Consider the following 94,573-nt stretch of genomic DNA (forward strand, 5'->3'; position numbering starts at 1 on the left):
ATCGAAAGTAGGATTGGTCATGTGTCATCTCTTTTTCGTTTAGTTTAATGAAATGACACAGAATTTTGAACACTACCCGACCAAGCGGATCAAGCGCTTTACTACGCCAAAGCGCATGGACGAAATAAGGTGGCAACTTTCAATGAGGTTATCTGTGAGCTGAACAAGTGACGAGCTATAGCTGCAAACTATGCGTGGTTTGGTTATGCATTTTTTTTCAGCTACAAAAAATACAAGCCACAGATATTGTGGCTTGTTTGCTCAGCTAACGTTTTGGCGGTTCGCCGTAATCATCGTCGTCATCGTCAGGCGAGCTATTATCCGTAGGTTTTTGGCCGTGTTTATTCTTATCGCCAAATTGTGGCATCTTGAATTTCGCACTGTATTTCAGCACCGCAAGGTTGCTAAAAATTACACCAATAATCAGTAGGATAATTAAGATTGCTTCGATATCCGACATAACATCGCCTTAATCTTCAATCATTAAACGTTCGCAACGGGCAATATCTTCTGGCGTATCCACTTCGGTGGAGTTGTATTTACTAAACGCCAGTTTAATCCGGTGCCCATGTTCCAATGCGCGCAGTTGCTCAAGTTTTTCCAGTTGCTCTAGGCGGCCCATGGGCAGCGCAGCAAAGGTCTTGAGAAATTTACACGTGTAGGCATAAACCCCTAAATGTTTGTAGATGGGGTAGTCTTGCACGTCGCGACCGAATGGAATGCATGAGCGCGAGAAGTACAACGCAAACATGTCATTATCAAACACCACTTTTACTTGATTTGGATCTTGCGGGTCGTCGTTTTCACCAAATTGGTAAGCTAAGGTTGCCATGTCAAATTGACCCGGTGCGGCTTTGAACAGCTCGGCCAACTGCTCTAGCGAGTCAGGGTCGGCAATCGGTTGGTCGCCTTGTAAGTTGATGACTAAATCATTGTCGGCTAAGCCTAAATGGCTAACCGTTTGGTTGATTCGGTCAGTGCCTGTGGCAAGGTCGGCATCGGTCATGACGACTTTGCCGTTAAACCCACGCACGGTTGCTGCAATGCGTTCATCATCGGTGGCGACATAGATTTCATCAATGCCTTGGGCGAGTAGCGCGCGTTCGTAAACGCGTTGGATCATCGGCTTGCCTTTAATCATGGCGAGTGGCTTGCCCGGAAAACGAGAAGAGCCATAGCGTGCCGGAATGATCAAAATAACTTTCATGTCACTATTCCTAAAAACAGTCGAGAATACTGGCGTTATTCTAACAGGGTGGGTAATTAATGGCTTGCGCTGAATAAAAATATTCGTTGCTTTTCAGGCGTGAGGCGCACAGTTAAGCAACGAACCATGGTTATTTATGGGCTTGCCGCTGGCGCCAGCTGTCGCCGTCAACCGCAACATCGAGATCGGTCAGTAAGCCATTTTCGATGCTATATAGCCAGCCGTGTACTGCTAGTTCTTGGCCGCGCGCCCACGCATCTTGCACTATAGTGGTGCTGACCACGTTGGATACTTGCTCAATCACATTGAGTTCACACATGCGGTCAAAGCGGCTGCGCTCATCTAATTGGTCGAGTTCGGCACTATGAATGCGGTAGATGTCGCGCAGGTGACCTAACCAGTTATCAATCAGCCCGTTACGTTCAGTTGACAATGAGGCGCGCACACCACCACAGCCGTAGTGACCAACCACCATGATGTGTTTTACTTTTAGTAAGTCGACGGCATATTGCAGTACGGACAAACAGTTGAGATCGGTGTGGATCACTAAGTTGGCAATGTTACGGTGAACAAATACTTCGCCGGGCATTAAGTCAATAATTTGATTGGAGGGTACGCGACTATCTGAACAACCAATCCACAGATATTCGGGGTTTTGCTGTTTGGCAAGTTCTTCGAAAAACGCTGGGTTTTCACTGCTGATCCGCTCAGCCCAGCGACGATTATTGTCAAACAGAGGTTTTAGTAGTCTCATTTCCTTGCCTATGCAACTGGGCAAACTGCCTGTAATTCGATTGATAATACCAAAGGCTTTTTGGCGTCTGGTCTATCCTTTGCGTAAAACAATAGCTTTTCATCGCATTTGTGATGCAGCTTACAAACTCACCCTTGACGGCGCGGGAGCAACCGTTTGCACGTAGGTGATTACCAACTGTTCTAGCTGTTGCAGCATGACGTCTTTTAGGGCAACGTCGCTGCTGATTAACAGTTGTTTCAGCTTTTCTGTATCGTATTGCGCTTGCAGGCGCGAGGCGGTAGGGAAATAGCTGTAATGCCATAACTCAGCACTGGTACCGCTGAGTCCTTGTTGAAATGGCCGATAGAAACCAAAGGCGGTGGCGTGTTGTTCAAGCCAGTGAAACATTGGGTAGCAAGGGCCACCGGCTTGATACTCGCTATTGATTAGTTGCAGTTGCTCACGGCCGATGGCGCTAGCGTCAAACAGATCCACATCTGTGCCCCAATGGTGGCGTGACATCGCGGGAATTGCTGACCACAGCAATAACGTCTCCAGCCGTTGTTGGTCACTAAAGTGATTGATATCAACGGGTTGGGAATCTGCGCCTAGCACGGGGCGTTTGCCCGAGGCTTTATTATTCCAAATCAGGCATTGACGGCTAAAATCGCGAAAGCCAGAACAAATGTTCAACTGCACACCATCGCGGCGTGCAGCTATTTTCATCTGTTCAAAACTGGCGAGCGCGTCAGCATCGAGTAACAACTGTCGTCCGTCATCATCGCTAAAGGTTCTGAGCGCGGCATCATCAAGACCAAACAGCCGTTTGTCGATAGGTGTTAGCACAGCAGTTTTTCCAAAATCCGTTGGTAGCACTGTGCTAGCAGCTCAAGATCGGTAATTGACACACATTCGTTCACTTTGTGAATGGTAGCGTTGACTGGGCCAAGCTCAATCACTTGCGCGCCAGTTGGGGCAATAAAGCGTCCGTCTGAGGTGCCGCCGGAGGTTTGCGCATCAGTTGTGAGCCCCGTCGTTTCCAGAATGGCGGCTTGAGTGGCTTCAAGCAACGGGCCTTCGCCGGTTAAAAATGGCAAGCCGTTAAAAATCCAGTGAATATCGTAATCAACACCGTGGGTATCTAGGATGTGTTCCACTTTGCTGATCAGTTGCTCAGCGGTCACTTCAGTGGAATAACGGAAGTTGAACATCACTTCCAGTTCCCCTGGGATCACATTGGATGCCCCAGTACCACCGTTGATATTGGCAATTTGAAAACTGGTCGGTGGGAAGAAGGCATTACCGTTATCCCACGTCGTCGCGGCCAATTCTGCCAGTGCTGGCGCGGCTTTGTGAATCGGGTTATCAGCGAGGTGAGGGTAGGCCACATGGCCTTGCACGCCTTTTACGGTAAGGTTGCCAGTCAAACTACCGCGACGGCCGTTTTTGACGATATCACCGAGTTTAAGGGTACTGGATGGTTCACCAACCAAGGCCCAAGTAATTTTCTCGTTGCGCGCTTCTAAGGTATCAATCACCCGGGTGGTGCCATTGATAAATGGCCCTTCTTCATCGCTGGTGATAAGCAGTGCGATGGAACCTTTATGATCGGGATGTTGCGCAACAAAGCGCTCAACGGCGACCACCATGGCGGCGAGCGAGCCTTTCATATCGGCTGCACCACGGCCATGCAGATAACCATCAATCACCGTGGGGGTGAACGGATCGGTATGCCAACGATTTAAGTCACCGGTTGGCACCACATCGGTGTGACCAGCAAAACAAAACAGTGGGGCTTCGGTTCCGCGCCGCGCCCATAGGTTGGTGGTATCGTCAAACACCATCGATTCACAGTTGAACCCGAGTGGTTGCAGGCGGTCGGCCATCAGCTGTTGGCAGCCTTCATCCAGCGGCGTTACCGAGGGGCGACTGATCAGTTCTTTTGCCAGCTCCAATACATCATTGGTCATTTACCGAACCACTCCTTATAACTCGCTTCTTTAAAACCAATCAGCACTTGTTTGCCGTCAGTCAGCACTGGGCGTTTGATCAGTGTTGGGTTGGCGAGCATCAACTCGCGGGCGCTGTCGCCATTGAGTGTATTTTTTTGCTCATCGGTTAACGCCCGGTAGCTGGTAGAGCGCTTATTGAAGAGTTCTTCCCATGAGGTCAACGCCAGCCAACTGTCAAGCAGTTCGCTGCTTAATCCTGAGGCGCGATAGTCATAAAACTGATAGTCGATAGCGTGTTTATCTAACCAAGTTACCGCTTTTTTCACGGTATCACAGACTTTTGGCGACAGGCCATAAAGTGTTGAAGACATGATGATTCTAGCTGTTTGGGTACATTGGCGGCAGTATAGCAAATGTGATGCAGCGCACCAATGGCGTTGAGGCCGTTAGACTTCTACAACAAAAATGACGTCTTTACCGGCCTCGACTTGTCCTTGATGCTTGTTGAGGCTGCGCACATCTTCCATATTGGCAAGCACTACGGGGGTCAATAAACTGCTGACTTGCTCTTGCAAGTACGCTAAGTCGAATTCAAGAATATGATCGCCCGCTTTAACTTGTTGCCCTTCTTGCGCTAGGCGTTTAAAGCCTTTGCCTCGTAGTTCGATAGTACCCACGCCAAAGTGCACAAATAACTCGAGCCCGTGTGGTGACTCTATGCTAAAGGCGTGATTAGTTTCGAAAATTTTCCCGATGGTGCCATCAATCGGCGCCACCATATAGCAGCCTTTGGGATTGATAGCGATACCGTCGCCAACAATCTTTTCGGCAAACACCACATCTGGAACTTTCTCTATTGCTACAATCTCACCAGAGATAGGGGCATAGACTTTAATGCCACCTTCGATATTGGGTTGACCTGATACCAGGCGCCGAATTCGGCTCATGAGTCCCATTGAAATATTGTCCTTGTTAGTATTGGTGAGTGACGCTCGATATGGAGCTTATTAGCGCTTGGTTAGCATACTGAATTAATTTGTTGCCTGACAACTCATTAGCAACGATTCCAAGTCAGATAATCGCTTACAGGCTAGCGCTTGGCGAGCTAGATCACAAAATTTTGTGTATGCCCCTTCACAGAGTAAGGCCTTTACTTCGGGCATTGATGCGGGGTTAACGCTCAGCTCGTCTAATCCCATGCCAACTAATATTGGCGCGATGCGTGGATCGCTAGCCATTTCACCGCACAGCGAACAACTCACTCCGGCTTTCTTGGCGGCGGTCACTGTCATCTCAATCATCTTGAGTACCGCCGGGCTAAAGGCGGGATAATCCGCGGTGAGTTCTTGATTGGTGCGATCCGCTGCGAGGGTGTACTGGGCTAAATCGTTACTGCCAATGCTGACGAAGTCGAGTTGACTCAACATGCTGTCAAGATTGAGCACCGCGGCTGGCGTTTCTACCACTATGCCATATTGCAGCTCACCAAAAGATTTGCCTTCTTCTGCTAGTTGCTGCTGGCACAAGGCCACTTCTTGTCGTAGCTCGTCGAGTTCTTCTACCTGAGTTAACATCGGAAACATCAACCGTACCGGCCCAAATGCGGCAACCCGTAATACGGCGCGTAGTTGTGAGCGCAGCATGTTGCGATGCAGCAGGCTATAGCGTACGCCGCGCACACCCAGCGCTGGGTTATCTTCCGCCATTTTATTAGGAAGACAGGCAAATTCTTTGTCGGCGCCGATATCCAAGGTGCGAATGGTCATCGTTTTGCCACCGAGCAGATGCAAGGCCTCGTAGTATTGGGTGAACTGGGCCTTTTCGTCGGGGATGCGTTTAGCATCCATTAACAGGAACTCCGTACGGAATAAGCCGATCCCATCACTACCAATATCGGTGAGTCGCGCAATATCGTTGACGGTGGCAATGTTGGCAAGCAGCTGAATACGGTGGTTATCCTGAGTTTGGCAAGGCCGATCACGATATTTGGATAACTCTTTTTTACGCTTTTCAATATTCTGTTGCTTGGCAAGCAGTTCGGCGTTGGTTTGCTCATCAGGGCTGATATGTAGTAAGCCGGTATAGGCGTCTAGCACCATCGGCAAGCCATCTTTTAACTCATCAAAGTTAAAGCCGCAGGAGAGCAGCGCCGGAATACCGGCCGCGCGCGCTAAAATTGCTGTGTGACTGGTGAGACCACCGGTCTTTAATACGATCCCTTTGATGCGATCTAACGGTAATTGGGCAAACTCCGCAGGCGTCAGATCTTCTGCCAGTAATATGGAATCAGGCGGAATATTACTGAGCAGTTGATCTCCCACACCATTGATAATGCCAATGACTCGCTTGCCTAAGCTCGTCACATCATAGGCACGTTGTGCTAGCAGGGGATCATCTAATGCGGCGAGCTGGCTGGCTTGGTGCAAAAATACACGTTCTATTGCAGCAGTGGCCGCTAATTGTAATTCGCGAATGGAGTTATGGATTTGCTGACGCAATTCGTCATCTTGCAACAGTAGAAGATCGGCTTCTACCAGTGCGTAGGTGTCTTCGCTGAGATGTTGTTGCAGGCTCTGAGATAACTGCTCACAGAGGCGGTCGATAGCGACGGCGGCTTTACGTTGTTCATGCGGAACGCGATATAGCGGCAGTAGGCGATAATCGAGACTGTTATCAAAGGGTTCAAACAGTACTGAGGTGCCTCTGGCGATGCCAGCAGATACAGCAATCCCTTTATGCTCCATCGTGATTCCTTAGCTTAATGTCAATAACAGCTCTGCAACTCGGTCTACTGCGGTTTCTGCATTGTCTCCTTGGGCAAAAACCTTTACCGTTACGCCTTTATAAAGTCCCAGCGTTTGCAGTTTAAATAAACTTTTGGCACTTGCTTGCTTGCCTTGGCATTCGACGATGACATCACAGTCAAATAATTTTGCTTCTTTCACCAGTAGTGCGGCAGGGCGGGTGTGGATGCCGTGTTGTGCCACAATGGTGACGGTTCTTTCGTACATGATGCGGTTTATCTCCGGCAATTTATAACAGCTAGCGCCGCCGATAGGTCGCTAGCATGCATCAGATACCACCGAGATTCAATATGACGGTGACGACGGCGGTTAATGGGCTGATAAAAAAGCGGACCGCAGTCCGCTTTAGCTTGGCTGTTAGGTTCTAAATTGCGCCAGAGAACTCGACATCTGTTTGCTGATGCTGCTTAAGTCCTTCGCCGCGCGGGTGGTGGTTTCATTGGCGGCGACGGAAACTTCAGTCAATTCAGAGATATTGCTGATATTGCGGTTAATTTCCTCTGTCACTGACGTTTGCTCCTCCGTTGCGCTGGCAAGTTGATGGTTCATGTCGTTGATATTGGCTATCAACTTAAGAATTTCCGCCATCGCTTCATCGGCTTTTGAGGCCTGCACTTGTAACTCTTGCGATTCTTGGCGCGTCACGTCGTTACTGCGCATCACACCGTCAACACCAGTCTGGATTTCACTGACAATTTGTTGAATTTCATTGGTTGAATGTTGGGTGCGAGTGGCAAGGGCGCGCACCTCATCGGCCACCACCGCAAAGCCGCGGCCATGTTCACCGGCTCGCGCAGCTTCAATGGCGGCGTTGAGCGCCAGTAGATTGGTTTGCTCAGCAATGGTTTGGATCACATCCAAAATGCCGCCAATCTGTGCGGATGAATGGCCCAATGCTTCGGTCTGTTTGGCTGACGATACCAGCTCGCTTGCTAGCGTGCTACAGCGCTGCAACGTTTGCTCCACCGTGTGTTTTCCGGCTAACGCTTGATCCTTCACACTGGTGGCCATATCGGCTGCGTTCTGCGTATTGCTCGCCATTTCCCGCGTGGTGGCCAGCATTTGATTAATTGCGGTAGCGACACTGGCGGTCTCTTGGTGGACGTGCTCGGCACTTTGATTGGATTCGCTGACGGCGTTACCGAGTTGCTGAGCGTCTTGGCTGAGTGAATCGCCGAGGGGTTTCATTTGTACCACCGCGTCAGCAATTTTGGCGACAAATTGGTTAAACGCCAGTGATAACGCTGATACTTCATCCTTACCATCGGTTTGTAAGCGGGTGCGCAAGTCACCATCACCATTGGCGATATTGTGCATGGCATCGATTGCCGCTCGCAGTGGGCGATTAATCGATTGGTTCAGCAACAAGAAGAAGATAAATATTGGCGCGGCAATACAGGTCATGATGATCAAGTAGTGCCAAACTACGGCTGACATAGTGGCCTTGATGTCACTGGCAAATGCCCCGGTCATGACGACCCAATTCATGGTGTTATCTTTGAGCGCGCTGGCTTGAATGCTTTCCTGTTGATTGGTGCCACCACGGTGCCAAGTAAAACTTGCATTGGCTTCACCGCTGCGAAGCGTCTGTTGAAATAGTGACTGAAATGGCGTGTCACCGCCGGTAGTACGCAGGCTGCTCACGTTCTTGCCCACGCTCGCGGGATCATTACTGTTGCTGATAATCGTGCCGTCGTTATCTACCACGAGAAAGTAACCAGCATTGCCATATTGCAGCCCAGAAATGCCAGCGACTAACATCTGTTGTTGTTCGGCGGCAGTTAGTCCCAGCGGTTGTAACAGCTTTTTCTGCGTGGCGTTAGATGACAACACCGTCTGCAACAGAATGCGGTTTTGTACCTGCTTTTGGTCTACTAAATTATTGTATTGCTCTTTGATTGACAGCCCCGCGAAACAAAAGGTGCCGACCGCCGCCAGCACTAACATCAAAATTAAGCGTTGCAGAATAGTTAACTGTCGCAGCAATGTCATAGGTCTTCCTTTTTGTTGAGACTTGCAGATGAACTACTTAGCGAGCCGTAGTATTTCATGGTTAACGAAAATATACCTGAAGTGCTAGTTATTTTTGGGAAGCGCTTCACCTAAATTGATGGTTTTTCTAGCAATCGGCCATTTGTTTGATCATTAAGCGTTGTCAAATTTTTGTTTGTAGTTGCATGATGTGGTGATAAATATTGCAACTTTCCCGTTGCCGAACAATTATTAGAAGACGGCTTGCTATGAATCAACCAGACTATATGACGTCAAACATTCTCACCTCAGATGATATTTTGCTAAAGCTGTGTAATTCGGTGACGCGGGTATTATCTAGTACAACTTCTAGCAGCATCGGCCACGCAGGCATGGTGCAACGTATCAAACAGACTCATCTACGGCCTGATCTCGGCTGCTTTTCGATTTTTGATGGCGGCTTTTCTGGGCTGGTGGTGATTAACTTCTCTGCCGCGGCAGCGATTGAAATCTATCGCCGTTATATGTTGCAGATGGGCATGCCTGAAGACGAGTTAGCGTTTTCTCACACGTCCGATGAAGTCGGCAACGTGATGGGCGAATTGATGAACCAGATTTTGGGCGATTTTATTTCGCGTGTATCAAAAGATCTGCAAACCTCAATTAGCCAAAGTCAGCCAAAAATGTTGACCATCAACAAAGAGCTGCGTCTGTCGATTGATGCTAACTTGGATGAACCTGTGGTGCGGCGCGTGTCGTTCCGTACCCAAGAGAGCAATATCTTCTATCTAGAATTTGCCATGGATAACACCCAATTTGTCAGTTTGGCGTCGTTTGAAGCGGAAGAAGATGTTGACCCAGACACGCTGATCGCCGCGCATCGCGCTAAACAGCAGCACTCAGCGCCTGCAACAAACCCCGCGCAAGACGTGGATGACAGCTTGTTTGACGAACTGGGTATCTAATTCGTTAAATGGTGGGCTAATCGCCTGATAGATGAAGCGACCCAACATCGGTCGCTTTTTTATTGCCGGTACCGTGAGCGGCTGTTGCTATCGCTCGACTAACTGCCTATGATGCCCGCGTTTTATTGCTAAGGAATCACTATGTCGCGCGCTATCCTCACTGCCGAACTTACTGAATTGATTGCTGCCGCGTTGGAGCTGGTATTAGTGCAACAAGCGACATTAGATCGCGCCTATTCGAAGGTGTTTTCTGGTCAACGTCTCGTCGCCAGCGACCAAGCCGCGGTAACCACCCATGTGGGTGCGTTACTACGTAAGCTCAACTTGTATGCGGCATTAGCGCATGTCAATTTGCCCGTTGCCGCAGGGCAACTCAATCACGTGTTTGCCGCTTATTTGCAAGCAAATCAACTGAAATCACCGTCAATTAAACCGCTGACCAATCAAGACGCTTTTGCGCAACGTTGGAGTTTGTTGCAAGACAATGGCGCGTTGTTGGATGGTTGTCCAGCTTGGTTAGACAAGCTCGGCCAAGCGCAATTGGCTGATAAATGGCCTGCAGAGCGCGCGGCGTTAGCGGCAGAACCGACACGTTTTATCCGCGCCAACTGGCTGAAAACCGATCGGGAACGGTTGGCTAAACGCCTAGAAAAAGAGGGCGTGACCACCCAAACGGTGCGTGGCGTAGCTAGCGCGTTGCAAGTGACTAATCACAGCGCCTTGTTTCGTACCGACACTTATCAAGCGGGTTGGTTTGAACAACAAGATGCGGGTTCGCAGTTAGTGGCCGATGCATTGGATGTACAGCCGGGCATGCGAGTGATTGATGCTTGCGCCGGTAACGGCGGCAAGACGCTGGCACTGGCGGCGCACATGCAAGGCAAAGGGCGACTGTTGGCTATGGACGTTGAACAGTGGAAGCTGGACAACCTGAAAAAACGCGCCAAACGCGCGGGTGCCCATAACATCGAGACACGCCTCATCGCCTCCAGTAAAACCATCAAACGTATCGCCATGAGTGCCGATCGCTTGTTATTGGATGTGCCGTGTTCTGGTCTAGGCGTACTGAAACGCCATCCCGATACCAAGTGGGGCGATACCGCTGAACGTTTGCCGGTATTGGCCGAGTTGCAGGCACACATTCTGACCAGCTACAGCCGCATGCTGAAAGTGGGCGGCAAAATGGTGTATGCCACTTGTTCAATTATGCCGTCAGAAAACCGCGAGCAAGTGGATCAGTTTTTGGCAGAAAAACCGCAGTTTAAGCTGCTAAAAGATGAAACTCTGTGGCCATCGCTGCGGGGATTTGATGGCTTTTATTACGCGTTGTTAGAGCGCATTGCCGAATAACCGCACTGCAATTTTTTACAAGCCAACACGCATATAATCTGCGTATACTGCGGATATCATTGATTTTTAGGTGGTGTGCGTGTCGGAACCTGCAGTAACCATCCAGCATCGTTTAGTTGATAGCTTGCCCGGCGTAGAGCTGGTGCAAGCCAATTACCAACAGTTCAGTTTTGATCGCCACGTACACGATGATATTCACATCGGCGTGGTCGATATCGGCGCTCAGCGCTTTATGCACAAAGGCCAACACTATCTGCTGGCGCCCGAACGTATCTCGCTCATCAATCCAGATGAAGTCCATGACGGGCAGGGCATGCATGATCAGCACTACCGAGTGCAACTGTTACGCATATCGAGCGCGGCATTAGCGGAATTTGGCCGCAGTTTAGGTGTCAGCCGCAGCGAATTGTTCTTGCGTGGCCCAGAGATCGAAGATGCCGAGTTATATCAACAACTGTTGGCGTTGCATTATGCTCATCAGCATCGCGATAGCAGCTCACCATTGGCGCAAGACAGCCAAATGACGGCTGTGTTAGCGCTTTTACTGCAACGATACGCCCAGCAAACGACGGCGAAGCATCACCCTGAACCACTAGCGCGCGTCCAACTGCAGCAGCTCAAACAATATCTGTTAGCCGACCTCAGCAAACCGCACCGTCTGGCAGAATTAGCCGCTTTATTCGATTTGAGCGAATACCAATTTCTACGGCGTTTTCGTGCCAGTATCGGCATGACGCCGCATGCATATGTTTTAGCGCTACGGGTCGATTACGGCCGGCAGTTACTTAAACAAAGGCTGGCTTTAACTGACGCCGCGACGTTGGCAGGGTTTTATGATCAGAGCCATTTTACCCATGCCTTTAAACGCCGCTATAACCTGACGCCTGCGGTATATCAGCAACAACTGCATCAAACTGCAGTTTTTTACAAGACCTGATAGGTTGCGTTGCCGGATACTGACATCACGATAATTTGAGGGAACGATAAATCATGTTGTGGGCTTCACTGCTGTTCAGTTTTGCCATGGTGCACGTGGCGGCATTAATTGCGCCGGGACCCGATTTTGCCTTGATGCTGCGCGCTAGCGTCAGTGGTGGTCGTCGTTACGCATTTTCGTTAGCTTTAGGACTCGCCAGCGCCATTATGTTGCACACCGCGGTGGTGACCTTTGCCGCAGATTTACTACAGCAATATCTGCCTACGTTAATGCGCATTCTGCCTTGGTTAGCCGCGGCGTGGTTGGGATATCTTGGCGTGAGTTGTTGGCGCGCTGCGGCGTCGGTAAGTGCGGCGGCGCCGTTGGAGCCTGCCACTATCAGCCTCAAAAATGGCTGGTGGACTGGATTTATGACCAACGCGCTTAACCCGAAAGCTTATGTGTACTTTTTTAGCGTGATTGCCGGGATGTTGCCGCACGCCAGTCCGCTGGCATTTAAACTGGCGTTGATCCTGATGTTTTTTGCGTTAGCGCTGTTGTGGTTTGGCTTGCTTGGTTGGGCGCTGAATATCGCCCGCTTTCGTGAAGGATTGCAGCAACGGCAAGGCTTTATTTTGCGGGGGAGTGGCGCGGTACTGCTGATCTTCGCCGCGCTGTTGTTGTGGCAAGGTTATCTGCGGTTATTTAGCTAAGTCATCATGGTTGTATGCTCGCGATGTACCAAGACGTTTTTGCATCACTCGCCTTGTAAGGTAAGTAATAATTTGCGGCCACCACCATGGTCACGGTGTTCGCCCAAATAGATGCCTTGCCAGGTGCCTAATGCCAAACGGCCATGACTTATTGGTAGCATCAAACTGGTGCCAAGTAAGCTGGATTTCAGATGTGCAGGCATATCATCGGGGCCTTCGTAAGTGTGGCGAAAATAGCGGGTATCTTCGCTAACGGCATGATTAAACCAAGCTTCAAAATCTTGTCTGACGGTTGGGTCGGCATTCTCGTTAAGCGTTAACGAAGCTGAAGTGTGTTGCAGTTGTAGGTGTAACAGGCCCACCGTTACCATCGGCATGTGAGCAAGAGCGCTTGCAACTTCATCGGTGATCAGATGAAAACCGCGTTGCCGACTGCGTAACTGCAGCATATGTTGTTGCCACATAGCATCTCCTTATTATTGTCGGCCACAGTATAAAAGGCTTCGACTGATGAACTCAACTTAGGCGCTGTTGCAAGAGCATAGCTACACGGTATATCACCGTCCTTGTCTAAATCATGCCCTTTCTTTGTCGCATGAAATGACCGACAAAGTTAACCAGCCCATAGCAGCTTTGCCGCCCTTGCCTGTGTTAGAATGCACGCCAGCAACTGAAGATTGATGAGGTACAACATGGCTCGTGCGAGCGCCCGCCATATTTTGGTAAAAACCCGCGAAGAAGCAGAAAAGCTTAAACAACGTATCGCTCAAGGCGAAGATTTCGGCCAACTGGCCAAACGTTATTCACAGTGTCCGTCGAAACGTCGCGGTGGCGATTTAGGTGAGTTTGGCCCCGGCCAGATGGTTAAAGCATTTGACGATGTGGTGTTTAAAAAAGCGGTTTTAGAAGTTCACGGCCCAGTGAAAACTCGCTTTGGTTTCCATCTAATCCAGACGTTGTATCGCAGTTAATTCAGCTATGGCGTCTGCGCGTCCCGAATTAGCCGACCGTTATTACCTCGACAACTTCGAGTTATTAATTGCCAGCACCCGCCGTTACCATCCGTTATTTCCCGCTGAGCAAGCACAGCAGTTGGCGCAGTTTCAGACACTATCGGAAGCTGCACAGCGGTTGTTGGTACGTTTACTCGGGCGCAAAGGCGCGTGGTTTCGACAGAGTAAACTGCGTTACAACGACATCAACGATATGGCGCCAGCGCTGGCGGAACTGAGCGAGCAGCAACTGCTGGTGAGCGGCGTGCCTCCTCGTGATATCTGGCTGCAGCAGGTGACGTTGCCCGAGCTAAAGCAACTGCCAGTGATTAACGATGCTGGTTTGCAACGATTGCCCAAAGCCGCATTGATACAAACGCTGTTAGCCAGTGACGCTGATTGTGACAGTGATGGTTGGTTGTTGCAGGCAAATCAGCAGTTGGACGAGCGCTGGTGGCAGCTACAATGCCAAGGGCTATTACAGTTGCTGCAGCTATTGTACTTTGGTAATCGCAACCAAGATTTGACTCAATTTGTGGTCAGTGAATTGGGCTTACAACGTTTTGAACAGTATCGCCTCGATGCCTCGACCCAGAGTTTTCAGCAAACCGATGAGCTACAAACGGCGCTTAACTTAGCGCAATTGGCGGATGAGTGGGATGAACTGCTACGGCAAAAACTGCCACTCGATCCGGTCGATTTCTATCAACGTTTACCCAAGCCGCAAGTTCAGCCGCAACTGGAACGGCGACGGCAGCGCTTAGTGGCGCACCTAGGCCGCAGCGCTGAACGGCTGAACTTATGGGAATTTGCCGTCGCTTGCTATCAACAATGCCAAGCGTGGACCGCCAACGAACGTTACTGCCGTGTGTTGCAGCAACAACTTAAATTAACGCCAACGGCGGTCATCGCCGAGCAATTAGTGCAAGGGCTAAATCAATTGTGGTTCAGTGCCAGTAATGAAGCGGCGCAGCAAGTTGCCCATCGTCTTGCCAAGCGCAGTTTGCCGTTGTTAGCACCGTTGTGCGCTGAACCTACGTTGACTGCATTGGCTAGACCTTTGGTTGCCGCCAATCACTTAGCAGGACAACAGCAATCGTTGCAGCTTAACGCCGACTTTATTGCAGCGGCGCCGAGAGTCGAGCAGCGCACAGCCACTTATTTTGAGGCGCAAGGTTACCAAGTGTTCTTTTGTGAAAACGCCTTGCTCAACGGATTATTTGGTTTGGCGTTGTGGGACATCATCTTTGCGCCAGTGGCTGGTGCTTTTCATCATCCTTATCAACGTGCACCACAAGATATGTACTCTGCCAGCTTTTATGAGCAAAGGGCGGATGCGATTGAGCAACGGTTAACGGCCATTCTTGCTGGTGAGACAGCAATCATTTGGCGTCACTTCACCGAGAAACAGGGCTTGCAGAATGATTGGGTCAATTGGTCGCTATTAACAGAACCACTATTAACCGCAGCGCTCGCGGCCTTTTCGCCCCAGTTTATCTACGATGTGATACGCCGTTTACTCAAAGATCCCAAACATTACCGCAGTGGCCAGCCAGACTTAGCGCTGTTTTCTAGTGAAGGCGCATGTCGTTTTATTGAGGTGAAAGGACCGGGCGATAGCCTAAGTGATCACCAAGGTTATTGGCTGCAGTTTTTGGGGCGATATTATCCAGCAGAGCTGTATTTTGTGGATTATGTCTAGGGGCTGTTTATTGTTGCTGGTTGTTTTTGCAGCTGACAGAGCGTGATTTAGGCAAGGCAGGTGATGCGCCATGTAGTAGTGATGCTCCACCAACAGCACCTAAGGCAAATTTCAGACACAAAAAAACCGACATTAAGTCGGCTATTGTTCGCGTGGTTGCGGGAGCTGGATTTGAACCAACGACCTTCGGGTTATGAGCCCGACGAGCTACCATACTGCTCCATCCCGCGTCCGCGAATTTAATTGCTACTTTTTTGGTTGCGGGAGCTGGATTTGAACCAACGACCTTCGGGTTATGAGCCCGACGAGCTACCATGCTGCTCCATCCCGCGTCCGTCTAAGTGGGGCGCACTATATAGCGACTGCTGGGGTAATTCAACTAAATTCCAGAATTCTCTGTTCAATTGGCTAAATACCCTGCAACTATCGAAAAAAGGTCGATTTACCAGCAGTAGCCGCAGTGGTTTTCATCGCTGCTTTATCAATAAGTTTTTCACTTTTTACTATGTAGGCAGGTTATAATGCGCCGCTATTACCACTTGTGATGATTGTTAGATGCTGAATTGTTTTGCCGCTGCGCCGAAAGGCTTTGAATATACCCTTGCTGTTGAGTTAGCTGAGTTAGGGGCGACCGATGTAAAAGAGAGTGTTGCTGGTGTGTATTTCACTGCTTCACAAGAAACTTTATACCGCGTGTTGCTTTGGAGCCGGTTGGCAAGCCGCGTTACTACTATTTTGCATCAGGGCCCATGTGAAACCCCAGAGCAACTGTATAACTTAGCTTATGCGGTAGATTGGCCTGCGCAATTTGATAATCGTGCCACGTTTAGTATCGACTTTCACGGCATGGGCGGTTTTATCAAAAATACCCAGTTCGGCGCGTTGAAGATTAAAGATGCGGTTGTTGACCGTTTCCGCAATGCCGGGCTTAATCGTCCGGATGTGGCGCGTACTCAAGCTGATATTCGTATCGACGGCTATTATCGCAACGGCCAACTGACGATTTCGCTCAATGTTTCTGGTGCACCACTGCATCAACGTGGCTATCGCCATGGTACTGGCGAAGCGCCACTTAAAGAAAACCTCGCCGCTAATATGCTAGCGCGGGCGCAATGGGATAAAACCACGCCTGTTTTCGACCCATTCTGCGGTAGTGGCACCATTTTGATTGAAGCGGCGTTGATGGCCTGCGACGTCGCGCCGGGCTTACTGCGTGAACGTTATGGTTTTGAATCATGGGCGCAGCACGATGCGGCGTTATGGCAAAGTTTGCGGGATGAAGCCAGTGGTCGCGCGAGTCTTGGCCGTAAACGTTGCGAAGTGAAATTTGCGGGTAGCGATATCGACTCACGCATGGTGGCGCTCGCCAAACGTAACGCCGCAAATGCCGGTGTCGATCACCTGATTGAATTTAACGTGACCAACGTGCTGAACACTGAGCCACCTTTCGAGCAAGGTTATCTGATCTCCAACCCACCGTACGGTGAGCGTTTGGGCAATGTCTCCACCTTATTGCAGTTGTACTTCCAATGGGGCGAAATGCTTAAACAGCAGTTTGGCGGTTGGAAGATGGCGCTGTTGTGTAGCGAAATTGAGTTGCTGTCGGCACTTAAGCTGAAGGCCGACAAACAGCTGAAGATGTTTAACGGCCCGCTAGAATGTGCCTTTAACATTTATACGCTGCATGCTAATAGCACTCGTCGTCAGCAAGATTCACTGACGGAAGGGCATGAGCTGAGCGAATTTGCTGCCTCGTTTGTTAACCGTATCAAAAAGAACGTCAAACAGTTAGACAAGTGGGCCGCGAAAGAGGGCATCGACAGCTACCGTATCTATGATGCTGATATTCCGGAATATAACGTGGCGATTGACCGTTACCCAGGCCATGTGGTGATCCAAGAATACGCCGCACCGGCAAAAATCCCTGAGGCGGTTACCCGTCGTCGTTTAAGTGACGTGTTGCTATCTCTACCGAGTGCGCTGGAAATTGCCCCAGAACGCGTGATCCTGAAAACCCGCGAAAAGCAAAAAGGCCGCAATCAGTATCAAAAATTGGATAGCGAAAAGTTGGAGCTGACCACCATGGAGTATGGCGCCAAGTTTAAGCTGAACTTGACCGATTACTTGGATACCGGCTTGTTCCTCGATCACCGCCTGATCCGTAAGTTTGTTGGTGAAAAGTCGCAAGACCGCCGTGTGCTTAACCTGTTTGCCTACACCGGGACCGCCTCGGTGCATGCTGCGTTGGGTGGTGCTAAAGCGGTGACTACCGTTGATATGTCGAACACTTACCTCAACTGGGCCAAAGACAACTTTGTGCTGAACGGTTTGATGGGGCCACAATATCGCTTCGAGCAAGATGATTGCCTGCAATGGATTGATGATTGTCAGCAAAGTTTTGACCTGATCTTTATCGACCCGCCTACCTTTAGTAACTCTAAACGGATGGAAGATTCGTTCGATGTGCAGCGCGACCATGCCGAACTACTGGTGAAATTGACCAAGTTGCTCAATAAAGGCGGCGAGATCATCTTCTCTAACAATAAACGTAAATTCAAAATGGATGAGCATGTGCTCAATGCAGCAGGGCTGACGGTGCAAAACCTTGATGACCGCATGCTGCCGCTCGACTTTAAACGCAATCCGCACATCCATAACACTTGGCTAATCAGCTTTACTGCCAAGGCATAGTATAAGGAATATATTTTGAGTCTGGTTCGAATCAACAATGGGTCGCTGGCATACGGTTATATTCCGCTGCTGAGTCATGCGGATTTCACCATTGAAGCCGGTGAGCGCGTGTGTATTGTTGGCCGTAATGGCGCCGGCAAATCTAGCTTATTGAAAATCTTAGCGGGCGATGTGCTGTTAGATGATGGCGAATTCAACATCGCCAGCGATGTCAAAGTTAGCCGTTTGCAACAAGATCCGCCAAAAGCCGAAACGGGCACCGTTTACTCTTATATTGCGGCGGGTTTAGCCGAAGTCGGCGATTTGCTTGAGCAATACCATGAGTTGTCTAGCACCATTGCGCAATATTCTGCTGAACAACAAACGCAGAAGTTGGCGCAGATGGCCAGTCTGCAAGAGCGCATTGATGTGCTTAATGGCTGGCAATTTGATAGCCGCATTGAGCAAAACTGCAAGTTGTTGGGGTTAGATCCCGACACTAAGTTATCGGAACTGTCTGGTGGTTGGCAACGTAAGGTCGCGTTGGCGCGTGCATTGGTCAGTGAACCTGATCTGCTATTGCTCGACGAACCCACCAACCACTTGGACATTGACACCATCGAGTGGTTGGAGCAATTTCTTGCTAATTTCCGTGGCGCTATCGCCTTTATCAGTCACGACCGTGGTTTTATCCAACGGGTAGCTACACGCATTGTTGATATGGACCGTGGTGTGGTCACGTCATGGCCGGGCGACTATCAAACTTATCTAGACGGCAAGCAAGAATGGCTGCGCGTAGAAGCTGAGCAAAATGCCCAGTTTGATAAAAAGCTGGCCGAAGAAGAAGCGTGGATCCGTCAAGGCGTTAAAGCACGTCGTACCCGCAATGAAGGCCGCGTGCGTGCATTGAAATCTTTGCGTATGGAACGTAGTGATCGCATTAATCGCCAAGGTCAGGCGCAGATGGCGGTATCGGACGCAGAGCGTAGCGGTAAGTTGGTATTTGAGGTGAAAGACCTTAACTACAATCTGCCGGACATGGATCTGGTGAAAAACTTCAACGTTAACGTGATCCGTGGTGACCGTATTGCGCTGATTGGCCCTAACGGCTGTGGTAAATCCACGTTGATCAAATTGCTGATTGGCCAGTTAGAGGCGCAATCGGGGGAAATTCGTACCGGCACTAAGTTAGAAGTGGCTTACTTTGACCAATACCGCGAAGCACTCGACCCTGAGCAAACTGTAGAAGAAAACGTTGGTGAAGGTAAAAGCACGGTCACGGTAAATGGCAAAGATCGCCATATCCTCAGCTACCTGCAAGATTTTCTATTTTCACCAGCGCGTGCGCGTACGCCCGTGAAAGCATTAAGTGGTGGTGAGAAAAATCGCCTATTGTTAGCGCGGTTGCTTTTGCGTCCAGCTAACTTAATTATTCTCGACGAACCAACGAACGACCTTGATATTGAGACCTTGGAGTTGTTAGAGTCTCTGCTCACTGATTTTCAGGGCACCTTGATTCTGGTGAGTCACGACAGGGCCTTTATTGATAACACGGTGACTAGCTCTTGGTGGTTTGCGGGCAATGGTCATTGGTCGGAATATGTGGGTGGTTATCAAGACGCGGTAGAGCAGGGCGCAAGATTCTATCGTGAAGCTGCGGAACCAGTTGCCACAAAACCTGTCGAAAAGAAAACTTCTGTTGTGCAGCCAGAAGCTCCAGTCGCTAAACCGAAGAAGCTGTCGTATAAACTGCAGCGTGAATTGGAATCGTTACCAGAGTTAATGGAGCAATTAGAAGCTGAAATTGCTAGCTTACAGCAACAGATGAACGCGCCAGATTTTTATAGCGGTGACCAAACTATCGTCGCCAGTAAACTGCAACAATTGGCGGAAAAGGAACAACAGCTTGAAGCGAGCTTTGAGCGTTGGGAAGAACTTGAGTCAATGAAATAACTCAGCAATAACAATGGGAAACAATTGAATGAAGTTGAATAGTGCACTGTCGTTGGTCGCTTTGGGTGTGATCAGTGTATTACATGTCTCGTCAGCACATGCTGCTTCTGTTTATGAGATCGTCAATATTGAAGACTTTGATCTCAAAGGGACACTCACTGGCACACAAAATGGCTATGGTCAGAGCATCAACGCCAATGGTGAAGCTGTTGGTATTGCTAAAGGCCAATCTGATTTAACTGATACTGACGTTGAAACGCAAAATGACTCGATTGATAACAATTCCGGTGTTGAACCAAGTGACAGTATCACTTATTCGATCTATCAACACATCGAAGGCAACAACTTCACCTTCCACGCATTAGAAAATGATGCCAGCAGCGTGTGGTTGCCACGTTTTGAAACCATCAATAGCAGCACTACCGACAGCGATAACTCGGTTGATAGCTATTTTTATGACATCAACGACGCAGGTATTCGTGTTGGTGCGATGACTGCGCCTGAGCAGTCAACGCCTTATACTGGTGACAACGAAGATTATGACAATTGGTACTACCGTGCGTTCGAGATGCGCGGTTTTGTCAAAGATAGTGCTACCGGCGCAGAAGTACCATTAGTACCTGCCTACACTACCTATACCGATGATGACGGTGTTTCGGTTGACTTGGGTGGTTGGTCAGTAGCGGCCAAGATCAACAATAACAACCTGATCACCGGTTATGCCAGTACTGCGTTAAGCGCCGCCAGTGATGATCGCGTTGATAGCTGTATTTCTAATGCGGAAACCGTGCCGGTTGATGTGTGTGTACAGAACTATCAGTTTCCTAATGCCGCTAACGGAGTTCGTTTCGTTACCTATCAAACTCGTGCGTTTGTGTGGAACTACGCTAATGGCACGACCACGGCAACCGAACTACCGCTGGGGCTGGACCCAGGTACGTCGACTCGTATCTTTCAAGCCCAAGGCTTGGGTATTAACGATAATGGCGTAGTGGTGGGGCGTTCTAACGTCTACCGTAACGGTAATAGCAATCGCCTACGTTACGATGCTGCATTCTGGCAGCAAGATGCTAATGGTGCGTATCAATACCACTGGATCCCCGTCATTGATAATGATGATGTACGCAGTGCCAAAGCGGTTGATATTAACAACTCAGGCATCGTGGTTGGTAGTTATGTGGCGTTCATGGATGGTTATGAAACCGAGAAATTCTTTGTCTATGACATCAATTCTCCTGATAGTTTGCCAACGGTGCCGAATGACTTTTTCTCCGGCATTTCCAATCTAAATAGCTATCCAAAAGACATCAATAACCAAGGTCAAGTTGTTGGTTCTATTGAAAAATCTCGTGACTCCGATTTTGATGGTCCGCGCGATGGTTTCCTCTATGACGTTAACAGCCAAGAGTTCTCTGACGTTAACGATTTGCTGACGTGTAGCTCTAAAGGTTACGAGCAAAACAATGAGGGTAACTGGGCGAAGCACCAGTTTACTGTGAGTGATAGCACCGGGGCGAATCTGACCTACAATGCGGATATCCGCGTCGTTGAGGCCAATAAGATCACTGAAGATGGCACCATTGTTGGTACGGCATTTGTGCGTAAGCCTGTTTACCAAACTGATTCACTGGGTAATTTAGTCTTGGATGATGACGGTAACCCGTTGTTTGCATTGAACGGTGAAGGTCAACCAGTAACGAACTACCTGCCGCGTATGGTGGTGCTGAAGCCAACCAACAGTGGTACCGCTTGTGACATCCCTGATGAAGACCGTGATGGCACGGCAGCAGAAGGTAACTATAAACGCGAAGGTGCAGCATTCTGGATGTGGATGTTAACACTGCCGCTGGTTTGGTTCCGTCGTCGTAAATAAAGGTTTTTAGCTTGTAAAAAAATCGGCAATCATTGCCGATTTTTTTGCCCGCACCTCAGGGAGTTATCTTTTTTGGTGGTTTTTTGTACGAAATTACCATTGATCTCAGCGGCAAAACGTTCTAATTCTGTAAGGGAAGCCTTGCGCTTCGGTGTCACATTAGAACTGAGGAAACTTGCATGAAGAGACAAAAAAGAGATCGGATGGATCGCGCTTTCTCCAAGGGGTTCCAGGCAGGTGTTGGTGGACGCTCAAAAGACAACTGTCCCTACTCAAATCTTGATTCTCGCTCGCAATGGCTAGGCGGTTGGCGAGAAGGGGTAGACGGACGCATCAAAGGTCTGTTGTTTAATAAATAAAAAAATTGCCCTCCGAAGAGGGCATTTTTACAGCTGTACGCTGAATCTTAGAATGTTGACGTGTCGCTAAACACACCCACTTTCAAATCCGTCGCCGCATAAATTTCGCGGCCATCTACCTCAACTGTTGCATCTGCGATGCCCATGATCAATTTACGGTTGATGGTGCGTTTGATATTCAGACGGTAGGTAACCTTTTTCGCGGTTGGCAGCACTTGACCGGTAAATTTCACTTCGCCTACGCCGAGTGCACGACCTTTGCCTTCTGCACCTTGCCACGCTAAATAGAAACCAACCAACTGCCACATGGCATCAAGGCCGAGACAACCCGGCATTACTGGGTCATCGATGAAGTGACAACCAAAAAACCACAAATCAGGATTAATATCGAGTTCAGCAATCAGCTCGCCTTTGCCGTACGCACCACCGGTTTCATTAATCTCAACCACACGATCTACCATCAACATGTTGTCTACTGGCAGTCTCGGGGAATTTTTACCGAATACTTCACCGTGTCCGCAGGCAATCAGTTCTTCTTTATTGAAGCTGTTAGCTTTTGTCATTATTACAACCACACGTTATTAAGTTGTGCCAAGATTAGCGAACAGGTGTACGCCAAACAAGTCCGATCAGCTATTAATATCTGACGAGCTTCAACTTTCTCAGTAAACGCGTAAACCAAGGGCTGATATCTTCATCATTATTGCCCGCTAGCCCATCTAAACGCAGCTGCACCAGCCCGTAAAGACTGTCCTCTGGGAAGTTGTCTGCCTCGTCTGCTTTACCGGTTTCTCGATTCATCAGCAGCTCCATCGCATCATCCACGTGGGATATTTCAAAAAGATGAAATTTTCCCTCTGCGACGGCGGAGACAATCGCGTCAGGTAAGTTTAATTGCTGGACGTTGGAGCGTGGAATGATCACGCCTTGCTCACCAGTTAAACCACGGCGAGCACAGAGATTGAAAAAACCTTCAATTTTTTCGTTCACACCGCCAATCGCTTGCACGTTGCCAAACTGGTCAAGAGCGCCGGTAATTGCAATGCCTTGGTTGATCGGTTGCTCGGTAATCGCAGAGATCAAACAGCAGTATTCGGCCAGCGAGGCACTATCGCCATCGATCTCTTGGTACGACTGCTCAAACACAATGTTAGCACTTAAATGCAATGGCGCATCGCGACCGAAAATCCGATACAAGCAGGACGACAGAATCATCATGCCTTTTGCATGGATATTACCGCCAAGTTCCGATTTACGCTCAATGTCGGCTACTTCGCCATCGCCATAGTGCACCGATGCGGTAATGCGCGCGGGTTCACCATACATATAATCGCCAGAATCGATGACCGTCAGGCCACAGATTTGCCCAATGGTCTCGCCGCTAGTGGGTAGATGGATAAAGGCATCATCGACGTTTTGTGCTGACAACTGCTCTTGGGCATTGTGGCGCTGTCTACGTTGCTGACGTGCTTGCTGAATATGTTCCGCCGCAATGGCTGAACCGTTGGCAATGGCTGCCGCTTCGGTCAGTAGCTGCAGAAACGGTTGGCTAGCCAAACTCAAGCGTTGTTGGTGGTCCGAAAGCTCACAGGAATATCTCAGCAGCGGCTGCAACGCCGATTGCGTTAATGTGGCATTGACTTCATGGGCTAACGCTTGCAACCAACTCACATAGTTATCGAGGTGCGGCTCAGCTTCAATTTCATCATTGACTTCACCATACAAAGGAAACAATGCTTGGAAGCAACGCTCCGCTTGCAGCAGCTCACTGTAATAACCTGAGTGGCCAATCAAAATAATGCGTGCTTTGAGTGTGTGCCACTGCTGTTGTTGGGTGAATCCGTCATGCAACATGGCATCCAGTAACGCTTCCCAAAGATTAGGTCGTGTTAGCAGAGCCTCAATATCGATGAATAGTAACCCCGGTGCGGCCAACGGACTCACCTGAGTCGCCGAACCAAACAGTTGTGCCCGGCTAATCCGTCCATATAAAAACTGATAGCTTTGTTGCTGATAGTCGGCGAGGGTACGCACTAATAATCGTCGAGCGATGCTGGCAAAGTCGGCGATATACAATCCTTGTTTTGGCAATGCCGTTTGCGTATCAAAGGCAGAAAGTAATCTTGTCTGACCGAGCAACAGCGGGTGAGTGGCCGCAACAGCGGGAAATGTGACAGCAGGAAATGTTGGCGCCAACTTAATGGTGGGAATTGGATTTGGTCTCATTATCGCAATGACAGTAAATTTCGTGGTGCAATTTTATCACAAGCTGCACCTGCCCATTCTAATAATTGTGAATATTTCCATAGACTGATGCGGAAAACGTTGGAACTTTATACATCTGTGGTTAAGTTTTGGACGAAAGCGAAAAATTTTAAAAATAACGGTTTACAAGCTCGCAAGCTCCTTATACTATTTGCGCCGTTCGGAGGGGTGGCAGAGTGGTTGAATGCACCGGTCTTGAAAACCGGCATAGGTTTATAGCCTATCCAGGGTTCAAATCCCTGCTCCTCCGCCATATTCCGAGAAGGCCGCTCAATTGAGCGGCCTTTTTCTTTTGTCGCAATAACATCTCGTTAATTCTGCAGGGTCTTAGCTTTTAGGGCTATTCAGTCCTTCAGATATGATTGCCGTGGTACGGAGAGTATTTTCCGAACAGAGCTAGCATGTCCGCCATGACATGGCTAGACACCTCAATTTAACTTTCCCTGTTGCGTTAGTGTCCAACGGATGCGGATTGCGGCATATGAAGAACGCATCGCCGATACCGTGCCACATAGCGACTTATGGTATGCCACGCTTGGCGTGCGTGGGTAAGTTAACACATTGTTTCGTTAGGCCAACGTTATGATGTTCCGGTATGTGCGCAGTTCGCAGCTTGAACGGCCATGGCTCGCCGAACTTGTGTCGCACACAGGTGTTCGTTCCTTCCTTAGCGGTTTCGCTGCTGATAAATCTACATTTTTGTGTACTGACGTTGGTTTCTGCCTCAGTTTTTTGCGGCGTTATTCAAGGTTCATCAGTAATTTGAACACTTGCTTCAGTTATCGGGACAATCCGCTTTTATAATCTGGGGAATTCGGCTAAATTACCTTTCATAAATAACGGCGCTACGTGTGTTTTGCCGCATACAATAGGGTGGATGACAGTTGATTTCTGTATATTTGGTCGATGACCACGAGTTGGTCAGAACCGGTATTCGAAGGATCCTCGAAGACGAAAAAGGCATAAAAGTTGTTGGTGAAGCCAACGATGGGGAAGCCGCCGTACAATGGTGCCGCCAAAATGAGGCGGATGTTGTGTTGATGGATATGAATATGCCTGGTATTGGCGGCTTGGAGGCGACGCGTAAGATTTTGCGTTATCAGCCACACGCTAAAATTATCGTGCTGACTATCCACACTGAAGATCCATTTCCTACTAAGGTGATGCAGGCGGGAGCTTCGGGTTATTTGACCAAGAGTGCTAAACCGCCAGAGATGATCCAAGCGATTCGACAAGTAGCCTCTGGACAACGTTATTTGGCGCCTGAAATCGCCCAAGCGTTGGCATTGAGTCAGTTCAATCAAACGGATGAAAATCCATTTAAGTCATTGTCTGAACGCGAATTGCAGATTTCGATGATGATCACCAACGGGCAAAAGGTGACAGAAATTTCTGAGCAGTTGAGCCTAAGCCCAAAAACCGTGAATAGTTACCGTTACCGCTTATTTGCCAAACTGGGTATCAACGGAGACGTTGAGCTGACACGATTGGCAATGCGCTATAAGTTACTTGATACCGCGCAGTTATAATTAGCTGTGTCATGACTAGCAAATAGCTATTTGCATCTTTTCTGAAAGCGCCCTGAGCGCTTTCTTTTTCTGTTATCCCGAGTGTTTCCAAAGAGTTTTGTATGTCTCAGCCGTTTAACGCCAAACAGTTTCTGCGTAATGTCACCTCAGCGCCTGGGGTGTACCGTATGTATGATGCAACGGAAACGGTGATTTATGTCGGTAAGGCCAAGGATCTGAAGAAGCGCTTGTCTTCTTATTTTCGGGCTAATTTGCCGAATGTCAAAACTCAAGCCTTGGTGTCGCACATTGCCAATATTGATGTCACGGTAACCCATAGTGAAACCGAGGCGCTGATCCTCGAAAACGACTACATCAAGCGGTATATGCCGAAATATAACGTGCTATTGCGTGATGATAAGTCGTATCCCTATATCTTGTTGAGTCAGCATCGCCATCCGCGTTTGGCCTATCACCGTGGACCGCAACGGGAAAAAGGCCAGTATTTTGGGCCGTATCCCAATGGCGGCGCGGTGCGCGAGAGCCTGCATTTGATGCAGAAGCTGTTTCCGATCCGCCAATGTGATGACCTGTACTACAAAGCGCGTTCTCGCCCCTGTTTGCAGTATCAATTGCAACGATGCAGTGCGCCATGTGTGGGGAAAATATCGGACGAAGCCTATCAACAGCAGGTGCGCTTAGCCGAGCTATTTTTGCGTGGTAAAGATCAGCAAGTGATTGCCACGCTGGTCGAGCAGATGGAGCAAGCCTCAATAGCACTAGAGTTCGAACAGGCAGCGCAGTACCGCGATCAAATTACCGCCTTACGTCGTGTTGCTGAGCAGCAACAAGTCAGCTCGGCGCATGGTGAGATGGATGTGATCGGCGTGCACTACGCATCCGGCATCGCTTGTTTCCACCTGCTATTTATCCGTGAAGGTAAGATTATCGGTAGCCGCAGTTATTATCCGCAGGTGCCAAACGACACGGACATGGCAGAGGTATTGCGCTCCTTTATGCTGCAGTTTTATCTTAACAGCGATGCTCATGGCAGCGTGCCGAAGGAGATCTTACTCAGCGAAGAGTATGATGAACTGGATGAATTGACCGAGTTGTTGCTGGAAGCCACCCAGCAGAAGGTCGCGATTCGTACCAACGTGCGTGGTGATCGCGCAGGCTACGTGCGTTTAGCCAAGACCAATGCCACCAATGCAGTGTTAACCAAGTTAACCCACAAAAACACCGTGGAACAACGTTTCTTGTTATTGGAAGAAGCATTGGAGTTCAGCGGTAGTATCGCGCGCATGGAGTGTTTCGATATCAGTCATACCATGGGCGAGAGCACTGTGGCGTCTTGCGTGGTGTTCAATCGCGACGGACCACAGAAGTCTGAATATCGCCGCTACAACATTAGCGGTATTACGCCGGGCGATGATTATGCCGCGATGAAGCAAGCATTAGAGCGCCGCTTTGATAAAGTGACCGCCGCTGGCAAGATCCCTGACATCGTCTTTATCGATGGTGGGTTAGGGCAGTTACGCATGGCGCAAGCGGTGGTCGACATTAAGTTTGTCGGTTTGGATAAACGGCCCATGCTGGTTGGTGTGGCAAAAGGTGAGAGCCGCAAACCCGGTTTAGAAACGCTGATTTTTGGTGACAGCGAAGCCAGTTTTTCACTGCCTGATGATTCGCCCGCGTTACATCTTATTCAGCATATTCGCGACGAGTCACACCGTTTTGCGATTACTGGTCACCGTAACCGCCGACAAAAGACTCGCAACACCTCTACGTTGGAATCCATTCCCGGAGTGGGGCCAAAACGCCGTAAAGCGCTGTTGCAATTTCTTGGTGGATTACAAGAAGTGAAGAATGCCAGTGTCAACGAATTGCGCAAAGTGCCAGGAATTAGTGCCGAAATGGCACAAACCATACATGACGCATTGCGAGCCCATTAAATTTAAGGCAAGATTATTCCGCAAATAATCAGTTGGTTTTATCATGCCGTTTAATCTTCCTATGGCCTTAACGTGGTTCAGGCTTTTTCTATTACCGATTTTCATCGTAGTGTTTTACCTGCCTTATCCGTGGGCACACTTCGCTTCTGCCTTTGTCTTTTGGCTTGCTGCTATCACCGATGCGCTTGATGGTTACATGGCACGTAAGCTGGGCCAATCTACCCGTTTTGGTGCTTTTCTCGATCCGGTGGCCGATAAATTGATGGTGACCACCGCCTTAGTGTTGCTGGTTGAGCAATTTGATAGCCCGTGGTTGACGTTACCTGCGTTGTTTATGGTGGGACGTGAGATTGTCATCTCTGCCTTGCGCGAATGGATGGCCGAAATCGGCAAGCGTGGTGCAGTGGCGGTGAGCTGGATTGGCAAGTACAAAACGGCCGCCCAGATGCTCGCTATCATTGGTTTGTTGTGGCAAGTCGACACGTGGATGGTTAACTTGGCTTATGGCTTGCTGTACGTGGCGGCTTGGCTCACTTTCTGGTCGATGATGAGTTACATCAAAGCCGCGTGGAATGATTTGATTGCGGGCTAATCAATTTTAGATCAATTTGTGTGCGTTCAATTAGTTATAGCCTTTTGGCGCATTGACACATAAGACTAAAACAGTAGAATGCCCGCCGTGAACTTCGGTTCCTTCCTTCTTTTTGTTGCGACATTAGCTCAGTTGGTAGAGCGATACCTTGCCAAGGTATAGGTCATCGGTTCGAACCCGATATGTCGCTCCAAATTATTAGGCGCGATGGCAGAATGGCTATGCTGCGGATTGCAAATCCGTCGATCTCGGTTCGACTCCGGGTCGCGCCTCCATTTTTTATCCCTCAATTATCCTGTGCAAATTCAACAGCGTTCTATACTTATCCTTACGTTGTAGATCTCCCTCAAGGTTGCTGATGCGGCTCTGGGCAGAACAAAATAGGACTGTAAGGATGCGGTTTATCTGGTTGTTGTGTCTCAGTTGTTTAACGACTTCGGCGTTTGCCCAGCCGGCAGACGCTGCCAAGGAAGCTTTGCGTGAACAGTTACAAATGTTGGCATTATTGCCACAGCAGGGGGGGGCCACGACCCTGCGCGTTGTGCCTGAGCAGCGTGACAATACCACGGATTTTTCTGAGGCTGAACTCCAGCAAACGCTCCATCAATTCTGGTTATCTCATGGCGTAGAGCTTGATGATAGTCGGCAGTTGTTGACCGATGAATTCTACCGCGTCAACGCTCGCGTCACTCAACTACTCGCATTGCATGAGCAGCAAGTATGGTTGCCTCTTGCCCCCGGCGGTTGGTTACGACCAGGCGATAATCATCGTGATATTCCCGCAATAGCGCAGCGACTCGCTTTGCTTGGCGATCTTACCTCAGCTCCTACAACCGAATATGATTACTCTGACGAACTTGCCGATGCCGTGCGTCATTTTCAACGCCGCCATGGTTTAAAAGTGGATGGAGTGATTGGTTCCGAAACCTTATATTGGCTCAACGTCACGCCGTTACAGCGTGCGACTTTGCTAGTAAAGGTCTATGTTGAACAAACTGCGCTACGTTACCAGCTACCGGCACAATATGTATTGGTTAATGTGCCCGCCTATGAGCTTGAATTTGTAAATGATGGTCAGCTAGTGCTGCAGTCAAAGGTGGTTGTGGGGCTGCCATATCGACAAACCCCTATGTTGCAAAGCGAAATTACCAGTGTGGTGCTGAATCCTCGTTGGCACGTACCGCGCAGCATCGTCCGGCGCAATTTGCTGCCGCATATTCGTAAAGACAGCAACTATCTGGAGCAGCAAGCTTTCGACGTGTACGACTTACAAGGGCAACAAATCCCCTTGGCGGACGTGGATTGGTCTGAACAGGCTTATGGACGCTTTCCTTATCGTTTAGTGCAACGGCCCGGTGAACACAATGCGCTTGGGCGATATAAATTTCATTTTGCTAATGGTTTCGATGTGTATTTACACGATACGCCCGAAAAGTCACTATTTGCTAAATCTCAGCGAGCATTATCCTCTGGCTGTGTCAGGGTGGAAAAGGCCGCTGAGTTGGCACAGTGGCTTGGTGAACATGTTGTTGCTGACGCAAGAAAATGGCAGCAAATGCAATACGATTACACTACCACGCAATGGTTTAAGTTACGGCAACGTATTCCGGTTTATATCGTTTATTGGACGGCATGGGTCAATGAGCAGGGGATTGCCGAGTTTCGACCAGATATCTATAACAAGGAGCCGCTAGCGGCTCCGGCAGTCCATTCTGAAACGCACGGCGATTAAAGTGGCTTTTCTGGCATTTCATTAAACGTCAGGGGTTGTTGAACGGCGGTGTTTAATTTTTGTTCAAATCAAACGCATTAGGAACGAGATACGGTCAGTGCGGTTTAGTCAACTAAGCAAGCTGGGCAACAAAGTTCGGGAGGCGTTTAAATGACCCCTTCAGGCAGCGTCAGAGCGCAATTTATGCGGCGTTAGCTGCTGTTGATGGAGCATAACTCCACGGCAAATCACCTGTCTTGCTTAAATCACGCTCTGTCAGCGGCCAAAATAACCAGTAAAGGTCAGCAGCCCCTCATCACCAAAGCATGATTTTTTACGATCTTGCTTGACCTCAATCGCAATGATGGTTACTTTCTGAACGCTTTCCCGTTGTTGAAGAGGTAATTTATCCGGTGTCTTTATCCTGTCCCATTCGTCGCCAATTATTAAAAGGTATAGGCGGCGCGGCACTTGTATCGTTAGTGCCAACGCAAGCTTTCGCTAGTCGCTCAACTCAAGGAAGTCGATTTTTGAGCTTTTATAACATCCACACCGGTGAGCATCAGCAAGGTACTTATTGGGAAAAGGGCGGTTATGTTGGGGATACACTGGCGTCTTTTAATAATTTGATGCGCGATCATCGGCAGAATATTGAAGCACCGATGGACAAGCGGGTATTTGATATTATCTACCAGTTGCAGCAGAAACTGGGCACGGACAAACAAGTGAATGTGATCTCTGGTTACCGTTCTCCAAAAACCAATGCGATGTTATCGGCCCGTAGTAGTGGCGTAGCCAAGAAAAGTTATCATATGAAAGGCATGGCGGTTGACCTGTGTATTCCCGGCGTTTCTCTCAAAGATGTACGACAAGCGGCATTGCAGTTGAACTTAGGCGGTGTGGGTTATTACCCCAAGTCTGGTTTTATTCACGTGGATTGTGGCCCCGTGCGTCGCTGGTAGCGATTAGTGATTGTTGGCTGCTGGACATCGTGTTATTATCCGCGCGCATTTTCATAGGTTGCCGTTGGTCGAAAGCGGTAACCCGTATTTACTTATAAAAGAGAGTATTATTATGTCTTATACAATTCCAGCTGCTATCCGCACTGAAATCGGGAAAGGTTCGAGCCGCCGCCTGCGCCGTGAGGGTAAAGTTCCAGCTGTTATCTACGGTACTGGTTCAGGTAAAGAGCCTGTATCTATTGTGTTGGATCACAAAGATATCATCAACATCCAAACCAATGATGACTTTTACACTAGCGTTCTGACTATCGTTCTGGACGGTAAAGAAGTTTCTGTACGTGCACAAGCTATGCAACGTCACGTATTTAAACCAATCGTTGAACACGTTGATTTTGTATACGCCTAATTAGAAGTATGCAATAAAAGGCGCCCAATGGGCGCCTTTTTAATGTTTGCGATTTGGCACAACTCCGTTGGCAACAGATTTGTGCTTTAGCATGTTGGTCGACACACACTAAACAGTAGGTGGCGTGGGTTAATCATCGTCGGTATCAATATCAAATGAATAATAGATATCGAGCGACTGGCTAACCGTGCTGGACACCGACTCCAAATACAACTGCGACAGCAGATAATAGCGAACGGTGACTTCATAGCCGGGCGTAAATACCCCCACACCGTACTTCAGCATCAAATCTTTACCGATATAACCGCTGATCGCCACTTTGCCCTCGTTATCGGTATCAAGTTGCACATTATTAAAGCCAAACATCTCTACAAGGCTAGCAGCCGTGTTGCTGATATTGCTCATGGCGCCACCACCGCCACTAAATTGGCTGCCAAGAGAGATTGCGGCACCAACCATCATACTGCTGTTGTCCTCAGAGCTATCAAAGCCTTTGCCCTGCAAAATGTATGACAGCACTTCCGCTTGTTCGCGGGACGGTTCGGAAAACAGCACAACCTCCGGTTTAAGCGCATTACCGGTAATGCGTACGCCTGCGACTAAATCTTCATCTTTGATTTCGCGGATCGCTTCAATATTGAGTGAGGGCACTTGCGGTGGGCCAATAAACTGTAACTCGCCACGCGAGATGGTCAACGTTTGGCTCATGAACTTGTAAGTACCATCTTTTAAGTTGATGTTGCCGTAGACTTGCGCGGGTTTCCCCGCAGACTGTTTGAGGTTGACCGTACCAGTTAGCAAGGATTTGAGACCATAGCCATCAATCGATAACTTGTTGCCAATCGACACGTTAATGTCTGCGGTAATTGGTGTCGCGGTTTTTTGAGCCGCTTGTTGCGCTTGAGCATCATCGAACACGACATCCTGAGATACACCGACACCACCTGCGGGCAGCGGCACGATGGTAATCGAGCCCGATGGAATATTCACATTACCGCTGACATGGATGGCATCGCCGAGATTGATGGTTAAATCGGGTGATACATCAACAATCGCCAGCGGTGGTTGGATGACGGTAAGCTCCTTACCGTTCACTTTTATAGTGCCGCTAGGCTTGCCCGTCGACCAAGCGATATCGCCAGTGACACTGCCGCTGCCTTTACCCATATGCCAGCCGCCGTCGAGCGACATACTCTGACCGTCGAATTGCGCGGTAACGGCTAGCTCATCAATCTTAGTGGGGTTGGCACTCAGCACTAGCGCGCCTTTTTGCAATTTTGCTTCGCCGCTGACTTGCGGTTGCGCCAAATTACCCGCTAGGCCCAAATCTGCCGTGAGTAAGCCTTCAAGGGTTTGGAATTGGGGAATCACTTGTTCAAAGAACTTGAGATTAAACCGCTCTAGCTGCACCTGGCCTTGCAAGGTATGTTCTGGCGCGGTGGCAATATCAATGGCAGCGTTAACTTTGGCCAGTTCGCCAGCATCAAAGGTGGCTTTGGTATGTAACCAATCTTCATCAAGAATGGCGCTGATCTGTCCCGCTTGATACTGCACGGTTTCACTGTTTTTGGTCTGTTGGGTAAAAGTAATCACCCCGGGGGCCAGATCCAGTTGCACTTTGGCGGTAGGTTTAGCTTTGGGCGGCAGTTTGATGCTGGCGTCCATGCTGGCTTCACCTTGCCACTGAATGCCTTCAGGCAAAAAGGCGGCGAGGGCGGTGGCGGGTTTGCCCGCATAATGCAGCTCTATTTGCGGATTGGCCAGATCTATCGCCTGTTTGAGACACACTTGGTTATCGGTAGCACTGAGGCAAAATGGCGAGACTTTGCCTTGCGCCGTAGTCTGTTGCCAATCGACCACAAGCGGGGCATCGAGCTGCCAATGACCGGCTTTACCTTGGGTGCTCAGTTCATTGAGGGTCAATTGCAGCTGTTGCTGTTTGGCATCATATTGATTGCGGCCAGCCAGTGACACACCGTTGTCACCCTCAAGTGCTAACTGAAAGCGCTGTTCACTGAGATCACCTTGCAGCTGCGCGTTGAGACGGCCAAACAGCTGTTGCTGTAGTTCGATCTCACCCGTGTTGAGCTTTACATCAAATTGATGATTGTTGAACGGCTGATAATGACCATTGAGATCGACTTCGGCGACTTTATAACTTTGCCAGCCTGCATTGAGTAATTTGCCGTTGAGATTGATCTGCGGTTGCTCTGCTGCGCCAGACACATTGACCGTAGTGCTGAAGTTGCCAAACGCATTTGGTAACCACTGCGCCAAATCAGGTATGGTCACTGAGCCGTTAATGTCCCACTTATTGCCAGCATTGCCATGTAGGTATAACCGACTATTGAGTGCGGTGAGCGTCAGTCCGTTAGAGTGAATCGCTAAACTGTCATCGGCTTGCACATCACCAAGTAGCGCAAACGGCAGTTGATCGGCGCTGCCTCGAAGCGCTACTTGTGACACTTTTACCTGCCAATGGCCGTCGCGATAATAACCCTCAGTGGCTAATGGCCCAGCGATATCACTATCGGGAAGCCGTAATTGCTCGGTGTCTGCCGCAGAACTGACTAAATGGATGGCACCCAAATTCAATTGTGATAACTGGGTATTGAGTTGCCACGTAACGCCGTTTGCGTAATCGAGCGAGCCGTTGATATCGATTGCGCCTGCTGAGGTGGTGACCGCAAGATTTTCGAGGGCGAGCTGTTGCTGTTGGTGCTTCACTGCACCATTGATCTGCAACGCTTCCACAAACGGACTGAACAATTTACCGCTCAATTGCGCTTGCTGGGCCGCCAGTGAACCTTCACTCGACAAGGTGAGGTTTTCGGCCCGATATTCCGGTTGATTAAAGGGCCATTGCAGATGTGTCGCATTCATGTCGATACGATAGGGCAGCTTGGCATCGGTTAAGTTGCTATGGGCGCTAAGTTGCCCTTGCTGCGTGCCATCTAACGTTGCTGTGAGATTGAGGTCTGCCAAATTGCCGTTAATAGCGAGTTGCGCATCCTGCACAATTGGCTCATCTGTCATCGGCAGGTGAGTCATCGACACTTGCGCTTCAAGTGCTAGTGGATATTGCTCGCTTAGCGTCGCTTCGCCTTTGATGGAAATCGCGCCGCTATCATGTACTAATGTCAGCTGACCGAGATCAATCTGACTGCCGTTAATATCGGCAAGTAGCACCAATAACGGAAAGTTTTCGGTCGTATCGCCGAGTTTTAGTTGTGTATTTTCGAGCCGAGCCATCTCCACGCTGATGGGAAATGGCAAACTGATACTCGGCAATGTGGCGAGTGGCCACTCATCGTAAGGGGGAGCTTCGTCGGCAGTCGGGGCAATTGGATCGAGCAGCAACTGATTGCCGACCAAGCGTTCGACGACTAGACCATCATTATCCCAATGAGCACTGAGGTCGATTTGAGAAGCTTGATAACGGGTCTGATTAATACTGACATCAATGTTGCTCAAGTTGGCACTGCTAAGCGCGATAGTGACCGGCAGCTTAAAACCGGTTGATTCGTTTTGCTCTAATGTCGGTACTGGCGTGATGTCCTCAGCCACTGCTGCTGACTCGGTCGCTGTACTGGTAAAACTTACCGTAATATCAGCTGCTTTAATCGCATCAACACACACGCCGCCTTTCAACAAACACCACGGACGCCAATTTAATTGCAGTTGTTTTAACGCGACGCTAGTCGAATCATTTCGCCATTGAATATCCTCAAGCCCTAGCTCACCGTTGAGCGTGCCGCTGGCGTAACTCACCGACAAACCGGGCACAAAGCTATCGGCCAGCCACACGCCAAATTTACTGCCAATCGGTGTAGATACTACCAGAGCGATGATAAGTAGCAGCAACAGTGGGACATAAACAACACTGCGTACCAGCGCTTTAATGGTGCGACGAAGCCGAACAGCACCACGGGTGAGTGGCGTGACCGGATTAGGTTGTTCGCTCTGGCTCATAGTTCGGTCCCCATGGTGAGGTGAATACGCCAGGTGCCGTAATCAATCTGCGGATGTCTCACACCAAAGCCAACATCAAATTTAATCGGGCCGAGGGGCGAGATCCAATGCACACCGCCGCCAACGGAAACTACAGGGTCGAACTGACCAACATCAAAGGCATTACCGCCATCAACAAAGGTGGCCACGCGCCATGTCGGCGTCACGTAGTATTGATATTCCAAACTGCCTACCGCCAGATAGCGGCCCCCAATCACTTGGCGGCTCGGCACGCCATCGCTATTGGTATATTCGATAAACGGGCCGAGTTCTTGATAGCTAAAACCGCGAATGCTCTGATCGCCACCGGCAAAATAACGCAGTGACGGCGGGATATCGGCCAAGTCGCTATCTTTGGCAAGGTTGACGCCTAAATCTAATCTCGATACAAAACGGTGTTTATCAAACAAGGTTTCAATCCATTTGAACTGTGCTTGCATGCGGGTGAGACGGGCATCGGAACCGAGTACCGGGTCGGTATACTCCACACTGTAAAGCTGACGATAGCCAGATTTAGGATCTAGGCTATTATCGCTGCGCACGGTTTTACTGATACTACTACCGAGCAATAAGAACATCGGGTTGTAATAGGTATCAGACTGGTTATAGCTCTCTTGCAATACGTTGACCGAGTAGGAAAACAACCAACCGCTGATGCGTTTGTTACGAGCCACCCCAAGGATCTTTTTACGTGACTCTAACTCACCTGAATTACGATATTCGCCGCGTTCATCATTAAAGGTTTGGGTAACGCCGTATTTGTCCCACAACATGCCCGCTTTAATCTGCAACTGATCATCAAGCGGATCGGATAACGGAATGGTGTAGGTAAACAACGCTTTGGGGCGTTCTGGCGACCACTCTAAACTGCTTTCTAATGAATGCCCATGGTCATTGACTTGTGGCGTTTTCCACACCAATTTAACGCGAGGTTCCAGCTCGTTATTGCTATTGTTACCAAAATCCGCCCCCAGACCGATTTGCACTGAGTGGTCTGGCTTGGGGGTAAGTTCCGCTTTGATCGGGACATAATCGTTATCCAGTTTATCAAGCTGCGGCAACACCTTGATTGAGGTGAAATAGCCGGTATCTAACAAGCGCTGGTTGAGTGCGGCGATACGACGGGTACTGTAATTGGCATGCTCTTTAAACGGTACTAATTTATCAAGCAATTCAGGATCTAGCGTTGAACCTTCAAAGTTGATGTCACCAAAGTGATAGCGATTGCCAGAAGCAAATTCGAGGTTGATTTGTGCAGTATTAAATTCGCGGTTTACGCGGATCTCCGCTTGCGTGTAATGCCCATCAAAATAGCCGCGCGAAAAGGCCAGCGCCGACAGCTGCGATTTCACCTGTTCATAATTACCGTGATTGAGTGTGTCCCCCGGCTTCATCTTGATCGAGTCAAGCCAGTTGTTGAACAGACGGTCTTCTAATAACTCGCCGTTAACGCGAATATTGACCCACTGCAAGCGGGTCACTTCACCGGGGGTGATCTCCAGCTTGAGTTGCCATGGGCCGTTGACGGGACGCTGCACCGTTTGTTTTACTCGGCCGTGATAGTAGCCCAGCGATTGCAGTGCATCATCGACATTGTCTTCCACGTTAAACAGATAGGCATCACGCTGTGCGTCGGTGGTGGGCAACTGGCCTAAATAGGCTTGCACATTGCGCCGTAAGGCACCGTCGACCCCAGCGATTTCTAGCTTCAACAGATTATCCGCGGCAACAGCAGCAAAAGGACTACTACTTGCGAGGCACAAGCAAACGAGTGAAATTTTGGCGCGTGGATTGTGTACAGACAAAAAGGACAACCATGGTCTATAAGAATTTCCCTAACTAATATTGTGAACCGTAATGCGATAATCAGGCAAGTCACAGATTGTAATTGCTCCAAAAAGTCGCTACAAAATAGGCAGTTGTTAACAGGGATGCAAAAAATGAAATCCACGCTTAAAACCGTTGTTGCCGCATTAGCTTTGATGAGTTCCACTGCGGCATTTGCTGCTGATGCGCCATTTTCTATTGTTATTCATGGTGGTGCGGGCACCATCTCCAAAGCGCATCTTAGCGAAGAACAGATTAAAACGTATAAAGCTAAGCTGACCGAAGCCGTCAATGCCGGATATGCGGTACTCGAAAAAGGCGGCACCAGCCTCGATGCCATTCAAACCGCGATTAACATTCTTGAATCTAGCCCGTTATTTAATGCAGGCACTGGCGCGGTCTACACTTGGGACGGCAAACATGAAATGGATGCGTCAATCATGGATGGTGCAACCATGAACGCCGGTGCGGTGGCGGGTGTGAGCCATATTGAACATCCCATCGATCTCGCGCGAGCAGTGATGGAAAAATCGGAACATGTGATGTTATCTGGCAGTGGTGCGGAAGAGTTTGCCTTAACCCAAGGCTTTAAATTAGTTCCGGCCAATAGTTTTGACACCGAACAGCGTTATAACCAATTGCTGGATGCCAAAGCCAAGATTACTGCCGCCGAGAAACATGACTTTCAAGCAAAGGTTGATCCGCTCGACTTAGATTACAAATTTGGCACCGTCGGCGCGGTTGCGTTAGATAAACAAGGCAACCTCGCCGCGGCCACCTCTACGGGCGGCATGACGGCCAAACGTTTTGGTCGCATCGGAGATTCACCGATTATTGGCGCCGGCACTTACGCCGAAAATGGCGTGTGTGCCGTATCGGCCACCGGCCACGGCGAGTACTTTATTCGCTATCACGTGACCGGCGATATCTGCGCCCGAGTGAAATATCAGCATCAGTCGATCATTGCCGCCGCTGACGAAGTTATCAATAACCGTCTAGCCAAAGCTGGCGGCAGTGGCGGTGTGATTGCGCTTGATGAACATGGCAACGTGGCCACCTTGTTTAATACCGAAGGCATGTATCGCGCCAGCCGCAAGAGAGGTGAGCAACCGATGGTGATGATCTGGCGCGAAGAGTAATCGGCAGCAGAAGTCCCACCATCGTCGCAAATGCCGACTACACTTAACGTTGAGACATTTGCTTTCGTTGGGGGACACATGGACTCACTAAAAGTCAAAGACTTTATGGATCGCTTTCCGGTAAAGCTATCCGCAGATATGACCATTGCCGAGGCGGTGGAATTGTTGCTGAAAGAGCATAAGCCGGGGGCGCCAGTGGTGGCCGCAAATGGCCACTTGGTTGGGTTCTTATCTCAACAAGACTGTATTGGAGCCATGCTAAAAAGCAGTTATTACTGCGATTTAGCCGACATGGTAAAAGATCGCATGCGCACCGATGTATTATCGGTATCGCCAGATTATAGTGTGCTGTTACTGGCGGAGCAGATGCTAGGCAACAAACCGAAAATCTACCCGGTGGTAGACCATGGGCAGGTGGTTGGCGTAATTGATAGGTTTCATATTCTGTCGGCAGTAAACGGCTATATGAAACAATGTTATACCGCACCGGTCTAGCGCGATTACTGGGCCAGAATTAGCCCATAGTAGTATTCAAAACGGCGTATCCTTGGTAGGATCGCCGTTTTCGTTTTTACTGGATGTTGAGTTTTGAACGCCAAGTTGTCGCCGCTGTCGCGCGAATTCCTAGACCGTTGTTACCAGCCTGATGCGGCCCGTATTCGTCGCCAATTGTTCAAATCAAAATCGCTCAAGGACGCTGATAAAAAAGCGGAGTTGTTGGCGGAGTTAACCACGCGTGCCGAAGCCGCGTTGGAAAAAGCTAACCAACGTATGGCGTCACGCCCTAAAGTCAGTTATCCCGATGAACTGCCCGTATCACAAAAGCGTGATGAAATTGCCTCGGCCATTATCAATAACCAAGTGGTGATTGTCGCGGGGGAGACCGGCTCCGGTAAAACCACTCAGTTACCTAAAATCTGTTTAGATCTCGGCCTCGGCGCGCGCGGCTTGATTGGTCATACCCAACCGCGGCGTTTGGCGGCGCGTAGTGTGGCGAGCCGCGTGGCGGAAGAGTTACAAACCGAACTCGGTCAAGCGGTCGGTTTTAAAGTGCGCTTTGCTGATGCGATTGCGCCAGAGTCGTATATCAAGCTGATGACCGACGGGATTTTGCTGGCAGAACTTTCGAACGATAAATGGCTGTCACAATATGAATGTTTGATTATCGACGAAGCGCACGAGCGCAGTTTGAACATCGACTTCATCCTCGGCTACATGAAAGAGATCTTGCCGAAACGCCCCGATCTCAAACTTATCATCACCTCGGCCACCATCGATGTTGATCGCTTCTCTAAGCACTTTAATGATGCGCCAGTGATTGAAGTCAGCGGCCGAACTTATCCAGTAGAAACGCGCTATCGGCCACTGCTGCAAGAAGATGATGACGATTTAGATTTGATTGATGGCATCTTCAAAGCCGTTGACGAACTGTACGCCGAAGGGCCGGGCGACATTCTAATCTTTCTCAATGGTGAGCGCGAAATCCGCGATGTGGCGGATCAGCTCAACCGCCGTCAACTGCGTGATACCGAAGTGCTGCCGCTGTATGCGCGGCTGTCTTACGGTGAACAATCCAAAGTGTTCAAATCGCATATTGGCCGCCGTATTGTACTAGCGACCAACGTGGCCGAAACCTCGCTGACGGTACCGGGCATTCGTTATGTGATTGACCCCGGTACCGCGCGCATCAGTCGCTACAGTTACCGCACCAAAGTACAGCGTTTGCCAATTGAACCGATCTCCCAAGCCAGCGCCAACCAGCGCCAGGGCCGTTGTGGCCGTGTCGGCCCCGGTATCTGTATTCGCTTGTACGATGAGCTGGATTTCAACAATCGCCCTGAATTTACTGATCCAGAAATTCTGCGTACCAACTTGGCCTCGGTCATCTTGCAGATGTTGTCGATTGGACTGGGCGACATTGCCGGTTTCCCCTTTATTCAGCCGCCGGACGAACGCAATATTCGCGATGGTTTCTTGCTGCTGGAAGAACTGCAAGCGGTTGGGCGCCATAAAGGCGAGCTGAAACTGACTAAATTGGGCCAGCAGCTGGCGAGCATTCCGGTCGACCCGCGTTTGGCGCGGATGGTGTTGGAAGCCAATAAACTTGGCAGTTTGCACGAAGTGATGGTGGTCGTGGCCGCGTTGTCGATTCAAGATCCGCGTGAACGCCCAATTGAGAAGCAGCAAGCCGCCGATGAATCCCATCGCCGCTTTGCTGATAGCAAATCTGACTTTGTCTCCTTATTGAACCTTTGGGATTACCTCAAAGAGCAGCAACGTGAGCTGTCTGGGAGTCAGTTCCGTAAACAGGTGAAACAGGAGTTTCTTGCTTATCTGCGTATTCGTGAATGGCAAGATTTATACGCTCAGCTGCGCCAAAGTGTGCATGACTTGAAATGGCGTTTGAACAGCGAACCTGCCAATTACGAACAGCTGCACCAAGCTTTGCTGTCAGGCCTGTTGAGCCAAATCGGGTTTAAAGATGCCAACAACGAATATCTCGGCACCCGTAACCGCCGTTTCTTTATTTTCCCCGGTTCACCGCTGGCGAAGAAAGGCCCGAAATGGTTGATGGCGGCGGAGCTGACCGAAACCTCGCGCTTATTTGCCCGCAGTGTAGCGTCGATTGAACCTGAGTGGCTCGAGCATCTTGGCGCGCATTTGATCAAAAAACAGCATAACGAACCGCATTTTGAAGCCAAACAGGGCGCGGTTATCGCCTTTGAAAACCAAGTGCTGTATGGCTTGACGGTCGTTAACCGTCGCCGAGTACAGTTTGGCCCGATTGATCCGGTACAAGCACGCGAGATATTCATTCGTAGCGGCCTTGCCGAAGGGCAGCTGAAGCTGCGTGATAAGTTCTTCCACAGCAACTTGAAGTTGTTAGAAGAGGTGGAAACGTTAGAACACAAGTCTCGTCGCCGCGATATTTTGGTGGATGAGGATGTACTGTTTGCCTTCTACGACGAACGGGTGCCAGAGGGCATCTATAATCTGCCGTTGTTCAATCGCTGGTGGAAAGCGGCGAGCCGCGACACACCAGCGTTATTGAACTTTGACCGCGCTTTGCTGATGCAGCGTGACGATACCCACGTATCGGCGCTGGACTTCCCCGATGTGTGGCAGCAAGACAACCTGCGCTTGCCGCTGAGTTACCGTTTTGAGCCGGGGGAAGAAGACGACGGTGTGTCGCTGCATATTCCGGTGGCGCTGCTCAACCAAGTCGAAGATAGAGATTTTGATTGGCTAGTGCCCGGTCTACGGGAAGAGAAATGCGTGGCACTGATCCGCGCGCTGCCAAAGCCGTTACGGCGTAACTTTGTGCCAGCGCCAGATTATGCCAAAGCCTGCGTGCAAGCGATGCAGCCATTTGAACAGTCGTTGCTCGAGTCGCTCAGTTATCGCTTGTTGCGTATGAGCGGCACCAAAGTCGCGGCGGAAGATTACGATATCGCCAGCATTCCGTTGCATCTGCGGATGAACTTTAAGGTTGAGGACGACAAGGGCAAACTGATCGCCCAAAGCCGCGATTTGGATGGCTTAAAAGCCAAGCTGCAAGGGCAGGTGAAACACGCTATTCGCCAAGTCGCCGATGAGGGCATTGAGCAAACATCACTGACCGAATGGAGCTTTGGTGACTTGCCCAGTGAATATCAGCGCAAGCGGGGCAACTACCAAGTTAAGGCGTACCCGGCGCTGGTGGACGAGGGCAGTGATGTTGCCATCAAGCTGTTTGATGATGAACAGCAAGCACAAACTCAGCACCGCCAAGGTGTACGCAAACTGCTGTTGCTGAACATCCCATCACCTGTAAAACATCTGCAACAGGCCTTGCCGAACAAAGCCAAGCTGGCGATGTACTTTAACCCGTTCGGCCAAGTGCAATTGCTGATTGATGACATTATCGATGCTGCGATTCAGATGATTCTGGATCAACAAGCGCTAGATGTGCGTACGCCAGCGCAGTTTGAGGCCGCGCGTGATGCGGTACGGCAAGATCTCAACAGCGCCGCCGAGCAGATTTCGTTGAAAGTGGAAGCCGTGTTGACTGCGCACCAACGTATTCGCAAACGCTTAAAAGGCAAAATCAGTTTCGATATCGCCTTTGCCATGAGTGACATTCAAGCTCATCTCGATAGTCTTGTGTTTAAAGGGTTTGTCGAGGCCACAGGCTGGCAAAAGCTCGATGATCTCAACCGTTACTTGAAGGCGATTGAAATGCGCTTAGATAAGCTACCGGTCGATCCAAACCGCGATAAACTGCATCTACTGAGTATTCAGAACGTGACCGAAGAGTACAAAGCGACGTTGGCTAAACTCCCCAAATCACAGCCAGTGCCAGAAGCACTAGCCAACGTCCGTTGGATGATTGAGGAATACCGCGTTAGTTGCTTTGCGCAAACATTGGGAACGGCATATCCGATTTCAGAGAAACGTATTCTCAACCAATTGCAGCAAGTATGATGGTTCAATACCGGACGGCAGGATGAGTTGAATTTCTGACTCGTCCAATACGGATAGAAAGATACTATGCAGGGATTGATGAACAACACCAAATGGCGCCGAATACTGACACTGCTGGCTGAATATCCACTCTATCTGCAGTTTAAATTGCTCGGTGAACGTGAATTCCCGCTCGATGTTGAGCAGGCCAATTTGGTGTTGAGTGGATTTGGAACAACCCATTTTACTTTGGTGCGGCGTGAGCTGAGCTACAGTGACATCGGCCAACTAAAAATTGTGACCTCGCCACTGCCAGCAAACACGACACTAAGCCAATTACAGCAGGCGCTTGCTGGCATAGCTCAAATCACTATTAACCCACTGATTGCGGTGGAAGATGGTTATCTGTTGTCTGGCTATAGCGGTATCTAAGCGCTATTGCCACAACACGAATTTACTGTAAAGCAAGCTACTGCTAATAAACGCTAATCCAATCCAGCCTAAGCCTCGCGTCACCATCAACGGTGCATGCCGATTAAAATAGGGAAACAGAATCGCGCCTAAAGCAACTAAGGGCACCATGCCAAACAGCTTGCCTAAGTGAGAGCTGGAGATTGGCGCAAAGGGTGGGACAAGCACGTAAATACTCCAGTAAATCGCGTAAAGTACCATGGCGGCACACGCTTCTTTTACTGAAGTTTCTCCTTCGTTGTTGCGAAAATAAAAGTACAATAAAACAACAAAAATAATTAAACTAATCAAAAAGTTACTCCATTAACTACCCGTGGTTTTATTACGGGTATCCTTCAAATGATTTAGCAACCAATTCATCGTTATCGGTGTTAATGCCAAAACCACAGCAGTAGTACTGCGACACTTATCGGCCAAGCGAGAAAGTAGCGGCGCTGGCACAATATAGCAAGCTGAGTGACCAGATAAAACAGCAGCATCAGCCCTAAACTACCTAACGTTAGTAGGTCAAACCAGACAACTATTGCCAGCATAGGTAAGGTGTATAGCCAAACGTAGGCTAAGGTTTGCCAATCTTGCCTTTTGGCGCTCAAACCAAGGGAATCTATATACAGCTGATACTGTTGCCGCCAGGCGAGGGCATCTAACAGTTTTGTCGCTAGGGGCTGTTTATCTTTAGTGTTTAATTTTTGTTCAAATTAAACGCGTTTTGAACGAGGCGCAGCCTGCGACGCTTAGTCAACTAAGCAAGCTGGGGGCAACAAAGTTCAGGAGGCGTTTAAATGAACCCTTCGGGCAGCGACAGAGCGTGATTTATTCGGCGTTAGGTGCTGTTTGTGGAGAATAACTACACGGCACATCACCTGCCTTGCCTAAATCACGCTCTGTCTGCTGCAAAAACAACCAGCAAAGATAAACAGCCCCTAGCATATGCCCATGAGTAGGCTGAAAAAGCTACTGATATAAGGTTGGGCAACCTCGCTGCTATAGCGCAGAAAATTATCGGCAAGCATCAATAGCAGCAATAGCATTACCAGCCGCAGCAATTGTGCTTTCGGTGTGGTTAAGTCTGCCGCTAGTTGCAGTTGTACTACCCCCCGAGGCTGATTTACTTGCGGTAATTGATGGAATGTCATCAGTTGTTCAACCGCAATAACCAACAGCCAGATGCCAACGAGCTGAGCCACCGTTAGCTCACTGGCAAATGGCAACATCAACAACGGTGCTAGCAATAAACTCAACCAAGGATAGCGGCGATACACTGCTGCCCAACTGTAGTACAGCGATAGCAATGCTAGCGTAAAAATGGGCAAAAATTGGCTTAGACTGACGAGTATTGGCTGAGATATAAGATGGCTTGCATGTCGAAGCAACAATCCGAACAACATCAGCCATGGCGCTAACAGCAGCAGATGCGCGGCATAGAGAATTAAACCTAGCTCTGTCATGCGTTGGCGGCCTTTACTCACCGGTAGGCTGGCGACATAGTCGCTAACTTTCTGTGCTTTAATGGCTTTTTGCTGCAATAGTAGCCAGCTATGTAGCAATAGTTGATAGGCCCATAGCGCCGTTAGGTATTGGCGTGCTGGTGTTTGCGGATCGGCGAGTAATGCCAGTACCACCAGTGGCATCATCACCAAGGCGGGCATGGCGAGCGGAAAAAGGTTCACCAATCCTAGACTCAGTTGTTTGAGCTGAGCTAACAGTTGCGTCAGTTCATGGCGATAGCAACTGAGGCGGAATTGCCAATAGTTCAAGCAGCCATCCCCTTGAGTTGCTCAATCGCTATCTGCTGTAGTGGGGCGTGCTGCAGCGCTAAAGGTTCGTGGCTTGCCAAAATGACTTGGCCGGGATACTCATCCAACAACTGCAGCAAGACCTGACGGCTTGCTTCATCTAAGCCATTAAATGGTTCATCCAATAGCAGTAATCTCGGTTGATGCAATAGCGCAGTGAGCAGGCTTAACTTTTTATAATTCCCTAAAGATAAATCGGCAATTTTGGTATGGAGAAATGGTGTCAGCGCTAACTGGTCAATCAGCACTGCATCCACAGGGCATTGGTGTTGGTGGCAATGAAAATTGAGTAACGCCTGTGCCGACATAAATTCGGGTAACTGGATTTTACTGGCGCTGATGCCGATCTGCTGTTTAGCCGTGGGTTGCAACACGTTTTGTTGTTCAAACAATACTTGGCCTGAGCTGGGAGTGAGTAATCCCGCCGCCAGTAATAACAGGGTAGTTTTGCCGCTGCCATTGGCACCATACAGCTGAATCCGCGGCGCGGAAAATTGCATGTTGAGATCAGCAAACAAATGCTGCTGCGCAAAGCTATGACTGACATGAGCAAAGGTCAACAATGGCTAACATCCTGTAAGTATTGTCAATGTGCTGCGGCTATCACTGCCACAGTGAGGAATAAAACAGCAATTGAGTTTAGCGTTACACACGGTGCTGTCAGTACGAATACAGCACCGTGTGTCCGACTTATTGGGCAAACAAGGTGTCTTCCAATGAGCGGCCATTAAGCAATAAGCGGTAGCGCCATCCTTGCTGATGACACAGTTGCAGTAGTGCAACATCTAACGCTGTCGCTGATGGCTGATACTCAATCACAAAGGCGTGTTGGCTTGCCACATTCACTTGCAACACATCAGGCAATTGTCGCAACACCGACAGCACGGTTTGATCGTCCACCGCTTGTAACTGCAAGGTGAAGTATTGCGTTTCGGTTGTGGCCGACAGCGATACCTGTTGTTTCACTTGGCCGCGCTCTAAAAACACCACTTGATCACACAGTCGCTCTAACTCATCGAGGTTATGTGAACTCACCACAAAGGTGGTGCGGTCAGAGAGTTTACTGATGAGGTCGCGGATCAGCCGCGCGTTGGCGGGGTCAATCCCAGCAGTCGGTTCATCCAGTAAAATCAGCTCTGGTTCGCCAATCAAGGCTTGGGCAATCGCGACGCGTTTACTCATGCCGTGGCTTAACGTAGTGGGTTTCTGCTTGAGTGAATCAGCGAGATCTACCAATGTCAGCACTCGCAACGCTTCTTGTTTGGCTGCTTTGGCCGACATGCCGCGCAGTTGGGCGAACAAACTCAGTTGCTGCTCAAGGGTAAAATCGGGATCGAGCTTCGCATCTTGTGGCAAAGCACCGATTTTACTGCGCAGTTGTGGATGTCCCGGCGGCAGGCCAAACACTTCAATGCTGCCCGCGCTGGGATGAATATAACCCAACAGCAAGCTAAACAGCGTGGTTTTACCGGCGCCGTTGGGACCAACTAAAGCGATTGGTTGGCCAGTGGTTAAATCGAGGTTGATATTATCTAGTGCGAGGTGGCTACCGTAACGGCGGCTAAGCTGTTGGCATTTTATCAGGCTCATACGTCGCTCCGTTTAAAAGCATAAAATCCAAGGGCTAAGAATGCCACGGTTTGTATTAGCGCGACTTTAAGGAAGATTGGCGCTTGGGTTGGCATCACGCCCATGAGCTGTTGTGTCTCAGTGCCTGGCATCACATATTCAAGGTAAGCCAACGGCGCGACGGTGACGTCTGCCAACCACACCAGCAATGACAACCCAGTGAAAAACAATACCGAGTAAAGCACCGCCTGTTTACTGCTACTGGCAATTACTGACAGCAAAGACATTAGTGCAACGTACGGCAGTAACATCAGCAAAATCACCAGCCACACTTGTAGGCCACAAATCACGGCGGGCAGCGCAAGATGAATATCACGCACCATAGCCATCACCATCGTCACTAAGCTTGTCGCGCCGCTCAGTAATGCCATTACTGCCATCGCCCCTAAAAAGCGGCCGAAAAATAATGCGATGCGGCTGGCATGTAAGCTGAGAAAACGGAAGGTGCCGCGTTGGATATCATCGGCAAATTGCCCCGCACCGAGCAGAATGGCAAACATAGGTTGTAGCCCCAGTGCAAATACCCAATACATGGCAAACTCTTCCACCGGCCAATTGAACAAGTTGCTCATGGCACCTTCGCCTAACACTTGCATGACGATATCTTTGGCGTCGGGATGCAGCATCAGGTTCACGGCATCACGCACCAAAAACAGCAAAATGAGCAACCACAGCATCACATAGGCAGCTAAGGTAACGAGCCCTTTGGTTTGACTGAGTAGGCGGCGCACTTCCGTAGTGGCAATCAAGCTGATTTGCCTGACCGTTGAACTGTGTAACTCCGTGGCTTGGTTCATTGTCGTCCTTTTAAATTGCTGCGGGTTAACGGTTGAGTAGGGTGGCTAATTGCTGTTGCAACTCGGCGACTTGTTGCTCAAGTTGCTCAACTCGTTGTTCCAGTGCCGATGACGGCGCAGCCGTGCTAGCGACAAACGGAATGTCACTGATGGTTGCGTCAACTTCACAAAAGGTATGCGCAAAGCGTTGTTCGCGTTTACCCGCTTCTTTGGCAAGTTGCACTAACCAGCCGTTATCCAGCATCTTGCTCAGCGTTTGTTCCACCTGGGCGAGATCGCCAAATTCAAACAAACGCTGGCAGCGGGTGCGTAACTCACCCGCGGTTTGTGGACCGCGTAGCAGCATGACACAGATGATAGCGCGCTCTGCCAGCGAGAACTGTAAATCCGAAAATTCAGTATTACAGAAGCGATGCTGGTATTTGCTGACGCGACTGCCAAAGCCGCTAACCTCAGTCACTAAGCGTTGCTGCTCCAACAAGCTGATGGTGTCGAGCACTTCGGCTTCCGACAGTGACATCACCGGTTCGCGGCTGGTTTTTTGATTGCAGGCCAAGGTTAACGCATTCAGTGACAACGGATACTGTTCGGGAGTGGTGGTTTCTTTCTCCAACAAACAACCAATGACTCGAGCTTCGTTCGCAGTGAGTTTCATTCATACTCCTTGAATGTTGTTAGTATTATTTGGCTGCGTGCAGACCATCGTCGCTGATGGTAATTTCGCCGGCTTTATATAAGCCGCCAATCGCCTTTTTAAAGGCTTTTTTGCTCATGGCTAACTCGGCGTAAATCACTTCTGGCGCGGTTTTATCGCTAAACGGCAAAAAGCCATTAGCTTGTTTCAGGCGTTTAAGGATCAGTTGTGACTGTTTATCTAACTCTTGTTTACCACCTTGTTGCAGGGCGACATCGAGTTTGCCGTCAGCGCGAACTTGCTTGATAAAGGCTTTTACGGTTTGGCCGTAGCGCAAGTTGCGGAACACATCGCTGTTATGAATGACGCCCCAGTGTTGCTGATTAACGATCACCTTGAAACCGAGATCGGATTTACCAGCGATAATCACTTCAACTTGCTCACCATTACGATAGTGCGCCGGGGTTTTATCGATGAACTTATCAATTTTGGCTGATGCCACAATGCGTTCATCGGCACGGTTAACATGCACGTATACCAAATAGCTACGGCCTTCTTCCGCTTTTTGCCGTTGTTCAGCAAAAGGTAAGAGCAGGTCTTTATCTAAGCCCCAATCGAGGAAGGCGCCATAAGCACCGGTGGCGATAGTTTGCAGATAGGCAAATTGGCCGACTTCTGCCAAGGGTTTACGAGTGGTGGCAATCGGGGTGTCTTCCGAGTCCAAGTAGATAAATACTTCGACTTCATCGCCGATTGCACAGTTTTCTGGCACGTACTTGCGTGGCAGCAGCACTTGACCCAGTGCATCAGCATTTAAGTAGACGCCAAATTCCACCTGTTTAACGACTGGCAGGCGGCAAGTTTTTCCGAGTTCGACCATGGGGATTCCATCAAAGAAAGTCATTTGCGGCGATTATAACGTAATGTGATGCTTAGCGGTGCTGAGAATTTGACTGATCAGCGTTTAAGTTCATTGGCGTAATCAGCTGAATGCTTATTCAGTGTTCTTTGATTAACGCGCTGAATTTATGTAGTATTTTTGGATGTTAAATCGCGCACAGTCATTACATGTTGGTATGTGCTGTAAAAAGCCTCGTTATCAGCAAGATTCATGCTTGATTTCTTGGTCTCAGCAAGGTTTAATTGCGCGGTTTTAGGGTGGTTAGACTGCGAGTCTAACTCTGGGTTATTAGGTTTTATGGTTTATGAGTCATTAACCGTATTCGTGTGGTTTCAATCGTACGGGGTTAAGAGGGTCTTTAGCTAATGCACAACCATTTATTTGCAGCACTTTACCGAAAAGTGCCAGAAAACCTGGTAGCTGTCGGCGGTCATTACGATGACACTAGCTTGAAGCACCTCATTCTTATCCGCATTAATTCTGGCCGCGAAGAGGCCAACAATACCCGCTAATCTGTCGCTGGCGCGACACACTTTACCCGGTCTTTCATGCAGAAAGTCACTGGGGTTTATCCGTTTTCTTTTTAATCCGGTTCCGGACGAGTTAAATGCAAGACAAAGTGATCTACTACGAAACGCTCCACCAAGGCTACGGCCAATATTTTGAAGTTGAACATGTGCTGTTTGAGCAGCGGACTGAACAGTGGCATTTGAGCATTTTTGAGACCAAGAGTCTTGGGCGAGTGATGGCGCTCAATGGTGCCATTCAAACCACGGAACGCGATGAATTTATTTACCATGAGATGCTGACGCACGTGCCGTTATTAGCTCATGGACAGGCGAAAAAGGTATTGATTATTGGCGGTGGTGATGGCGGTATTTTACGTGAAGTGGCAAAACACCGTGAGCTAACGTCGATCACTATGGTCGAAATTGACGCCTCAGTGATTGAGATGTGCCAGACCTATTTCCCGAATCACTCAGCCGGGGCGTTTGATGATCCGCGGCTGAACTTGACGATCCAAGACGGACTTGAGTTTGTCCGTCAGTGTAATGAACAGTTTGATGTCATTATCTCAGACTGTACTGATCCCGTTGGCCCGGGCGAGGTGCTGTTTAGTTCTGAGTTTTACCAAAACTGCCAACGGCTGTTAGCACCCAATGGCATTTTTGTGGCACAAAACGGCGTGCCGTTTTTACAGCCAGATGAGATCAGCAATACCGTACGCCGTATGCACTCTTACGTGACGGATTGCACCTTCTATATGACCGCTGTGCCTACTTACATCGGCGGCAATATGGCGTTTGTTTGGGCAACAGATAACCAGATGGCCAAGTCTGTTAGCTTAGATGAATTACAACTAAGATTTACACGGGCAGGGCTGGCGACCCGTTTCTATACGCCAGCTTTACATCAGGCAAGCTTTGCTTTGCCTGCTTACATTCAACAAGCGGTAGCGTCTGCGCTGACAGTTACCGAATAACCACTATCACAGGCTGAATATAATGAGTGATTGGTCAATTGATGATGCCCGTAACGGATACAACGTTGCGTACTGGAGTCAGGGATTTTACGGCGTAAACGACGGCGGTGAGGTGACGGTTTCACCCGATCCTTCTAACCCTAACAGTCGGATTAGCCTGAACGAATTAGCGAAAGACATGGTTAAGGCGGGCGTAAGCATGCCGGTGCTGGTGCGTTTTCCACAAATTCTGTGTCAGCGAGTAGATAACCTGTGCCAAGCGTTCAACCAAGCCATTGAACGTTATGAATACGGCGCAGATTATCTGTTGGTCTATCCCATCAAAGTAAACCAACAACAAGCCGTAGTAGAAGAGATTCTGGCGAGCCAAAAAAGCAAAGTTGTGCCACAACTTGGGTTGGAAGCGGGTAGTAAGCCTGAGTTGATGGCCGTATTGGCCATGGCACAAAAAGCTAGCTCAGTGATCGTCTGTAACGGTTACAAAGATAAAGAATATATTCGTCTGGCGTTGATCGGTGAGAAATTAGGCCACAAGGTCTACATCGTGCTAGAAAAAATGTCAGAGCTGAAAATCGTTCTGCGCGAAGCGGCTGAGCTGGGTGTAACCCCACGCCTAGGTCTGCGTGCGCGTTTGGCGTTCCAAGGCAAAGGTAAATGGCAAGCCAGTGGTGGTGAAAAATCCAAATTCGGTTTGTCTGCGGCACAAGTGTTGAAAGTGATCGACGAGCTGAAAGAAAACAATATGCTCGATTCACTGCAACTGCTGCACTTCCACTTAGGTTCGCAAATCGCCAACATTCGCGATATCCGTCATGGGGTAGGCGAAGCGGCACGTTTCTACTGTGAACTGCGTAAACTGGGCGCCAAGATCGATTGTTTCGACGTCGGTGGTGGTTTGGCGGTGGATTACGACGGTACCCGTAGCCAAAGTAACAACTCAATGAACTACGGTTTGACAGAGTACGCCAACAACATCGTTAGCACCTTGGCTGATGTGTGTGCTGAATACGAACAACCGGTTCCACGTTTGATCTCCGAATCTGGTCGTTATCTGACGGCGCACCACGCGGTATTGATCGCTGACGTTATCGGCACTGAAGCCTATGCACCAGAGCAGATTACCGAGCCAGAAGAAGAGGCGCCACAACTGTTGCACAACATGTGGCAGTCTTGGTCTGACATCAGCGAACGCGGTGATTCTCGTGCCTTGATTGAAATCTTCCACGATACCCAATCAGACTTAGCTGAAGCGCATTCATTGTTTGCTTTGGGCCAACTGACCCTTGAGCAACGTGCCTGGGCAGAACAGACTAATCTGCGCGTTTGTCATGAACTGCAAGGCCGTATGAGTGCCAAAAACCGTTACCATCGTCCCATCATTGATGAGCTGAACGAGAAACTGGCGGATAAGTTCTTTGTCAACTTCTCGTTGTTCCAATCGTTGCCAGATGCTTGGGGTATCGATCAAGTGTTCCCGGTATTGCCACTGAGCGGTTTGGACAAAGCGCCAGAGCGCCGTGCGGTCATGCTGGACATCACCTGTGACTCGGACGGTACTATCGATCAATACGTGGATGGTCAAGGGATTGAAACTACCTTGCCAGTGCCAGCATGGAACAGCGAAAGCCCATATCTGCTCGGCTTCTTCTTGGTTGGCGCTTATCAAGAGATTTTGGGTGATCTGCACAACCTGTTTGGTGACACCAACTCTGCGGTTGTTCGAGTGGATGAAAATGGTTTGCCAAGTATTGAAACTGTGCTGGCAGGCGATACCGTGGCAGATGTATTGCGCTATGTTAACTTGGATGCGGTGTCGTTTATGCGCACCTACGAAGAACTGGTCAATACCCATATCGAGGAAGATGAACGCGCCGCGATTTTGGAAGAGCTGCACCTAGGTATCAAAGGTTACACCTACCTAGAAGACTTTGCTTAACAGAGATTTTGTTAAATAAAAGGGGCTGCCACGGCAGCCCCATCAGGTATGAAAGATGTTTTTTGAAGGTTCAGAAAAAAAAATAGAACTCATAGTGACACCAGAAACGCCATCACTACGCTCGTTGGGACGACCTTTTTGGGAAACCATGGTAGGCAAGGCTCATGCGGAAATTTTATCCAGCGTAAGTAATGATGACTGCGACGCCTACCTGCTGAGTGAGTCCAGTTTATTTGTGTGGGACAACCATTTTTTAATGTTGACCTGCGGCACCACCACCTTAGTGCATGCGGCGACACATTTTATTGATACCTTAGGTACCGATGCTGTGGCGTTTTTGAGCTATCAGCGTAAAAACGAGTATTTGGCCCATCTGCAAACCTCCTCGTTTGAAGATGATCTCAAACTACTGCGCCAAAAAATCAGTGGTCATGCTTATCGTGTTGGTCATCTTGATTCGCACCATCATTACATCTTTTACACCGATAAACCTTACCAAGCTGACCCGAGTGACATCACCAATGAGCTGCTGATGTATCACATCAGTGGTGACACGGCGGATTACCTGCGTTCCACCGGACAAAAGATTGAACAGATCCGTCAGCGGTTGCAGTTGAGTAGCTTACTCGGCGATTTTGCCATTGATGATTTCCTGTTTGAGCCATTTGGCTACTCGGTCAACGGTATTCGCGGCAAAGAGTATTTCACTATTCACGTAACGCCGCAGGAAGATACCTCCTATGTGAGTTTTGAAACCAATCTGGCGCTGACCGGTCAGCATAGCGAACTGTTTGCTGCGTTGTTACATGCGTTGCAGCCGGGCAGTTGGGATATTATCGGCTTCAACTCGCCCGCCAATACCCTCGGCTTTCCGGCCAATCACCGTTTAGGGTTGAGCAACATGACCTTAGAGCAAGGTTATGAACTCAGTTTTAGTCATTACCAACGCTGTGAGCACGAGTACCTATTGCCTACGCGGCTATAATTGAAACCATTCTGTAGCGGAGAATTACAGCATGTCTGACTTAAGCGACATTCGGCGTGAATATACCCAAGGTGGCTTACGCCGTGGGGATTTGCCCAGCGAACCTTTTAGTTTGTTTGAGCGCTGGATGCAGCAGGCATGCGACGCGCAATTAGTTGATCCTACCGCCATGGTGGTGGCGACGGTTGACAGCCAGCAGCGCCCATTTCAGCGCATCGTGTTGCTGAAACGCTTTGATGAACAAGGCTTTGTCTTCTTCACCAACCTCGGTAGCCGCAAGGCGCAGCAGATTGAGCACAATAGTGCCGTGAGTTTGCTGTTTCCGTGGCATGCGCTGGAGCGACAAGTGGCCGTTTCTGGTCACGCCACTAAGTTATCAACTGCCGAAGTGTTGAAATACTTCCTCTCTCGTCCTAAAGATAGCCAGATTGCGGCTTGGGTGTCGCAGCAATCGAGCAAAATTTCCGCTCGCCAAGTGCTCGAAGCTAAGTTTTTAGAGATGAAAAACAAATTTGCCCAAGGCGATGTGCCGGTGCCGTCATTTTGGGGCGGTTTCCGCGTCGTGCCCGACAGCATCGAATTTTGGCAAGGCGGTGAAAAACGTCTCCATGACCGCTTCCTTTATAGCCGTGACGCTGAACAAGGTTGGACAATTGACCGTTTAGCACCATAACGGACAAATCAAGTTGCAAGCCTCGATGTGCTGAACTAGGTTTAAATTATCAGTTCATGGCCAGATTTTCGGCACGTCAAAGCAGAGGCTTGCTATGTTCACCAAATGGCTGTTGTCTGTCGCGCTACTCCTTACCAGTATGTCCAGTTGGGCTAATTGGCAATTCGTTCCCGAACATTCCACTGTTTATGCGATATCCACTAAAGCACAGCATATTGCTGAGGTGCATAAGTTCTCAATCGCTTCAGCTACGCTGACACCGCAAGGACAGTTTTCGCTGGTGATTGAGCTAGCGTCAGTGGTTTCTGGTGTCGAGCACCGCAATCAGTTGCTACGAGATGTGTTGTTTGAAGTGGCGAAATATCCGCAGGCGACGTTGACCGCGGCAGTGGCCGAACAATGGCTGGCAGATTTGCCGCTGGCGCAGGTGGTGTCGTTATCGCTGCCCGCCAAGCTACAATTGCATGGTGTGCAGCAAATGTTGGCTTTGGAACTCAATGTGGTCAAACTCAGTGCTGAGCAGATTTGGGTGACCAATGCGCGGCCTGTGGTGCTGGATCTGGCGACATTCGGTTACACTAACGGACTACATAAGCTGGCGCAGTTGAGTAGCTTAGACAGTATTGCGGCGATGGTGCCGATGAGTTTCTCATTGTTGCTGCAGAAATAGCCCAACAAGCCAATGCTTGATCAATGTGTTACGCTTTTATTGTTTCATAATGGCCTTGATTCTATTAGTCTAAATGCTAATTCGTATTTGGCGACAACAATACTCAGTGAGTAGGTGACATGGTTACAGATAAAGACGGATATGCCCATCTGATCCAATACTTAAGTGAAAATTTGGGATTGTTTACCAACGTCGGGGCCAACCCCGGTGAAAATACTGTGCTGGAGTTGTTTGAAGAGCAGTTAGCGGCGCAAATTATCATGATCTGTGGCCAGAATCCGGAGTTATCATTCAGCCAGCGTAATACGGTGATCCGTGAAATTGATGCGGTGGTGTACGACTTGGAAGAAGTGCTGGGTAAAATGGCTAATCAACATGCGACCACCGAGCAGATCCATTTCATCAGTGAATTTTCTGGCCTGATCAAAAATCTCTTTGATCAAGAGGTCAGTGACATGCTGAAAGCCTAATACTCACGTAGTTACTTGTGCGAATAAGCGCTAAAAGAAAACCCCTGACGAACAGGGGTTTTTTGTGTCTGTCGTTGCCGTGTTAGCTTATTCGGCGCGGTTCAAACGTGTCTCAATCAGCGTATCAATCACCCCTGGATCTGCCAGTGTTGAAGAATCGCCCAAATTGGTAATCTCGTTGGCGGCAATTTTACGCAAGAAGCGACGCATAATCTTACCTGAACGGGTCTTTGGCAGGCCGGTGGCCCACTGGATTAAGTCTGGTGTTGCTAACGCACCAATCTCTTTGCGAACCCATTGGCGTAACTCTTGGCGCAACGCTTCAGAAGGCTCTGTGCCTTTATTTAACGTCACATAGGCGTAAATGCCTTGGCCTTTAATGTCGTGCGGATACCCCACCACTGCAGCCTCGGCCACCATATCGTGTGCCACTAAGGCACTCTCAATTTCGGCAGTACCCAAGCGGTGACCAGACACGTTAATTACATCGTCCACACGACCAGTGATCCAGTAATAACCATCTTCATCACGGCGGGCGCCATCGCCAGTAAAGTACATGCCGTGGAAGGTTTTAAAGTAGGTTAGGGCAAAGCGTTCATGGTCACCATAAACGGTACGCATTTGGCCGGGCCAAGAATCGAGGATCACTAAGTTACCTTCGGTCGCACCTTCCAAAATTGTGCCGGTGTTATCAACCAATGCTGGCTGCACGCCAAAGAATGGGCGAGTCGCCGATCCGGGTTTAGTATCGGTTGCGCCTGGCAGCGGCGTAATCAAAATGCCGCCGGTTTCTGTTTGCCACCAAGTATCCACAATCGGGCATTGCTCATGGCCGATCACTTCGTGGTACCAACGCCATGCTTCAGGGTTAATCGGCTCACCCACTGAGCCCATAATACGCAGTGAATCACCTTTATATTTGGCAAATTGCTCTTTGCCTTCTGCCATGAGGGCGCGGATCAGCGTCGGCGCGGTATAAAGAATGTTCACTTTATGGCGGTCAATCATTTCACCTAAGCGAGCTGGGCTAGGGGAGTTGGGCACCCCTTCGTGGATCAACACGGTGGCGCAGTTTGCCAGCGGTCCATACACCATGTAGCTGTGGCCGGTGATCCAACCCACATCGGCGGTACACCAGTAAACCTCACCCGGTTTGTAATCAAATACATATTCGTGGGTCATGGAGGCGTACACCATGTAGCCGCCGGTGGTGTGTAACACGCCTTTCGGGTTGCCCGTTGAACCTGAGGTATACAGCAAGAACAACGGGTCTTCAGCGCCCATCTCTTCTGGCTCACAAAATTCGGAGGCGGTTTCGGTTAATGAATGCCACCAGATATCGCGTCCTTCTACCCAATCAATGGAGTTGCCAGTGCGTTGCAGCACAATCACTTTTTCTACGGTGGTGACATCGGCATGGGTTAATGCTTCATCGATGTTACGCTTCAGCGGAATGTTGCGGCCGCCACGTACGCCTTCATCAGCAGTCAGCACCACTTTGGATTTGCCATCTTTGATACGTGAGGCAATAGAATCCGGTGAAAAGCCGCCAAACACCACCGAATGAATGGCGCCGATGCGGGCACACGCCAACATGGCAACGGCAGCTTCTGGCACCATTGGCATATACATAGTCACAACATCGCCACGGCGTACGCCTTGACTGCGCAAGGCATTGGCAAACTTACAGACTTCGGTATGCAGTTGGCCGTAGGTGAGGGTACGCTGTTCTTTGGCATCATCGCCTTCCCAGATGATTGCCACTTTGTCGGCGTGTTGTGCCAGATGACGATCGACACAGTTCACTGAGGCATTGAGTGTGCCGTCATAAAACCATTGAATAGACAGGTTATGATCATCAAACGAAGTCTGTTTGATTTTGCTGTAAGGTTTAATCCAATCAATACGTTTGCCATGTTCACGCCAAAAGCCTTCAGGATTGACAATAGACTCCTGATACATGCGTTTATATTTGTCGTCGTTAATCAACGCGTTGGAAGCAATCGATTCTGGCACTTTATAAGTTGTCGGTTGGCTGCACATAAATACTTCCCATTTCAGTGATGCGTGTCGCAAAAGTATGGTTTGTATACAGCTTTGCTCTCTATTAGACATTGGTCTATTTATACTTATGTCTTATTTTTCAAAAGGATATAGACCAAATAATGCTGAGGCAACGGCGACATTTTAAACGGCAAAAAACCATGAAAAGTGCGAGAATTAGCGGCGATAACTATCCGTGTCATAAGGAATATTTCACCTTTGGACGTTTTGCGGTAGTTTATGGCTCAGAATACGCTGTTCACATAAAAATGCTGTACGCAGCAGCAACGGAATAGATGATGAATTTAACCCTATTGGTCGCCACGATCGCGCTTTGTTATGTCTGTTTACTGTGTTTGTTAGCTTGGGGCGCTGAGCGTTGGTTTGGTAATTTCACCAAAAAAATGCAGCACTGGATCTACTCCCTTAGCTTAGCGGTCTATTGCTCCTCGTGGAGTTTTCTCGGCACCGTTGGTCAATCGGTGAATGATTTTTGGTCGTTTGTGCCGATTTTTGTCGGGCCAATTCTGGTGTTTATGCTTGGCTTTGGCTTGTTGCGCAAAATGGTGATTGTCTCCAAAGCGCAGAATATTACTTCGGTGGCTGACTTTATCGCGGCACGTTACGGTAAGTCGCAGCCGCTGGCGGTGCTGGTCACCTTGATTGCCATGTTCGGTATCATGCCGTATATCGCATTGCAGCTTAAAGCCATGGTGTTTGGTTTTAACTTGTTCCAGCCCAGTGGTGAGCCGCTTAATGGCTCGCTGGTCGCGCTAGCCATCTCAGTCTGGCTTGCCATTTTTGCCATTCTGTTTGGCACGCGCAAACTAGATGCTACTGAGCATAACCCCGGCATGATGCTTGCCATTGCCTTTGAGTCGCTCATTAAATTAACCGCTTTTTTGCTGCTGGGCTTGGTGGTGGTGTTTGGCGTGTTTGGCGGTTTTGGTCCGCTGTGGCATCAGGCGACCGAAGCGGGCATTGTGCAACATCCGAACATGCGCTTGGAGCTGATCGTTCCTGAAATGCTGGTGGGCATGGCGGCGTTTTTGTGTATGCCGCGCATGTTCCATGTGATGGTGGTGGAAGCGCAAAACGACCGCAATTTGCGTAAAGCGCGTTGGGTATTTCCTATCTATTTGGTGCTGTTTGGCAGTTTGGTGGGGCCGTTGGCGCTGGCAGGTAAACTGCTACTGGGTGACACCGTGATGCCAGATACCTACGTGATCAATTTGCCGTTGGCGATGGGCAAAGAGTGGCTGGCGGTGATTGCGCTGTTGGGCACGATGTCGGCAGCCACCAGCATGGTGATTGTGGCGGTGGTGACCATCAGCATCATGATCAGTAACGAATGGTTGGTGCCAGTGTTATTGCGCACTGGGCAGATCAAACGTAGCAACTTTAGCCAATTCTCCACGCAACTGTTGTATGTGCGGCGTATCTCGATTGTGCTGATTTTGGCGATGGGCTACGTGGCTTATCTGAGTTTTCAGCACAATGATTCGTTATCGCATCTTGGTATGTTGGCGTTCGGTGCTTTCGCGCAGTTGTCGCCAGCGTTAGTGGGTGGTTTGTATTGGAAGCGCGGTAATCGTTCTGGCGTCATGCTCGGGTTGGCGCTGGGCTTTGGTGCTTGGGCGGTGTTGTTATTCCGCGAAGCGGCGATTTCTGGCGAGCTGTTTACCTCCGGTCTGTCAACCTTTACCGACGTGACCCCCAAAATTCACGACATTCTGACCGCGTTAATCGTTAACTGGGTGTTCTATATTCTGGGGTCGGCATGGTTCCGTGCCGGGGTGGTGGAGCGGATTCAAGCCAGTGCGTTTGTGGTGCCGGGACAACTGCGTAACAGCGGTAACCGCCGCGCCGTACAGATCAGCCAGCAAGATTTGTTGATCCTTGCCAGCCGTTTTGTCAGTCCAACCCGCGCCTATGAGAGCTTCTCGCGTTTCTCGCCAGAGGCAGTACGCAGTGACAGTTGGCACAAGTCCGCCTCGCGCGGGTTGATCAACCACACCGAGCATCTGCTCGCTGGGGTACTGGGTGCCTCGAGTGCTGCGGTGGTGATGGATTCGGTGCTTGAAGGACGCGACCTAGCGCTGGATGAAGTGTTCAGCTTAGTGGACGACGCCTCATCGCAGGTGTTGCTCAGTCAAGACATGCTCCGCGCCGCCATTGAACACGCTAACGAAGGTATGAGCGTGGTTGATAAGGAACTCAACTTGGTGGCGTGGAATTACCGTTACGAAGAGTTGTACCGCTATCCGAAAGACTTTCTCCAGCCCGGTATGCCCATTGCCAAGGTGATCCGCTTCAACGCTGCCCGCGGATATTGTGGTGTGGGTAGCATTGATGAGCACGTAGAAAAACGGCTCAATCACATGCGAGCGGGTACGGCACATAGTTCAGAGCGGCAGCGTAAAGATGGCAAGGTCATCAAAATCCAAGGCAACCCAATGCCGGACGGCGGTTTTGTTATGACGTTTACCGACATCACTCAGTACCGTGAGCAGCAAAAGGCGTTACAAGCCTCGAACGAAAACTTGGAGGCAAGGGTTCGTGAACGTACCTACGAACTGGCGTTGCTGAATAGCCAATTGTTGGAAGCCAAATCACAGGAGGAGATGGCTAACGCCTCGAAAAGTCGTTTCCTTGCGGCGGTGGGGCATGATTTGATGCAGCCTCTTAACGCGGCGCGACTGTTCACCGCTTCATTAAATCAACATCCAAATGTGCCGCCAGATGTGCAGCAGACGCTAAGCCACATTAATGGCTCTTTGAAAAATGCGGGCGAGTTACTCACCGATTTGCTCGATATTTCACGCTTGGATTCCGGCAAAGTGGATGTGAAACGGCGTGATTTTTCGATTTCCGAGATCTTAGCCACCATGGCGGTGGAGTTTGAGGCGATGTCGAAGGATTACAGCATTAGCTTTGCGGTGGTGCCGTGCGAAGTCACGGTTAACTCCGACCCGTCATTGCTGCGCCGTGTTATTCAAAACTTTCTCACCAATGCTTTCCGTTATGCCAAAGGGGGCAAAGTGTTGTTGGGCTGTCGTCACCGTCATGACAGCATTGAAATCCAAGTGCTTGATACCGGCTGCGGCATTGAAGCTGACAAGCTCAAAGCGATTTTCCAAGAGTTTAAGCGCATCGATAATCCCCACTCCAAAAGTGCGAATGGCTTAGGTTTAGGGCTGGCGATTGCCGAACGTATCAGCAAGGTACTTGATCATGAGATTAAGGTGCACTCTATCCATGGTCGTGGCTCGGTGTTTTCGGTGACGGTGCCGATTGGTGCCAGTATCACCGCACCGAAGAAACCCATCGCCCCAGCGGTACGAACGTTGGCGGGCGTACAAGTGCTGTGTATTGATAACGAAGAGTCGATTCTGGCGGGCTTAGAAAGCTTATTAACTCGTTGGAAATGCGAAGTGGTTTGTGCCAACGACATTGATGACGCGCGTATCAAACTGGGGTTGAAAGGTGTGGCGCCTGATATTGTGCTGGCCGACTACCATTTGGATGATGGCAAAAATGGCCTCGATGCCATGAATGCCATCCGCGCTGCTTACGGTGAGTCATTACCGGGGATTTTAATCACCGCCAATACGAATAAGGCGGTGATCGACGAGGTGGAACAATTGGGTTACCACTATATGGCGAAGATGGTTAAGCCTGCGGCTCTGCGGGCGCTAATTTCAAGCTTGGTGAAACGTCGCTAAGCGGCTCAGTTTTGGCGGCGCTTTGCCACGGCCGATAACATACGCCGTACCAGCAGGTGGCGACCAACCATGCGAGCCACAAGCTGGTGAGATCGTGGCTCAGAAAGTGGGCGCCGCGTAATTCTTGCGTGACTGCGAAGGTGACGCCTAACGCCGTTGCCAGTATTAATAAGGGTTTGCGCCACGCGGGTTTATTCACGCGGGCGAAGTAGTACATTGCCACCCAGGCAAAAGCACCGCTAGAGTGACCGCCTGGATAACATTGTCCGAGTGTTTGTTGGCTAAATAGGCTGTTGGGAAACATCACCAACGGTTTGTCGCCGCCGAACATAGCAAGATCCCATGGACAACTGACATTGGTGAGCGATTTACCATAGCGCACCAACACAATGGTGCTGGCGACACTGAGCAGTACCATCAACAAACTACGGCGATAATGGCGCCATTGCGGCCGTAGCTGGCTAGCAATAGTTGCCACGATCAACAGTAGCGACATCAAAGTGACCAGTTGTTTACCGCCATTATGTAGCACTTGTTCAAATAACCTTTGATGACGTAGCGGCCACGGCGCACCACCTTGCAAGTGAAACAGCCAGTTGGCTAATAAAACATCAATGTGCCAGCGGTTGAGCGCACTTAACACTAACACACCCATCACCAAGGGAACACCGAGCTGCTTTGCGCTCCAACGAGCGGTCGAAAAAGGTTGCTGTATCAAGGCGTGTATCCAGTAAGAAACTAATGCAACCGATTCTGGAGCGAATAAATTAAGGTTTTCTTAAGTGCAGGCGCACGGCGGCGTGGGTGGTTTTATTAGACCACTACATATAGCACAGGACAGGACTATTCTGCCTTAAGTGACACCTTGGCGGTTGTTAAACGCGTCCTGAACTTTGTTGTGTCCAGCTTGCTTCGTCGCCCAAGCGTCACAGGCCGCGCCTAGTTTAATCTGAACAAAAATCAAACATCAAAGATCATCAGCCCCTAACGAGATGCAACAATATTTGATTGTCGCAGGTTGAGTTTGCGTGAAAACTGACTAAGTTTTAAAGGACAATCTGTTTCAGCTGTTGCTTGTCATTCAGCAACATTGGGGGCTCATGGACGACGAATTATTTATCTTTTCGCCAGAGGTTGCAGCAAAAAACGGTGACGTTGAATCATCGCGTGCTTGGCATGTGCTTTCAGTGGAGGATGATGCCAACTATCAAGCCAGCTTGGTCAATATTCTTGAAGGATACGTGGTCAAGCAACAAGCTATTCATATGCATACTGCGGTTAGCGCTGCCCATGCGGCCGAAGTGATTGCTGCCACGCCAGAGCTGTCGGTCGTGCTATTGGATGTGGTCATGGAGGACGACGATGCGGGCTTGCGGTTAGTGGACACCATTCGGCATGTCATTGGTAACAGCACGTTACGGGTGATTTTGCTCACCGGTCAAGCAGGCATGGCGCCCTTTACCGATGTCATGCAACGTTATGATATTGATGAGTATTGGCAAAAAACCGATCTTACCGCCGATAAAATCCGCAGCGTAGTTGCTGCACACATTCGTACTTGGAGCGCGTATCACGAACTAGAACAAGCGCGCAAAGGGCTGACAATGGTGGTGGAAGCCTCGCGAGAGCTGTCACGTCTTAGCGATATTAAAGAGTACGCTAATTTGCTGCTGGCGAAAGTGAGCCGCATTATTGACGCCAGTATCGGCGGCATTATCTGCGCGCAACGTGATGATATAGCGCATCTCAGTGAATATAAAGTTGTCAGCCATTCGGGGATATTTAGCGAACTATGCCAAACCAGTGTGCAAACCCTTGGTCAGCTACCAGTACCTTACTGTGAACGGCTTAACCCACTCATTGCTCGCTGTCACCAACTTAAACAGCATCAGTTTGACGACAATTTCAGTGTGCTGTATTTCGCGGCGGATAAAGTCAATGACGCCAGTAAATTCATGATGGTGGTGGAGTCGCAAACGCCGTTAAGTGATTACCACATTAACCTGCTCAAAGTATTTAGTGAGAACGTGAGCAATGGCTTCAACAACATTCTGCTTTGTAATCGCCTTAGTGAACTCGCCTACTATGACGCTGAGCTGCATATTCCTAATCGGGCGTGGATGCAGCGCTTTATCAATAATCTGTCGCAGGACGAACGGCAAAATGCGCTGATTTTGGCAATTACCATTCGTGACTATTACGACTTGGTGTTGAGTATTCCAACAACGTCTTTTGCTGAGGTCTTGTCTCAGTTTTATCAAGCCATTGGTACAGCGATGCCGACGGAACGATACATTGCCCGCGTCAACGATGATTGCTTTGCGGTAATGCTGCATAAAACGGATCTGCTACAGCCACAACCCTTAGTGGAACTTGACCATGTGGAAATCAGTGCCGACCGCATGCAATTGCATATTGAAGTGAATACGGTGTTGATGGATTTAGCCCTACTTAATGGGGAGGACGCAGATAGCATCATCCATCTACTTAGTTCTACCGTGCAGCACGGTCGTAAATCCCATCATCATTACACGGAATATACCAACGAGTTTCGCGCCGATATTTTAGCGCGGCATAAGTTGTTGCAAGGCTTGAATTGCGCCATAGATGAGCAGCAGTTGGTGCTGGCATTGCAGCCTAAGGTGCGTTTAAGTGATGAGTCCGTTGTCGGGTTTGAAGCATTGCTGCGCTGGAAGCTACCGTCTGGTGAGGTGGTGTCTCCGGGGGCATTTATCCCCATCGCCGAGATGTCTGGCCTGATCAACAAAGTGGATAATCATGTGTTTCATCTCACGCTCGCAGCGCTAGAACAGCTCGAACAGCAACAAATTCACGTGCCCGTATCGTTCAATGTCACCGTGTCGGACCTTGAAAACGATAGTTTTGTCGATGAAATTTTGCAATTTGCCCTCAGCGCCAGCCCTTTAGCAAAACTGCTGGAAATTGAAATTACTGAGTCGCAGGCGATGGAAGATTACCAACGCATCAAGCCGATTCTTAAACAGCTGATGAGTTGTGGCGTTGGCGTCAATATTGATGACTTCGGCACTGGCTATTCCTCGCTGAAACATATTGCTGAGCTTGGCGCGACCCATTTGAAGATTGATCAAACCTTTGTCGCGGCCATGATGCAAAACGAGGCGGGAAACGATGTTGTCGATATTATTATCAGATTGGGTCATCGTTTTAACTTCACTGTGGTGGCCGAAGGTGTAGAAACCATTGCCCAACGCGAACGCCTGCAACAGCTGGGGTGCCAAGTTGGTCAAGGCTATCTCTTCGCTAAACCGATGGAACTGCCACAGTTATTGGCATGGCTAACAGATAAAAATCTCATCTCCCTTAAGTCATAGGCGGCGTAATGCACAAAAAATTCGATGGCCGAACCAAAGTACGCATCCTTACAGTGGTGCATTTGGTTGGGATTATTTTGTTTGCCGCAGTGTCAGCGTTACTGATGTACAACGTCCAGTTCAATGCCAAATATCGTGATGTGGTAACTAAACAGAGTGATGTGTTACATCGTGCAGGACGGATGGCGGTACAGGAGCTGGCGGAGTTAGAAAACTTTATCCGGCTGCTATCGATTAACGGTGTCGTCCGCCAGAGTATTCTAGCCGAGCAGCCGTTGATGTTACCGCAGTTACAGCAGGAGTTTGTGGTGTTTGGTCGCCACATTCAAAATTTGCTACAGATCCGCTGGATAGATAACAGTGGCAATGAAAAAGTGCGCGTAGATGTCGAAGCCGGACGTGCCTTTGGTGTGTTAAGCGAAGAGCTACAGTATAAAGGTGATCGTTACTATTTTGTTGAAGGCATGGCAGTGGCATCGCCTCATGTCTATTTGAGTCCGCTCGATCTCAATGTCGAGCATGGCCGTATCGTCATTCCTTATGAACCGACGGTGCGCATCACTTTGCGTACTGAGCCGAGCGAAGGTTTGCGCAGTGGCTTGTTGGTCATTAACTATAATCTTGGACCATTTCTGCAACGTATTAGTCAACTTGCGGCGGCGGATATCAGCATTGAACTGACCAATAACGATGGGTATTGGTTTGTGCATCGCGATCCTGATAATTGTTGGGGACGGGATCTTAATCATCCCGAGTTGACGTTAGCCAATGCGGAACCTGCGCTGTGGCAACAGATACAACAATCAGACTATTTTATTGGTCAGATGATCAATAACCGCTTAGTTAGCTTTCAACGTGAAAGCATCAGCGATACTGGCTTTGTCATTCCAGATAGAAAAATCAACATCCTTGTATCAACACCTGAGGCGATCATTGTTGCGATGAAGCAAAATGCCATGTTGCCAGCCTTGTTGCTCGGTGGTGTCGTGTTATTGATCGGCATCCTCTTCATTGTGCGCGATTATTTCAGCCGCATGGCCATTGAACGACTAAGCACGACCTTAGCGCTAGAGCGGGATTCACTAGCCGAAGCCAACGAGCAGTTAGATACCCATTTGCGACAGATGAGCCTATTGCAAGACGATCTGGCGGAGTCTAAGCGGCTATCATCGCTTGGTATTATGGTGGCGGGTGTTTCTCACGAAATGAACACGCCGCTTGGGGGCGCCTTATTATCGATCTCAGAAGTCAACCGACAATTTGGACTGTTGCAACATGCACTGCAACGCGGCTTAACCAAAAGTGCATTAGATGAGTTTATGGACAAAACTAAGGCGGCGTTAACGCTCACTGATCTCAATTTACGTCAAGCCAATAGCATCATTAAAAGCTTTAAACGGATGACGGTGGATCGCATCAATGACGAATTTACCGACACCCAACTCGCGCAGTTAGTTGACGATCTGTTGCAAGCTTTGCAGTCCACTTTTAAAAACGCTAACGTCACCGTGAACTCATCGATCCCACCAGAGGTACGGTTAATCACCCAACCGGGCATTTTATCTCAGGTGCTACAGAACCTATTACTCAACGCCGTTGACCATGCTTTTGATGGTGCCAAGCAAGGGCATATCTTCATTAGTTGCGAAGAGCAAGCCGCACACCTTGTTATTGTGGTCGCTGATGATGGCTGTGGCATTGCTCCGGCCATGCTCGATAAAATATTCGACCCATTTGTGACCAAACAGCGCGGTAAAAAACATACCGGGCTAGGGCTACACCTAGTGCATCAGTGGGTTAATCATTGCTTGTATGGCAGCATTTGTGCGCGGTCATTAAAGTTAGGGAGCAGCTTTGAAATCAAGCTGTTAAAGAACCCATTACCTCGGGTGGATACTCAACACCGCAGCGAATAAACAGGGATCGCAACGCGCAGCCCGATGCTCGAAATTCGCCACTCGCTGTTCGAAACTCGTATCTCGCATCTTGCTACTCGCAACCTGCAACTTGTCGCTTACTGTTCGAAACTCGTATCTAGCTACGCGCAACCTGCAACTTGTCGCTCGCTGTTCGAAACTCGTATCTCGTCGCTCGCAACCTGCAACTTGTCGCTTGCTGTTCGAAACTCGTATCGCGTCGCTCGCAACCTGCAACTTGTCGCTTGCTGTTCGAAGCTCGTATCGCGTCGCTCGCAACCTGCAACTTGTCACTCGCTGTTCGAAACTCGTATCTAGCTACGCGCAACCTGCAACTTGTCGCTTACTGTTCGAGACTCGTATCGCGCTACGCGCAACCTGCAACTTGTCGCTTACTGTTAGAGACTCGTATCGCGCTACGCGCAACCTGCAACTTGTCACTCGCTGTTCGAAACTCGTATCTCGTCGCTCGCAACCTGCGCTTAATGCAACTTATTATGGTGTGCCGCTAACGCTGTTAAGGTGTCAATCAAGCGCGTTTCCTGTTCAATAGCCACAATCTGTGAATGAATTTGATCAGCCTTAGCCACGTCTTGCTCCGCCATTTGCGAGGCTTGTTGAGACGCACTCGACAAACTCGTCAATTCGATACTCAGCTGTTGTGAATCTTTTTCAATGACGGATAGCACGTCGTTAATACTATCAATCGCACCGGCAATGCCTTTAATCGAATTCGACACGCTATCAATGGTGTCACCTGTTTCCTTCACACTGGTTTGAGTCCGTTGAGATAAGGCGCGCACTTCATCAGCCACTACCGCGAAGCCTCGGCCAGCTTCGCCCGCACGAGCGGCTTCAATCGCCGCATTCAGCGCCAGTAAGTTAGTCTGTTCAGCGATACCACTGATCGATTGAATGATATTCACGATCTTATCGGCGCTACTGCGCAGTTGCACCATGCCTTCCGTTAAACTCTGGCGTTGGGTTTGTTGCTGAGCAATTTGCTGCATGAACAGGGTAAACTGCTCCGCCAATTCGACTTGGCGACTGGCGGATTCGCCGGATTGTGATGCGATAAACTTCAGCTGTTCTGTCGATGTTTGTAGCAGCGGATAGATCTTAGCCATCTGCTCGATAAGATTGACCTGTAGACCGTTGATGCGCTCAAGGCTCATTAATCGCGTCGTGGTGTGATAACCGGTGAACGATGCCAAATAAAACGGGTAGTTATCGGCGTACTCATCATGGAATTGGCTGCCCTTAGCAACGGCAAAAAATGCCACGGCGGTAACGGTCTGGTTTTGATGCAGCCCCAAAAACTCGCCAAAGGTGGAGAACCCCGATATACACACGCCGCCAAAGGCATCAACCTTGGCTAAGCTTTGGCTGTTGTTTAGTCGCCGCAGAATGCAGTCATTAGCAATCATTGCGACCGGTTTCCCCGGCTTGCCTTGCATAAATTTACGGAAATCATCCGCCGTGGATTGCGCAAAGTCTTTAGCTTTTACTAGCAGTAACTTCTCGCCAAAGGCCATATCACTGAAGAAAGTGATACTGCCATCGTTGTTGATGGTGGCTACCGAACGAATAAAAATATTGCCTTCTATCTCAATGCCAAACGAATGGCTGTTGAGCCGTTCCGCCAGTTGGGCGCTGCTGCAATTGAAGTGACGGGTGAGGGCTTCTACTGGAGTGACTACCTCCATGTTGCGGTCCAGCACGCTGTGTAACGTACGGGTCAATGGATCAAACTTGGCGACATCAAAGCCGGTACCTGTTGTTTGGAAGTTATGGCTTTTCATAATACCAAAGCGATATTCCGGGGCTATTTTACAGAAACAGATAAGCGCTTTATTGGCGAGCACTTCGCCATCTAACGCGATATCCGCTGCTTTGAAGTCGAGTTTGCCGCCTGCGCTGCCGCCAATGAAATAGCATGGAAAACGGCGAATGCGGTATAACGCTTGGGTGAAAAAATCCTCGCTGGCGGTGAGTCCGTCAAAGTAGGTAAGGGCGAGGGTGCTTTTGCTGCCAATGTCAAAAGGGACCTGAATGCGCTTCAGCTCACTGGCAATCTTTTCTACGCGCTGTGCGGGTGTCAATGTGGCTTGACCACGGCGAATATCATCACTAAACAACGGTACTGTATGCATTGATAACTCGGTCATGATGGCTTTAGAGAAAGCATGTATCACCACGCTGTCCCAACTGCTTGGCGTATCGTGGTACAACTGCTGACTACCGCCGAGTTCCCCTGCGGTCATCACCGAAATGATATGTTCGGCCCAAGGCATCGCTTGCTTGAGTTTCTGGTTTACGTTAGCGAAATTACAGTGGGGCGAGATAAATGCCATGACGAGTGCGGTGCCAGCCTGAAAACGACAATCTTGTAGATTGGACTCATTGATGGCATTACTCGACAGCGTCTTACTGAGTGACACTGCCAGAGTTTGTTGGTTTTGTTGTTGAGAAGATGATGCGTTTTTTCTCGAAAAAAACATAGCAATTGACCTCGACCGAAAGGCGTAAATAACCCGTTAGGTTGCAATACCTCATTGAAACAATGGGAAATAACCGCCTTATGACTATAGTCTTGCAGCTTTAAAAAGGCATCATTTAGGGCCGATTTTCCCCTATCAACTTTAGTGTTACTCCAAAATACTTAGCTGGCTGTTTTTCAGGCCTTCGGCAAGGTGAGTGAGTAATGTACTCACCTTCGGAGACAGATGGCGGTTCTGTGGGTATAACCCCCAAACGCCTTCGGGCAGGCAGCGATAGCTCGTTAGCACCTCCACTAATCGTCCCTGTTTTAGGTCTTGATTGACATAGTAATCAGGTAGTTGGATCAACCCCAGTCCTTTGCGTGCCCCATCCAGTAACCCAATCCCTGAATTACATTGATAGTTGCCGGTGACTTTAATCTGTCGCTCTGCACCAGCATCATTAATACGCCAGTAAGGGTTATTGCCAGTTAGACAGTTGTGCAATGTCAATTCCGATAACGTGTGCGGTGCCCCGTAATGCGCCAGATAACTGGGACTCGCACAAATGAAGTTGCGCCGACTGGATAAGCGTTTAGCAATGAAACTGGAGTCGTCCAACTTACCAAGACGCACTGCCAGATCGATACCGCTTTCTACCAAATCAAGGGTCTTGTTGCTCAGCACAATATCCAATCGTAACTTAGGGTAGAGCAGTTGAAAGTCGTTAATTAACGGCACGATGAATTGCTCGCCATAGGTCACCGGGGCGGTAACACGCAGCAGGCCTTGTGGCTCACTTTGCATCGTGCCTAAGGCGCGTTCTGCTTCTTCTATACCATCTTGTAAGGCGCGGCAGTGACGATAATACAACTCACCTTCATTGGTTAGACTAACCTTGCGTGTGGTACGGTAGAAAAGTTTGCAGTTAAGGCGTTGCTCCAAAGTGGCAATTTGACGACTCACTTGGGCCGCCGAAATGCCCAGACGGCTGGCGGCACCAGTAAAACTTTGTAGCTCAGCGACCGCGATAAACTCGGGTAACCCGTTCCAAGGATTCATTATTACATCTAGGTAAAAGTGTATTTAGTGAAAAGTAGATTATCACCTGTGAGTAAATAATTAAAATACTCACGAACTCTAATCAGTCATAAAGGATAAAACGATGACCGAAAAATTTATCAAATCTCGTGCAGCCGTTGCTTGGGCAGCGGGCGAACCACTGAAAATTGAAGAAGTGGACGTAATGATGCCTAAGGCTGGTGAAGTGTTGGTGAAGATTGTGGCCACTGGCGTGTGTCACACTGATGCATTCACACTGAGTGGTGATGATCCAGAAGGTGTGTTCCCAGCCATTTTAGGACACGAAGGTGGCGGTATTGTTGAAGCCATCGGCGAGGGCGTGACCAGTGTTGCCGTGGGCGATCACGTCATCCCGTTGTACACCGCTGAATGTGGCGAATGTAAATTCTGTAAATCTGGTAAAACCAACCTGTGTTCCGCCGTGCGTGCCACTCAAGGTAAAGGTTTGATGCCAGATGGCACGACCCGTTTCTACAAAGACGGTCAGCCTATTTTCCATTACATGGGTTGCTCAACCTTCTCTGAATACACCGTATTGCCAGAAATCTCATTGGCAAAAGTCAACAAAGCGGCACCACTGGAAGAGATCTGCTTGCTTGGCTGTGGCGTGACCACAGGCATGGGCGCGGTAATGAACACCGCCAAAGTAGAAGAGGGTGCTACCGTCGCTATCTTCGGTCTGGGTGGTATCGGTTTGTCAGCCATCATCGGTGCGACAATGGCGAAAGCTGGCCGCATCATTGGTATCGATCTAAACGAAAGCAAGTTCGAACTGGCGAGAAAGCTGGGCGCAACCGACCTGATCAATCCAAAAGACTACGACAAGCCAATTCAGGATGTGATTGTTGAATTGACTGACGGTGGCGTGGATTACTCATTTGAATGTATCGGTAACGTTAACGTGATGCGCTCTGCACTGGAATGCTGTCACAAAGGTTGGGGCGAATCAGTGATCATCGGTGTGGCAGGTGCAGGCCAAGAGATCTCTACGCGTCCATTCCAATTAGTGACTGGCCGTGTATGGAAAGGTTCGGCATTCGGTGGTGTTAAAGGTCGCTCACAGCTGCCAGGCATTGTGGAACAGTACCTAGCGGGTGAGTTCCAACTGAATGATTTCATCACCCATACCATGCCATTAGATAACATCAACGAAGCGTTTGATCTGATGCACGAAGGCAAGAGCATTCGCACCGTAATCCACTACTAATTAGGATTTCTGATAATGGAAAATATCAGTAGCAACAAGATGTTTGGTGGTTGGCACAAGCAATATACGCATCACTCCAATGTGCTCAATTGCGACATGCGTTTTGCAATTTTCTTGCCACCACAAGCCAACGATAAACCCGTGCCTGTGCTGTATTGGTTATCGGGGCTGACGTGTACCGACGAAAACTTTATGCAGAAGGCGGGGGCACAGCGTGTAGCTGCCGAACTGGGTATGGCGATTGTATGCCCAGACACCAGCCCACGTGGTGAAGGCGTGCCTGATGATGCTGATGGTGCTTATGATTTTGGTTTAGGCGCGGGCTTTTATGTCAATGCCAAGGCCAACCCATGGGCAAAACATTATCAGATGTACGACTATGTCGTTGATGAGCTACCAAAGCTGATTGCGCAGCACTTTCCGGTGACGGATAAAAAGGCGATTGCAGGACATTCAATGGGCGGCCATGGTGCATTAACCATTGCACTGAAAAACCCTGGCATGTTTGTTAGCGCCTCAGCTTTCGCACCGATTTGTCATCCAACCCAATGCCCGTGGGGGCAAAAAGCCTTCACTGGCTATCTGGGCTTAGATCGCGAATTGTGGAAGCAGTACGACACTGTTGAACTGATTAAGGCTGGCGCGGAACCTTTACCGATGAAAGTCGATCAAGGTGAAGCTGATAACTTTTTGGCGGAGCAGTTAATGCCAGAGAGTTTGGTGGCGGTGGCTGAGCAGATGAATCTGCCGCTGGACTATCAAAGCCATCCTGGTTATGACCACAGTTACTTCTTTATCGCCAGTTTTATTGAGGAGCATCTACGCTTCCACCGGCAGTATCTGTAATAACGACATAAAAATGCCCCTCGCGAGGGGCATTTTTTAACACAGTTAAGTCACGTTAAATTTCAACTTTATCCATATCAAGTTGTTGCAGGGCAATTACCGCTTGGGTGCGATTACGCACACCTAGCTTTCTAAAAATTGCGGTAGCGTGAGCTTTAATAGTGGCTTCTGATACACCCAAATCATAAGCAATTTGCTTATTGAGCATACCTTCAGCAAACATTTGCAAAACCTTATATTGCTGAGGGGTCAATTCAGATAATTTACCCGCGACTTTTTCGGAAATGCCTTCATCATCAATATCAATAAGTTCTACACCTTCAGGCAACCAGATGTCCCCCAATAACACATCGTTAATGGCTGCTGAGAATGTTTCCATTGATGCAGACTTAGGAATAAATCCAGCGCTGCCGTAATGGATAGCTTTACTAATAGTGGTGCTGTCTTCGTGTGCTGAAATTACGATGACTGGTAATTCAGGAAAATGCGAGCGCAAATGGATTAAAGTTGAGTAACCGTGGGAGCCAGGCATTTGCAGATCAAGTAAAACGAGATCACATCCTTGTCCAGCACCTTCGAGTAACTGTTGTAGTGCTTCTGCACTATCTGCCTCAAACCATTCAGTATTGGCAAATGCAGGGGTCAACGCTTGACGCAGTGCATTTCTAAATAGTGGATGGTCATCAGCAATAATAATTTTTAAGTTTTCTGGCTTCATGGCATTTATCGTATGTTGTTCTGCTCATTGAAGGGACTCCAATGTAACAGAAAAATGCTGAGTTATCCTATTGCTTTTCGGGCGTTTTGTACATCTTTCGCCCGACACACAGTAAGACTTTAGTCGAGATTCATCTGCAATAAAAGCCATTTAGTAAATTAATTAAGCGTAGGTAACTCAAACAGATTGTCAGTTAACACCTTTGTTGGCTTTCTGTCTTTATCGACTGCGACCATAGTGAATACACCACGAATAGCATGTTCACGATGATCTTGATTCATATCTTCCACGTAGATGTTCACTTCAACTTTCATTGAGGTATTACCCACATAGATTACGCGTGCAATCAATTCTGCCATAGTGCCAGCTGGGATCGGTTTTTTGAAATCAATTTTATCAGAACTGACAGTTACGGTAGGTTTACGACAAAAACGTGTGGCGGCGATAAAGGCGGTTTCATCCATCCAAGCCAATGCTTCGCCACCAAATAAGGTGTTGTGGTTATTAAGAATGGCTGGGAATACCGCTTTAATAACGCGAGACTCTGACATATCCATACGTTGGCGAATAACGTCTTCGCGGTGTAATTCGAGCGAATCTACGCTATTGCTTGCTGCATTAATGGTGCTGCTATCCAACATTTGTGAATCCTTGCTATGGGAGAAGTAAACTGTGATTTTGGTCACTATAATACTAAAGTGTTATAGCGGATAACATCGCTGAATTAATGCAAAAAAGTATCGTTATTTAGTGATAAATATGCAGCTTATGGTTGAATTGCTTTATTAGTAATACAAAAGGCAGCATATTATGCTGCCTTGGTGGTTTATTGTATGACAAGTCGCGCGCAAATTAGTTGTGTTGCATCCGCGCTCTTGATGCGGCGGCCAACTTGCGTAGCAGTTGTTCCGACTCTTCCCAGTTAATGCAAGCGTCGGTAATACTCTTGCCATATTCAAGCGCTTGGCCGGGGATCACTTGTTGATTGCCTTCTTCGATAAAACTTTCAATCATTACCCCAGCAATGTCCATGGAGCCGGTCGCCATCTGTTGCATCACATCGTCTGCCACAACTAATTGGTTACGGTGTTTTTTCTGGCTGTTGCCATGACTGAAATCGATCACGATACCCGATTGAATGCCGACGCCTTTCAGATATTCTTTCGCCGCCGTGACATGTTCTTGCTGATAATTAGGCGTTTTACCGCCGCGTAAAATCACATGGCCGTAGGGATTACCGTGAGTGCGATAAACCGACATCACCCCATTTTTATCTGGCGAATAGAAAATGTGAGATACCCGTGAAGCGCGAACGGCGTCAACGGCGATGTTGATGTTGCCGTCCGTACCGTTTTTGAACCCCACCGGGCAAGAAAGTGCTGAGGCCATTTCGCGGTGAATTTGGCTTTCGGTGGTGCGCGCACCAATCGCGCCCCAAGTGATCAAATCAGCGATGTACTGGCCGTTGACCATATCGAGAAATTCCGTCGCAATGGGCAACTTGAGTTCAGTGATTTGTTGCAACAGTTGTCGCGCTAGGCGTAAGCCTTTATTCGGGCTGAAGCTGCCATCTAAATCAGGATCAGAAATCAGCCCCTTCCAGCCAACAATGGTGCGTGGCTTTTCAAAATACACCCGCATCACAATGCAGAGATCATCTTTTAGCTCTTGGTGCAACTGAGTTAGGCGTTTGGCGTAATCTAATGCCGCTTCGGTGTCGTGAATCGAACACGGGCCGATGATCACCAGCAGACGCTTATCGCTACCATCAATAATGGCTTCAACTTCACGGCGTTGTTGCACTAGATAATCGGCCGCCGCTTGTGTCAGTGGATATTCTGCGGATAGCTGTGCAGGCGTAATAACATTACACAGCAGATCGGAACGAAGTTCGTCAGTTTTTATGGTCATTAGCGGGTTACTACCAGATTTATACATGAGGGGGAACATCAATAACGGCTGATTATAACGAATAGCACCGTGTTGCACAGTGAAAAATCAATCTAGAAATTCTATCGTCATAATGCAGAACAATCAGCTGCTGAAAAATTATTCAGCAGCTGTGCAACAGAAATAACTGCTTTAAAAGCCCACGTTGGGTTCGAGGTGGAACTCGCTCGCTAAAACATATGTCTGTCTAAGCCGGCCACATCCAGAATTTTGGTGGCAATCTCTTCTACCGATTGATGGGTAGTGTCTATATAAGGGATACGCTCTTTCTTAAATAACATCTCTACTTCTTTAACCTCCAACCGACATTGGCGCAGTGACGCGTAACGGCTGTTTTCGAGGCGGTTCTGGCGAATTTCATGTAAGCGCACTGGGTCGATGGTTAAGCCAAACAGTTTCTGTTTATTACGCTTCAGCGAATCTGGCAGCTTGAGGTTATCCATATCCTCCTGAATAAACGGATAGTTGGCGGCCTTAACACCAAATTGCATAGACAGATACAGGCTGGAAGGTGTTTTACCGCAGCGTGATACGCCCACCAAAATAATATCGGCTTTGTCTAAATGTTTTAGCGTTTGTCCATCGTCGTTTTCGAGGGCGAAGTTCACCGCGTCAATCCGATTATCGTAACCGCGATTGAGCATGCTGTGGGTGCGGTGCATGGTCGGCATCGCTTGCACCCCGAGTTGCTGTTCAAGCGGCGCAACAAAGGTGTTCAAAAAGTCATAATCGAGCCCTTCGCTGGAATAAATGATGTCGCGAATGTCGGGTTTGACGATGGAATGGAACACCAACGGCCGCTGACCTGTGGTAATAAAACTATCATTTATTTGTTTCTTTACAGCTTCCGCGCGCGCGGTTGTTTCAACGAAAGGAATGGTAACTGAATCAAATTTAAGCGGAAATTGCGATAAAACCGCATGGCCAAACACCTCAGCAGTAATGGCTGTTCCATCAGAAATATAGAAAACTTTCGGTGTCATAATGACCTCTTGTAGTAAAAAAATTACAAATAAAATTATGCATTTACGCTCATATTGGTGAAGTGTAAAATGCCTTGGCCCCCTTTTGAAAGGGCCACTCAAAATAAACTTGCGGAGATAGAACTGTGCAGCAATATGTACTCTGGTATCAGGAATTAGGCATGGACGATGTCAGCAAGGTGGGCGGTAAAAACGCTTCCCTTGGTGAGATGATTAGTAACCTGGCCAACGCCGGTGTTCAAGTACCCGGTGGCTTTGCGACAACAGCTTACGCGTTTAACGAATTTTTAGAGCAAAGCGGCGTCAACCAGAAGATATATGAGATCCTCGACACATTGGATGTGGACGATGTCAATGAACTGGCAAAAGTAGGTGCACAAATCAGATCGTGGATTATCGACACGCCATTCCAACCTGACCTCGAAGCCGCTATTCATCAAGCTTATGACCAACTGTCTCAGCAAACAACCGACGCATCTTTTGCCGTGCGTTCTTCTGCAACTGCAGAAGATATGCCCGATGCGTCCTTTGCTGGTCAGCAAGAAACCTTCTTGAACGTCAAAGGTTATGATGCGGTATTGGTAGCAATCAAACACGTATTTGCCTCATTGTTTAACGACCGCGCGATCTCTTATCGCGTGCACCAAGGCTATGATCACCGCGGTGTGGCGCTGTCCGCTGGCGTGCAACGTATGGTGCGTTCAGACAAAGCCGCGTCAGGCGTGATGTTCACTATTGATACAGAGTCGGGTAACGACGATGTGGTGTTCGTGACGTCCGCTTACGGTTTGGGTGAGATGGTCGTGCAGGGCGCCGTTAACCCAGACGAATTCTATGTACATAAGCCAACATTGAAGGCGGGCAAGAAAGCTGTTGTGCGCCGCAACATTGGCAGCAAGTTGATTCAGATGGTGTACTCCGACGACCAATCTCACGGCAAGCAAGTAAAAATTGAAGACGTTGAATCCGCAAAACGTCGTCAATTCTCTATCTCTGACGCCGAAGTGATGGCATTAGCCGAGCAAGCGTTGATCATTGAAAAACACTACGGCCGTCCAATGGACATCGAATGGGCCAAAGATGGTAACGACGGCAAGCTGTACATTGTACAAGCTCGTCCTGAAACTGTGCGCTCTCGCGAAGACGTGCAAACCATTGAGCGCTATCACCTGAAAGAGCGCGGTGAAGTGATTGCTGAAGGCCGCGCAATCGGGCATAAAATCGGTGCGGGTACTGCCAAAGTGCTCAAATCACTCGACGAAATGGACAAGATCCAACCGGGTGACGTGTTGGTAACTGACATGACTGACCCAGATTGGGAACCGATCATGAAACGCGCGAGCGCGATTGTCACTAACCGTGGCGGCCGTACTTGTCACGCAGCGATTATTGCGCGTGAATTAGGTGTGCCAGCAGTGGTAGGTTGTGGTGATGTGACTGACCGCATTCAGAATGGGCAAGAAGTGACCGTATCTTGCGCTGAAGGCGACACTGGCTTCATCTACCAAAACCAATTGGCGTTCGACATGGTGTCTAGCCGCGTCGATTCCATGCCAGATCTGCCAATGAAGATCATGATGAACGTGGGTAACCCAGATCGCGCTTTTGACTTCGCGCGTTTGCCGAGTGCGGGTGTTGGTCTAGCCCGTCTTGAATTCATCATCAACCGCATGATCGGTATTCACCCGAAAGCCTTGCTGGAGTTTGATAAGCAAGATGACGCGCTGAAAGCCGAAATTACTGAGATGATTGCTGGCTATGAATCACCAGTGGAATACTACATTGAGCGTTTGGTTGAGGGTATCGCCTCTATCGCCGCCGCGTTCCATCCGAAGAAAGTGATCGTGCGTATGTCGGACTTCAAGTCAAACGAATACGCTAACTTGGTTGGTGGCGACCTGTACGAGCCCGACGAAGAAAACCCAATGCTTGGCTTCCGTGGCGCGAGCCGTTATGTGTCTGAATCGTTCCGTGATTGCTTCGCGTTAGAGTGTGAAGCGATTAAACGTGTGCGTAATGACATGGGGCTGACCAACGTTGAAGTGATGATCCCATTCGTTCGTACCTTGGAAGAAGGTCGTAAAACTATCGAGTTGCTGAAAGAACAGGGCTTGGAACGTGGTAAAGACGGTCTGCGCGTCATTATGATGTGTGAAGTGCCATCGAATGCCTTGTTGGCCGACGAGTTCCTCGAAATCTTCGACGGCTTCTCTATCGGTTCTAACGACTTGACTCAGCTATCGCTCGGCTTAGACCGTGACAGCGGTATCATCAGCCACCTGTTTGATGAGCGCAATGCGGCAGTGAAAAAACTGCTGGCGATGGCGATTCAAGCCTGTAAGAAGAAAGGCGCTTACGTGGGCATCTGCGGTCAAGGCCCTTCAGACCATGCTGATTTTGCGGCTTGGTTGGTGGAGCAGGGCATCGATACGGTATCGCTTAACCCTGATACTGTGATTGATACTTGGCTGTATTTAGCTGAAGCCAATAGCTAAGATTCACAATATTAATAGCTTGTTAAAAGAAGCCACTTTTTAGTGGCTTCTTTTTGTTTATAATGGCGCCAAAACGGAATTATAAAGTGAGACGTGCATGCTACCCTTGTTATCGCATCAACAGGCGCTAGAACCTGTTTATCTTCAATATTTAGCTTCATTAAAAGATGCTGGCTTCGCCGGTGATATCGATACACGCTACAGCGCGCGTATGGCACAGGCGACCGATAACTCGGTGTATCAATTTCTCCCTCAAGCGGTGATTTATCCCAAAAACTCTGCTGACGTGGCGCTCGCTTTGCGGGTAGGTGCACAACCGCAGTTTGAAAAGGTGGTATTCAGCGCCCGTGGCGGCGGTACTGGCACGAATGGTCAATCATTGACGCATGGTATCGTGCTCGACCTCAGCCGCCATATGAACCGCATTATTGAAGTGAATGCGGCAGAAGGTTGGGTGAAAGTTGAGGCGGGCGTGATTAAAGATCAACTTAATGATGCACTGCGGCCTCATGGCCTATTTTTCTCTCCCGATCTGTCTACCTCAAATCGGGCGACGCTGGGCGGTATGATTGCTACCGATGCCTCCGGTGCCGGGTCGTTGGTTTATGGCAAAACCTCAGATCACGTATTGTCGCTCAAGAGCGTGCTCGTTGACGGTTCCGTGATGGTCACTGATGACATCGATGCCGCTGCACTGCCAGATGGCAGTCAATCATTGGCTGATCGTATTACCGTCGAAGTGGCAAAATGCTGTGCCGACAAGCGGCAACTGATTTTACAACGCTTCCCCGAACTGAACCGCTTTCTCACCGGTTACGATTTAAAACATGTGTGGAACGATGACCTGAGCAAGTTTAACCTCAGTCGCATTCTCACCGGAGCCGAAGGCACGTTGGCGGTGGTCACTGAAGCCAAGCTCAACGTGCTACCGCTGCCGAAAAACCGTTTGATGGTGAATATCAAATACGACAGTTTTGAATCGGCCCTGCGGCACGCGCCCGATCTGGTCAAAGCGAATGCCACCGTGGTGGAAACCGTTGACTCCAAGGTATTGAATCTCGCCCGTAAAGATATTATTTGGCACTCGGTTGCTGATTATATTCAGGCGGTGCCGGGCAAAGAGATCGACGGTTTAAACATGGTGGAGTTTGCTGGTGATGAGACTGATGTTGAGCAGCGCTGTGAAGCATTGTGCCAGCGGTTAGAGCAACAAATTGCCTCCAGCGAAAAAGGTGTTGTTGGTTATCAAATAGCGCGTGATCCCGGTGTGATTGCTAAGATTTACGCCATGCGTAAAAAAGCCGTCGGCTTGCTGGGCGCCACTAAGGGCCGCCGCAAACCGATTGCTTTTGCTGAAGATACCGCAGTGCCGCCCGAATCGCTGGCGGATTACATCATGGAATTTCGTGCACTGCTCGATAGCCACAAACTGCAATACGGCATGTTTGGCCACGTCGACGCCGGTGTACTGCACGTGCGACCAGCGCTAGATATGTGTGACCCAGAAGATGAAAAACTGCTTAAACAGGTGTCTGATGAAGTGGCCGCATTAACCCGTAAATATGGTGGTTTAATGTGGGGCGAACACGGCAAAGGCGTGCGTGGTGAATACGGCCCTGCGGTGTTTGGCGCCGAGTTATATGCCGAGCTAGAACAGATTAAAACCCTGTTTGACCCACAAAACCGCTTAAATCCGGGCAAACTGGTGGCGCCGAAAGATAGCGGTCCGATGGTTTACAATGTTGACAGTACCAAGCGGGGCAAATTTGATCGGCAGATCCCTGTTAATGTGCGTGATGCCTTCCCTGATGTGATGGACTGTAACGGCAATGGTTTGTGCTTCAACTACAGCCGCTTCTCGCCGATGTGCCCGTCATTTAAAGTGACCGGTGATCGTATTCACTCCCCCAAAGGCCGTGCTGGTTTGATGCGTGAATGGTTGCGTTTGCTGGAAGCCGAAGGTGTGGACATCAACGCGTTAGCGCGCGCCAAGCCGGTCAGCATCTGGCAGCGTTTGCAAAACACCCTCAACAAAGACAAAGAGTATGATTACTCTCACGAAGTGATGGAATCGATGAAGGGTTGTTTGGCGTGTAAGGCCTGCTCGGGCCAATGTCCGGTACGGGTTGATGTGCCTAAATTCCGCGCCCAGTTCTTTAATATCTATTACGGCCGTTATCTGCGTCCAGCCAAGGATTATCTGGTTGGCAGCATTGAAGACTCAGTGCAACTGATGGTCAAAGCGCCCAAGTTAGCTAATTTCGCCGCACAAAATGGGCTAAGCAAGTGGGTGATCAAACAAGCATTAGGCTATGTTGATGCGCCAGCGTTATCGGTGCCGACATTGAGCCAAATGCTCGACGGCCATCATTGCCGTGGTTATGACTTAGAAGCGCTGCAACAAATTCCAGCCGCTGAACGGTCGAAGTACGTGCTGGTGGTGCAAGATCCATTCAACAGTTTTTACGATGCGGAATTGGTATTCCACTTTATTCGCTTAGTCGAGCTGCTCGGGTACAAACCGGTATTGCTGCCATTTAAACCCAACGGTAAGCCCGCGCATATTAAAGGTTTTCTCGATAAGTTTGCCCGCATCGCTAAATCGGCGTCGGATTTCCTCAATCAAGTGGCGGCGCTGGGGATGCCGATGGTAGGCGTTGATCCCGCTTTAGTGTTGGTATACCGCGATGAATATAAAGTTGCACTGGGTGCTGCCCGCGGCAATTTTGAGGTGCAGTTACCTAACGAATGGCTGTTGCAGCATTTATCACAACTGCCATCGCTAGCGCCATCAGGCCGTAAATATACCTGGTTTAGCCATTGCACCGAATCCAGCGCTAAGCCGAATACTGCCAAAGATTGGCATAACATCTTTGCTCACTTGGGCGCCGAGTGTCACAGTGTCAACTTAGGCTGTTGTGGCATGGCGGGTACCTACGGCCATGAGATTGATAATCTGGAGCGTTCTAAAGCGCTGTATGAGATGTCGTGGCAACAGGCGATTGAGCAAACGCCGCAAGAGCAGATCTTGATTTCGGGTTATTCCTGCCGTAGCCAAGTGAAGCGCCTCGGTGGTTTTAGAGCGAAGCATCCGCTTGAAGCGATTTTAGAACTCTACGCCGCTGCCGATACGCCAGCGTAAACGGAATCGGCTCAACGAAGAGACCTGCGGGTCTCTTTTTTATCAAAAATTTATTTGCTGATAAAACATCGGCGTAGCTAACTTTAGCGCAGAGTTCATCATCTCGGCCGTGCAAATTTCGTGCGAAGGTAGTTTAATAAAGTATCACAGGCTCGAAAGATGGGAGGTGTTCTTTGAACCGAGATGAAAGTTTGGGTTATTTAGTCGCTCACCTGAACCAAGATATATTGCAGGAACTAGACTCACGCCTGCAGTTATATCAAATCGACATCAAGTTGTGGCCAGTGTTATTCGCACTGTTACAAGAGGAAGGCTTGAGCCAAACCGAGCTGTCTAAACGTTGTGACGTTGCCAACTACACTATGACGCGTTTTCTCGACCAGTTGCAGGCGCAAGGCTTAATTCGACGCCATCAGGAAGAGGATAACCGTCGTACATTTCAAATATTTCTAACGCCTCAGGCTAAAGCGATGGAGCAAGATTTAGTCCGAGAAGCCGAACGCGTCAACGAGATGTTTTTAGGTAGGCTCAATGACGAAGAGCGCGCCGTGTTACTGGCGCTACTCAAGAAAGTGAATCGTCAATCAGTATGAGTTGCAGCCCATGCTAGACATACGCTAGCAGCAAACTTGAGGCAATCAACAACAACGCAAAGTAGCCGCCTAATTGCACTCCGCTCTTACGTGACAAGTGCTTTAGGCTGGTGATCAACTCGTCACGCCGATAGATACGGCAAATGGTGTGGCTACCCGTCATATCAATCAGCAACTGCAACTTGCAGTTATCACCGTTTGATAATTCAAAGGTATGCTCGGTCTGCGGCGCGAAATTGAATTTACGTGAAACGGTCTTGCCGTTAACGGAAAGCGACTCTAAGCCAGTCCATTCGCTCGCACTAAATTCCACTTTATGATGCGCAATGTCATAGTTAAATTTGACCATTTCGCGTGCTCCATTCATCGTCGCATTACTTAAGATTCAAGCAGAGGAAAGTGCACGGCGCCACTACGGAATAATGAATTTTCTGTTAACAGAGTGTAACTTTATGGCGGGGTTGAAAATTTAGTTGGTCGGACGAGCTGCCGCGAGTGATTGCACTCTCTCACGGCAGCGGAATAGCGTTATTTAGCTTGATTGATAATGGCGCGCGCCATCTCATCAGCGACATCCGCGGTGGTACGCGCCTGCGCATCGGCTTGGCTGAAAACCTTGAGCAGGGTGTTATATATCTGTTCAACTTTAGCGGTCGATTGCTGCACATCATATTGATTTTCAAACGATACGTTGATAATGCCGCCAGCATTGATCACGTAGTCTGGTGCATACAAAATACCGCGTTGCTGTAGCGCTTGTGCATGACGCATTTCGGCCAATTGGTTGTTGGCACACCCAGCAACAATGCTAGCCTTTAACTGGGGCAAGGTGACATCGTTAATGGTGGCTCCGAGGGCACATGGCGCGTAAATGTCCACATCCTGTTGGTAGATGTCCTGCGGTGCGACCACTGTTGCCCCGAACTCGTTGGCGACACGTTGCAAGTTAGGTTGGTGAATGTCAGTCACGACCAATTTGGCACCTTCTTGATGAAGATGTTTGCACAAGTAATAACCCACATGGCCAACACCTTGTACCGCAACACGTAACCCAGCCAGTGAGTCGCGGCCCAATTGATGTTTAACCGCGGCTTTAATGCCTAAATAAGTGCCCAGCGCGGTAAACGGTGACGGATCGCCGCTTTTACCTTCAAGGCCAGCAACGTAAGGTGTTTGGCTGCTAGCAATCTTAATATCCGCTGGGGTGGTGCCTACGTCTTCTGCGGCGACATAGCGGCCACCAAGGCTATTTACAAAACGCCCGAACGCGGTAAATAGTGCCGCACGATCCGGCGTGTTCTGCGGGTCCGCAATAATGACTGACTTACCGCCACCCATGGTCAAACCGGCCATGGCATTTTTATAGGTCATGCCTTTAGAAAGGCGCAGTACATCGTTAAGCGCTTCCTCCTCTGAAGGGTAATTCCACATACGGGTGCCGCCAAAGGCTGGCCCAAGGTTGGTGTTGTGCACGGCGATAATCGCTTTTAAGCCGCTGGCTTTGTCGTGACAAAAAACAACCTGTTCGTGTTCGTCAAAGGATGGATGGTTAAATACCGCCACAATATACTCCGTGTTTCGTTGTGCTGTAAAAATCGCAACAGCAGATTTAACCGTATGATTTATTGAATAATGACGGATAAACTGCGTGGTGCTACCCAATATTTTTGCGCCTTGTCGTAGCGCCACCATTAGTGTGGGTTGATGTCAAATAAGTCTCTAGGGGCTGTTGACCGTTAATGTTTGATTTGAACTCATCGGGCAGAGACAGCGCGCGATTTATTCAGCGTTAGGTGCTATTGGTGGAGAAGCACCACACGGCACATCCCACGTCTTGCCTAAATTGTGCACTGCTTGCTGTAAAAATAATCAGCAAAGATCAACAGCGCCAAGCTTAGGGGCTTTTCGCTTGAGCTAGACGCAGCGGAACGATAGCATCTAGTGGTTAAATCAACCACTCCGATGTTGCACTGGTCATTCAGTTGTTGGAAATTTAGCTTTCCAGCATATTGATGACGCAACGCGTTGAGTCTAACGGTCAACCAAAAATAACAACGTAGTAAGGAAGATATATGACCGAAGCGTCAAGCAACGCCGAAGCCGCCCAAGCACAGTGGGCCCGTGAACAGTTCCAAAAGGCCAATCGCTTTTTGGCAGAGAAGGGCATTATCCCGAACAAAGTGATGGTGGCTGAGAGTCGCTATTTTGCGCCTTACGTGGCCGTGTGGAAAATTGCCGCCACGCGACCTCACAAAGCGGTTTACTGGGTGATCAGCGGCGATTTACCCACAGATTTGGTTAGTGCTGACGCCGCCAAAGACGCGCGTGAGGTGTTACGTCATTTCTCGCTGGCTTGGCATCTAAAAGCGGAAAATCTGATCCAAAACGGTCTACGCGATGACACGCAAAAGCAATATGCAGGTTTGTTGATTTCTCGCGCTGAAAGTTTGTTTGCTATGTATCAAGACGAAAAGATTTGGCAACAAGCCTAATGAAAAACACCCGCTGATTGCGGGTGTTTTTTTACTCGCTGATGTCTGCCGAGTCCTCATGGGGCGCTACTGGCCAACCGCCTAATGCTTTCCAACGGTTAACGATAAGACAGAACAGTTCGGCAGTACGTTCCGTATCGTATAAGGCAGAATGCGCCTCGTTATTATCAAATGGAATACCGGCAATGCTGCACGCCTTCGCCAGTACGGTATGGCCTAATGCCAACCCCGCTAAAGTGGCGGTATCAAAGGTGGCAAATGGGTGAAATGGCGAGCGTTTTAGGCCGCAGCGTTCAATGGCTTGACTAACAAAACCATGATCAAATGCGGCATTGTGGGCAACGATAATGGCGCGATGGCAATCAAACTGCTTGAGATTTTTCTTAACTGCTTTGCAAATTTCTTTTAGTGCTTCAGCTTCACTGACCGCACCACGCAGTGGATTGCTTGGGTCGATACCGTTGAAAGCCAGCGCGTCAGGCTCTAAATTTGCGCCTTCGAATGGCTCAACATGAAAGTGCAAGGTACGGTCGATCTGCAAATTGCCGTCGTCATCCATTTTTAACAATGATGCTGCGATCTCGAGCAATGCATCGGTTTTTGCATTAAATCCCGCCGTTTCTACATCAATTACAACTGGATAGTACCCACGGAAACGGTATTTTAATTGGTTACTCTCAACCGGTGGATTCATCTGTAGCCCCTGGACTTTTTAAAGGCGGCTATTATGCTAAATCAAAGCTATGGTGTCATGTTCGATTGCTTAATATATCAGCTAAAGAACCAGAAACATTGGCCGATAGTACACTCATAGAAGAATTATGTGGGGTATTCGATGTTGCGAAAATTAATGTTGCTAGCGCTACCTCTGCTGCTATCTTGGCAAGCCAATGCTGAGTTGCGCCACTATGTAGCAACCTTAGAACAGTCGCAATGGCGTGTTAGCACCAGCTCTCCACTGCAATGTACCTTAGAACACGATATTCCTGCCTATGGTAAAGCGGTGTTTACCAGCACCTCTGGTAAAGATCTAAATCTGCAATTTGTGCTGGATATGTGGCAAAAGCCTGAATCGGTCACCAGCGCTAAGTTGCTGAGTAAAGCGCCACAATGGCGTCCGGGCGTCATGTCCCGTACGATTACGAATCTGCATTACAAAAAATATTTTAATGGGGAAGTTCCCAAAAAAGCGGCTTGGACCATGCTCAATGAGTTACAAGTCGGCATGCAGCCAACTTTTTATTATACCGATTGGAACGATAGTCAGAGCCAAGTCGCGGTCGGCTTGTCTGCCGCTAACTTTCAACAAGAGTATGCCCAATTCCGACAATGCATTTCTGGATTATTACCCTATAGTTTTGATGATATCGCCTTTACCGTACTCAACTATAAAGAAGGTTCGTCGGACTTAACGCCTTACTCAAAAATGCAGTTAAAGCGGTTAGAAACGTATCTTCAATACGATAAAAACATTGAGTTGGTGCTGCTCGATGGTTACACCGACAGCTATGGTTCTAAAACGGTTAACCAAAAAATGTCGGATAAACGGGTAGCGGAGCTAAAAGGCTTGCTGGTGCAACAAGGTATACCCGAAGTGAACATTCGCACGGCTGGACATGGTGAGAATCGTCATGTTGCTTCCAACATGAGTGCCGATCAACGCTTAGTTAACCGCCGCGTGGTCATTCGCATGTCAAAGGATGTTGAATAAGCGGTGAGGGGACACTGCCGCTAGGCACGTCAAATACGTTTTTAAGGCCAGCCAGTGAGCTGGCTTTTTATTTTTACTGACCCAAATTTAGATAAAAAAAAGCCCATTCAAAAGAATGGGCAACATAAAAATTATCGCAATCAACAAATTGAAGGAAGGAAGTCAAGCATAAAGAAATCGTACAAGTAACCGTAACCACAGTTACTGTTAAATTTCATTTCGAAGTAGCACCCTGTGCCGCTTCAACTTGGTGAGCATTCTAGGAGCAAAACCTCGCTTCAACAAACGAGAAAAATTGCTCATATTCATAAGAAAAACTAATGATTTAAATGTGTGACACACCTCAAACCTGCTGTGGTTGTGGGCTTTGAAGGAAGATTCGAATAAATTGCATAAATAATCAGTTTATTTTTTTAATCCAAATTTACGGCAGAATCACAATTTTTACCTATTTGACACAACCCTTTGCAATTGTGTGCTTCCCCTCTCAAATTTTCGCCTTATATTAAGGGGTTTACGTTAGGGGATGTTGACCTTTGCTGATTGTTTTACAGCTGGCAGAACGTGATTTAGTCAAGGCGGGTGATGTGTCATGGAGTTATTCTCCACCAACAGCTCCTAACGCTGAACAAAAATCAGGCACTAAAGATCAACAGCCCTAGTAAATGTTGCCATAAGCAGACTTTTATATAGATAGAGGAAAACTATGCTGAATAAGCACAAAATTGGGATATTAGCGTTTGCACTGGTGAGTTGCACAAGCATCAGTGGTTGTGATTCAACGTCTGAAAATTCATCTGCTAAAAACGTGAGCCAACCAACACTTGCACCCTATCCAGTTGCGCGAGCGACGGACTTGACCGAGACATTACATGGTACTGAAGTCGCCGATCCGTATCGCCATTTAGAAGAGGACTCGGCGGAAACTCAGGCGTGGGTTAAGGCTGAGCAGCAATATGGTGCGGCATACCTCAATGCTATTCCTAACAAGCAAGCGGTAGTTGATCGCATTACCCATCTTTGGAATTACGAAAAATTCTCGGCGCCTATTGAACGTGGCCAACGTAACTTCTTTTTCCGTAATAATGGCTTACAGGCACAATCGGTACTTTATGTAACGGATGCCGGTGGCAATGAACGTGTGTTACTTGATCCCAATAAGCTGTCTGAAGATGGCACGGTGGCGTTGACGGGGATCGACATCAGTGAAGATGGCAACACTTTGGCTTATGGTGTGTCTGCGTCGGGATCTGATTGGCAGTCGTGGCATTTTATTGATGTGGCAACAAATAAAAAACTTAACGACGAATTGCAATGGATTAAGTTTTCAGCGGCGGTATGGGACAAGAATAGCAGTGGCGTTTACTACGCGCGTTATGACGAACCCAAAGGTGGTAACGTTATGGCCGATACCAACTTTGGTCAAAAAGTGTATTTCCATAAAATGGGCACGGCACAGGCTGATGATGTGTTGATTTTTGAACAGCCTGAGCATCCTGAATGGGGCTTTGGTATTGGTGTCAGCGATGACGGCGACTATTTATTGTTGTATGTCTCGCAAGGGACGGATAGCCGCAATCGCTTCTTCTACAAATCACTCAAACAACCAAGCGACGTTATCGCATTGATTCCTGAGCTAGAAGCCGAATATCAGTTTATTGGTAACGAAGGCAACATTTTTTACTTTAAAACCGATTACCAAGCACCAAATGGTAAAGTCATAACGATTGATATCCAGCATCCAGAAAAAACGAATTGGCAAACTATCATTCCAGAGTCAGCCGACCCAATCGATACCGTTAGAATCATCAATAATCACCTCGTTGTGAGTTCATTACATGATGTCATCAGCAAGATGGCTATTTATGCGATGAATGGTAAGAAGCTGCAGGATGTCGCAACACCTGGGCAGGGGGCCGTTGCGGGACCATCTGGTAGTGCTAAAAATGACTATTTTTATTACAGCTACAACAGCTATATCCAACCGACTTCCACCTATAAGTTTGATTTTAAAACCGGTGAATCTAGTACTTATATGCAGCCTAAAGTGGCGTTTGACCCGAACGACTACACTTCAGAGCAGGTGTTTTACACCAGTAAGGATGGCACTCGTGTGCCAATGCTGATTTCCTACAAAAAAGGTCTGAAAAAAACTGGCGATAACCCAACGCTGCTGTATGCCTATGGTGGGTTTGCTATCTCGATGACACCACGGTTCAGTCCCGCAACTATTGCATGGCTAGATATGGGCGGTATTTATGCGGTGCCAAATATTCGCGGTGGTGCGGAATATGGTGAAAGCTGGCATCAGGCCGGGATGTTCGATAAGAAACAAAACGTGTTTGATGACTATTATGCCGCTGCTGAGTACTTGATCGACCAAGGCTATACCAATAGTAAAAAACTCGGGGCTTATGGCCGTAGTAATGGCGGTTTGTTAATGGGGGCCGCGGTCACCCAACGCCCAGAGCTGTTTGCCGCTGTGTTACCAGCTGTCGGTGTATTGGATATGTTGCGTTTCCAAAAATTCACCATTGGCTGGGCTTGGACTAGCGAGTACGGCAGTGCTGATAACGCGGAGCAATTTCCTGCATTACTGGCATATTCGCCGTATCATAATGTGAAAGCACAAGCTTATCCGGCAACGATGATCATGACTGCAGATCATGATGACCGTGTTGTCCCTGCTCACAGCTTCAAATTTGGCGCGATGATGCAAGCCAAACAGCAGGGCGATAAACCGATCATCATGCGAATCGAGAGTAATGCCGGTCACGGTGGCGGCAAGCCGACCGCGATGCAGATCGATGAGCAGGCTGATATCTATAGCTTCCTTTGGCAAGCGTTTGGATTGCAACTCCCAAGCCAGATCCACTGATTAAGCATCGGTTAAGCTTAATAAAAATAAACTGGGGGCCTTCGTGCCTCCTTTGCTGTTATGCCATTCACAATCTGTGGGCGGATCGGTATAGTAGGCATCATTTGTGGCAGGGACAAAGCAATTGATGATGTTTCGCTGGCCGATTACAGTTTATTACGAAGATACCGACGCTGGTGGCGTGGTATATCATTCTAATTATTTGAATTTTTTTGAGCGCGCTCGTACTGAATGGTTGCGTGCGCTCGGCATCAGTCAACAGCAATTGTTGGCTGATGATATCGCTTTTGTCGTGAGACATGCGGATATTGATTTTCGTAAAGCGGCGCGCTTTGAACAGCAACTCGAAGTGGTGAGCACTATTGCTGAAACTAAACGCGCCTCTCTCGTTTTTGATCAACAACTTGTTGATGCTGACGGCCAAGTTTATTGTGCAGCGACCGTTGTGGTCGTGTCCGTATCACTATCTAAAATGAAACCCGTTGCCATACCGCCCCACATTTTGCAGGAGTTTAAGCAAGGTGAACGCTGAAATATCATTTATTGGATTATTTTTACAAGCCAGCTTGCTGGTGAAATTTGTCATGCTGACGTTGTTGACCCTCTCCATCGTCTCATGGGGGGTTATCTTGCAACGGCGGCGAGTATTGGGTGATGCGCGCCGTAACGCCGAACGCTTTGAAGAGAAATTCTGGTCTGGTGTTGACTTAAATAAGTTCTATCAAGAACTGTCGTCACGCCAAGACAGCAATTCGGGCATGGAAAGCATGTTTGTCTCCGGCTTCAAAGAGTATGCTCGACTGAACAAAACTAGCCATAAAGTGCCGGGCGCCATTATGGACGGTAGTTATCGCGCAATGCGTATCGCGTTGTCTAAAGAGTTAGATAAGATGGAAACCCATCTGCCATTATTGGCTACCATAGGTTCAACCAGCCCATATATCGGCCTGTTTGGTACCGTATGGGGGATTATGAACGCCTTTATTGCGCTTGGTGCAGTGCAAAACGCCACCTTGGCGATGGTTGCGCCGGGTATTGCAGAGGCATTGATTGCCACCGCGATGGGTCTGTTCGCCGCTATTCCAGCGGTAATCGCCTATAACCGTTTTTCTACCCAAGTGGAAAAATTGGAAATGGCCTACGCCAACTTTATGGAAGAGTTTTCCAGCATTCTGCACCGTCAAGCCTACAGCGATAGGGAAGAAGCATGAACCAAGGTTACCAGCGTAAACGGCGTCGGCCGGTCGCTGAAATCAACGTAGTGCCCTACATCGACGTGATGTTAGTGCTGTTGATTATCTTTATGGTGACCGCGCCGATTGTTTCACAAGGCGTTAAAGTAGATTTGCCGCAAGCGGCAGCTGAACCGCTGTCTGCTGACAGCAAAGCGCCGATTATTGTATCGATTGACGCCGAGGGCGAATATTTCGTTACCGATGGCGCTAGCCCGATCAAAGCCGCAATCAATGTGTCTGATGCAACGTCACAAGTCGTTGCTATTTTACAAGTAGAGCCAGAGCGTCCAGTTGTAGTGAAAGGCGATCGCGCTATTCCATACGAAAAAGTGATCCAACTGATGGCAACACTGCAAAAAGCAGGTTTACCATCAGTGGGTTTGATGACTGACTCACCGGAGGATAATTAGCGTGTCCGGTAATCAGAATATGAAGTTGCCGATCATCATATCGGCAACGATTCACGTTGGGGTCATTGTGGCGTTGGCGCTGAATATCGATTTTTCGTCAAAGCCTGAGATGTTAGCTGCACCTAATACGCAGCCGGAAGCGCTCAAAGCTGTCGCCATCGAGCAAAACAAGGTTGATGATTACGTTAAGCAAGTGAAGCAAGAACGTGCCGATACCGCCCGTAAAGAACGTGAACGCCAAGCCGAGTTAGATCGCAAAGCTGAAGACGCGCGCAAGGCGCGTGAGCAAGAACAGCAACGTATTCAAAAATTGGCAGAAGAGCGTAAGCAGCAAGAAGTGGAGGCGCAAAAAGCCGCCGCTGCTACTGAAGCCGCTCGGATAAAACAGCAACAAGAGCAAGAAAAAGCCGCGAAAGCAGAAGCTGCGCGTAAGCAGAAAGAGCAAGAGCGCCAAGCTGCGGAAGACGCGGCGAAGAAAGCCGAAGCAAAACGCCAAGCTGAAGAAGCCGCCGCGAAAAAAGCGGAAGCTGAGCGCAAAGCTCGTGAAGAGGCTGAACGTAAAGCGCGCGCCGAAGCTGAGCGTAAACGCCAAGCGGAAGAGGCTCGTCGCCGCCAAGAACAAGAGATGCAAGATGCACTCGCGGCTGAGCAAAGTCAGTTAAGTGCTGCCCGTTCTCAGCAGTTGATGAGCGAAGTCAACAAGTACAAAGCGATGATTACCTCCACCATCCAACGTAACTTGGTGGTGGATGACTCTATGCGCGGTAAATCTTGTAAAGTACAAGTACGCTTAGCATCTGATGGTTTTGTGACTAACGTCAGTATTTTAGGCGGCGACCCACAAGTCTGCCGTGCAACACAAAATGCCATCAATAAAGCAGGGCGTTTGCCAGTATCACCAGAGCCTGATGTATACCAGCAGATGAAAGAAATCAACCTGGAAGTAAGACCTGAGTTTAATTAAAGGAGTCCCATGAAAGCGTTTGTCAAAGGTCTAATGTTGTTGGCGATTGTGATGGTTAAACCATCATTCGCCGCATTGGATATTGTCATTACTGAGGGGGTTGACGCAGCTCGACCTATCGCCGTGGTGCCTTTTGTGTGGCAAGGTGTAACGCCCGCACCGTCATCTATCTCTGAAGTCGTTGCCAGCGATTTAAGCCGCAGCGGTACTTTCAAACCGTTGGATGAAACCGGTTTAGGTCAACGTGCCATCGGTGAAGCGAGTAGCTTTAATCCGGAAATGTGGCGCAATGTGTCGGCCGAAGCGGTGTTGATGGGGAACATCAAACCTTACGGGAATAACCAATATCTGGTGAGTTTTGACTTGGTAGATTTGGTGAAAGCTCAGATGCAAGGCGCGGGTCCTCAAGCACGTAGTGAATATCTGCTTGATAGCCGTCAGACCGTGATCAGTGCTGAGCAATTCCGCCAGTACGGTCACCGTATTAGCGATATCGTGTATGAAAAACTCACGGGCATTAAAGGCGCATTCTTAACCCGTATCGCCTACGTGGTTGTGGAGCAACGCCAGAGCAACCCGTACCAGTTAATGATTGCCGATTATGACGGTTATAACGAACAGATGTTGCTGCGTTCACCTGAACCGCTGATGTCACCGTCATGGTCACCTGATGGTCGCAAGTTAGCTTATGTGAGTTTTGAGAACAAAAAAGCCGAGATCTTTGTTCAAGATATCTATAGCCGTACTCGCGTAAAAGTCACTAGCTATCAAGGGATTAATGGTTCACCAACGTTTTCGCCAGATGGCAAAAAGTTAGCTATCACGCTATCCAAAGACGGTCAGCCTGAAATCTATGTGGTTGATATTGCCAGTGGCGCTCTGCAGCGCATTACCAACCATTATGCGATTGATACGGAGCCATCTTGGTTCCCTGATGGTAAATCTTTGCTGTTTACCTCCGAACGCGGTGGTCGTCCACAGCTGTATCAAGTGGAGTTAGCCAGCAAGCAAGTGACTCGCCTAACCTTTGAGGGTGAGTGGAACCTTGGTGGTACCGTCACTCCTGACGGCCGTAGCCTGATTTTTGTAAACCGTACGAATGGCAAATTCAATATTGCCCGTATGGACTTGAAAACCCGCTTTATGCAGGTATTAACATCAACCAAACTCGATGAATCGCCTAGTGTTGCACCAAATGGCACTATGGTAATTTATGGAACAACCTATGGCAGCAAACAAGTGCTTGCCGCCGTATCGGTTGATGGTCGCTTTAAAGCACGATTGCCAGCTGGCGAAGGGGATGTTAAGTCACCAGCATGGTCACCATTTTTATAACGAACGATTTCTAAAAAGGATGATGTAATGGAATTTAATAAAATTGTAAAAACATTAGCCGTTGCACTGCCGTTGATGACCTTAGCAGCGTGTAGCTCTACTTCAGAATCTGACACTGCGGCAGGCGATGCTACCACCGGTAGCGGCCAGTATGGTGCTAATGGTGCTGGGGGTATCGAGATGGGCGGCGCTAGCCAAATGATGACACCAGAAGAGCAGCAACGTCAGCAGTTCCAAGAGTTGCGTCAAGACAATGTCATTTACTTTGAATTTGACCGTAGTGAAATCGGTGGTACTTATGCGCAACTGTTAGAAGCCCACGCGGATTACCTAACTAAGCACCCAAGTGTGCGAGTGCTGATTGAAGGTCACACCGACGAACGTGGTACCCCAGAGTACAACATCGCGCTGGGTGAACGCCGTGCTAAAGCCGTAGCAAAATACATGCAAGGTTTAGGTGTATTACCTAGCCAAATGAGCATCGTCAGCTACGGTGAAGAAAAGCCAGCGGATTTGGAACATACAGCAGATGCTGAAGCCAAAAATCGTCGTGCAGTTTTAGTTTACTAAGGGTTAGTGGCAATGAAAAAATCGCTTATCGCCATAGCATTGGTGTTGTCAGGTGCGGCTCATGCCGCACCTGCGCCTGTCACTGAAGTCGGTGGCAATAGCAGCAGCGGTAGCGCCGCAGATCGTATTGATCGCTTAGAGCGGATTATTAAAGCGCGTCAGCAATCGGAAGTGGACATGCAGCGCCGCTTAGATGCACTACAACAAGAAGTGCTAGATTTACGCGGGCAAGCCGATCAGCAAAACTATCAAATTGAGCAGATGTTGCAGCGTCAGCGTCAGCTTTACGATGAAATTGCCAATATGACGGCCAATAAAGGCGCGGTGAATAACAGTGCTGTTGTGGCGACGCCCACCGTGGCCATCAGCAATAGTACTGCACCAGCTTCTTCATTATCGGAGACCGATGCCTATCAGCGTGCGGTGGATTTGGTGCTGAAGCAACGTCAGTACGCAGAGGCTATTCCGGCATTCAAAGAATTTATCAGTCAATATCCCAACTCCAACTATGCTGATAATGCTAACTATTGGTTAGGGCAGCTGCTGTACAACCAAGGTGATTTAGCGCAAGCAAAAGTGGCGTTTGAAAATGTGGTGAACAATTTCAAAGAGTCAGGTAAGCGTGGCGATAGTTTAGTGAAGCTTGGAATGATTGCTGAAAAATCAAATGATAAAAATGCAGCAACCGGTTTTTATAACCGGGTGTTGAAAGAGTACGCCAACAGCGCTGCTGCTCGTATTGCACAACAGCAATTGGCTGCAATTAAGCCATGATTTTACAGCAATTAACCAAAAAATCCCCAGCTCGATGGTTTTTCAGGCAAACAATAAAAAAAGCAGATTTTGCGCTTGCATGAGAAACTGAAAACGGTATTATAGGCGCCCACAGCACGGGGCCACTGGAAATAACCTCGGAAACGCGCTGTAAAGTTTGAAAAAATGGGTCGTTAGCTCAGTCGGTAGAGCAGTTGGCTTTTAACCAATTGGTCGAAGGTTCGAATCCTTCACGACCCACCA

Annotated in this window: 77 protein-coding genes, 6 tRNA genes and 1 pseudogene; 48 read left to right on the plus strand and 36 right to left on the minus strand. The window is 48.9% G+C overall.

The window, feature by feature from the left end:
- Positions 1-265: 265 nt before the first annotated feature.
- From L9G74_RS16135 to L9G74_RS16180, 10 genes are all read right to left on the minus strand, one after another.
- Positions 266-460, minus strand: coding sequence for a DUF2897 family protein (locus tag L9G74_RS16135; protein ID WP_238897457.1), 195 nt, complete (start codon positions 458-460; stop codon positions 266-268).
- Between the two features lie 9 nt (positions 461-469).
- Complete coding sequence (gene kdsB / locus L9G74_RS16140; protein WP_238897459.1) at positions 470-1,207, minus strand: 3-deoxy-manno-octulosonate cytidylyltransferase; 738 nt, start codon at positions 1,205-1,207, stop codon at positions 470-472.
- A 130-nt stretch (positions 1,208-1,337) separates the two neighbouring features.
- The gene (gene can / locus L9G74_RS16145) at positions 1,338-1,961 is read right to left on the minus strand and encodes a carbonate dehydratase (RefSeq protein WP_238897461.1); all 624 of its coding nucleotides are present in this window, start codon (positions 1,959-1,961) and stop codon (positions 1,338-1,340) included.
- A 120-nt stretch (positions 1,962-2,081) separates the two neighbouring features.
- Entirely contained in the window at positions 2,082-2,789 is a 708-nt protein-coding gene (locus L9G74_RS16150) for a M15 family metallopeptidase (RefSeq protein ID WP_238897463.1), read from the minus strand.
- Positions 2,783-3,913 (minus strand): succinyl-diaminopimelate desuccinylase, encoded by a 1,131-nt coding sequence (dapE, locus tag L9G74_RS16155; RefSeq protein WP_238897469.1) that lies wholly within the window; start codon positions 3,911-3,913, stop codon positions 2,783-2,785. Before dapE ends, L9G74_RS16150 begins: the two co-directional genes overlap by 7 nt.
- The gene (locus L9G74_RS16160; protein ID WP_238897470.1) at positions 3,910-4,266 is read right to left on the minus strand and encodes an arsenate reductase; all 357 of its coding nucleotides are present in this window, start codon (positions 4,264-4,266) and stop codon (positions 3,910-3,912) included. Before L9G74_RS16160 ends, dapE begins: the two co-directional genes overlap by 4 nt.
- 75 nt (positions 4,267-4,341) lie before the next feature.
- Positions 4,342-4,851, minus strand: a complete 510-nt coding sequence (gene crr / locus L9G74_RS16165; protein WP_238897471.1) for a PTS glucose transporter subunit IIA — start codon at positions 4,849-4,851, stop codon at positions 4,342-4,344.
- A gap of 75 nt (positions 4,852-4,926) precedes the next feature.
- Positions 4,927-6,639 carry a phosphoenolpyruvate--protein phosphotransferase gene (gene ptsP, locus L9G74_RS16170; protein ID WP_238897472.1) on the minus strand — a complete coding sequence of 571 codons (1,713 nt, stop codon included), beginning with the start codon at positions 6,637-6,639 and terminating at the stop codon, positions 4,927-4,929.
- A gap of 9 nt (positions 6,640-6,648) precedes the next feature.
- Positions 6,649-6,906 carry an HPr family phosphocarrier protein gene (locus L9G74_RS16175; protein WP_238897473.1) on the minus strand — a complete coding sequence of 86 codons (258 nt, stop codon included), beginning with the start codon at positions 6,904-6,906 and terminating at the stop codon, positions 6,649-6,651.
- Between the two features lie 150 nt (positions 6,907-7,056).
- Complete coding sequence (locus L9G74_RS16180; RefSeq protein ID WP_238897474.1) at positions 7,057-8,691, minus strand: methyl-accepting chemotaxis protein; 1,635 nt, start codon at positions 8,689-8,691, stop codon at positions 7,057-7,059.
- 266 nt (positions 8,692-8,957) lie between these two features.
- Between L9G74_RS16180 and L9G74_RS16185 the strand changes: the two genes are divergently transcribed.
- The 4 genes from L9G74_RS16185 (at position 8,958) to L9G74_RS16200 (ending at position 12,614) form a co-directional block, all read left to right on the plus strand.
- Entirely contained in the window at positions 8,958-9,635 is a 678-nt protein-coding gene (locus tag L9G74_RS16185; protein ID WP_238897617.1) for a DUF3334 family protein, read from the plus strand.
- A 141-nt stretch (positions 9,636-9,776) separates the two neighbouring features.
- Positions 9,777-10,985 carry an RsmB/NOP family class I SAM-dependent RNA methyltransferase gene (locus tag L9G74_RS16190; protein WP_238897475.1) on the plus strand — a complete coding sequence of 403 codons (1,209 nt, stop codon included), beginning with the start codon at positions 9,777-9,779 and terminating at the stop codon, positions 10,983-10,985.
- A 79-nt stretch (positions 10,986-11,064) separates the two neighbouring features.
- Positions 11,065-11,922, plus strand: coding sequence for an AraC family transcriptional regulator (locus L9G74_RS16195; protein WP_238897477.1), 858 nt, complete (start codon positions 11,065-11,067; stop codon positions 11,920-11,922).
- A gap of 53 nt (positions 11,923-11,975) precedes the next feature.
- Positions 11,976-12,614, plus strand: a complete 639-nt coding sequence (locus tag L9G74_RS16200; RefSeq protein WP_238897480.1) for a LysE family translocator — start codon at positions 11,976-11,978, stop codon at positions 12,612-12,614.
- Between the two features lie 44 nt (positions 12,615-12,658).
- Here L9G74_RS16200 and L9G74_RS16205 read toward each other — a convergent pair whose 3' ends face one another.
- Positions 12,659-13,078: a secondary thiamine-phosphate synthase enzyme YjbQ gene (locus L9G74_RS16205; protein ID WP_238897481.1), complete on the minus strand. Its 420-nt coding sequence runs from the start codon at positions 13,076-13,078 to the stop codon at positions 12,659-12,661.
- A gap of 228 nt (positions 13,079-13,306) precedes the next feature.
- On the opposite strand from L9G74_RS16205, the gene L9G74_RS16210 reads away from it, so the two are divergent.
- Together L9G74_RS16210 and L9G74_RS16215 are read left to right on the plus strand one after the other, a co-directional pair.
- Positions 13,307-13,585, plus strand: a complete 279-nt coding sequence (locus L9G74_RS16210; RefSeq protein WP_238897482.1) for a peptidylprolyl isomerase — start codon at positions 13,307-13,309, stop codon at positions 13,583-13,585.
- Positions 13,586-13,592: 7 nt separating this feature from the next.
- A complete protein-coding gene (locus L9G74_RS16215) occupies positions 13,593-15,308 on the plus strand; it encodes a VRR-NUC domain-containing protein (protein ID WP_238897483.1) in 1,716 nt (571 codons plus the stop codon).
- A gap of 153 nt (positions 15,309-15,461) precedes the next feature.
- On the opposite strand, the gene L9G74_RS16220 is transcribed toward L9G74_RS16215, so the two are convergent.
- Positions 15,462-15,538 (minus strand) — tRNA-Met (locus tag L9G74_RS16220).
- Between the two features lie 25 nt (positions 15,539-15,563).
- Positions 15,564-15,640: transfer RNA gene (locus tag L9G74_RS16225), tRNA-Met, on the minus strand.
- Between the two features lie 223 nt (positions 15,641-15,863).
- Here L9G74_RS16225 and rlmKL point away from each other — a divergent pair.
- From rlmKL to rmf, 4 genes are all read left to right on the plus strand, one after another.
- Positions 15,864-17,999: a bifunctional 23S rRNA (guanine(2069)-N(7))-methyltransferase RlmK/23S rRNA (guanine(2445)-N(2))-methyltransferase RlmL gene (gene rlmKL, locus L9G74_RS16230; protein WP_238897484.1), complete on the plus strand. Its 2,136-nt coding sequence runs from the start codon at positions 15,864-15,866 to the stop codon at positions 17,997-17,999.
- A gap of 15 nt (positions 18,000-18,014) precedes the next feature.
- Positions 18,015-19,931, plus strand: a complete 1,917-nt coding sequence (locus L9G74_RS16235; protein ID WP_238897486.1) for an ABC transporter ATP-binding protein — start codon at positions 18,015-18,017, stop codon at positions 19,929-19,931.
- A 28-nt stretch (positions 19,932-19,959) separates the two neighbouring features.
- Positions 19,960-21,804 (plus strand): DUF3466 family protein, encoded by a 1,845-nt coding sequence (locus L9G74_RS16240; protein ID WP_238897488.1) that lies wholly within the window; start codon positions 19,960-19,962, stop codon positions 21,802-21,804.
- Between the two features lie 179 nt (positions 21,805-21,983).
- The gene (rmf, locus tag L9G74_RS16245; protein WP_238897490.1) at positions 21,984-22,163 is read left to right on the plus strand and encodes a ribosome modulation factor; all 180 of its coding nucleotides are present in this window, start codon (positions 21,984-21,986) and stop codon (positions 22,161-22,163) included.
- 47 nt (positions 22,164-22,210) lie between these two features.
- Here the strand turns inward: rmf and fabA are convergent, their stop codons facing one another.
- Both fabA and L9G74_RS16255 read right to left on the minus strand, forming a co-directional pair.
- A complete protein-coding gene (gene fabA, locus L9G74_RS16250) occupies positions 22,211-22,726 on the minus strand; it encodes a bifunctional 3-hydroxydecanoyl-ACP dehydratase/trans-2-decenoyl-ACP isomerase (protein ID WP_238897492.1) in 516 nt (171 codons plus the stop codon).
- Between the two features lie 73 nt (positions 22,727-22,799).
- Positions 22,800-24,389: a Lon-insertion domain-containing protein gene (locus L9G74_RS16255; RefSeq protein WP_238897494.1), complete on the minus strand. Its 1,590-nt coding sequence runs from the start codon at positions 24,387-24,389 to the stop codon at positions 22,800-22,802.
- A 201-nt stretch (positions 24,390-24,590) separates the two neighbouring features.
- Between L9G74_RS16255 and L9G74_RS16260 the strand changes: the two genes are divergently transcribed.
- The 9 genes from L9G74_RS16260 (at position 24,591) to rplY (ending at position 31,562) form a co-directional block, all read left to right on the plus strand.
- Positions 24,591-24,681: transfer RNA gene (locus tag L9G74_RS16260), tRNA-Ser, on the plus strand.
- A gap of 631 nt (positions 24,682-25,312) precedes the next feature.
- Positions 25,313-25,957, plus strand: a complete 645-nt coding sequence (gene uvrY / locus L9G74_RS16265; RefSeq protein ID WP_238897496.1) for a UvrY/SirA/GacA family response regulator transcription factor — start codon at positions 25,313-25,315, stop codon at positions 25,955-25,957.
- A gap of 101 nt (positions 25,958-26,058) precedes the next feature.
- Positions 26,059-27,891, plus strand: a complete 1,833-nt coding sequence (gene uvrC, locus L9G74_RS16270) for an excinuclease ABC subunit UvrC (protein WP_238897497.1) — start codon at positions 26,059-26,061, stop codon at positions 27,889-27,891.
- A 43-nt stretch (positions 27,892-27,934) separates the two neighbouring features.
- Positions 27,935-28,483: a CDP-diacylglycerol--glycerol-3-phosphate 3-phosphatidyltransferase gene (gene pgsA, locus L9G74_RS16275; protein WP_238897499.1), complete on the plus strand. Its 549-nt coding sequence runs from the start codon at positions 27,935-27,937 to the stop codon at positions 28,481-28,483.
- A 117-nt stretch (positions 28,484-28,600) separates the two neighbouring features.
- A tRNA-Gly gene (locus L9G74_RS16280) sits at positions 28,601-28,676 on the plus strand.
- A gap of 8 nt (positions 28,677-28,684) precedes the next feature.
- A tRNA-Cys gene (locus tag L9G74_RS16285) sits at positions 28,685-28,758 on the plus strand.
- A 119-nt stretch (positions 28,759-28,877) separates the two neighbouring features.
- Positions 28,878-30,215, plus strand: a complete 1,338-nt coding sequence (locus tag L9G74_RS16290; protein WP_238897502.1) for a L,D-transpeptidase family protein — start codon at positions 28,878-28,880, stop codon at positions 30,213-30,215.
- Positions 30,216-30,607: 392 nt separating this feature from the next.
- Entirely contained in the window at positions 30,608-31,156 is a 549-nt protein-coding gene (gene mepK / locus L9G74_RS16295; RefSeq protein ID WP_238897504.1) for a peptidoglycan L,D-endopeptidase MepK, read from the plus strand.
- A 112-nt stretch (positions 31,157-31,268) separates the two neighbouring features.
- On the plus strand, positions 31,269-31,562 hold the full coding sequence (rplY, locus tag L9G74_RS16300) for a 50S ribosomal protein L25 (RefSeq protein ID WP_238897622.1): 294 nt from the start codon (positions 31,269-31,271) through the stop codon (positions 31,560-31,562).
- A gap of 129 nt (positions 31,563-31,691) precedes the next feature.
- On the opposite strand, the gene tamB is transcribed toward rplY, so the two are convergent.
- Both tamB and L9G74_RS16310 read right to left on the minus strand, forming a co-directional pair.
- The gene (gene tamB, locus L9G74_RS16305; RefSeq protein ID WP_238897507.1) at positions 31,692-35,534 is read right to left on the minus strand and encodes an autotransporter assembly complex protein TamB; all 3,843 of its coding nucleotides are present in this window, start codon (positions 35,532-35,534) and stop codon (positions 31,692-31,694) included.
- A complete protein-coding gene (locus L9G74_RS16310; RefSeq protein WP_438944580.1) occupies positions 35,531-37,288 on the minus strand; it encodes an autotransporter assembly complex protein TamA in 1,758 nt (585 codons plus the stop codon). Before L9G74_RS16310 ends, tamB begins: the two co-directional genes overlap by 4 nt.
- A 267-nt stretch (positions 37,289-37,555) precedes the next feature.
- Between L9G74_RS16310 and L9G74_RS16315 the strand changes: the two genes are divergently transcribed.
- The 4 genes from L9G74_RS16315 to L9G74_RS16330 all read left to right on the plus strand — a co-directional run bounded on the left by L9G74_RS16315 (position 37,556) and on the right by L9G74_RS16330 (position 43,414).
- Entirely contained in the window at positions 37,556-38,539 is a 984-nt protein-coding gene (locus tag L9G74_RS16315; RefSeq protein ID WP_438944581.1) for an isoaspartyl peptidase/L-asparaginase family protein, read from the plus strand.
- 78 nt (positions 38,540-38,617) lie between these two features.
- Entirely contained in the window at positions 38,618-39,034 is a 417-nt protein-coding gene (locus L9G74_RS16320) for a CBS domain-containing protein (RefSeq protein ID WP_238897513.1), read from the plus strand.
- Between the two features lie 93 nt (positions 39,035-39,127).
- Positions 39,128-43,003, plus strand: coding sequence for an ATP-dependent RNA helicase HrpA (gene hrpA / locus L9G74_RS16325; protein ID WP_238897517.1), 3,876 nt, complete (start codon positions 39,128-39,130; stop codon positions 43,001-43,003).
- Between the two features lie 78 nt (positions 43,004-43,081).
- Complete coding sequence (locus L9G74_RS16330; protein WP_238897519.1) at positions 43,082-43,414, plus strand: hypothetical protein; 333 nt, start codon at positions 43,082-43,084, stop codon at positions 43,412-43,414.
- A gap of 3 nt (positions 43,415-43,417) precedes the next feature.
- Here the strand turns inward: L9G74_RS16330 and L9G74_RS16335 are convergent, their stop codons facing one another.
- From L9G74_RS16335 to L9G74_RS16370, 8 genes are all read right to left on the minus strand, one after another.
- Positions 43,418-43,621, minus strand: a complete 204-nt coding sequence (locus L9G74_RS16335) for a hypothetical protein (protein WP_238897521.1) — start codon at positions 43,619-43,621, stop codon at positions 43,418-43,420.
- A 203-nt stretch (positions 43,622-43,824) separates the two neighbouring features.
- A complete protein-coding gene (locus L9G74_RS16340) occupies positions 43,825-44,046 on the minus strand; it encodes a hypothetical protein (protein WP_500142658.1) in 222 nt (73 codons plus the stop codon).
- Positions 44,047-44,376: 330 nt separating this feature from the next.
- Positions 44,377-45,210, minus strand: a complete 834-nt coding sequence (locus L9G74_RS16345) for a DUF6136 family protein (RefSeq protein ID WP_238897522.1) — start codon at positions 45,208-45,210, stop codon at positions 44,377-44,379.
- Complete coding sequence (locus tag L9G74_RS16350; protein ID WP_238897524.1) at positions 45,207-45,812, minus strand: ABC transporter ATP-binding protein; 606 nt, start codon at positions 45,810-45,812, stop codon at positions 45,207-45,209. The genes L9G74_RS16345 and L9G74_RS16350 overlap by 4 nt, the downstream gene beginning before the upstream one ends.
- Positions 45,813-45,939: 127 nt before the next feature.
- Positions 45,940-46,839: an ABC transporter ATP-binding protein gene (locus tag L9G74_RS16355; protein WP_238897525.1), complete on the minus strand. Its 900-nt coding sequence runs from the start codon at positions 46,837-46,839 to the stop codon at positions 45,940-45,942.
- Positions 46,836-47,675 (minus strand): ABC transporter permease, encoded by an 840-nt coding sequence (locus tag L9G74_RS16360; RefSeq protein ID WP_238897526.1) that lies wholly within the window; start codon positions 47,673-47,675, stop codon positions 46,836-46,838. Before L9G74_RS16360 ends, L9G74_RS16355 begins: the two co-directional genes overlap by 4 nt.
- 25 nt (positions 47,676-47,700) lie before the next feature.
- Positions 47,701-48,330, minus strand: a complete 630-nt coding sequence (locus L9G74_RS16365; RefSeq protein ID WP_238897534.1) for a YceH family protein — start codon at positions 48,328-48,330, stop codon at positions 47,701-47,703.
- 25 nt (positions 48,331-48,355) lie between these two features.
- Positions 48,356-49,189, minus strand: coding sequence for a CvfB family protein (locus L9G74_RS16370; protein ID WP_238897537.1), 834 nt, complete (start codon positions 49,187-49,189; stop codon positions 48,356-48,358).
- Positions 49,190-49,817: 628 nt separating this feature from the next.
- On the opposite strand from L9G74_RS16370, the gene speE reads away from it, so the two are divergent.
- From speE to L9G74_RS16400, 6 genes are all read left to right on the plus strand, one after another.
- Positions 49,818-50,693: a polyamine aminopropyltransferase gene (gene speE / locus L9G74_RS16375; protein ID WP_238897538.1), complete on the plus strand. Its 876-nt coding sequence runs from the start codon at positions 49,818-49,820 to the stop codon at positions 50,691-50,693.
- A 22-nt stretch (positions 50,694-50,715) separates the two neighbouring features.
- A complete protein-coding gene (gene speA / locus L9G74_RS16380; RefSeq protein WP_238897540.1) occupies positions 50,716-52,629 on the plus strand; it encodes a biosynthetic arginine decarboxylase in 1,914 nt (637 codons plus the stop codon).
- A gap of 55 nt (positions 52,630-52,684) precedes the next feature.
- Positions 52,685-53,614 (plus strand): S-adenosylmethionine decarboxylase proenzyme, encoded by a 930-nt coding sequence (locus L9G74_RS16385; protein WP_238897542.1) that lies wholly within the window; start codon positions 52,685-52,687, stop codon positions 53,612-53,614.
- Positions 53,615-53,645: 31 nt separating this feature from the next.
- Positions 53,646-54,287, plus strand: a complete 642-nt coding sequence (pdxH, locus tag L9G74_RS16390) for a pyridoxamine 5'-phosphate oxidase (RefSeq protein ID WP_238897544.1) — start codon at positions 53,646-53,648, stop codon at positions 54,285-54,287.
- A 94-nt stretch (positions 54,288-54,381) separates the two neighbouring features.
- On the plus strand, positions 54,382-54,957 hold the full coding sequence (locus L9G74_RS16395; RefSeq protein WP_238897555.1) for a YceI family protein: 576 nt from the start codon (positions 54,382-54,384) through the stop codon (positions 54,955-54,957).
- A 119-nt stretch (positions 54,958-55,076) separates the two neighbouring features.
- On the plus strand, positions 55,077-55,427 hold the full coding sequence (locus tag L9G74_RS16400; protein WP_238897559.1) for a DUF3802 family protein: 351 nt from the start codon (positions 55,077-55,079) through the stop codon (positions 55,425-55,427).
- An 87-nt stretch (positions 55,428-55,514) separates the two neighbouring features.
- Here the strand turns inward: L9G74_RS16400 and acs are convergent, their stop codons facing one another.
- A complete protein-coding gene (gene acs / locus L9G74_RS16405) occupies positions 55,515-57,470 on the minus strand; it encodes an acetate--CoA ligase (protein WP_238897560.1) in 1,956 nt (651 codons plus the stop codon).
- A gap of 299 nt (positions 57,471-57,769) precedes the next feature.
- Here acs and L9G74_RS16410 point away from each other — a divergent pair, with 299 nt between their 5' ends.
- Positions 57,770-61,195 (plus strand): hybrid sensor histidine kinase/response regulator, encoded by a 3,426-nt coding sequence (locus L9G74_RS16410; protein WP_238897628.1) that lies wholly within the window; start codon positions 57,770-57,772, stop codon positions 61,193-61,195.
- Here the strand turns inward: L9G74_RS16410 and L9G74_RS16415 are convergent.
- Positions 61,143-61,913: a phosphatase PAP2 family protein gene (locus tag L9G74_RS16415; protein WP_238897562.1), complete on the minus strand. Its 771-nt coding sequence runs from the start codon at positions 61,911-61,913 to the stop codon at positions 61,143-61,145. The genes L9G74_RS16410 and L9G74_RS16415 overlap by 53 nt on opposite strands.
- Before the next feature lie 382 nt (positions 61,914-62,295).
- On the opposite strand from L9G74_RS16415, the gene L9G74_RS16420 reads away from it, so the two are divergent.
- Together L9G74_RS16420 and L9G74_RS16425 are read left to right on the plus strand one after the other, a co-directional pair.
- A complete protein-coding gene (locus tag L9G74_RS16420; RefSeq protein WP_238897565.1) occupies positions 62,296-64,548 on the plus strand; it encodes an EAL domain-containing protein in 2,253 nt (750 codons plus the stop codon).
- Positions 64,549-64,556: 8 nt separating this feature from the next.
- On the plus strand, positions 64,557-66,464 hold the full coding sequence (locus tag L9G74_RS16425; RefSeq protein WP_238897568.1) for a sensor histidine kinase: 1,908 nt from the start codon (positions 64,557-64,559) through the stop codon (positions 66,462-66,464).
- A gap of 629 nt (positions 66,465-67,093) precedes the next feature.
- Here L9G74_RS16425 and L9G74_RS22340 read toward each other — a convergent pair.
- Together L9G74_RS22340 and L9G74_RS16440 are read right to left on the minus strand one after the other, a co-directional pair.
- A pseudogene (locus tag L9G74_RS22340) lies at positions 67,094-68,965 on the minus strand (methyl-accepting chemotaxis protein); the annotation flags it as partial.
- Between the two features lie 147 nt (positions 68,966-69,112).
- Positions 69,113-70,006, minus strand: a complete 894-nt coding sequence (locus tag L9G74_RS16440; RefSeq protein ID WP_238897572.1) for a LysR substrate-binding domain-containing protein — start codon at positions 70,004-70,006, stop codon at positions 69,113-69,115.
- Between the two features lie 103 nt (positions 70,007-70,109).
- Between L9G74_RS16440 and L9G74_RS16445 the strand changes: the two genes are divergently transcribed.
- On the plus strand, positions 70,110-71,234 hold the full coding sequence (locus L9G74_RS16445) for an S-(hydroxymethyl)glutathione dehydrogenase/class III alcohol dehydrogenase (RefSeq protein ID WP_275297477.1): 1,125 nt from the start codon (positions 70,110-70,112) through the stop codon (positions 71,232-71,234).
- A gap of 9 nt (positions 71,235-71,243) precedes the next feature.
- On the plus strand, positions 71,244-72,080 hold the full coding sequence (fghA, locus tag L9G74_RS16450) for an S-formylglutathione hydrolase (protein ID WP_275297482.1): 837 nt from the start codon (positions 71,244-71,246) through the stop codon (positions 72,078-72,080).
- A 55-nt stretch (positions 72,081-72,135) separates the two neighbouring features.
- Here fghA and L9G74_RS16455 read toward each other — a convergent pair whose 3' ends face one another.
- From L9G74_RS16455 to ppsR, 4 genes are all read right to left on the minus strand, one after another.
- Entirely contained in the window at positions 72,136-72,798 is a 663-nt protein-coding gene (locus tag L9G74_RS16455) for a response regulator transcription factor (protein ID WP_238897576.1), read from the minus strand.
- A gap of 158 nt (positions 72,799-72,956) precedes the next feature.
- Positions 72,957-73,355: an acyl-CoA thioesterase gene (locus L9G74_RS16460; RefSeq protein WP_238897633.1), complete on the minus strand. Its 399-nt coding sequence runs from the start codon at positions 73,353-73,355 to the stop codon at positions 72,957-72,959.
- Between the two features lie 295 nt (positions 73,356-73,650).
- Positions 73,651-74,709 carry a 3-deoxy-7-phosphoheptulonate synthase gene (locus L9G74_RS16465; RefSeq protein ID WP_238897579.1) on the minus strand — a complete coding sequence of 353 codons (1,059 nt, stop codon included), beginning with the start codon at positions 74,707-74,709 and terminating at the stop codon, positions 73,651-73,653.
- A 209-nt stretch (positions 74,710-74,918) separates the two neighbouring features.
- Positions 74,919-75,731: a posphoenolpyruvate synthetase regulatory kinase/phosphorylase PpsR gene (ppsR, locus tag L9G74_RS16470; RefSeq protein ID WP_238897582.1), complete on the minus strand. Its 813-nt coding sequence runs from the start codon at positions 75,729-75,731 to the stop codon at positions 74,919-74,921.
- 125 nt (positions 75,732-75,856) lie between these two features.
- Between ppsR and ppsA the strand changes: the two genes are divergently transcribed.
- The 3 genes from ppsA (at position 75,857) to L9G74_RS16485 (ending at position 81,961) form a co-directional block, all read left to right on the plus strand.
- Positions 75,857-78,226 carry a phosphoenolpyruvate synthase gene (gene ppsA, locus L9G74_RS16475; RefSeq protein ID WP_238897584.1) on the plus strand — a complete coding sequence of 790 codons (2,370 nt, stop codon included), beginning with the start codon at positions 75,857-75,859 and terminating at the stop codon, positions 78,224-78,226.
- A gap of 97 nt (positions 78,227-78,323) precedes the next feature.
- Positions 78,324-81,368 carry a D-2-hydroxyglutarate dehydrogenase YdiJ gene (ydiJ, locus tag L9G74_RS16480; RefSeq protein ID WP_238897587.1) on the plus strand — a complete coding sequence of 1,015 codons (3,045 nt, stop codon included), beginning with the start codon at positions 78,324-78,326 and terminating at the stop codon, positions 81,366-81,368.
- A gap of 173 nt (positions 81,369-81,541) precedes the next feature.
- Positions 81,542-81,961, plus strand: a complete 420-nt coding sequence (locus L9G74_RS16485) for a MarR family winged helix-turn-helix transcriptional regulator (protein WP_238897590.1) — start codon at positions 81,542-81,544, stop codon at positions 81,959-81,961.
- 13 nt (positions 81,962-81,974) lie between these two features.
- Here the strand turns inward: L9G74_RS16485 and L9G74_RS16490 are convergent, their stop codons facing one another.
- Both L9G74_RS16490 and L9G74_RS16495 read right to left on the minus strand, forming a co-directional pair.
- A complete protein-coding gene (locus L9G74_RS16490) occupies positions 81,975-82,310 on the minus strand; it encodes a hypothetical protein (RefSeq protein WP_238897593.1) in 336 nt (111 codons plus the stop codon).
- A 179-nt stretch (positions 82,311-82,489) separates the two neighbouring features.
- Complete coding sequence (locus L9G74_RS16495) at positions 82,490-83,524, minus strand: Glu/Leu/Phe/Val dehydrogenase dimerization domain-containing protein (RefSeq protein ID WP_238897596.1); 1,035 nt, start codon at positions 83,522-83,524, stop codon at positions 82,490-82,492.
- Between the two features lie 509 nt (positions 83,525-84,033).
- Here L9G74_RS16495 and L9G74_RS16500 point away from each other — a divergent pair.
- Entirely contained in the window at positions 84,034-84,453 is a 420-nt protein-coding gene (locus L9G74_RS16500; RefSeq protein ID WP_238897599.1) for a DUF4826 family protein, read from the plus strand.
- A 31-nt stretch (positions 84,454-84,484) separates the two neighbouring features.
- On the opposite strand, the gene rnt is transcribed toward L9G74_RS16500, so the two are convergent.
- Positions 84,485-85,147, minus strand: a complete 663-nt coding sequence (gene rnt, locus L9G74_RS16505) for a ribonuclease T (RefSeq protein ID WP_238897600.1) — start codon at positions 85,145-85,147, stop codon at positions 84,485-84,487.
- Positions 85,148-85,288: 141 nt separating this feature from the next.
- Between rnt and L9G74_RS16510 the strand changes: the two genes are divergently transcribed.
- The 10 genes from L9G74_RS16510 (at position 85,289) to L9G74_RS16555 (ending at position 94,573) form a co-directional block, all read left to right on the plus strand.
- Positions 85,289-86,164, plus strand: a complete 876-nt coding sequence (locus L9G74_RS16510) for an OmpA family protein (RefSeq protein ID WP_238897602.1) — start codon at positions 85,289-85,291, stop codon at positions 86,162-86,164.
- Positions 86,165-86,870: 706 nt separating this feature from the next.
- Entirely contained in the window at positions 86,871-89,042 is a 2,172-nt protein-coding gene (locus L9G74_RS16515) for a prolyl oligopeptidase family serine peptidase (protein WP_238897605.1), read from the plus strand.
- Positions 89,043-89,169: 127 nt separating this feature from the next.
- Entirely contained in the window at positions 89,170-89,574 is a 405-nt protein-coding gene (gene ybgC / locus L9G74_RS16520) for a tol-pal system-associated acyl-CoA thioesterase (RefSeq protein ID WP_238897634.1), read from the plus strand.
- Entirely contained in the window at positions 89,564-90,253 is a 690-nt protein-coding gene (gene tolQ, locus L9G74_RS16525) for a protein TolQ (RefSeq protein ID WP_238897607.1), read from the plus strand. The genes ybgC and tolQ overlap by 11 nt, the downstream gene beginning before the upstream one ends.
- Entirely contained in the window at positions 90,250-90,687 is a 438-nt protein-coding gene (gene tolR / locus L9G74_RS16530) for a protein TolR (RefSeq protein WP_238897609.1), read from the plus strand. Before tolQ ends, tolR begins: the two co-directional genes overlap by 4 nt.
- 1 nt (position 90,688) lies before the next feature.
- Complete coding sequence (tolA, locus tag L9G74_RS16535; protein ID WP_238897610.1) at positions 90,689-91,651, plus strand: cell envelope integrity protein TolA; 963 nt, start codon at positions 90,689-90,691, stop codon at positions 91,649-91,651.
- Between the two features lie 9 nt (positions 91,652-91,660).
- A complete protein-coding gene (tolB, locus tag L9G74_RS16540) occupies positions 91,661-92,986 on the plus strand; it encodes a Tol-Pal system beta propeller repeat protein TolB (RefSeq protein WP_238897612.1) in 1,326 nt (441 codons plus the stop codon).
- Positions 92,987-93,013: 27 nt separating this feature from the next.
- Positions 93,014-93,556 carry a peptidoglycan-associated lipoprotein Pal gene (pal, locus tag L9G74_RS16545; protein ID WP_238897614.1) on the plus strand — a complete coding sequence of 181 codons (543 nt, stop codon included), beginning with the start codon at positions 93,014-93,016 and terminating at the stop codon, positions 93,554-93,556.
- 12 nt (positions 93,557-93,568) lie between these two features.
- Positions 93,569-94,330: a tol-pal system protein YbgF gene (gene ybgF / locus L9G74_RS16550; RefSeq protein ID WP_238897615.1), complete on the plus strand. Its 762-nt coding sequence runs from the start codon at positions 93,569-93,571 to the stop codon at positions 94,328-94,330.
- Between the two features lie 167 nt (positions 94,331-94,497).
- Positions 94,498-94,573 (plus strand) — tRNA-Lys (locus L9G74_RS16555).

Source organism: Shewanella electrica (genome assembly GCF_022321485.1).
Classification (GTDB): Bacteria; Pseudomonadota; Gammaproteobacteria; order Enterobacterales; family Shewanellaceae; genus Shewanella; species Shewanella electrica.

Coding starts and splice junctions, on each gene's coding strand:
- L9G74_RS16135 (WP_238897457.1), bottom strand. CDS start 460: ATGTCGGATATCGAAGCAATCTTAATTATCCTACTGATTATTGGTGTA.
- kdsB (WP_238897459.1), bottom strand. CDS start 1,207: ATGAAAGTTATTTTGATCATTCCGGCACGCTATGGCTCTTCTCGTTTT.
- can (WP_238897461.1), bottom strand. CDS start 1,961: ATGAGACTACTAAAACCTCTGTTTGACAATAATCGTCGCTGGGCTGAG.
- dapE (WP_238897469.1), bottom strand. CDS start 3,913: ATGACCAATGATGTATTGGAGCTGGCAAAAGAACTGATCAGTCGCCCC.
- L9G74_RS16160 (WP_238897470.1), bottom strand. CDS start 4,266: ATGTCTTCAACACTTTATGGCCTGTCGCCAAAAGTCTGTGATACCGTG.
- crr (WP_238897471.1), bottom strand. CDS start 4,851: ATGGGACTCATGAGCCGAATTCGGCGCCTGGTATCAGGTCAACCCAAT.
- ptsP (WP_238897472.1), bottom strand. CDS start 6,639: ATGGAGCATAAAGGGATTGCTGTATCTGCTGGCATCGCCAGAGGCACC.
- L9G74_RS16175 (WP_238897473.1), bottom strand. CDS start 6,906: ATGTACGAAAGAACCGTCACCATTGTGGCACAACACGGCATCCACACC.
- L9G74_RS16180 (WP_238897474.1), bottom strand. CDS start 8,691: ATGACATTGCTGCGACAGTTAACTATTCTGCAACGCTTAATTTTGATG.
- L9G74_RS16185 (WP_238897617.1), top strand. CDS start 8,958: ATGACGTCAAACATTCTCACCTCAGATGATATTTTGCTAAAGCTGTGT.
- L9G74_RS16190 (WP_238897475.1), top strand. CDS start 9,777: ATGTCGCGCGCTATCCTCACTGCCGAACTTACTGAATTGATTGCTGCC.
- L9G74_RS16200 (WP_238897480.1), top strand. CDS start 11,976: ATGTTGTGGGCTTCACTGCTGTTCAGTTTTGCCATGGTGCACGTGGCG.
- L9G74_RS16205 (WP_238897481.1), bottom strand. CDS start 13,078: ATGTGGCAACAACATATGCTGCAGTTACGCAGTCGGCAACGCGGTTTT.
- L9G74_RS16210 (WP_238897482.1), top strand. CDS start 13,307: ATGGCTCGTGCGAGCGCCCGCCATATTTTGGTAAAAACCCGCGAAGAA.
- L9G74_RS16215 (WP_238897483.1), top strand. CDS start 13,593: ATGGCGTCTGCGCGTCCCGAATTAGCCGACCGTTATTACCTCGACAAC.
- rlmKL (WP_238897484.1), top strand. CDS start 15,864: ATGCTGAATTGTTTTGCCGCTGCGCCGAAAGGCTTTGAATATACCCTT.
- L9G74_RS16240 (WP_238897488.1), top strand. CDS start 19,960: ATGAAGTTGAATAGTGCACTGTCGTTGGTCGCTTTGGGTGTGATCAGT.
- rmf (WP_238897490.1), top strand. CDS start 21,984: ATGAAGAGACAAAAAAGAGATCGGATGGATCGCGCTTTCTCCAAGGGG.
- fabA (WP_238897492.1), bottom strand. CDS start 22,726: ATGACAAAAGCTAACAGCTTCAATAAAGAAGAACTGATTGCCTGCGGA.
- L9G74_RS16255 (WP_238897494.1), bottom strand. CDS start 24,389: ATGAGACCAAATCCAATTCCCACCATTAAGTTGGCGCCAACATTTCCT.
- uvrC (WP_238897497.1), top strand. CDS start 26,059: ATGTCTCAGCCGTTTAACGCCAAACAGTTTCTGCGTAATGTCACCTCA.
- pgsA (WP_238897499.1), top strand. CDS start 27,935: ATGCCGTTTAATCTTCCTATGGCCTTAACGTGGTTCAGGCTTTTTCTA.
- L9G74_RS16290 (WP_238897502.1), top strand. CDS start 28,878: ATGCGGTTTATCTGGTTGTTGTGTCTCAGTTGTTTAACGACTTCGGCG.
- rplY (WP_238897622.1), top strand. CDS start 31,269: ATGTCTTATACAATTCCAGCTGCTATCCGCACTGAAATCGGGAAAGGT.
- tamB (WP_238897507.1), bottom strand. CDS start 35,534: ATGAGCCAGAGCGAACAACCTAATCCGGTCACGCCACTCACCCGTGGT.
- L9G74_RS16315 (WP_438944581.1), top strand. CDS start 37,556: ATGAGTTCCACTGCGGCATTTGCTGCTGATGCGCCATTTTCTATTGTT.
- L9G74_RS16320 (WP_238897513.1), top strand. CDS start 38,618: ATGGACTCACTAAAAGTCAAAGACTTTATGGATCGCTTTCCGGTAAAG.
- L9G74_RS16330 (WP_238897519.1), top strand. CDS start 43,082: ATGAACAACACCAAATGGCGCCGAATACTGACACTGCTGGCTGAATAT.
- L9G74_RS16355 (WP_238897525.1), bottom strand. CDS start 46,839: ATGAGCCTGATAAAATGCCAACAGCTTAGCCGCCGTTACGGTAGCCAC.
- L9G74_RS16360 (WP_238897526.1), bottom strand. CDS start 47,675: ATGAACCAAGCCACGGAGTTACACAGTTCAACGGTCAGGCAAATCAGC.
- L9G74_RS16365 (WP_238897534.1), bottom strand. CDS start 48,330: ATGAAACTCACTGCGAACGAAGCTCGAGTCATTGGTTGTTTGTTGGAG.
- L9G74_RS16370 (WP_238897537.1), bottom strand. CDS start 49,189: ATGGTCGAACTCGGAAAAACTTGCCGCCTGCCAGTCGTTAAACAGGTG.
- speE (WP_238897538.1), top strand. CDS start 49,818: ATGCAAGACAAAGTGATCTACTACGAAACGCTCCACCAAGGCTACGGC.
- speA (WP_238897540.1), top strand. CDS start 50,716: ATGAGTGATTGGTCAATTGATGATGCCCGTAACGGATACAACGTTGCG.
- L9G74_RS16385 (WP_238897542.1), top strand. CDS start 52,685: ATGTTTTTTGAAGGTTCAGAAAAAAAAATAGAACTCATAGTGACACCA.
- pdxH (WP_238897544.1), top strand. CDS start 53,646: ATGTCTGACTTAAGCGACATTCGGCGTGAATATACCCAAGGTGGCTTA.
- L9G74_RS16395 (WP_238897555.1), top strand. CDS start 54,382: ATGTTCACCAAATGGCTGTTGTCTGTCGCGCTACTCCTTACCAGTATG.
- L9G74_RS16400 (WP_238897559.1), top strand. CDS start 55,077: ATGGTTACAGATAAAGACGGATATGCCCATCTGATCCAATACTTAAGT.
- acs (WP_238897560.1), bottom strand. CDS start 57,470: ATGTGCAGCCAACCGACAACTTATAAAGTGCCAGAATCGATTGCTTCC.
- L9G74_RS16410 (WP_238897628.1), top strand. CDS start 57,770: ATGAATTTAACCCTATTGGTCGCCACGATCGCGCTTTGTTATGTCTGT.
- L9G74_RS16420 (WP_238897565.1), top strand. CDS start 62,296: ATGGACGACGAATTATTTATCTTTTCGCCAGAGGTTGCAGCAAAAAAC.
- L9G74_RS16425 (WP_238897568.1), top strand. CDS start 64,557: ATGCACAAAAAATTCGATGGCCGAACCAAAGTACGCATCCTTACAGTG.
- L9G74_RS16440 (WP_238897572.1), bottom strand. CDS start 70,006: ATGAATCCTTGGAACGGGTTACCCGAGTTTATCGCGGTCGCTGAGCTA.
- L9G74_RS16445 (WP_275297477.1), top strand. CDS start 70,110: ATGACCGAAAAATTTATCAAATCTCGTGCAGCCGTTGCTTGGGCAGCG.
- L9G74_RS16455 (WP_238897576.1), bottom strand. CDS start 72,798: ATGAAGCCAGAAAACTTAAAAATTATTATTGCTGATGACCATCCACTA.
- L9G74_RS16460 (WP_238897633.1), bottom strand. CDS start 73,355: ATGGATATGTCAGAGTCTCGCGTTATTAAAGCGGTATTCCCAGCCATT.
- L9G74_RS16465 (WP_238897579.1), bottom strand. CDS start 74,709: ATGACCATAAAAACTGACGAACTTCGTTCCGATCTGCTGTGTAATGTT.
- ppsR (WP_238897582.1), bottom strand. CDS start 75,731: ATGACACCGAAAGTTTTCTATATTTCTGATGGAACAGCCATTACTGCT.
- ydiJ (WP_238897587.1), top strand. CDS start 78,324: ATGCTACCCTTGTTATCGCATCAACAGGCGCTAGAACCTGTTTATCTT.
- L9G74_RS16490 (WP_238897593.1), bottom strand. CDS start 82,310: ATGGTCAAATTTAACTATGACATTGCGCATCATAAAGTGGAATTTAGT.
- L9G74_RS16500 (WP_238897599.1), top strand. CDS start 84,034: ATGACCGAAGCGTCAAGCAACGCCGAAGCCGCCCAAGCACAGTGGGCC.
- rnt (WP_238897600.1), bottom strand. CDS start 85,147: ATGAATCCACCGGTTGAGAGTAACCAATTAAAATACCGTTTCCGTGGG.
- L9G74_RS16510 (WP_238897602.1), top strand. CDS start 85,289: ATGTTGCGAAAATTAATGTTGCTAGCGCTACCTCTGCTGCTATCTTGG.
- L9G74_RS16515 (WP_238897605.1), top strand. CDS start 86,871: ATGCTGAATAAGCACAAAATTGGGATATTAGCGTTTGCACTGGTGAGT.
- ybgC (WP_238897634.1), top strand. CDS start 89,170: ATGATGTTTCGCTGGCCGATTACAGTTTATTACGAAGATACCGACGCT.
- tolR (WP_238897609.1), top strand. CDS start 90,250: ATGAACCAAGGTTACCAGCGTAAACGGCGTCGGCCGGTCGCTGAAATC.
- tolB (WP_238897612.1), top strand. CDS start 91,661: ATGAAAGCGTTTGTCAAAGGTCTAATGTTGTTGGCGATTGTGATGGTT.
- pal (WP_238897614.1), top strand. CDS start 93,014: ATGGAATTTAATAAAATTGTAAAAACATTAGCCGTTGCACTGCCGTTG.
- ybgF (WP_238897615.1), top strand. CDS start 93,569: ATGAAAAAATCGCTTATCGCCATAGCATTGGTGTTGTCAGGTGCGGCT.